The sequence below is a fragment of the Arthrobacter sp. 01T414 genome (assembly GCF_056398965.1).
On sequence record NZ_JBFTQK010000006.1, the window covers coordinates 168605 to 283947 of the forward strand.

The window sequence follows — 115343 nt, forward strand, 5'->3', positions numbered from 1 at the left end:
GCAGCGCCGCGTCCGGGTTGATCTGGCGGACCCGGTCCGCAATCAGCCGGGCCACCTCCTGGTTGAGGTCGGTTTCGCCGAGCCGGCCGGTCATGTTGCCGACGTCGATCCGCCAGCCGTCCAGGTTGAACGGAGGCCGAAGCCAGCGGGCCACCGGCGAATCGTCGTCGAGGACGAACTTGTCCCGCAGCCCGGCCGAGGCCCAGTTGAATTTGGGCAGCGAGGCCACCCCGTACCAGGCCTCGTAGCTGCTGTGGTCCTTGCTGAAGTAGTAGTAGCCCGCCTCCTCGGACCCGGGCGCGGCCAGTGCCCGCTGGAACCACTCGTGCGCATCGCCGGAATGGTTGGCGGTCAGGTCGCCCATCACCTTCAGGCCGCGGGCGTGGGCCGCTTCGACGAGCTCCACCAGGGCCTGGTCCCCGCCGAGCAGGGGGTCAACGGTGGAAAAAGTGGATGCGTCATAGCGGTGGTTGGACCGGGCGGGGAAGAACGGCGTCAGGTAGATGACGTCCGCTCCAAGCTCCTGGATGTGGTCCAGGTGCTCCGTGACACCGTGCAGGTCGCCGCCGTAGAACTGGAAGGGCGTTTCGGCGGACGCGCCCTGCACTTCGGTGGTGTCCCAGTCGCAAGGCACCGCCCAGTCCGGGACGGGGTGCCCCGCAGCCCGGGCGGAGCGAGCGAAACGATCCGGGAAGACCTGGTACAGGGTGCCCTGCCGCAGCCACGCCGGCGCCGCGGGGAAGGCAGTCAGCCGAAAGTCCGCGTAGTCGGAGACGTCCCGGCCGAAGAGGCCCTGCGCGTTGAGGTGCCAGTACCGCTGCCCGGCCTCAATCAAAAACCGGTAGCGGGCCACCGGGTTGGTGACGGGCATTTCCGCTTCCCACCAGGCCCAGCCGTCCGCCTCCCCGAGGTTTACGCAGCCCGTGTAACGGGGTTCGCAGTCGTGGATCGAGCGGAGCCAGACCCGGCTGGCCGCACCCCACGCTTCGGGGACGCGGATCCGCAGCCGGGCCTGGTCCCCCAGGGCCGGCTGCTGCGGGGCGTGCAGGCCGGACCCGTCGTGGTGTGGGAGCAACCCGGCCGCGGCAGCACCTGACATGCCTAGCCCTTCACCGAGCCCGCCGTGAGCCCGCTGACGATGTAACGCTGCAGGAACAGGAACAGGGCCATCACCGGGATGGCCGAGATCACGGCGCCGGCGGCAAAAACACCCCAGTTCTCGGAGCGCTGCTGCGCCACGAATGAGTACAGCCCGACGGCGAGGGTCTGGCTGTCCGGATCGGTCAGCACCACGGACGCGATCACGAATTCACCTGAAATGCCGATGAAGGACAGCAGCCCCACGACGGCCAGGATCGGCGTGACCAGGCGCATGATGATGCCGAAGAAGATCTGCGTGTGGCTGGCGCCGTCAATCTTGGCGGCCTCGTCCAGGGACTGCGGCACGGTGTTGAAGAACCCGTACATGAGGTAGGTGTTCACGCCCAGGGCTCCGCCCAGGTACACCATGATCAGGCCCAGCTGGCTGCCCAGGCCCAGCGCCGGAATCACCTCGGAGATGCCGCTGAGGAGCAGGAAGATGGCCACGACGGCCAGCAGCTGCGGGAACATCTGCAGCAGTAGCAGGCTCAGCAGGCCGAACCGTCGGCCGGTGAAGCGCATCCGGGAAAAGGCATACGCCGCCATCGCCCCGAGGAACACCGTGGCCGCGGAGGTCACGCCGCCCACCACCATGGTGTTCAGGAACCAGCGGGCGAAGGGCCGCGAGGGCATGTCGAAGAGGGCGGTGAAGTTCCCGAAGTCGATCTTGCTGAACAGTGCGTTGGAACCGACGAGCGTGCCGGTGGAGTTCAGCGCTGCGGAGAGCACATAGAGCAGCGGGAAGACCGCGAAGATCGTCACGATGACACCCACCAGGTGCCGCCACCCCTTGTCCTTGAACCAGACGCCGAAGGGGCGCCGGCGCTGCAGGGACTTGAGGTATTCGACGTCGGTGGCGGCGGTGCCTGTGCCTGTGCCGGTGCCGGTGGCGTCCACCGGGGCGGTGGTGTGCGGTGCTGACCCGTTCATGAGTTCACGTCCTCGAGTGCCTTGGTCTGCTTGAAACTGATGGCCGAAACGGTGGCCACGATGATGAAGATGATGATGGCGAGGGCGCTGGCCAGGCCGTAGTCACGGCCGGTGCCCTGCCCGAAGGCAACCTTGTAGACGAGGGTGATCAGGATGTCCGTGGCTCCGATGTCCCGGTCGGTGTCGGCGAACCGCGGACCGCCGCCGGTGAGCATGAAGATCACGTTGAAGTTGTTGAAGTTGAACGCGAAGGAGGAGATCAGCAGCGGGGCGATCGACACCAGCAGCAGCGGCAGCTTGATGGAGCGGAACACCCGCCACGGGCCGGCGCCGTCCATCCGGGCAGCTTCGTCGAGTTCGGAGGGGAGCGACTGCAGGGCGCCGGTGCAGACCAGGAACATGTAGGGGAAGCCCAGCCAGAGGTTGACCACCAGGACGCTGATCTTGGCCAGGACCGGATCCGTGAGCCAGCCGATCGAGGCCCCGCCGAGCAGGGTCTGGTTGAGCCAGCCGAACTCCGGGTTGAGGATGCCGGACCAGACCAGGCCGGTGAGGAACGCCGGGAAGGCGTACGGCAGGATCATCAGGATCCGGTACACCTTCTTGCCCTTGAGGTCTTCCCGGTTGAAGGTGATGGCCAGGAACAGGCCCAGGGCGAAGGTCAGTGCCACGGAGGCCACGGCGAAGGTGAAGGTCCAGAGGATGACGCCCAGCAGGGGTCCGCGCAGGCTCGGGTCGGTGAAGGCGCGGGCGAAGTTCTCCATCCCGACGTCGATCTTCCAGCCCGTGGAGAGCGTCTCGCCGTTATCCGCGGCGAAGGCGCCCTTGCCGTTGTCGCGGTAGACCGCGCCCGTGGTGGTGTCGGTGAAGGTGTCCGCGCCCTGGTCGTACTTCAGCGCCGGCTTGAACTGGTAGGCGTTGCTGCCATCCGCGGTGCGAAGCGTGCCGTCGGCAGGGTTCGCGGAAACGGGAACCTTGATGTCCAGGATGCCTTGCTGATTGGCCACGATTTCCTGGAAGTTCAGGGTTTGGTAGCCGTCCAGCGTCTTGGCCTTGCCGGTGGAGTCCTTGCCGGCCCCGGAGACTTCCTCCAGCGGCTTGTCGGTGGTGCCCAGCGAGACTTTGCCCTGCGGGTCCGTGAAGAGCAGGTAGAACGAGTTGTCCTTGGCCAGCACGGAAGTCTTGTACGCCGGTGAATCCGGGACGCGCTTCTGGGCGGTGAGCTGGATGGCGGCGATCGCGTCATCCTTGGTGCTGTTGTGCCCGTCGCCGTAGTTCGTGAAGGCGATGTAGCCACTGAACATGACCACGAAAACCTGGAAAACCAGCAGGAACAGCACGCCGGGGGCCAGATACTTGGCCGGCAGGCCGCCCTTGCGCAGGTAGATCCAGTTGATCACCAGCACGACGGCGGCGGAGACACCCAGCGCCAGCCAGGACTGGCTAAGGAAGAGCATGATCAGGACGTAGACGGCCAGGGCGTCCACGAGGCCCAGGAGCACGATCTTGGCAATCGTCCCCTTGATCCCCTCCGGACCGGTCCGGCGTTGGCGGAGGGTTCTGGCCTGCCGGCCGTGGTTTGCGGGGACGGCGTCCGAAGGGGACGTCGCTGCGGGGTCTGTGTCCTCGCGGAGTTCGGTATCTGACATGGCTCTCTACAGTCCTTGGGAGAAGCTGGGGTGATGCAGGAAGGGCCGGGCGGCCTGGTGGCCGCCCGGCCCGATGCTGCCGGGGAAGGGCGCGCGTGGCGCTCATTCCCCGGCGCGGGTACTAACCCTTGATTTTGCCCTTGATGCTGGCGGCCATCTTGGCCCAGTCAGCGGCCGGGTCGCCCTGGCCCTTGATCAGGGCGAGCTCGGTGGCTCCCCAGTCAGCCCAGACAGCGCTCATTTCCGGGATGGCCGGCATCGGGACGCCGGTGGCGCCGATCTTGCCGAAGGCGGCGACAACCGGATCGCTGGCAGCCTTGTCGAAGGAGGCCTTCAGTGCCGGCGGACGGCCGCCTGCCTTGTACATGGAGTCCTGGGCTGCCTCAGAGGTGAGGTAGTTGGTGACGAACTCGTTCGTGGCGAGGGCGTTGGCGCTCTTGGAGCTGATGAAGAAGCCGTTGACGCCGATGAACGGCTGGGCCGGCTGGTCGCCGGCGGTCGGCAGCTCGTCAACCGCGAACTTGATGCCCTTCTTCTGCACGTCCGGGACATTCCACGGGCCGGTCAGGTAGTACGGGGACTCGCCGGCGAGGAACTTCTCCTTGGCGATGTCACCGGTGATGTTGGAGTTGATGATCTTTTCGCCCTTGTCGCCCCAAGCGGCCAGCTTCTTGGCGAACTCGACGCCGGCGGCGTCGCCGATCAGCAGCTGCTTCGGGTCGTAACCGCCGTCGGCGGCCTTGCCGAAGACCTGCGAGCCCATGGAGGACTGCAGCGGGTACAGGTGGTACGGGTCGCCCTGCTTCGGGTCCATGCCGACGAGGAACGGGAACTTGGCCTTGCCCTCCGCGACGGCCTTCTTGCCGTTGGCGATGACCTCGTCCATGGTCTTGGCCGCGTCCGGCACGATGGCCGTGTTGCGCAGCAGCGCGATGTTTTCGATCGCGTAGGGAACGCCGTAAACGGAACCGTTGTAGGACATGGCCTTGATCGAGGACTCCTGGAAGGCGTCCTTCTTATCGCCGAGTTCGACCGGCGCGATGACGCCGTTCTGCACAAACTTGCCTACCCAGTCGTGCGGGCCGACGATCAGGTCCGGGCCCTTGCCCGTCGGGACCTGGGTGATGAAGTCGTCGCGAACGGCGGCGAAGTCCTTGACCACGAGCTTCACGTCGATGCCGGTGTCAGCCTTGAACTTGGCGGTGATGTCCTTCAGTGCGGGCGAGCGCTCAGCGTCGACCCACATGGTGATCGTGCCGGCGCCGCCGGACTTGAGGTCCGGCTTCGCGGTGGCCGTTGCCGTGGCCGGGCCGGTGGCTGCTGCCCCGCCGCAGGCACTGAGCGCCAGAGCCGCAACGACGGAGATTGCACCGGCCGTGAATACCCGGCGGCTGGTTCCGGTTGTGAGGGTGTTCTGCACCTTCATTGGTGTCCCTTTCATAAAAATCCTGCATCCACGTGGAGGGCTCTTCGGAAGACTCCTGGGCCCGGTGGCATCGTCGGTGATGTGGCTCACAGCTGCAAGCGCTTCCAAGCTACACGGTGATGGACGCTTTGGAAAGTCATCCTAGCGTGGCGTGTCGTCCGACCCTAACCGGCCCTGAAACGCGCGGGAAAGTGTGATGGCGCCGCATCAGCGGGAAATTGGGGCTTCGCCGGGCGGCTCTCTCCACGGCGGCATAGAAGGCGCGGCGGAGCGGTTGACTGGAAGCGTTTTCAATTTCGGCCATGTGGACTTACGATTACCGGCATGTCCGTTGATTCAGTACTCACCGCCCCCGCCGCGCTGGCCGGCCCGCTGACCCTGGTGCACGCCGCAGACAACACCCCCGGCTGGTGGCGCTCGGCCGTCATTTACCAGGTGTACCCGCGCTCGTTCCGGGACCTTAACGGCGACGGGGTCGGCGATCTGGCCGGCATCACAGCCGAACTCCCCCAGCTCGCCGAGCTGGAGATCGACGCGGTCTGGCTCTCGCCGTTCTACCGCTCCCCACAGCGCGACGCCGGCTACGACGTCAGCGATTACTGCGACGTCGACCCCTTGTTCGGGACCCTGGCAGACTTCGACGCCATGATGGCAGAGGCCAACCGTCTTGGCCTGCGCCTGATCGTGGACCTGGTGCCGAACCATTGCTCGGACCAGCACAGCGCGTTCCAGGCGGCGCTGGCTGCCCGCGCCGGCAGCCCTGAGCGGGACATGTTCATCTTCCGCGACGGCCGCGGCGAGTTCGGCGAGCTGCCGCCCAACAACTGGCAGTCGCACTTCGGCGGTCCGGCATGGACCCGGATCACCGAACCGGACGGCACCCCCGGCCAGTGGTACCTGCACCTCTTCGACACCTCCCAGCCCGACTTCAACTGGGACAACGACGCCGTCCACGCCGAATTCGAGCGCGTCCTGCGCTTCTGGCTGGACCGGGGTGTCTCTGGCTTCCGCGTAGACGTGGCTCACGCCCTGGTCAAGGCAGCCGGCCTGCCCGAATGGGGCGGCCGCGCCGACGGCAACAGCTCGCACGGCTTCCCCGGCCACGAGGCGCCAATGTTCGGCCAGCCCGCGCTGCACGACATCTACCGCACCTGGCGCCGCATCCTGGCCGAATACGGCCCCGACCGCATTCTCTGCGCCGAAGCCAACGTGGATCCGCTCCCCCGGCTCGCCGACTGGGTGCGCCCCGACGAGATGCACCAGGCCTTCAACTTCCCCTACCTGCATACCGGCCTGGACCCGCACCGCATGCGCGGCGTGATCACCGATTCCCTGACCGCCCTGGACGCCGTCGGCGCGCCGAGCACCTGGGTGCTGTCCAACCACGACGTCGTCCGCCACGCCACGCGCTTCGGCTACGACGGACCTGCCCCCCGCGACGGCGACGGCATCGGCCCCGCCGATCCGCAGCCGAACGAGGAGCTGGGGCGCTCCCGTGCCGCGGCGGCCTCGATGTTCATGCTCGGCCTGCCCGGCGGCGCCTACCTGTACCAGGGCGAGGAGTTGGGCCTCCCCGACGGAATCGACATTCCGGACGCCAAGCGCCAAGACCCCACCTTTGGCCGTACCGGTGGCGAGCGGCTGGGCCGCGACGGTTGCCGGGTGCCGCTGCCGTGGCGTTCCGCCGAAGCGCACGCAGGCTTCGGCGCCGGGGCGGATCCCTGGCTGCCGCAGCCGGCGAGCTTCGCCGGCCTGGCCCGGGACGCGCAGGCCGCGTCGCCGTCGTCGCACCTGTTCCTGTACCGCCGGATGCTGGAACTCCGGCGCGAGCTCAGCCTCGGCCAGGGCTCGCTTGCCTGGCTCGAAGACTGGTGCACGGACACCTCCCTGGCCTACCTCAACGGCACCACCGCGGTGCTGCTGAACGTCGGGCCGGAGCCGCTCGAGCTGCCCGCCGGACAGGTGCTGCTGCGCAGCTCCGCAACCGCGGAGCAGGCAGAAGACGCCCATCGGTTAAGCTCAGGTGAAACTGTTTGGCTGGAAATCTACATCGAGGACACGGAGAGCTGAAAATGCCCGGCATCAAGGACGTCGCGGAACGGGCCGGCCTCTCCATCGCCACCGTTTCGCGTGCCTTGAGCGGCAAGGGCAATGTATCGGCCCAGAGCCGTGAGCGGGCCCAAGCCGCCGCAGCCGAGCTCGGATTCGTGCTGTCCTACCACGCCTCCAGCCTGGCGTCCGGGCGGAACCACAACGTCGGCGTCGTGGTTCCGTCCGTGCACCGCTGGTTCTTCTCCTCGGTGGTTGAGGGCGTCTCCGCGACTCTGCTCGACGCCGGCTACGACCTCACGCTGTACAACGTCAGCGAAGGCGAGGAACGCCGGCACAGCGTGCTAAACGACTTCCTCCTGCGCAAGCGTGTGGACGCGGTCATTGCGGTGTCCTTGGAACTCAGCGAGGCAGAGATCCAGCAATTGCTCGCCATCCATCGGCCGATCGTCGGGATTGGCGGCCCGCTGCCGGGCGCCTCGACGATCCGGATCAACGACTCGGGCATCGCCGAGGCGGCAGCCCGGCACCTGATCCAGCTGGGCCACAGCCGGATCGCGCACATGACCGGCGACGCCGCATATGAGAAGGACTTCCGGCTCCCGGGTACGCGGCAGGGCGGCTTCACCAAAGCCATGCGCGACGCCGGGCTGACGATCCGTCCGGAATGGCTGGTTTCCGCCGACTTCACCATCCAGGGCGCGTATGCCAGCGCCCGGCAACTACTCGGCAGTTCGACGGAGCGTCCGACGGCGGTCTTTGCGGCCTCGGATGAAATGGCGATCGGCACCATCCTCGCCGCCCGCGACTTCGGGCTGCGCGTTCCCCAGGATCTGTCGGTCATCGGGATTGACGGCCACGAACTTGGCGAGCTCTTCGGCCTGACCACCATCGACCAGGACCCGCGGGGCCAGGGCGCCCTGGCGGTCCGGCGCCTGCTCGCGGGGCTGGAGGGCGGCGCGGAGACGGCGGCTGCAGACACCGAGTATCCGACCAAGTTCGTGATCCGCTCCAGCACGGCCGTGCCGCCCGTCGACGCCGTGTCCCTGCGGGGATAGCAGACCCAACAGGTCCTGCCCGGCAAGCGCTCCTAGCGGATCTTCATTCCCTGGGCCCCATCAGCCGGCGCTTCCCGTGGCAACGTCGATGGCCACGGTCTTGAGTTCCCGCAGTAGCTTGTGGAGATGCCCATTCACCTGGCTATCAACTTTTCCATCAACCATTATTACCAGGTCGTTCAAGCTGCCCAGTCCGCGGTAAGCAGACAAGATGTCCCTGGCTATATCCTTCTGCGCTTCGGGAAGGTTCTCGGTCTCACGTACAGCCGATACAATCTCTTCAAAAAATCTTGCTTCCGATTCGTAGGAGTAGCGTCCAAGAAGCGCCGCCAGTTCTGCAGGAATGTGTTCCAAGCCTGACGTCATTTGAGGATCCATGAATCTTTGACGCTCCCGTCGGAGAGCGTCCAGGGCTGCTCAACTACGGTTTGGTCTGTTCCACCCATGTATAGGCCTCCTTGGTTTGCAACTCCGCCTTTGTGTACTGGCACCATCAGCAGCCCGATGAAACCTAGTCGCTGAAGAATCCGCCATTAGCCAGAATCGCCTGGCCCATGATCCACTGGCCAACAACGCATGCCAGAATCATCGCCGTTCCGAAGACGTACACTCCAATACGCCCGCCCTTACCCATATGATGCGCATCGGGCTTTCGACCGGCCCGCCATAAGCTGAAGAGAACCAGCAGGCAAGGAATCATCGCAATCTGCATCGGGATCCCGCTCCCACTTCGACTGTAAATCCCTATCCGGTCGGAAGTCTTGCGAGTATCCGGCATATCCGTGGACGGCGTTGCGTTCGAGTTGATAGAAGGGCGAATCCAGGTCGACACCGATGTCAACGATTCTCCTCCCGGAATTTATTTGGATGTTAATCCACGCCTTGTTGAAAGACTTGTCCACGGCTGACTCTACGCGGGTAAGCGTTCGCCGCACTACGAGTCCGGATTTGCCAGTAGCCTCAGTTCTTCCAAATGATCGTGCATCCAGCCTGGTTTGCCTTTGTAGTACCCATATCCCTGTGCGTCGGCATAGGGAGTGACACGCCCTTTCATCCACCTTCCGATCGCAACAGTCCCCGCACTTGGACGTTCGGTTAGGGACGCCAAGACTCGTTGGCTGATCTTCCGGCCAGCCACGCCGCCGGCACCTCCGGTCGCCGCCCCGAACACCCTTCCTTGGGCGGCCGCTCCCAGGGCGGCTCTGAAGGTGTGGGGCCAAGGCCCGTTGTAGTACCCGTAGGCGCCCTGGATGCCGCCACCAATGCCACCTGAGCTGGCCCCGGCCACGAGGGTCGCCTTCGCTCCGGTCAAACCTGCCCGGGCGGCGATACCGGCACCCCCAAAACCGCCGAGGGCGCCGCTGAGCCGAACTTAACTCACATCCACTTTGCCTGTTGTCGCCTTCTGGATGATCATGTATGCGCCTGCGCCCACGAGGCCCATACCGATAGGTCCGCCCACTCCAGTGGCCATAAGGACCCCACCGGCGATCACCATGGCGCCGCCAGCGACGTACTCCCAGTTGTTCTTCCACCGGTCCCCCGCCGCGGCGAAGGCCCCCGGCTGGAGCCGCCAGAGGCCTACCTAGAATCGCTTACTTGGCGCGCGGCCACGCTTAGGGACACTTTGCCATTTGCAGCTTGACCTGAAGCGGCGCAAAATGCCCGATTCAGGTCAACGCGGCATGGATCATTCCGCCAGCCGATAATCCTGCGCTGATTGAATTTGGTGGAGGAAGTCTTTCATGACGACCCGGGAGAACCAGCCGATCTCGAAATCGTACTCAGCGCCAACTTTAAATGAAGACGCTACCTCTTGTCTTCGGTCGAAAGTCACTCCCTTCGACACCTCAATGGGTCCGCAATTCGACGTTTGAACGAGAACCGCCGGCGTCGACACCGATCCTCTCAGCCCGCCTGACGCCGTCTTCGGCTCCGCCGACACCACCACACAGCGCACGCTTTCAATAGCCATCGAGTCCAACTGCGCGCTGAACAGCGCACCTCCACCAATCACCAGAATGAGAAGGCCACCTAGTCTGTACAACCACTTGACTCCCGGCCTAGTGACCTTTCGTGTCGCAGGGCCACGCTTTGTCGACATGTCTTTGTTCGACCTTTCCATTACCCGCCACTTGCATGGCGGCCGGCTGACGGTCCGGAAGCCCCGCTCCCGAATCCCTGAATGGCACCGTTCAAAAGTTCCTGGCGCGACGCGCCGCCCGGCTGCAATCCTGTGTTCCCCACCGAAATTACGCTCCCGCCAAGACGATCGACCAACTGCTCCGTCACGACGGAGCCCCAGTTGACGGGCTGGCCAGCGTGAGCCCCGCGGGAGATAGCACCAGTCCATCCCGGGACCCGGGTGGCTACGTCATCAGCCAGACCCGACCCTATCTTGCCGACGACGAAGGATCCACCTGCGCCGGTCACGAAGCCGGTACCGGCGGTCGCGACAAAGGTACCGAACGTGTGGTCTACGTCATCGTCCAAAGCATAGGACGTGACGTTGCTCGCCGAACCGCCCACGCCGGCCGCCAACGAACTTCGAATTGCGGTACGACCCAACACGGTACCGGCCGTCCTCACCACGGGCGATGCTGAACCCGCAGACACCGCGGCACGCGCAGTGCTAGCTCCGCGGGATAGAAGTCCGCCCGCGGCTCCACCGAACGCGCCCCCCACGGCGCCAACCGCCGCATCTTCCCAGACCTTCTGCATCTCAACGGATCCTACGGTTGCCTTCTGAACTACGACTGACGTGCCGCCTGAGATCAGCGCCCCGGATGCTGCACCAACAAGAGCCAATCCAACCGGCCCACCGACGCCCGTGAACATCAACGCAACACCGGCAACGATCGCTGCCCCGCCAGCGACGTACTCCCAGTTGTTCTTCCACCAGTCCCCTGCCGCGGCGAACGCTCCGCGGTTGGAGCCGTCATAGGCCTTCAGTTCGTCGTCGGTCAGGGGCCGCAGGCCGGTGGGGTCGGTGGTGTTGAGCGGGTTGTTGCCGGCGTAGGCGTAGGGGTTGCCGTCCCAACCCGCCCCGAGGACGGGGGCGAGGGGGTCGGTGGAGAGGAACCCACGCGTAGCCGGGTCGTAGGCACGGGCGGCGAGCCATTCCAGGCCCCCGATGTCCAGGCCACCGTTGCCGGTCAGGGTGATCCCGGCGGGCAGAGCGCCGGCGAGCGCCGAGACGGCCCCCAGACCCGTGGCGCCGGGTTCCGGCGTGGTGGCCGCTGCCGCGCCGATGATGGCCCAGGGGTCGGTCTGGTCGGTGGGGCGGGCAGCACGCCAGCCCGGTGCGGTCCAGGCATCCCCGAGGCCGGTCACGCCACCGGGCAAGGAGAGGACCTGCCTTCCGCCGATGCCGGCCAGGGTGGGGATCGGGTTGGCGCTATCCCACCACAGCTCCGAACCATCCAAGGCGGCGAGTTCGCCCAACGCGTCCACCCACAGCTCATGCCGGGAAAGCTGCGCCCCGTCGGGGTTCCGATCGGTCATGCCCTGCAGTTGCCCGGTCTGACCCCAGGCGTATTCGGTCCAGGACCCGTCCGGGCGGATCTGCCGGGTGCGCCGGCCCAGGCCGTCGTGGACGTACTCCGTCCGGGACCCGTCGGGGTCGGCCACGGATAACAACTGCCCGGCTGAGTCGTACTCATACGCCCGGAACCCGCCAGGGAAAGTTTCGCGGAGGAGGCGGCCCCCGGCGTCGTACTCCCATCCCGACACGGCAGCGTCCGGAGAGCCGTCCCCGGTCGTGGCGGCTGAGACCATTTGCCCGGCCCCGTCATACCCGTACCGGGTCACACCACCGGCGCGGGTCAGCCCCGTGATCCGGCCGTCGCTGTCGCGTCCGATCAACGTGACATCGGCCGAGCCCGGATCTCTGCGGTCAGTGCGGCTGTGTTCGGCCAAAGTACCGTTGCGGTAAACCCATTCCTGCACCAACTCCCCGGCGGTGGCAGAGGTTAGCCGGCCCGACGCGTCGTGGGTGAAGACCGCCTCGCCCAGCAGGGGGTTACTCACGCCGGCAACTCGTCCGGCAGCGTCCCGGGTATAGCGGGTGGTGGTGCCATGCGCGCCGGTAAAGGCGGTACGGTTCCCGTCGGCGTCGTATGCCCAGGACATTCCGTGGCCACCGCGGGTGCGGGAGGTGAGCCGCCCGCACCGGTCAAAGCCGAGCTCGTGTTCCACGGCCAGCCCGTCACCGCGGGTGTGGTCGGTGATGACCACCCGGCGTCGGAGCAAGTCCCGGCTGACGGAAGCCAGGAGCTGCCCATCCACCGAGGTCGTGGCCTCCCGCCCGGCGGCGTCGTACGTCCAGGTGGTGGTGTGCCCGTCCGGATCGGTCTGGGACAGCTGCCGCCCGGCGGGGTCATACGTCGCGGTGCTCACCCGGCCGAGCGGGTCGGCCACGGCGGCCACCTGGTCCTTTTCCGTGTGGGTCCGGGTGGTCACCCCGCCGTTCGGGTCGGTGATCCGGACCAGGCGGCCGCGGACGTCGTACTCGAACCGGGTCCTGCCGCCGACGCCGTTGACCGTCTCGGTGAGCTCCCCGGCAACGTTGTATTTAAACCGGCGGGTCCCGTACCAGGTGTCTTGGGAAAAGCTCAGCCGCCCGGCCTTGTCGTAGCCGTACCGGGACACTCCCTGTCCGGGGGTGTTGCGGGCCAGCAGCCGGCCACAGGCGTCGTATTCGAAGGTTTCGACCTCGCCGGTGGGCAGCGTCCGGGCAATGACGCGCTGGTCGGCGTCGTAGGCCAGTTCCGTGACCGCGCCGAGCGGGTCCGTGGTCCGCCAGGGCCGGCCGCACGCGTCGTACTCGTATGCGGTGACCGCGCCGGCGGGAGAGGTGACCGAGGTGATTTTCCCGGCCATGTCCCGGCCCAGGACCGTCAGGCCGCCTTCTCCGTCGAGGAGTTCCACTGGGTTCCCGGCCGCGTCATAGGTGACCAGGTCCGCGGAGCCGTCCGCACCCTGGACCCGCGTGGGCCGCCCGTACTCGTCGAAGCTGTAGGTCGAGGAGGCGAACGCATCCGTCAGGGTGGCCGTGCCGGCCCTGCGGTCTGTGGTGGCGTCCGTGCGGACACCGGTCGGGTCGACGACGGCGGTCAGGGCGCCGACCTTGTCGTACTCGCGCACCCAGTCGTGGCCGGCGGGGTCCGTGATCCCGACCAGCCTGGACAGTGAGTCATGGGCGAATCCCCAGCGGGCGCCGTCCGGCAGCACCGCAGCCGTGACATTGCCGAGCTCATCGAACACCCGCTCGATGCTGCGACCTAACGGATCTACCGTGCGGACCAGCTCACCGTTGGCGGCGTACTCGAGTTCGGTCCGTCCCCCGTCCGGAGCGACGAACGCCGTCGTCCGCCCCGCCGAGTCGTGTTCGAAGGCCCAGACGGCGCCGTCGGGGTCCTCACGCCGCACGAGCAGCCCCGCACCGTCGTAGCTGAAGCGGGTTTCCGCCCCGGACGGGGTGATCGCCGCAACGGGGCGGCCGGCCCGGTCGCGGACGATTCTCGCGACATCCCCTACCGCGTCCCGGGTCGCGACCAGGTCCCCGAAGCCGTCATATTCGAACTCCACCGCGACGCCCGCCGGGTCCACGACCCGGGTCAGCTGCCCGTCGCGCCAATGAAGCTCGGTGCGCCCGCCCAGCGGGTCCAAGATGACGGAGGGGTCCCGCGACACCTCATCGGCGTATTCGTACGCCACGACCGCCCCGGACTCCGTCACCAGGGTGGTGATGCGGTCCTGCTCGTCCCAGCCGTAGCTAAGGTCTGCGCCCTCCGGGGTCACGGTCCGGGTCTTCCGGCCCCGCGCGTCGTAGGCGTGCACCGTCACCGCCCCGTCGCGCTCGGTGAAGGCAACCAGGTTTCCGTGGCCGTCGTAGGCCATCGACTGCCGCTGGTCATGGGAGTCGAGCACACCGACCAGCCGGCCCTTCGCGTCCGCGATCCACGAGTTGGAACGGGCACCGTTCTCATCCGAGACCACGGTGACGCGGCCCGGCAGATACGCAAACCGGGTCCGGCGTCCGTGCTGGGTGAGCTGCAGGGTGACCCTGCCGTGCTCGTCGTAGGTGTTCTCCGCTTCCAGAACCCCCGCGGCGGAATAGACCGCCTCGATCAGGCCCTGTTCGTTCCACCGGTAGGTGCGCGCCCCCAGCTCCGTCGTCACGCTAGTCAACCGGCCGCCGCCGCCGTAGCCGTACTCGACCCTGCGCCCGTCCGAGGCCCGCACCACGGCAACCAGCCCGTCCACGTACTCGACGTCGAGGAATCGGCCCCGTGTGTGTTCGAGCCTTGAGATAGGGCCGGCCCCGGACCCGCCGTCGGTCAGCCTTTCCCGGAGAACGGACACCGTCCGCCCCGGCCCCGCCCCGGCGCCGAGCCACACCCCGGCGAGGCTGAAGGCCCACCATGCGCCCTGGTTGTCCCGTACCACCAGGAGCTCGGCCGTGCCGTCAGGCAGGGAGCTCAACTCCGCAAGCCCGCCGGCGGTGGCCCGCTCCCGGGTGAGCCAGTAATTCTCCCCCACCGCCCGGGCCCATCCCGCGCCCTCGCGGGGGAAGTCCACCGCGCGGCCGTCGGCCAGCACCCACCGGCAGCCCTCGTCCGAAAGTGCAAGGCGTTGATCAAGGACGGAGGCCCATCCCCGGCCGAACACCCCCGGCGTCTCCAGTCCCGACGCCAGCGAGTTGTACATCCGCGTCAGCACCAATGTGGAGGCGGTCCCGGCGAAACCCAGGTCCGTTTCGGGCTCGATGAAGTTTCCTGTGGCGGTATTGACCGGGTCGTTTGCATAACCGCTGGTCGGCATGGCGCCCGCCGCCGTCGGCGGGTCGATCACCAGCCCGGACCGGTTCGCGCTCACCCCTGCGGCCACCAGGGCCTCATTCACCGCCGCGTCCGAGAGCGTCGAGACGCTGCCCTCACCGCCGGCGGCGGCAAAGGCATCGGCGATGGTCACGGCCCATTTCGCGTCGTTTTCGTTGGCCCTTAGGTATTCCCGGTAAGCCCTGACGACACCCGATGCGTCGATGCGTCCCCAGTAGCAGTTGGAGGCGAAGGAGGACAGCTGCCCTTCCAAGGCACCGGGAGCCGAGGACACTCCCTCGTCCAGGCCACGGGAGTTCGCCGCGAAGGACCGAAGGTTCGCCGGACGCGCCGAGGACGTCCCCCCGCCGTATCCGCCGCCGGGCGGCGGGGTATCCCGGGACCCGGTGGCGGCTTCAGCCGGGGCGAATGTCGGAGCCTTGCCCGGCCGGGCGTTCGGCCGCTCCTGCTCACCGAAGAGCAAGTCACCGGCCTGTTCCAGCAGGTTGCGGTTGTTGTGCCGGCGAACCCACTCGTTGTTCCTCCGCCGCCGGGCGTCCTCCTCGTGCGCGGCCCCGATCATCTGGCCCACGTAGCCGGCCACGGTCCGCAGCGCCGCGGCCAATGCCTCCGCGTCGCTCCTCGCCGTGGCAGCGTTGGCCGCGAAAACCTCCGAAAAGTGTCCCTTGAAGTCCTCCTTCGCCGAGGCGACGAACGACGTCCGCGACCCGGAATGCTCCTCAAGCCGTGATGCCGCCGATTCGAACCCCGCCCTGACGGAGTCCGCCACGGTATAACTGAACCGCCCACCATCGGAAGCATCCGAAGCCGGCAACAACGGCACCTCAACGAACTCGGTCACAGCTAAAGCCCCCCACTGAACAAAAACTGGAATAAGAAAAGCCGCCACACGGACCGGCGCCCGCCCGGGAACGATCACCAGCGGCAGGAAGAGCCCGGAAAGAGGCATAGACCGGGTCCGGGGCGTACCGGAACCGGCTAAGAATGAAAGACCGCGCAAAGGCCGGGCAACCGCCCGTTCACCCGAACGGAGTGGCTACCCGGCCCTCACTCGCGAAAAACCGGCTCAGGCACCGCCGCCGGCTGAGAAAATATCCTGGGAGATCTTCTGCAGCTGTCCGCGCAGCTGCTCCAGCTCGTCCTTGGCCTTATCCAGGGCAGCCTTCGTCTCCGGCCAGGTCGAACCGCGGAACTCCGCCGCCAGGGGACCATCCCAGACGTTCGGATCCGACAAGACCTTGCCCTGCGAATCCAGTGCAGAGATCTGATCAGTGAAACCACCATTGATGATCGACTGCACCTGCGCGATCGCAGCCTTCGCTTGCTCAGTTGACAACACACGCGACATAAGAAGTTCCTCCCCAAAAGACAACCATTCGCCGCCGGCCACATGCTGGCGGAGGCCCAGACCACGCTGACGCTACCAAGACTCCGCAATAAATCCAACAAAAGATGAAACGTGGCCGGCCGGTAGTGGCCTTTCCGGGCCCCTGCCACTCACTGCTGCGCGGCGTCGAGGAACTAAAAACCTAGTTAGTCAATTTGAAGGAGCAACCCCGTATATCATTCTCAAGGCACCATGAACGCATTAGGGGGGACGATCATGCCCGTACCAACGTATTCACACCCGTCCAAAAGACAACGTCGCAGGGCCTCGGGCCGCGCGCTGGGCGCCGTCATTGTCGCCGTGGGGCTGGTCGCGACGACGTCGTGCACTAAGGCCCCCGGGTCCACAGCAGTGGCTGAGCCGGCGAAACTCCTGCAGAGCGTGCGCGTGGGCCTGTCCTCCGCCGCCGGCGTGCAAACGATCGACGGCACGACGATTTCCGTCTCCGCGGCCGGAGACTCGTCGTCGGCGGACACCAAGTACGATGCCGCCCAGGCGGTGGGCGATCTCCCCGTCCGGGTGAGCCTGCAGTACCGCGCCGGTGACAAGTCCGGCTCCGACCTCAATGACCTCAAGGGGCATTCGGGGCCGGTGGAGATCGACTTGACGTTGGAAAACCTCACGGTCAAGCCGCAGGTCATCAAATACGACGCGGCCGGCCAATCCCGTTCCGATACCGCCCTGGTGGGCGCCCCGCTGACCATCGCGGCAGCAACCAAACTTGCCGGGGTCCGGGCCGACGACGTCAAAGCCGGCTCTGCGGATGGCAAAACCGGCACGAACGGCGTCCTAAGCAGCGCCGAGGACGGTGCCACCGTGGTGCAGTGGGCCACCGTTCTGGCCCCGCCGCGGTCCGGTGCGAGTACCACCCTGCGCCTCGTCGCCGATGTCAGAGACTTCCAGGTCCCCGCTTTCGACGTAGCGGTCCAGCCCGGCCTCAACACCGACCTCAGCGCCGACGGCGTCCTCGCCGGCGCGTTTTCCTCCGGCGCCGGGTCCGAGATGGAGCTGCAACGACGCACCATCTCGCTGGTCTCCGACGTCAACACGGTGCTGACTAAAGCAGGTTCCACGATCACCGACGTCCGGCGGAACCTGCAGGCGACCTCCCAGACCTTGGGCGTGAAGACCGCTGGCGAGCTGCGCGATAACTCGAAGGCGCTGGGCTCCACCATGGTGGACCTGAAGGGACAGCTGAAGGCCCTCGGCGCCGATCTGGAGGCCGCGACTAAGGCAACTCAATCCACCACCGCATCCCAGTTGAAGCTGACCGTGTCGACCGTGGATGCGATGCTGGGCGACACGACGGCTGTGCCCGCGAGGGCCCCCATCAGCGGCGACGGCTGCACGGCCGAGGTGGCCAAGTCGGGTAAGTCGGCCACGGTCTTCTCCAGCATCCAGACCATGGCTTCGCAGCTGGACGCCTACGCGAAAGTGAGCGCAGGCTGCCGCGATACCGTGGCAGGCGCGATCGAAGCCACCATGGGCCCCGAGAACCCCACCGCCAAAGACTGCGCTGAACGGGGCTCGATGACGTGCTCGCTCTACGGATCCGCTGTGACCGTCACCGGTGCGCTGCTGGGTCTGGTCAAGAAGGGCGACGAGCTGGTGGCGGAACTTCAGCCGCGATTGGTCGAGGGTGCGATCAAGGATCAGGCTGCCTCCGCGGCGACTCTGGAGAAGGTGCGCGCCGATTTCGCTGCCGTGCTCGACGGCGCCAAGACCACCGAGGACTACAAGAGTGCGCTCGCCAACGTGAACGAGGCGATCAAGTCCGCCAAGGCGTCCGTCGCTGCCACCCGTGACGCGTCTGCTGCGGTCCGCAGCAGTATCGACGGCCTCAGGCAGAAGCTGGTCGACATCAAGAAGACCGCCCAGACCGCGCGGAGCGAGGTCGGCGACAGCTCGCTGCTGAACGGCTCCATGACGCAGCAAACCCAGCGGCTTGCCGATGAGCTGTGCAAAGTGGCGGACGGCAGCTCCCCCGCTGCGGGCCGACTCTCCGCCGAGCAGGCGGAGCAACTGCGTTCCTACCTGACGTCCACCCCCTGTGAGGCCACGGACCAGAACGGACTCCCCATGCCGGCGCTGACTCCGCCGCTGGGGTTCAAAGACCCGTTGAACGACCGGYTGGTGGCCCAGTCGACGGCCTGGGACACCGTCCTGGCCGCCACCGACACCAGTGCCCCCGACGCGGTGATCGGCCAGGCCCTAACCACCTTGGGCACGACGATCGATGACCTCGACGCCAAATTGGACGCAATCACGACGGCGACGAAGGCGCTCGACGGCGCCGCAACCGGAGACGTCAACAGCACCAAGCGCGAACTCGACGCCCTCAACGCCGCGCTTGGCGGAGCGATCGACTCCTCCGGCAAGGTCGGTACGACGCTCGGGAAGCTGAAGGAGCAGCAGGACAGCCTCGGCGACAAGATCAAGAAGTCCCTCAGCGAAGTCTCCGCCGACACCGCAGCGGAGGTCTACAAGGCCGTGGACGACCAGGTGCGCCAGGTCGCCGAAATCGGTGACGCCGGTTCCGAGTCCGTAGTCGCGGCCTTCAACCGCTCCATCTCAGGGTTGAAGACCACTTCGGACGAAGTGGTAGCGGACGCCAAGGGCACCGTGAACCGGCAACGGGACGAATTGCACCAGCAGGGCGACGCGCTGGCCGCATCCCTGGACAAGAGCACGCGGGCCTCGCTTGCGAGCATCGCCACCAGTACATCCGGATCGACCCGCGACGTCGAGGGCGCCAGGGCGCTCCTGTCCTCCAGCCTGAACAAAGTAATGCTTGATCTGGGCGATCGCTCGGTGAACGGCTCTGGCCTGCTGGGTTCCATGGCGACAAGCGCAGCAAAAGCCGACACCGCTGATTATCAGCTGGCACTGGCATCGCAGAACGCCGAGGGCTATGCCAACATCCGCTCCCGGGATGTGGCGGGGCTGCTGTTGCGCCAAGCGCAGTTCAAAGCCTCACTCGCCTCGGTCGACGAACTGCCGCCATTCCATCTCGAGGTACCAGCCGGTGCCACGGCGCAGACCCTGTACACCTTGAAGATCGGCGGCGAAGCATGAGCCCCCGCGCAAGGCTCACGACCCTGCTGGCTGCCGGTGCCGCCGTCGTCCTCATGGCGTCTCTTGCGGTCATCATCACTCTGAGCCGGCCCAGCGAGGCGTCGCGGCCGGATCCGGTGGCCGCGACGGTCCCCGTGGCGCTGAAGGCGGAGGGCCTGCCGAAGGACTTCTCCCTCGGCGTCGTCCTCACGCTGGGCCAGTCCGGCGAACCAGGTTCTGCCTACAACCAGGGGGCACAGGGCGCTGTCGTCGCCGCACAGCGCTTTTCCCGGGGAGGCGCTGACGTCGCCCTCTCTGCCCAGAACGACCAAGGCACGGAGGGCGGCGCGCGCGCCGCCGTCCAGACCCTCGCCAAGCAAGGAGTCTCCGGGATTGTCGTAGCGACCACGGGTTCCCAGGCCCGGGCTGCGGCTAAGGCGGCCGAGGAGCTTGGCGTTCCGGTGATCCTTCCCTACGCCGAACCGTCGAATCCCGGGCAGGCCACCTGGACGACGGAGCCCTCCGGCTCGTCCACCCAAGCCGCCCTTCGAACGGCGCTGAGCGGCAAGAAGAGGGTGTTGCTGGTCAACGACGGCGGCGGGAGCCCCGGCTCCGTCGGGATCTCACAGACCCTGAACCTCGCCGACTTCAACGAGGTGCGCGATCTGGCCCAGGAAGCCGCCATCCGGACCGGCGACCAGCTGCGGCCGCCGGCGAAGGATGCCCCCGCGGGCACCGCATCCACAAAGGAAGCCAACCCCGCGGACGCCGTGGTGGTCTCAGCCGCCACCCCGCAGCGCTTGGCCCGGCTGGTCCAGGCCCTGCAGGCACGCGACGTGTCCGTACCCGTGATCATGCCCGACGGCGCCACAGCCCCGGCTTTCGCTTCGACGCTCGCCGAACTCGACGGCGCCGCTTCCGGGCAGCTGGTCAGCATAGCCTCGGCCGGAGGAGATGCCACCGCACTCCAGCAGGACGCCCAGGGCCGCGGAATGTCCGCGTTCCTGTCCGCCGTGCGGCTGGCGTCCGGGGACCCGGAGGTCATGAACTTGACTAACGACGCCCCGTTCTCCGACGACGCCTGGGCCGCGGACGCGCGCAGCCACGACGCCGTCGTGGCTTTCGTCCGAGCGGCCGCATCGGCCCGGAGCGGCGACCCCGCCAAGGTCGGAGCGGCCCTGCGCACCATGGCGTTCGGCCCTGCTGACGGCCTCGCGGGCCCGGCCTTGGACTTCTCCCGCCCCGCTGCGCTCACAGCGGAAGCCATCCCGGTCTATGCGTCCCAGCAGGATCTGGGCCTACGCCCGCAGAACGAGGATGCTCCTCGGCTCGTCTGGGTGCCGACGCCGGCGAACCCCTAACCACGCTGCCCCCCGCCCACTACGGGCGAACGGGTCACCATCTCACCACAGAAGGAGCGCCGCGGTGCGTGTGCTGATCGACCTGGACGAACGCCGTTTTGAGTGCGAAGTGGCTCAGGCCGCGCCGGCCACCACGCTGGCGGACTTCGTGGCGGCCGCGGGCGGCCCGCAGCTGGCCCCTGAGGAGACCGTGTTCCTCAACGAGGCCGAGGTGCGGGGATCGACCCCTTTCTCGGAGCTGATCATCCTGGAAGGCAGCCGGGTCTCGCGGGCGCCCTGGCAGACCCCGGAGAGGGTGCGCGATTGGAGCCTGACGCTCGCCGGCGGCGAGCAAGCCGGCGCCGTCGTCGATGTGCCGCACGGCCGTGAGATGCTCATTGGCCGGTCGCCGCACGCGGATTTGAGCCTTCCCACCGAGAGCGCGTCCTGGGACCACTGCCGCCTGCGCCGCGAGGAAGACGGGGTGCGGGTGCTTGACGGCGGCTCCACCAACGGCACCCTCGTCAACGGCCTGCAAGTTGGCGAGGACGGGGTCCTTGTCACCGAAAGCGCCACGATCACGGCCGGCGGCACGGTGCTTCTCCTGCGCCGGTCCCTGGAGGAGACGCCGGCACCGGCACCCGGCAGCTTGCACAACCTCACGCCGGCGGGGACCGCACCCTTCAACCGGCCACCCCGCCCCGGACGTGCACCCGCGGGCGAGCCTCTCGTTCCGCCGAGCCGGAAGGAAGTCCCGCCGGCCAGTAAGTTCAGCTACATCTCGGTGGTGGCGCCCCTGGTGATGGCGGCAGCGATGGTCCTGATCCTGCGGGACCTGCGCTTCGCGATGTTTGCCCTGCTGAGCCCGGTCATGGCCGTGGGCATGTGGTTCGAGCAAAAGCGCCGGCATACCCGCGGGCTCAAGGAAGAAGACGAACGCTTCGCCGGCGCACTCGAGGAGTTCGAGCAGCAGGTCCGTGCCGCTGCCGCGGCGGAGACCGCCCGTCGGCATCGCATGATCCCGGATCCGGCGACGGTTGCACGACGCCCGGCTCTGCCTGCCACGTCCTTGTGGCAGCGCCGCGCGGACGCGGATGACTTCCTGGCCCTGCACGCCGGCACCGGTGATGTCCCCTGGAAGCCTGAGGTGGACCGAGCGGCCTGCGCCCGGCTGGACGAGAAGGTCAAGGACTCGCTTGCTGCAGCGCGGCTGCAGGCTGCCCCGGTGCTTGTGGACCTGACCGACGCCGGAGTGGTGGGCATTGTGGGCCCGCGGGAGGGGGCTCTGGCGCTTGCGCGATCCCTCCTGACCCAGGCCGCGGTGCACGTGGGTCCCGCGGATCTGACCGTCGGGGTGTTCTGCGACGCGGGGCGCGCCGACGAGTGGGAATGGGCCTCGTGGCTGCCGCACACCCGCCAGGCCGGCAGCAGTACCGGCGAGCGCTGGATGTCGGCGCACCGTGAAACCAGCGTCGCCATGTTGCGTGCGCTCAAAGACGACGTACAGGAGCTCCCTACACCCGCGCTGCTGGTTGTGCTGGATTCCGAGGTGCTCACGGAGGGCCGGGACGCACCGGCCCGCGCGCTGCTCGGGACGGGCCGCTCGACGCCCGGGGTCCACACCAGTGCGCAGCAGCGCCCGTCCCGGGTGGCCGGCATCGTCATTGCAACCTCCGAGGAGCAGTTGCCGGCGGCCTGTACCTCGATCATCACGGTGGGTACGGACGCCGCGGCCACGGTCTACCAGCCCGAGGACCTGACCCGCGTCGAGGACGTCATCCTGGCCGGCCTGGACCAGGAGGCGGCCCTGCGCTGCGCCATGCGGGTTGCACATTTCGAGGATCCGGAGCTGAGCGTTCCCGGCGCCTCGCTGCCCTCGCTGGTGCGGCTGCCCGGACTCCTTGGCTTCGACCGCCCCGCTCCGGCCACAATCCGTCGCCTGTGGCAGTCCCCCACCGGCGTGTCCACGCCGATCGGCACCGGCGAGGCCGGCACCCTGACCTTGGACCTGGTCAAGGATGGACCGCACGGCCTGGTTGGCGGCACCACCGGTTCCGGCAAGTCCGAGTTCCTCCGCTCGCTCGTGGCCGGCCTCGCGGCACGCAACGATCCGACCCGGTTGAACTTCATCCTCGTCGACTTCAAGGGCGGCGCTGCCTTCAAGGCCTGCGAACGCCTCCCGCACACGATCGGCACCATTTCCAACCTGGACGAACAGCTCGCGGACCGGGCCCTCCGTGCGCTGGAGGCGGAAATGGAGCGGCGCCAGCGGATCTTCGCCGCGGCCGGCGAAGGCATCGACAACCTGGACGCCTACCTGGCAACGAACCCGGCTGAGCCCATGCCGAGGCTGCTGCTGGTGATCGACGAGTTTGCCATGCTGGCCAAGGACTTCCCGGACGTGCTCAAGGCACTCGTGAGCGTAGGCGCCGTCGGCCGGACCTTGGGAGTGCACATGATCCTGGCAACACAGCGCCCGGCGGGAGTCGTCAGTGATGACATCCTCGCGAATACGAACCTCCGGGTGGCCTTGCGCGTGCAAAGCCGCGACGATTCCAGCAATGTCATCGGTGTACCCGCTGCGTCGGCGATTGGCCGGGCCCAGATGGGCCGCGCCTTCGTGAAACTGGGCCAGGACGAGATCACTCCGGTGCAGACTGCGCTCGTGACCGGGCAGGCCCAGCTGGGCGGCGGACCGGCCGTGGACGTCCGGGAGATACGCCAGTTCGGCGTCCCGGCGCCCGCCCCGAGCCCGCGTGCTGCGGCGGCGGACGGGAACGACCTGGACCTGCTGATCGATGCGATTGTCGGGGCCAATGCCGAAGCAGGCTACGCCCCTCCGCGGCAGGTCTGGCCCGAGGCCTTGGGCGAACGGGTAGAGCTGGACGGTTTCCTTGCGCCCAACGGCTTCCTTGCGCCCAACGACGCCGCCCACAGCGAAGCGCCGGCCGCTTCAGCCCTGCAACATGAACTCCCTGCTCTGCCGAAGGCGGGCGCCGTCCAAGGCTCCTCGGTTCTGGTGGCCGTCGTGGACGAGCCGGAACTGCAGCGCCAGTCCGCGGCGGGGTGGGACCTATCCGTCGGGAACCTCATGCTCATGGGCGTGGCCGGCTCCGGCACAAGCACGGCGCTGGCATCGATCGCACTGACCCTCGCGAAGGACATCGATCCGTCCGAGCTGGACCTGATGATCCTCGACATGGGCTCCCGCGAATTGGAACCGCTGGCTGCGCTGCCGCACACGGTGGCCTATGTGGGAACCGGCGCCGGCGCCAAAGAACAGCAGGCCCGCTTCCTGCGGCACCTGAATACCGAGTTGGAGAGCCGCCGCGCAAATCCGGGCCGGCACCGCCGCGCCGTCGTGCTGGTGGACGGGCTGGCCTCGCTGCGCGACGAGTTCCAGGACTTTGAGGGCCAGCAGCTGCTGGCCCTGTTGTACCGCGCCTATGCGGACGGCCCGGCGTTGGGGCTGTCCTTTGCGGTCACCACCACACGCGCCAAGGCGGTGCCCTCGGCCATGAACGAGGTGACGCTGCAGAGGTGGCTCTTCCGGCTGGCGGACGCCTACGACTACTCCTCGCTGGGTGTCCGCGGCAAGGAAATCCCCGCTCCGCTTCCCGGCCGCTGCGTGGATCCGCGCACCTCGCTGCAGATGCACGTGGCGACTCCGGGTATCGGGATCGAGGCAGCTGTGGATCTCGTACAGCGGAGCTGGGCCGATGCGCCGGCTAAGTCGCAGGCCATCCGCCGTCTGCCCGCCAGCGTCACGTTGCCGGAACTGGGCGTGGAACCCCGCCTGGACGCCGAGCCGTGGCACGTCCCGGTGGGAATGCAGGAGGCGGACCTCTCCCCGGCGTTCCTCGAGATCTACGAGGGTGAGCATGCCCTAGTCGCCGGACCAGCCCGTTCGGGCAAGTCCACCCTCCTGCTCGCGATTGCGGCAGCCGTCCGCGGCGCCGCCGCAGCCCGCGGCCCGGCGCAGGTGTGGGCCATCTGTGACCGCCGCTCGCCCCTGGCTTCTTCGGACTTCGACCGGGTCGCTGTGGGCGCTGACGAGGTACCCGCACTGGTGGCCTCGCTTCGGCTGGAGCGGGGTCCGGTATTCCTGCTGATTGACGACGCCGAGCGCTTCGAGGACGCGGATCAATCCATCGCGGGCATCGTATCTTCCGGGCAGCCAGGCCTGTGCGTCATCGCCTCCGGGCGGGCAGCAGACCTGCGCGGGCTCTACAGCCACTGGACCAAGACGGTCCGTAAGTCCCGGCTGGGAGTCCTTCTGCAACCTGATGTGAACTACGACGGCGAACTGCTGGGTGCGACGCTCCCGCGGCGGTCTCCCGTGGCGATGACCACCGGGCGCGGCTATCTGGGCGTGGGCGGCCAGATGTCCCTGATCCAGTCCATCAGCACCGGGGATTGACCCGGCGGGCGGCAGCCCGTGAACATGCACCAGCCGCCCGGAGCGGGAACCAGATCGACAGCGTTGGAGAATACGGAATGCAATTCGCACAAGCGGGTCAGGCGTTGGGAGCGTCCTACCGATTCGGCGATCGGGTGGGCTCGGGTGCCGTCGGCGAAGTCTGGACGGTCACTTCGGCTGACGGCGCGACCTTTGCCGCCAAGGTCCTGCGTCCCGAGCACGCCGACGACCCCTCGCTCGTGGAACGCTTCGTCCGTGAGAGGTCCGTGCTCCTCGGGCTGCAGGACTCCCACATCGTCACGGTCCGGGACATGGTGGTGGAAGGCCCACGCTTGGCCATCGTGATGGACTATGTAGCCGGCGGCTCGCTCCGGGACGTGGTGCAGGCCGCCGGGCCGCTCCGCCCGGCGGACGCGCTCACGGTGGCGGCCGAGGTATACGACGCCCTGGCCTTGGCACACTCCCGCGGTGTCACCCACCGGGATATCAAACCGGACAACGTACTCCTCGCCCGCCCCTGGGCCGAGTGGGGTCCGGGAGACGTGCGGGTCTCCGACTTTGGGATAGCCGACGTGGTGGGCGAGAGGATCCGACAGACCACTGGCCTGATCGGCACACCGCAGTACATGCCGCCCGAACTCATCAGCCAGGGCCGCTCGGGCCCGCCAGGCGATGTGTATTCCACCGGCGTCCTGCTCTACGAACTCTTGGCCGGGCGCACCCCCTTCGCAGGGCCCGGGCCAGACTTCAGCGTCGCCTACCGCCACGTGTCCTCCCGCCCGCCTCGGATTCTGGTGGCAGACCCGCTCTGGCAGATACTCGACGCGTTACTCTCGAAGGAACCGGACCAACGCCCGACGGCGCGCGAGGCCGCCGCTACCCTTCGGCGGCTCCTCCCCTCAGTAGAGGGTGCAGAAGCAATGGCCCGCTCCGAGGCGCCGGAGGACTTCACCGACGTCGAACGCCCCGCCACTGTTGTCCGCGGCGCCTTCTCGGATTCGGAGCTCGAGGCCTTCGCCGCTGCCCCGGTAGAGGACGCCGGCCAGGACGTCCCGGACCTGGGCGAGGCTGGCAGCGCAACGATCGTCCGTTCCATGCCCCGCCGCGAAGTCCCGCGGACCCCGGACGTCAGGCCTGCGGACGGCACGGACACCGTCCCGTTCTGGCGGACGCGGAAGGCAATGATTCTTGCCGGCTCCGCTGCGCTTCTGCTGGTGGCCATGGTCTGGGGCTTCGCCGTGCTTGCCCCCGCGGACCAGCCGCAGGCCAACGGCGGCGCCGGCGCCCAGCTGAGCACGCAACTTCAGGGCACGGCCCTGCCGACCGGCCTGACGATCTCGCGGACCGCAAGCTACGAGCCCTCTTCCGGTCAGGTCCGCCTGACCATTACCTACTCCGCGCAGAAGGCGCCGCTGTCGGGGGAATTCCTTGAGATAGTTCCGGGCCTGGCCGCCGGCGAAGCGTGCCCGGCAGTCACGTGGAACGGTGCCTCGGTGAGCCGGAACCAGGCCTCGCTGACCGGTCTCGACGTCGAGTGCGGCTGGCGGCTTTCCGGGTTGAAGATCCCGGCGGGAGGGCAGGCCGAGGTGACCGCCACGGTGCCGGTCTCGCCCGCAAACCAGAAGTCGTTCGATACGTGGTTGCGTGCGGGTTCGGAGGCGACAACGGCCGCGACTCAGGATCCGGCAGTCAAGGGCACTGCTTATCCGGTCCAGCGCCTGAAAGGGGTGGAAGTGCGCACTCCTACGCGGGTCGTGACGCCGAGCCCGCTCCGGATCACTCTGGTGCCGGTGTGGGCCAGCGGCGCCGATGAGCTGAACCCGCTGTACGTCAGTCCCGCTTCGGGGAAACCGTCGCAGATGCTGGATTCCGTGTCCGACGGCGAAAAGGGTCTGCGATTCTCCGACGGCTGCGGCGGCGCCCTGGCGGTCGACAGCTCCGGGCTCACCGTAACGGCCCTTCAAATCACACCCCAATGCACTGTGCGCGCCAGTGTCGGGAATTTCACCGAGCTTCAGTCCCCGAGTTTCGCGATCACGTCCCGCGAGAACTCGTAGGCTCTTTGGCCGGACGCGGCGGGGCGGGTTCGCCGGCCGACGGCTACGCCGCCCCACCCATGAACCGCACAAAGCGATCGAGCACGTCCGGCCAGCCGGCCGCATACTCGGCGCGGGTGGCTGCCGGCTCCTTGGCCCCTTCCCATCCCCCGTGGACGACGCGGACCTCTGTGCCGTCCTCCACAGCGCGGAAAGCAACCCTCAGTTCCGTGGACCACAGGGCTTGGGATCCCGGGTGCCAACTTGCATGGAAGGACAACGGCGGCTGCCAGTCGTCGATGGTGCCCCATACGGAGCTGCGGCCGTCGTCCGCGGTCTCAAGAATGAGGCTCTCTTCGAACTCGACGTAAGACCCCGCCCCGAAGACGCTGTGACCTTCCAACGGCCACCAGAGGTGCGTGTGCTCGGTAAAGCCCATGAAGGCCCTTGCGACAGCGCCCGGGACGACGACGGTGCACACCACGGGTTCCAGGGCATCCTCCCCGCCGGGATCCGGGGCGGCTGCGGCGTGGCTGAAGAGATTATCCATGGTCACCAACTCTACGTTGCACCGAACGCCAGGTCCTCCCGCCCCCCCACCCAACGCTCCCTCACCTCTGACCGGTTAACAACCGATGCCCCCTCACAACTGACGTGTATCCACCCGACGCTCCCTCACCTCTGACCCGTTTCCCCGGACGCTCCCTCACCCCCGACGCGATTTCGGGCGACGCTCCCTCACCTCTGACCGGCGACGCCGGCCGGTGCTGCGGGAGGGCCGTTCGATTGCGATCAGCTTCTGCGGGATCGTTGGGGTTCTGTCCGCCGGTGCTGAGGGAGCGACGTCCTTGAGCTCACCACTGCTGAGGGAGCGTTGGTGGTATATGCCCCGCCTCTGAGGGAGCGTTGGGTGGTGTGCCGGCCACTTCTGAGGGAGCGTCCGGCGTACGGCCGCCGGTGCTGAGGAAGCGTTGGTGATGTCCGCTCCGGTGCTGACAGAGCGTCATCCCTGGTTTGGTGGTTAAAGGGGGAGAGCCTCCAACCTGGTGGTTGGAGGCTCTCGACCTAATGTATGTCCGGCGGTGACCTACTCTCCCACACCCTCCCGGGTGCAGTACCATCGGCGCTGTGGGTCTTAGCTTCCGGGTTCGGAATGGGACTCGTCTGGCGACGGGTTTGTTGTTTGGGAACCACATAGTGGACGCAAGCAGTCTTGTTTCTTTTTACCYSACCCCKTGGGTGCAAACGCTTTTGAAGGAACGTTTGCGGGGTGGGTGTGTGGTGTAAGTTATCGGCCTATTAGTACCGGTCAGCTTCACGAGTCGTTAGTCCTCGCTTCCACATCCGGCCTATCAACCCAGTGGTCTGGCTGGGGGCCTCTCACACACAAGGTGTATGGAAATCTCATCTCGAAGCGAGCTTCCCGCTTAGATGCTTTCAGCGGTTATCCCATCCGAACGTAGCTAATCAGCGGTGCACTTGGCAGTACAACTGACACACCAGAGGTTCGTCCGTCCCGGTCCTCTCGTACTAAGGACAGCCCTTCTCAAATTTCCTGCGCGCGCAGCGGATAGGGACCGAACTGTCTCACGACGTTCTAAACCCAGCTCGCGTACCGCTTTAATGGGCGAACAGCCCAACCCTTGGGACCTACTCCAGCCCCAGGATGCGACGAGCCGACATCGAGGTGCCAAACCATGCCGTCGATATGGACTCTTGGGCAAGATCAGCCTGTTATCCCCGAGGTACCTTTTATCCGTTGAGCGACGGCCATTCCACAATGTACCGCCGGATCACTAGTCCCGACTTTCGTCCCTGCTCGAGATGTCTCTCTCACAGTCAAGCTCCCTTGTGCACTTACACTCGACACCTGATTGCCAACCAGGCTGAGGGAACCTTTGGGCGCCTCCGTTACTTTTTAGGAGGCAACCGCCCCAGTTAAACTACCCATCAGGCACTGTCCCTGACCCGGATTACGGGCCGAAGTTAGATGTCCAAAGTGACCAGAGTGGTATTTCAACGATGACTCCACCCGAACTGGCGTCCGGGYTTCAACGTCTCCCACCTATCCTACACAAGCCACTCCGAACACCAATACCAAACTATAGTAAAGGTCTCGGGGTCTTTCCGTCCTGCTGCGCGTAACGAGCATCTTTACTCGTACTGCAATTTCGCCGAGTTTATGGTTGAGACAGCGGGGAAGTCGTTACTCCATTCGTGCAGGTCGGAACTTACCCGACAAGGAATTTCGCTACCTTAGGATGGTTATAGTTACCACCGCCGTTTACTGGGGCTTAAATTCTCAGCTTCGCCTTGCGGCTAACCGGTCCTCTTAACCTTCCAGCACCGGGCAGGAGTCAGTCCGTATACATCGTCTTGCGACTTCGCACGGACCTGTGTTTTTAGTAAACAGTCGCTTCCCCCTGGTCTCTGCGGCCCCTGCACGCTCCGGACAGCWWGTGTCCATCACGATAGGGGCCCCCCTTCTCCCGAAGTTACGGGGGCATTTTGCCGAGTTCCTTAACCATAATTCTCTCGATCGCCTTAGTATTCTCTACCTGATCACCTGTGTCGGTTTGGGGTACGGGCGGCTAAAACCTCGCGTCGATGCTTTTCTAGGCAGCATAGGATCACCGAATCCCCCCATACGGGGGTCCCGTCGGGTCTCAGGCATCATGAACGGCGGATTTGCCTACCGTTCGCCCTACATCCTTAGACCGGGACAACCATCGCCCGGCTCGGCTACCTTCCTGCGTCACACCTGTTAATACGCTTGCCTCCCAGGATCAGGTCCCGCGCTCCACCAAAACCCTCACACCACAAGGGYGATCGGGCAGGTCTCGGGCGGTTAGTRTCCCCTGTTCAGCATGGGCGGTTTTTCGCCGGTACGGGAATATCAACCCGTTGTCCATCGACTACGCCTGTCGGCCTCGCCTTAGGTCCCGACTTACCCAGGGCAGATTAGCTTGACCCTGGAACCCTTGATCATTCGGCGGACGGGTTTCTCACCCGTCTTTCGCTACTCATGCCTGCATTCTCACTCGTGTAGGCTCCACCGCTGGTTTACACCGCGACTTCACTGCCCACACGACGCTCCCCTACCCATCCAGACGCCTGAACCACAAGGGCTTAGCTAATATCTGAATGCCACAACTTCGGCGGTGTACTTGAGCCCCGCTACATTGTCGGCGCGGAATCACTTGACCAGTGAGCTATTACGCACTCTTTTAAGGATGGCTGCTTCTAAGCCAACCTCCTGGTTGTCTTCGCAACTCCACATCCTTTCCCACTTAGCACACGCTTAGGGGCCTTAGTTGGTGGTCTGGGCTGTTTCCCTCTCGACTATGAAGCTTATCCCCCACAGTCTCACTGCTGCGCTCTCACTTACCGGCATTCGGAGTTTGGCTGACGTCAGTAACCTTGTAGGGCCCATTAGCCATCCAGTAGCTCTACCTCCGGTAAGAAACACGCAACGCTGCACCTAAATGCATTTCGGGGAGAACCAGCTATCACGAAGTTTGATTGGCCTTTCACCCCTACCCACAGCTCATCCCCTCCATTTTCAACTGAAGTGGGTTCGGTCCTCCACGACGTCTTACCGTCGCTTCAACCTGGCCATGGGTAGATCACTTCGCTTCGGGTCTAGATCACGCCACTGCAACGCCCTGTTCAGACTCGCTTTCGCTACGGCTTCCCCACACGGGTTAACCTCGCGACGTAACACTAACTCGCAGGCTCATTCTTCAAAAGGCACGCCGTCACAACTACAAGGCTGCTCCGACGGATTGTAAGCACACGGTTTCAGGTACTGTTTCACTCCCCTCCCGGGGTACTTTTCACCTTTCCCTCACGGTACTGGTCCGCTATCGGTCATTAGGGAGTATTTAGGCTTATCAGGTGGTCCTGACAGATTCGCACGGGATTTCTCGGGCCCCGTGCTACTTGGGATACTTCACCAGGCGGCACACTACATTTCGGTTACGGGGCTCACACCCTCTCTGGCCGGCCTTTCAAGACCGTTCACCTATGCACATGCTCTCACCCCACTGTCCCGGCAGAGACAGAACGGAAAGTCCCACAACCCCGACCATGCAACGCCCGCCGGCTATCACACATGGAACGGTTTAGCCTGATCCGCGTTCGCTCGCCACTACTAACGGAATCACTATTGTTTTCTCTTCCTGCGGGTACTGAGATGTTTCACTTCCCCGCGTTCCCTCCACGCACCCTATGTGTTCAGATGCGGGTCACCAGATCACTCGCGCGTCTGGCGGGGTTTCCCCATTCGGACACCCTGGGATCACAGTCCGGTTATCGACTCCCCCAGGCTTATCGCAGATTCCTACGTCCTTCTTCGGCTCCTAATGCCAAGGCATCCACCGTGTGCTCTTAAAAACTTGACCACAAAAGATCAAGGAGTAATTTCGAGAGAACCATGAAACCAACCCCGCACCCCGAAAGGCACGGAACCAGATCCAGGTTCATAATTCTTGGAAATTGCTTCTTATAAAAGATGCTCGCGTCCACTATGTAGTTCTCAAACAACAACCCCRTRCMACACACCCCACACACCCTCAGGTGCATGAAACGTCGCAGCCGGGAAACCAGAAACACAAGTCCCACACCCCGCACCCCTCCCCTTCACAGGAAAGAACCACAGGCCATGGYCCTGTTGTCTCAGGACCCAACAGTGTGCCAAACACTAAACCGCKYMTYCCCTCCCCGCACCGTTCCAGGACACCCGYACTCCAAAGAGCGCAGCATCCGTACTGGGTGCCGGCAGGAAACCGGCGGCCGCTATTCGTTGATATTCCACCCGTGAGCACCCGCCGCAGAACWWKCGTCTGCGCAACGGGCGTACTCCTGACAACACCACCACACAGGCATAACGCCCGGCGGGGTTGTTGTAGGYGCTCCTTAGAAAGGAGGTGATCCAGCCGCACCTTCCGGTACGGCTACCTTGTTACGACTTAGTCCCAATCGCCAGTCCCACCTTCGACAGCTCCCTCCCACAAGGGGTTAGGCCACCGGCTTCGGGTGTTACCAACTTTCGTGACTTGACGGGCGGTGTGTACAAGGCCCGGGAACGTATTCACCGCAGCGTTGCTGATCTGCGATTACTAGCGACTCCGACTTCATGGGGTCGAGTTGCAGACCCCAATCCGAACTGAGACCGGCTTTTTGGGATTAGCTCCACCTCACAGTATCGCAACCCTTTGTACCGGCCATTGTAGCATGCGTGAAGCCCAAGACATAAGGGGCATGATGATTTGACGTCGTCCCCACCTTCCTCCGAGTTGACCCCGGCAGTCTCCCATGAGTCCCCGCCATTACGCGCTGGCAACATGGAACGAGGGTTGCGCTCGTTGCGGGACTTAACCCAACATCTCACGACACGAGCTGACGACAACCATGCACCACCTGTGAACCGGCCCCAAAGGGGAAGGACTGTTTCCAGCCCGGTCCGGTCCATGTCAAGCCTTGGTAAGGTTCTTCGCGTTGCATCGAATTAATCCGCATGCTCCGCCGCTTGTGCGGGCCCCCGTCAATTCCTTTGAGTTTTAGCCTTGCGGCCGTACTCCCCAGGCGGGGCACTTAATGCGTTAGCTACGGCGCGGAAAACGTGGAATGTCCCCCACACCTAGTGCCCAACGTTTACGGCATGGACTACCAGGGTATCTAATCCTGTTCGCTCCCCATGCTTTCGCTCCTCAGCGTCAGTTAATGCCCAGAGACCTGCCTTCGCCATCGGTGTTCCTCCTGATATCTGCGCATTTCACCGCTACACCAGGAATTCCAGTCTCCCCTACATCACTCTAGTCTGCCCGTACCCACCGCAGATCCGGAGTTGAGCCCCGGACTTTCACGGCAGACGCGACAAACCGCCTACGAGCTCTTTACGCCCAATAATTCCGGATAACGCTTGCGCCCTACGTATTACCGCGGCTGCTGGCACGTAGTTAGCCGGCGCTTCTTCTGCAGGTACCGTCACTTTCGCTTCTTCCCTACTGAAAGAGGTTTACAACCCGAAGGCCGTCATCCCTCACGCGGCGTCGCTGCATCAGGCTTGCGCCCATTGTGCAATATTCCCCACTGCTGCCTCCCGTAGGAGTCTGGGCCGTGTCTCAGTCCCAGTGTGGCCGGTCACCCTCTCAGGCCGGCTACCCGTCGTCGCCTTGGTGAGCCATTACCTCACCAACAAGCTGATAGGCCGCGAGTCCATCCAAAACCACAAAAAGCTTTCCACCCCCCACCATGCGATGAGGAGTCATATCCGGTATTAGACCCAGTTTCCCAGGCTTATCCCAGAGTTAAGGGCAGGTTACTCACGTGTTACTCACCCGTTCGCCACTAATCCCCGGYGCAAGCACCGGATCATCGTTCGACTTGCATGTGTTAAGCACGCCGCCAGCGTTCATCCTGAGCCAGGATCAAACTCTCCGTTGAAGTAAAACAGACACAACCAACAACCCCGGGAAAACGAGGAAAGARGGCTGCACAAAATTTGAAACCAGCTGTAAAAACCATGCCATCCACGGGGTGGACAACACAGCCAAAACAACCAATCAATAAAACAATTGGTATCAACAAACTTGGCACACTATTGAGTTCTCAAACAACAGACACATTCGAATACTTCTCGAAACAATTCACCAAGTGAATTTCTTTTGTTTCGCATTTCTTCGCTGCGATGTATTTAGCTTATTTCATTCATTTCCACTTTGCAAACCCGGAAGTTTTCCCGGAATTCACCCTGTGGAGACGAATCCGCCCAGCAAAATGCGAAGCAATTTCGATTTCCCGCGTCTTGCGCAGGAAGAATTGCTTCTCTTTTGTTGGGGGTTTGTCACCGCTCATCGGTGGCGACTCAGAAAACATTACACGCTCCCCTCCGGCCGCGCAAATCGGCCTGGAGGGAAGCGTGCAGGAGGCCAAACCGCAGCCAAACGCAGTACGCCGGCTAGGCGCCTGAGACCTCCACGGTCGCCAGGTTCTTCTTGCCGCGGCGGAGCAGCAGGTAGCGGCCGTGCAGGAGCTCGCCGGCCGCAATGACGGCGTCGGGGTCGGAGATCTTGGTGTTGTTGACGTAGGCCCCGCCCTCCCCCACGGTCCGGCGGGCCGCGGACTTGCTCTCGGAGAGGCCGGTAGCCACCAGCAGGTCGATGATGCCGAGTCCTGAGCCGTCCACGGTGGCGGACGGCAGTTCCGCCGTCGCGGCCCGGAGGCTTTCCGCATCCAGCGCGGTAAGGTCGCCTCCACCGAACACGGCTGCCGAGGCTGCGATGACCTTTTCGGTCGCCTCGACGCCGTGCACCAGCGAGGTCACCTCGTAGGCGAGCTTCCGCTGGCCTTCACGAGCGAAAGGCCGCTCGGCCACCGAAGCTTCGAGGGCTTCGATTTCGGCGCGGCTAAGGAAGGTGAAGACCTTGAGCCGGGCGGCCACGTCGGCGTCGGCGGTGTTGAGCCAGAACTGGTAGAAGGCGTACGGGCTGCACATCTCCGCGTCCAGCCAGATCGCGTTGCCCTCGCTCTTGCCGAATTTGGTGCCGTCCGAGTTGGTGATCAGCGGGGTGCCCAGGGCGTGGACGTGCTTGCCTTCGACCTTGCGGATCAGGTCGGTGCCGCTGGTCAGGTTGCCCCACTGGTCCGAGCCGCCGGTCTGCAGCACGCAGCCGTAGTCGCGGAACAGCTGCAGGTAGTCCATCCCCTGCAGGATCTGGTAGCTGAATTCTGTGTAGCTGATCCCCTCGTCGGAGTTCAGCCGGGTGGCCACGATGTCCTTCTTGATCATCGTGCCCACGCGGAAGTGCTTGCCAATGCCGCGCAGGAAGTCGATGGCGCTCAGCGGGGCGGTCCAGTCGAGGTTGTTCACCATCCGGGCCGCGTTTCCCCCCTCGAAGCTGAGGAAGCGCTGGACCTGGCCCTGCAGCCGGCCCACCCACTCGGCGACAGTCTCGGGGGTGTTGAGCACCCGCTCGGCGGTCTGCCGGGGATCACCGATCAATCCGGTGGAGCCTCCCACAAGTCCCAGGGGCTTGTGTCCGGCCAGCTGGAGCCTGCGCATCAGCAGCAGCTGCACGAGGTTTCCAAGGTGCAGGCTGGGGGCTGTCGGGTCGAAGCCGCAGTAGTACGTTGCGGGGGCGCCGGCGAGCAGCTTCTCCAGCTCCGCCTCGTCCGTGGAAACGTGGACAAGGCCGCGCCATTTCAGCTCCTGCCAGATGTTGGCGAAGCCGGGGTCGTTCTGCTGGGACTGAAGATCATTTAGCTGGGACACGGAATCTAAGTTAGCAGGATCGCCGCGGCCGGACGGCCCCCGCCCGGCGCGTGACGGCGACAGCCCGCGCAGCAGGCGCGGGCCGCCGTCCTACTCTTCTATGCCCGCGGGGACCGGGGCGGCCGCGATGAGGCGCAGGCGCTGGGTGGGACGGGTCATCGCGACGTACAGATCGCCCACCCTGCCGTGCTCGTGGTTGAGCATGGCGGACGGCTCCAGCACCACGACGCCGTCGAACTCCAGGCCCTTGGCCTCGCGGGGGCTGATCACCACAATGTCCTGCTCGTAGCTGCCCGCGCCCGTGCCGACGCGGCGGCCGTACGCGGCGCGGAGCGCTGCGGTTGCCTCCGGCAGGAGCCCGCCGTCGGCGATCACGGCCAGCAGGCCGCCGTCGAGCGCGTCCAGCTCCTCGGGAAGGACCTCAAGCAGCCTTTCGACGATCGCGCCGGAGTCGACGCGGTCGATCACCGGAGACCAGCGACCTTCGCGGACCGCCTTGGGCGCCGAGACAACCAGGCCCGCGGCGTTGGCCATCCGGGCTGCCGCCTCGGCGATCTGGGACGGGGTGCGGTAGTTGACCGTGAGTTCCTCAAGCTGCCAGCGGTCCCCGAACATCGGGGCCAGGGCGCTTTGCCAGGATTTGGCCCCGGCCACGGAACTGGTCTGGGCGATGTCGCCGACGATCGTAAAGGACTTCAGCGGGCAGCGGCGGACCAGCAGCCGCCACTGCATGGGCGAGAGCTCCTGCGCCTCGTCCACCACAATGTGGCCAAAGGCCCAGGTGCGGTCGCTCGTGGCACGCTCGGCCGCGGTCAGCCGCGCCTCGCGTTCCTGGTTCTGGTCCACGAGTTCTTCGGCCGAGATGAGCACGTCCACGCCGGCTGTCTCCATGTTGACCAGGGTCTGCTTGGCGTTGGCCAGGTCCCGGGCGCGGTCATGCTCCTGCTGGGCCAGGCTCCGGCCGGCAGCCGGATCCAGTTCGCCGAGCAGTTCGGCGGCCTCGTCCAGCAGCGGCACGTCGGACTCGGTCCACGGCGAACCGGCAGGCCGGAGGAGCATGGCGCGTTCGGCATCAGTGAGGTTCGGCGTGCACGCCTCGAGGATGGCGGGCTTGCTCAGCAGCTCCCCCACCAGCTTCTCCGGCGTCATCGGCATCCAGCACAGGTTCAGGGCCACGCGGACGTCCCGCGCCGAACGGACGTCCTCGGCCAGGTAGGAGCGGTCGGCGTTGTTGCCGATGCTGCCGGCCTCGACCAGTTCGGTCATCTGCTCGGTCAGTTCGCGCAGCAGGATCTTGACGAAGGAGACCCTCGCCTCGTTGTGCGGCTTCCCGGTGGCGCGCGCCTTCTCGCGGGCCCGGCGGACCTGCCGCGGGGTCAGCACAAGTTTGCGCCCGTCCACTTCGAGGATGCGGTTTTCGGCAGGGATCCGCTGCCGGTTGGCGACCGCGTTGGCTACTACCTCGGCCATGTCGAGCCGGCCCTTGATGGCAGCGACGTCGGAATCGTCCTCGGCGACGGCGTGGATGCCGGGCATCAGCCGGCCCAGACTGGCCATCACGACGCCGGTCTCACCGAGGGAGGGCAGAACGCGCTCGATGTAGTTCATGAACGACGACGACGGGCCCACCAGCAGCACACCGGCGGTCTTGAGCCGGTCACGGTGGGTGTAGAGGAGGTAGGCGGCGCGGTGCAGGGCGACGGCGGTCTTGCCGGTGCCGGGACCGCCCTGGACAACGAGTGCCCCGGAGATGGAGGAGCGGATAATCCGGTCCTGCTCGGACTGGATGGTGCCGACGATGTCCGACATCCGGCCGGTGCGCTTGGAGTTCAGCGCCGCGAGCAGCGCGCCCTCGCCCTGCAGGGAGTCGTTGTCGGCCAGGAGGTCGGCGTCGAGCACGTCGTCCTCGATCGCTTTGACCTCGCGGCCCTGCAGGATCAGGTGCCGGCGGCGGCGCACACCCTGCCGGTCGAAGGCAGTGGCCTGGTAGAAGTGGCCGGCTTCCGGCGCCCGCCAGTCCACCATAAGGCGCTGGAGATCCTCGGTGGTGAGGCCGATGCGGCCGATGTACTGGGCTTCCCCGGAGTCGAGGTCGAGGCGGCCGAACACGAGGCGGTCGTCGACGGCGTCGAGCTGTGCGAGGCGGTCCTCGTAAAGTGCGGCGAACGCGTCCCGTTCGGAGACGTTCTGCATGGTCCCCACGGCCCCGGCACGGCGGACCTGGGCGAGCTGGGCGCGCTTCTCCGCCCGCAGCTCATCCAGCCGGGCATACAGTCCGGCCACATAGTCGCGTTCATGGGCCAAATCAGCGTCGTGCATCGAACGTTCCCCTATCGAAAAAGACAGACCAACCATTCTACTACCATTTCGGCGGTCGTCCCCGAAATATGTCAGTTTTCATCAGGTCTGACATTGTTCAGGCATTGTACCGAGGCGGCCGGCTGCATCGGCGCCACCTGCCGGCCGGCTACAGGCCGAGCAGGGAATGGACGTGGTGCCCGGCCAAGGCCGCGCGTCCGTTCAGTTCGCCGAGTTCCATCACCACGCCGACGCCGGCCACCTCGACGCCGCAGCGCTCGAACAGCCGGGCGGCCGCGCCAAGGGTGCCGCCGGTGGCGAGGACGTCGTCGAGGATGAGCACCCGGGTGCCCGGAGCGAGGTCCGAGGTGTGCAGTTCCAGGGTGGCGGTGCCGTATTCCAGCGAGTAGTCCTCGGAGACCACTTCGCGCGGCAGCTTGCCGGCTTTTCGGACCGTCACGACGCCGGTGTCCGTGGCGTAGGCGGCGGCCGCAGCCAGCAGGAACCCGCGGGCCTCCACGCCGGCGACGGCGTCGAACTGGCCGTGGAAGGGTTCCACCAGCGCGTCGACCACTGCCTTAAGGGCGGCGCCGTCGGCGAAGACGGGCGTCAGGTCCTTGAACACGATCCCCGGTTTGGGGTAGTCCGGGACGGTGGCGCACAGGCTGGCGATCAGCTCATCCACCGGGGTCGCGTTGTTCGTCTGGGGAAGGTCCTGCTCGCTTTGTTTCACCCGTCAATCGTACTGGCTGGTAGCAAACGCGCTTTCCGGCCACGGCCTTCCGGCCGGACCTACCTACCGGGCGCAGGCGGCTCTGTCCCGCTGGCCGCCCCGCCGCCCCCAGCCTCCGGGGACCGCAGGAGGTCGTGGGCAAACCCGTACCGGACCAGTTCCAGCGCCTTGGCGAGCGCATGCTCGGCGTCGAACCGGATGGCCGCCGCGGCACTCAGCCGGGCGTGGTCGTTCGCCCAGCCGGAACGGTGGAACCGGTCGGCGTCGCCGTGCAGCAGCCGCCCATAGAGCACGTCCTCGAAGCGGTCCGTCCCTGTCTCCAGGGGCGGTTGGTTACCCTGGCCGGATTCCGGCAATTCATGCTGGCGGCCCTGGACCATTTCCGCGGTGAACAGACCGACCACATGGTCCGCGCCCACGGCCAGGTGGGGGTCCGCGGAGTAGTTGCAGAGGCGGAGGGCCCGCACCACGAGCTTGAGTGAAACGTGCTCGTCGCGGACGATGAATTTGCGCAGCAGCGCGGCCCGGAACAGCTCGATCCAACGCCGGCGTTCCCCCTCGGTCCCGGCCGCGCTGGAGGGCGCGTGGGGTGGCTCGGTATCGCCCTGGAACAGCTCCACCATGCGGAAGTATTCGGCCGCCAGTTGTTCGAAAATCAGCAGCCGTTCGAGTTCGTTGCCCGGCTTTCCGCGTTTACCTTCGCCCATGGGTGCCGCCTATGCCGAGCGGACCTTCGCCGCCTTGTAGCGTGACACGGTGGGGTCTCCGGTGAGCCAGAAACGCCACGGGTAGTCGTCGGTGCCACCGGCGCCCGAGACGCCCACCCTCGGCCCCGAGCTGATCTCGGCGGCCGGGTCGGGCGGCAGTTCGAGCCGGAACGGAGGGCTGAGCACGTCACGGCCGCTGTCCGCCGTCGTCAGGCCCAGGGCGGTGGCGAACCGGGCCGGGCCGCTGGCGAGGTCCTTCCGGGCTTTCGACGCCGGCCGGCGTGCGAGGGCCAGTTCCTCCCCCGCCACGACTTCCCCGGCGCGCAGGAGCAGCGCGGAGGCGACTCCCGCCGGACCGCAGACGATGTTGGCGCAGTGGTGCATCCCGTAGGTGAAGTAGACGTAGAGGTGCCCCGCCGGGCCGAACATCGGGGCATTCCGCCGGGTCTGGCCGCGGAAGGTGTGCGAGCCGGGGTCCGGGTGAAGCGAGTCCTCCGGCCCGAGGTAGGCCTCAACCTCGGTGATCCGCACTGCGACCGTTCCGCCATGGCTCTCATGCGTCAGCACGGCTCCCAGCAGGAGCGGGGCCAGGGTCCGCGCGTCGGCGGACAGCAGCGCACGCAGCTCCTCGGGCGTCACGCTGGAATCCATCCTCCGACTTTAACAAACCGCTCAATGGCGGCATAGCGGCCTTCCACGGCGGTGTCCGATTTCCGCTAGCAGAGGGCGGCGGCAGCTGGCAGGATGGAGCCATGGACTTCTGGCAGCGCTACCGGGCAATCGATGCCCGGGACCCCCGTTTCGACGGGCAGTTCTACACCGCTGTCCGCACCACCGGCATCTACTGCCGGCCGTCCTGCCCGGCGCGCACTCCCAAGGCCGGCAATGTCACCTTCTATGAGACCTCCGCCGCGGCGCATGACGCAGGTTACCGGGCGTGCAAGCGCTGCCTCCCGGAGGCGGTGCCGGGCACCCCGGCGTGGAATGTCCGCTCGGATATCGCCGGCCGGGCCATGCGGCTGATCAACGACGGGGTGATCAACCGCGACGGCGTGGAAGGCCTGGCCGCCCGGCTTGGCTACTCCTCGCGGCAGCTCAACCGGATCCTCAGCCATGAACTCGGTGCCGGTCCGCTCTCGCTGGCGCGGGCCAGCCGCGCCCAGACCGCGCGGACGTTGCTGGTGTCCACCTCGATGAAGGCGGCGGACATCGCGTTTGCCGCCGGTTTCAGCAGCGTCCGCCAGTTCAACGAGACCATCACCGAGGTCTTCGCGATGACTCCGTCGGCGCTCCGGGCCACGGCGCGGCACCAGCACGTTCCGGCCCGGAATGCGGTGGCCTCTACGGCGCTGACGTTGAACCTGCCATACCGGGAGCCGTTCGACCCGGGGGTGTTCGGGTTCCTGGCCGTCCGCGCCATCCCGGGCATCGAGGAGGGGACTTCCACCTCGTACGCCCGGACCCTGCGACTGGCCCACGGGGATGCCCGTTTCCGGGTGGACTACGATGCCGGTTCAGCGGGCCGGCCCCTGAGGCTGACCATTGGGGCCGTGGACCTGCGGGATCTGGCCTCCCTGCTCAGCCGGGTCCGGCGCCTGCTGGACCTCGACGCCGACCCGGTCGCGATCGACACGTCCCTCGCCGCCGATCCACGGCTGGCCGCCGGTGTCGCCGCGGCCCCCGGCATCCGGATGCCCGGAGCCGTGGATCCGCAGGAGCTGCTGGTCCGCGCCATGGTCGGCCAGCAGATCACCGTGGCCGCGGCGCGGACCGCCCTGGTCCAGCTTTCGGCGTGCGGCAGCGAATGTCTTGTTCCCGCCGACGGCTTGCACCGGCTCTTCCCGACGGCGGCGGAGATCGCGGAGGCCGGTTACGGGCTGCTGCGCGGGCCGCAGCGCCGCATCGACTCCATCCGCGGGGCGGCCGCGTCGATGGCCTCCGGGGACCTGGACTTTGGCTATGGCGACGATCTGGCCGGACTGCAGGCCAAGCTGCTGCCGCTGGCCGGCGTCGGGCCCTGGACGGTGGGATACCTCGCGATGCGCGTGATCGGCGCCCCGGACGTCTTCCTGGCCAACGACGCCGCAGTCCGCAACGGCATCCGCTCGCTGACACAGGACCCGGCTGGCGACACGCTCTCCCCCGATTTTCAGGAAGTCAGTCCCTGGCGCTCCTACGCCACCATGCATCTCTGGCGCGCGGCCGCGGTCCGGCCGCCGGTGCGGACCACAACGGCCCGGCCACAGCCAACAGCCTCGACGAAAGTGACGAAATGAAAGCCCAGCTTTTGACCATGTCCACTCCGGACGGCCCCTTCACCATCATTGCCCGGGACGGGGCGGTGCTGGCCTCGGGCTGGACCGCGGTCCCCGGCGAACTCACCGGCCAGATCCACGCCGAACTGCTGCCGGCAGGCTACGAAGCTGTCTCGGAGCTGGGCAGCATCTCCGCCGCCGTCGAGGACTTCTACGACGGCAACCCGGCCGCCGCGATGACCGTGCCGGTGCTGCAGAAATCGGGCCCCTTCCGCAGCCACGCCTGGGACATGCTCCGGACGGTGGCTCCGGGACATCCCGTGACCTACACCGAATACGCGGAACTGTCCGGCAACGCCAAAGCCGTCCGGGCGGCGGCCAGCGCCTGCGCTTTCAACGCGGCGGCCCTCTTTGTGCCGTGCCACCGCGTGGTCCGCACCGACGGCAGCCTGGGCGGGTTCCGGTGGGGGCTCGCCATCAAGGAGAGCCTGCTGGACCGCGAACGGCAGCTCGCCCTCGCGGTGCAGGCCTAAACTTTAGGCCGGCATTTCGGCAGACTTTTCGGCTGGCTCTTTTACTCGTTCGCCAACCGATTCGTCAGCTACTTCGTCACCGGAACGCCCGCTGGCCACGGCAGCAGCGCAGGCAGTTCGACGCCGTCGGCCGCAGCGGTTGCGCGGAGGCTCCCCAGCGTGGGCGTGCGTCCGGCCAGCCACGCCGCGATGTCGGTGAGCATGCCGTTGATCGCGGTGGAGTGACCGCCGGGGGCGCCGAGCGCGATAGAGGGCAACCCGAGCGGCTGCAGCACAAACCGCTCACCCTCGGGCACGCGGGCGGCCAGGAACTCAAAGAGGTGTTCGCAGAACGTCCTGCTCCACGTTTCAGGCCCGCGGCCGGTACCGAGGTCCGTGGCGTGGATGGTGAGTTCGCGCCAGAGCGCGAGGCCGCCGTCGTACACGACACCGTCGCGGAAGGTGATGCGAGCCTGCCAGCCTGCCTCGTCCAGGGAGCCGAACGCAGCCAGGGCCCGCTCGGTGGCGGCGGCCAGGGCGGTCCGGTGCTGCTCAGCGCTATGGCCGGCGGCCAGCTCGATAGCCCGGTTGCGGCCCTCATAGCCGCCGTCGTAGAGCTCGATGCTTTCGCCGCGGCCGGAGTATTCGACCTGGCGCGCCATCGCGTTGGCGATGCCGCACACGTGGGCCAGGACGTGCCCGCGGGTCCAGCCGGGCAGCTCCGAGGCGGCAGCGATGTCCTGGTCGCTCAGTTTCGCTGCAATTCCGGTCACGACGTCGGCGGCGCGGCGGAGTTCCTCCAGCAGGTTTTCAGGGGTGATAGAAGTCATGGCGCCCATCCTAACGGAGCGTCCGGATTAACCACGGTTAACTGGGCTGGGGATCCCCTGCCCCGTCCGGGCGCGGCCCGTAGCGGTGCCGGATGTGGCGGCGGTCGTGCCGGGCCTGCCAGAATTCGAGCTCGCGCGGCTGCAGGGCGTACAGCTGCCAACCGGGGTTGATGCTGCCGTCGGAGCCGGGCCGGGCCTTCCAGTCGGCGGCAGAAGCTTCCGCGGAGAGCTCGACGACGTCACCGGCCACGCGGACCTGGCGGCCCAGTGGCTGCCAGAAGAAATTCAGCGCGGCGCTCGGGTTGGCGGTGAGCTCCTGCCCTTTGCGGGACTCGCGGGAGGTGGCGAAGTGCCAGCCGTCGTCGTCGATGTCCTTGAGGATCAGCATCCGGGAGGACGGGCGGCCGAGTGCGTCGGCCGTGGCCAGGCTGCAGGCATTCGGCTGCGGCACCCCGGCGGCCAGGGCTTCGGTGAGCCACTGCCGGAAGAGCTCTGCGGGATCCTCGGGCGCCTGCGCCGGATCAAAGTCCGGCAACTCGGCCGGGAAATCGGGCAGCGCGCGCAGGAAAGCGCGGAACGATTCGCTCATTCCGCCATGCTAGCCGGGACTTGCGCGGCGGCAAACGCACAACGCTCCCTCACTTTCGGCAGGAAATCCACCGACGCTCCCTCACTTACGGCGGGAAATCCACCGACGCTCCCTCACCTTTGGCAAGAAATCCACCGACGCTCCCTCACTTATGGCGGGAAATCCACCAACGCTCCCTCACCTTTGGCAAGAAATCCACCGACGCTCCCGCAATCGGTGAGGGAGCGTCGGCGAAAACGCCACCAGACCTGAGGGAGCGTCGGCGAAAACGCCACCAGACCTGAGGGAGCGTCAGCAGAAACGCCACCAGACCTGAGGGAGCGTCAGCAGAAACGCCACCGGACCTGAGGGAGCGTCAGCAGAAACGCCACCAGACCTGAGGGAGCGTCGGCGAAAACGCCACCAGACCTGAGGGAGCGTCTGTGGCTAGCCGGCGTACGCGCGCACGCCTTCGAGCTCGGCCTCGAGGGCCAACAACTGGCGCTCGACGGCGGCCGGTGCGGTACCGCCCTGCGAGTTCCGGCTGTTCAGCGAACCCTCGGTGGACAGCACGGTGCGGACCTCCGGGGTCAGGTGCTCCGAGATGGCGGCGTATTCCTCGTCCGTCAGGTCCCAGAGTTCGACGTCGCGGCTTTCGGCCTGCTTCACCGCGGCACCGGAGAGTTCATGCGCCTCGCGGAACGGAACGCCCTGCCGGACAAGCCATTCGGCGATGTCCGTGGCCAGCGCGAAGCCCTGCGGGGCCAGCGATTCCATCCGCTCGGTGTTGAACTTCAGCGTCGCGATCATGCCGGACACGGCCGGGAGCAGCAGCTCCAGGGTATCGGCGGCGTCGAAGACCGGTTCCTTGTCCTCCTGCAGGTCGCGGTTGTACGCGAGCGGCAGGCCCTTGAGCGTGGCCAGCAGCCCGGTCAGGTCGCCGATCAGCCGGCCTGCCTTGCCTCGGGCCAGTTCGGCCACGTCCGGGTTCTTCTTCTGCGGCATGATCGATGATCCGGTGGAGTAGGAATCGTGCAGCGTCACGAAGGAGAACTCCTTGGTGGCCCACAGGATCACCTCTTCCGACACGCGGGAGAGGTCCACGCCGATCATGGCCGACACCCACGCGAACTCGGCAAAGACATCGCGGGAGGCGGTGCCGTCGATCGAGTTGTGCGTGGCGGAGAAGAAGCCCAGGTCCGCGGCGACGGCCTCCGGGTCCAGGCCCAGTGATGACCCGGCCAAGGCGCCGGAGCCGTAGGGCGAGACCCCGGCGCGCTTGTCCCAGTCGGCCAGCCGCTGCACATCGCGCAGCAGCGCCCAGGCGTGGGCCAGCAGGTGATGGCTGAGCAGGACCGGCTGGGCGTGCTGCAGGTGGGTGCGGCCCGGCATGGCCACGCCCTGGTGTGCCTTGGCCTGCTCCACCAGCGCGTCGATCGTGGCGAGCACGCCGCGGGCGATGATCCGGGCGTGGTCGCGCAGGAACATCCGGCCCAGGGTGGCGACCTGGTCGTTGCGGGACCGGCCGGCGCGGAGCTTGCCGCCCAGCTGGGGTCCGGCGCGTTCGATCAGGCCGCGCTCCAGCGAACCGTGCACGTCCTCGTCGGACTCGGCCGGGGTGTAGGCGCCGGAGGCGACGTCCTCATCCAGCCGGTCCAGGGCGGCCAGCATCCCCGCCAGCTCGGCGTCGTCCAGCAGACCGGCCTTGTGCAGCACGCGGGCGTGCGCCTTGGACCCGGCAATGTCGTAGCGGGCCAGCCGCCAGTCAAAATGCGTGGACTTGCTCAACGCGGCGAGGGCGTCCGCGGGGCCGCCGGCGAACCGGCCGCCCCACAGCGCACCGGTGTTTGTTGCCTCAGCCTTGGTGGTTTCAGACTCAGCCACGCGGGCTACTTTCCTGCGACGCGGATGTCGCGGCCGGAGGCAACCTTGGCGGACATGCCCCACAGCTCGATGAAGCCGCGTGCCATCGACTGGTCGAACGTGTCGCCGGTGTCGTAGGTGGCGAGGTCGAAATCGTAGAGCGAAGTCTCGGAGCGGCGGCCGTTGACGATCGCCTGGCCGCCGTGCAGCACCATGCGGATGTCGCCGGAGACGTACTTCTGGGTGTCTTCGATGAAGGCGTCCAGGGAGCGCTTCAGCGGGGAGAACCACTGGCCGTCGTAGACCAGCTCGGACCAGCGCTGGCCGACCGTGGCCTTGAACCGGGCCTGCTCGCGCTCGATGGTGATGTCCTCGAGGTGCTTGTGCGCGGTGATCAGTGCCATCGCGCCGGGGGCCTCGTAGATTTCGCGGGACTTGATGCCGACGAGGCGGTCCTCGACGACGTCGATCCGGCCCACGCCCTGGGCGCCGGCGCGGCGGTTGAGTTCCTTGATGGCCTGCAGCGGGGTGACCTTGACACCGTCGATCGCGACCGGGACGCCGGCTTCGAAGGAGATGGTGGCTTCGTCCGGGGCCGGCGGGAATTCCGGGGTGGCGGTGTAGTCGTAGATGTCCTTGGTGGGCGCGTTCCAGATGTCCTCGAGGTACCCGGTCTCGACGGCGCGGCCCCAGACGTTCTGGTCGATCGAGTACGGGTTCTTCTTGGTGGTCTCGATCGGCAGTCCCTTTTCCTCGGCGAAGGCGATGGCCTTGTCGCGGGTCAGGGCGAGGTCGCGGACCGGGGCGATGCACTTCAGGTCCGGGCCGAGGGTCTGGATGCCGACCTCGAAGCGGACCTGGTCGTTGCCCTTGCCGGTGCAGCCGTGGGCCACCGTGGTGGCGCCGAATTCGCGGGCGGCCTTGACCAGGTGCTTGACGATCACCGGGCGGGAGATCGCGGAAACCAGCGGGTAGTGGCCCTGGTAGAGGGCGTTGGCCTTCAGCGTGGGCATGCAGTATTCGTTCGCGAACTCGTCGGAGGCGTCGGCGACGTAGGCCTCGACGGCGCCGCAGCCCAGGGCACGCTGGCGGATGGTCTCCAGCGACTCACCGCCCTGTCCGACGTCGACCGCCACGGCAATGACCTCGGCGCCGGTCGCTTCACCGATCCAGCCGATGGCTACGGAAGTATCCAGGCCACCGGAGTAGGCCAGCACAATACGCTCAGTCACTTCAAATGCTCCTTAGTTGTTGGGGGTCTTAATTGTCTGGTGCAAAATTATTGGCCGGCTTCTTCGGCCAGCTGCAGGAAGCGGGCGGCGACGGCGGCGCCGCCCGCCGGATCGCGGGTAACCAGCAGCACGGTGTCGTCCCCCGCAATGGTCCCGAGGATCGAGGGCATTACCGAGTGGTCGATCGCGAGGGCCAGGAAGTTCGCGGCGCCCGGCGGGGTCCGGAGCACCACAAGGTTCGCGGAGGCCTCGGCCGTGACCAGCAGTTCGCCGCAAAGCCGGGCGAGCCGGGCGTCGAGGATCTCCTGCGTCACACCGCTCTTGGCGGCGCGTTCCCCGCCCTCCCCCGGCACCGCGTAGACGAGCACGCCTTCCTTGCCGCGGACGCGGACCGCGCCGAGCTCGACGAGGTCGCGGGACAGCGTGGCCTGGGTGACCTGGACGCCGTCGTCCGCGAGCAGGGCCGCAAGCTCGGCCTGCGAGCGGACGGATTCTCCGGTCAGGATGGCGGTGATCCGCGCCTGCCGGGCCGTCTTGGTGGCCGGGCTGGCCCCCTGGGCGGCGGGCTGGACGGACATCAGTCCAGCCCCTCCGCCGGCGCCAGCCCGTCCACCGGCGCGAGCCCATCAACAACGGCCAGTCCGGAGCGGTGCATGAGCCAGGCCATCAGGGCCTTCTGCGCGTGCAGCCGGTTTTCGGCCTCGTCCCAGACCACGGACTGCGGGCCGTCGATCACGCCGGCGGAGATCTCGTAGCCGCGGTAGGCCGGAAGGCAATGCAGTACGACGGCGTCCGGCGCGGCGAGGGTCATCGCGTCCTCGTCCACGGAGTAATCGCGGAACAGCTGCAACCGGGCTTCCTTCTCGTCCTCCTGGCCCATCGACACCCAGGTGTCGGTGGCGACGACGTCGGCGCCGCGGAGGGCTTCGGCGGCGTCGACCGTGACCAGCACCGAGCCGCCGGTCTCGGCGGCGCGTTCCTCGGCCGCGGCAATGATTTCCGCGGCCGGGAGGTAGCCCTCCGGGCCGGCGATGCGCACGTGCATGCCGGCGGTGACCCCGGCCAACAGGTAGGAGTTGGCCATGTTGTTGGCGGCGTCGCCGAGGTAGCTCATGGTGAGGCCCGAGAGGGTGCCCTTGTGCTCCTTGACCGTCAGCAGGTCGGCGAGAAGCTGGCAGGGGTGGTAGTCGTCGCACAGGGCGTTGATCACCGGGACGCGGGAGTTCTCGGCCATCGCGACGAGGCCGGAGTGCGCGCCGGTCCGCCACACGATGGTGGAGACCATGCGTTCGAGGACCTTGGCGGTGTCCTCGACGGACTCCTTGTGGCCGATCTGCGCCTCACCCGGGTTGATGATGAGGGCGTTGCCGCCCATGTCCGCGATGCCGGTGGCGAAGGAGACGCGGGTGCGGGTGGAGGTCTTGTCGAAGATCACGGCCACGGTCTGGCGTCCGCTGGCCTCGGCGGCAAACGGCTGGACGCTGTACGGCGCGGCCTTCATCCGGACGGCGAGGTCCAGGACCTCGGCCTGCTCGGCCGGGGTGAGGTCCGTGTCCTTGAGGAAGTGGCGGGTAGGCACTGCGGTGGTCTCAGGGGTGGTCACTGGGCGTCCTTTGCGGTCTGGAGGAGGGCCGGCAGGGCGGCCAGGAAGCTGTCCGCCTGCGCCGCAGTCAGGATCAGCGGCGGGGCGAGCCGAATGGTGTGCGGGCCGGGGCTGTTGACGATGAATCCGGCGTCCAGGCCGGCGGAGACGACGGCGGGGGCGACGTCGGCGTCGAGGTCGAAGCCGATCAGCAGGCCTTCGCCGCGGACCTCGGTGACGCCGTCGATCCCGCCGAGGCCGGAACGCAGGTGCTCCCCCACCTCCCGGACGTGAGCGAGCACGTGCTGGTTCTCGAGCACGTGCAGGGTGGCCAGGGCCGCCGCGGTGGCCACCGGATTGCCGCCAAAGGTCGTCCCGTGCTGGCCGGCGGAGAGCAGGGCAGAGACCTCGGGGCCGAAGGTGAGCAGCGCGCCGATCGGGAAGCCGCCGCCGAGGCCCTTGGCGAGGGTCACGGCGTCGGGCACAATCCCGGCGTCCTCGCTGGCCAGCCACTTGCCGGTGCGGCCGATGCCGGTCTGGACCTCGTCCAGGATCAGCAGGGCACCGGCGGCGCTGGTGGCCTCGCGCGCTGCCTTCAGGTAGCCGGCGGGCAGCGGCCGGACGCCTGCCTCGCCCTGGATCGGTTCGAGGAAGACGGCTGCGGTGGAGTCGTCAATTTCGGCGCGCAGCGCGTCGATGTCACCGAAGGGGACGTGCACGACGCCGCCGGGCAGCGGAGCGAACGGCGCCCGGTAGGCCTCCTTCGACGTCAGCGCCAGGGCGCCCATGGTGCGGCCGTGGAAGGCGCCTTCGAGGGCGATGATCTTGGTGCGGGGCTTCTGGGCACTGTCCGGGCTGGCGCCCGTGTTGCGCCGGGCCAGCTTGAACGCGGCCTCGACGGCTTCGGTGCCGGAGTTGGCGAAGAACACCTTGGAACCGGCCGGCGCCTTGGAAAGTTCCAGCAGCTTCTCGGCGAGGGCGATCTGCGTGGGGCTCGTGAAGAAGTTGGAGACGTGGCCCAGGGTGGCGAGCTGGCTGGCGATCACCGAGGTCACGAATGGGTGGGCGTGGCCCAATGCGTTGACCGCGATGCCGCCGAGCAGGTCCAGGTACTCCTTGCCGTCGGCGTCCCAGACGAGGCAACCGGCGCCGCGGACCAGCACGCGCTGCGGGGTGCCGAAGACGCCCAGCAGCGAGGAAGAGTAGCGGGAGAGCCAGTCTGCTCCGCTGCTGCTCGGGACAATGGTGGTTGCGGCGGCCTCCGCAGCGATGAGGGCCCCGCCCGCTTCGCGGTGCCCGACCACACCCTGGCCCCCATCGCTGCTGCGGCCTTCGGCGAAATCGTTCAGTTCGGTGCTGCTCACTTGGCGTTCACTTCCTCATCCGGGACGACCTGGGTTCCGATGCCCGCGGTCGTGAAGGTTTCCAGCAGCATCGAGTGCGCCAGCCGGCCGTCGACGATGTGGGCGCGTTCCACGCCGCCCTCGACGGCTTTGAGGCACGCTTCCATTTTGGGGATCATGCCTGATTCCAGGCCCGGCAGCATTCCGCGCAGTTCCGAGGCCGTGAGCGAGGAGATGAGCGATGACCTGTCCGGCCAGTTGGCGAAGAGGCCTTCGACGTCGGTCAGGATGACGAGTTTGGAGGCGCCCAGGGCCTCGGCGAGGGCGGCCGCGGCGGTGTCGGCATTGACGTTCAGCACTTGGCCCGTGGTGGATCCGTCGGCGGTGGTTTCCGGCGCAACGGTCGAAATGACCGGGATCCGGCCCGCGGCCACGATGTCCAGGATGCCTTCCGGGTTCACCCCGACGACCTCGCCGACGAGGCCCAGGTCCACTTCTTCGCCGTCCACGACGGTGCCGGTGCGGACGGCACGCAGCAGGCCGCCGTCTTCCCCGGACATCCCGACGGCGTAGGGCCCGTGCGAGTTGATCAGGCCCACGAGTTCGCGGCCCACCTGGCCGGTGAGGACCATCCGTACCACGTCCATGGCCTCAGGCGTGGTGACGCGCAGGCCGCCCTTGAACTCGGATTCGATGCCGAGCCGGCTGAGCATGGCGTTGATTTGCGGGCCGCCGCCGTGCACCACCACCGGGTGGATGCCGACGTGGTGCAGGAAGACCACGTCCTCCGCGAAGGCGCGGCGCAGCTCCTCGTTGACCATGGCGTTTCCGCCGTACTTGATCACCATGGTGGTCCCGGCGAAGCGCTGGATCCAGGGCAACGCCTCGATCAGGGTGCCGGCCTTGTCCTGCGCATCGGCCATGGAGGTGGTCTCGCGGGTCTGCGTGTTCATCGTCGTCCTTACTGTCTGTCCCTCCCGGGCCGTTCTAGCTGGAGTAGGCGCTGTTCTCGTGGACGTACTCGTGGGTGAGGTCATTGGTCCAGATCGTGGCCTCGGCCCCGCCGGCCTGCAGGTCGATCTCGACAAGGACTTCGCGCGGCTCCAGGTCAACGAGGCTGCGGTCCTCGCCGATGCTGCCGTTGCGGCAGATCTGCACGCCGTTCATCGAGACATTCAGCTGGTCCGGTTCGAAGACGGCGTCGGTGGTACCCACGGCTGAGAGCACCCGGCCCCAGTTGGGGTCCTTGCCGAAGATGGCGGTCTTGAAGAGGTTGGAGCGGGCCACGGCCCGGCTGACCACTTCGGCGTCCTTCTCGCTCGCGGCGTTGAAGGTGCGGATGGCGATGTCGTGGCTGGCGCCCTCGGCGTCGCCGATCAGCTGGCGGGCCAGGTCGGCGCACACCTGGGTGAGGCCCTTGCCGAATTCGACGGCGGACGGCACGGCACCCGAGGCGCCGGAGGCGAGCAGCACCACGGTGTCGTTGGTGGACATGCAGCCGTCCGAGTCTGCCCGGTCGAAGGTGACCCGGGTGGCGTCACGGAGCACGACGTCGAGCATTTCCGGCTGGACCTCCGCGTCCGTCGTGAGGACCACGAGCATCGTGGCCAGGCCGGGGGCGAGCATGCCGGCGCCCTTGGCCATGCCGCCGATGGTGAATTCCCGGCCCTCGGCGTCGGTCCCCGTGAAGACCGCCTGCTTGGACACGGAGTCGGTGGTCATGATCGCGGCAGCGGCCGCCGGGCCGCCGTCGGCGTCGAGCTCCGCAGCGGCGACGCCGATCGCCGGGACGAGCTTGTCCATCGGAAGCTGCTCGCCGATCAGGCCGGTGGAGCAGACGAAGATGTCCGTCGCCGAGGCGCCCAGTGCCTCGGCGGTCTTTTCCGCGGTGGTGTGGGTGTTCTGGAAGCCCTGCGCGCCGGTGCAGGCGTTGGCGCCGCCGGAGTTGAGGATGACTGCGTCCACCCGGCCGTCCTTGATGACCTCGCGGGACCAGTGCACGGGCGCCGCAGCCACGCGGTTGGAGGTGAAGACCGCGGCGGCCGCCTTGGCCGGACCGTCGTTGACCACGAGGGCCAGGTCCGGGTTGCCGGAGGCCTTGAGGCCGGCTTTGACCCCGGCAGCGCGGAATCCCTTAGGGGCGGTGATGCTCACGGTGCGACTCCCTGCAGATCGAGGCCGGCAGTTTCCGCCAGGCCGAGGGCAATGTTCATGGACTGCACGGCGCCGCCGGCGGTCCCCTTCGTCAGGTTGTCGATGGCGCACGTTACGATCACGCGGCCGGTGTGCCCGTCGAGGGCCAGCTGCATCACGGCGTGGTTGGAGCCCTGCACGGACTTAGTGGAGGGCCAGTGGCCTTCCGGGAGCAGGTGCACGAACGGCTCCTCGTCATAGGCCTCGGCCCAGGCGCGGCGCAGCTCTTCAGCCGTAACACCGGGCCGGACCTTCGCGGTCGCGGTGGTGAGGATGCCGCGGCTCATCGGGGCCAGCGTGGGCGTGAAGGAGACCGTCACCTGGGCGTTGAGTGCCTTGGACAGGCTCTGCTCGATTTCCGGGGTGTGGCGGTGTCCGCCGCCGACGCCGTAGGGGCTCATCGAACCCATGACCTCGGAGCCGATCAGGTTCACCTTTGCGGCTTTGCCGGCCCCGGAGGTGCCGGACGCGGAGACGATCACCACGTCGTCGGCCTGGAGCAGGTGGTTGCTGAAGCCCGGCGTGAGGGCCAGCAGGGCCGAGGTCGGGTAGCAGCCGGGAACGGCGATCCGGGTGGCACCGCGCAACGCCTCGCGCTGACCCGGGAGCTCCGGCAGGCCGTAGGGCCAGGTGCCGGCGTGCGGCGAACCGTAGAACTTCTCCCAGGCCGCCGGGTCCTCGAGCCGGTGGTCCGCGCCGGCGTCGATCACGACTGTTCCGGCGGGCAGCTGCGCCGCGATCTCTGCGGAAGCACCGTGCGGCAGCGCGAGGAACACGACGTCGTGTCCGGCGAGGTTTTCCACCGTGGTGTCTTCGAGGATGCGGCCGGACAGGCCATGGAGATGGGGCTGCAATTCCCCTAGTCTGGAACCGGCGTTACTGTGCGCGGTGATGGCGCCGATGGTGACGTCGGGATGACCGGCCAGGAGCCGCAGGACCTCGCCGCCGGCGTAGCCGCTTGCACCGGAGACGGCAACAGAAATAGTCATGACACCGAGTATACAGCAAGACTATGCATAGATGCCGATATTTATGCATGAGCCTGCCGTGTCCGGACGCCCGTGCCGCTGTCCCTAGGATGGTCTCAGGATCCGGGATGCGGATGGTTCGTCCCCCGGAGTGCTGATAGTACAGAGAGCGCTGATACTACAAAGGGCACTGGCCCTTCAGGAGGAGACCCATGACGCACGCAATTGTCGCCCGCCAGGCCGGCGGACCCGAGGTTCTTGAGCTGGCAGAGGTTGACCGCCCGGTTCCCGGTCCCGGCCAGCTCCTGATCAAGGTGGCGGCCGCGGGCGTGAACTTCATCGACACCTATAAGCGCAGCGGCGTCTACAAGGTGCAGTACCCCTTCACCCCCGGCTCCGAGGCGTCCGGAACCGTAGAGGAGCTCGGCGACGGCGTCAGCGGCTTCTCCGCCGGGGACCGGGTGGCCACCGCGGAAGGGGTCAACTGCTACGCCGGGTACGCCCTGGTGGACGCGGACAAGGCCCTGCCGGTGCCACGCGGCGTCGACGATTTCACCGCTGCCGCCCTTCCCCTGCAGGGCATCACCGCGCACTACCTGATCAACTCCTCCTTCAAGGTGGAAGCCGGCCACACGGTCCTGCTGCACGCCGGCGCCGGCGGCGTGGGCCTGCTGCTGATCCAACTGCTCAAGGCAAAAGGCGCGCGCGTCATCACCACCGTCTCCACCGATGAGAAGGAGGCGCTGGCCCGCGGCGCCGGCGCGGACCACGTGCTCCGCTACGACGGCTTCGCAGCCAAGGTACGCGGGCTGACCGACGGCGCCGGCGCGCATGTGGTGTACGACGGCGTCGGGAAAGACACCTTCGACGACTCGCTGGCGTCCTTGCGGATCCGCGGCACGCTGGTGCTGTTCGGCGCGGCGTCCGGCCCGGTGCCGCCGTTCGACCCGCAGCGGCTCAATGCCGGCGGTTCGCTCTACCTGACCCGGCCCACCATCACGCATTTCCTCCGCGACGCGCAGGAACGCCGCTGGCGCTCCGACGAACTCTTCGCCGCCGTCGCGGACGGCAGCCTGAAGGTCCGGATCGGTGCCCGCTACGACCTGGCCGACGCCGCCGCCGCCCACACGGACCTGGAGCAGCGCCGTACCACCGGCAAGGTCATCCTGGTTCCCTGATCCGGCCCGGAGCGGCACCGATGTCTTCCGTTCATCTGCTGCAGGGATAATCACTCCGTGAGCGAGCAGCAACCATCCGCCGGCAGGGACGCCGCGGCAGGCAGTGACCCCCAGACCGGGCCGGTCTTTTCCCCGCAGCTGCCCGGTGCCTTCGCGGCGCCACCGGAGCGGACCTTGATCGACGTCCTGCAGGACACCGCCGGCCGCTTCCCGGACGCGTCCGCGCTCGACGACGGCCGGGGCTCCCTGAGCTATGCCCAGCTGATGGACGAGGTCAGGGCTGCCGCGCGGAAGCTGCACCTGGCCGGGCTCGGCGCGGGCGACAAGATCGGCGTGCGAATCCCGTCAGGAACCAACGAGCTGTACATCGCCATCCTGGCGGTGCTGTTCGTCGGGGCGGCCTACGTTCCGGTGGACGCGGACGACCCGGACGAGAGGGCCAAACTGGTGTTCGGTGAGGCCCGGGTTGCCGGCATCCTGCGCGCCGGCGGCACGGTGGTCACCGACGGCACCCGCCCCCGGCCCTTTCCGGCGGGCCGCCCGCCGGTCCCCGCCGACGATGCCTGGGTCATCTTCACCTCCGGCTCCACCGGCACTCCCAAAGGCGTCGCGGTGCGCCACAGTGCCGCGGCCGCCTTCGTCGACGCCGAGGCGCGGCTCTTCCTGCGGGCCGAGCCGGCCGGGCCGCAGGACCGGGTGCTGGCCGGACTCTCGGTGGCCTTCGATGCGTCCTGCGAGGAGATGTGGCTCGCTTGGCGGCACGGTGCGTGCCTGGTTCCGGCACCGCGGGCCCTGGTCAGGACCGGCATGGACCTGGGCCCTTGGCTCATCAACCACGGCATCACGGTTGTCTCCACCGTGCCTACGCTCGCGGCGCTGTGGCCGGCCGAGTCCCTCGAAAGCGTGCGGCTGCTGATCTTCGGCGGCGAAGCCTGCCCGCCGGAACTGGCCGAGCGGCTGGCGGTGGACGGACGCGAGGTCTGGAACACCTACGGACCCACCGAGGCCACGGTCGTGGCTTGCGCCGCGCCGTTGGGCGGGCCGGGTCCGGTCCGGATCGGGCTGCCGCTCGACGGCTGGGACCTCGCCGTCGTCGACTCCGACGGAGTGCCGGTCACCGATGGCGGAATCGGGGAGCTGATCATCGGCGGCGTCGGCCTTGCCCGGTACCTCGACCCGGCCAAGGACGCGGAAAAGTACGCTCCGTTGCCGACCCTGGGCTGGTCCCGCGCCTACCGTTCCGGGGATCTGGTCCGCTACGAGCGGGCCGGCCTGATCTTCGTCGGCCGCGCGGACGAACAAGTGAAACTGGGCGGCCGCCGGATCGAACTCGGCGAAATCGATGCAGCGCTCCAGTCGCTGCCCGACGTCGCGGGGGCCGCGGCCGCGGTGCGGACGACGGCGGCCGGCAACCAGGTGCTGGTGGGTTACCTCGCGCCGTCCGATGGCGCGGAGCTGGACCTGGCCGCCGCCCGGCAGCTGCTCGCCTCGACCCTGCCGGCGCCGCTGATCCCGCTGCTGACCGTCGTGGACGCCCTGCCGACCAAGACCAGCGGCAAGGTGGACCGGCATGCGCTGCCGTGGCCGCTGGCCGGGGCGGGCGCTGCGGATGCCGCTGCGGCGCCGCTGAACCTTCCTGAGGACGCCGCCTGGATCGTCGAGCAGTGGAGTGCCGTCCTGGGCGGGACCGTTGCCGACCTCGATGCCGACTTCTTTGCCTTTGGCGGCGGCTCGCTCGCCGCTGCCCAGCTTGTTTCGGCGCTGCGGGCCCGCTACCCCACCGTCACCGTGGCGGATATCTACGCCACGCCCCGGATCGGTGCCCTGGTGGATGCGGCACGCCAGTCCCTCCCGGAGGGCGGCGCCCTGGCCGCCGCCGAGCGTTCCGTGCGCCCCACATCCCGCCGCGCCCAATGGTTCCAGACGCTCCTCGGCGTCCCGCTGCACATCCTGGTCGGGATGCGCTGGCTGACCTACCTGATGGCCGCGAATAATTTGCTCTCGTCCCTGGCCGGTTTCAGCGCGGCCCCGACGCTGTCCTGGTGGTGGGTCGGAACGTCGTGGCTGCTGTTCGTCAGCCCGGCCGGCCGGATGGCCATCTCGGTGGCCGCGGCACGGCTGCTGCTGCGCAACGTCTCCCCCGGCAGCTACCCGCGCTCCGGCCCGGTGCATTTACGCCTGTGGCTGGCCGAACAGATCCAGGACCTCGCCGGCGCCATCAGCCTCGCCAGCGCCCCGTGGGTGCCCTACTACGCCCGGGCACTGGGCGCCACGATCGGCAACGACGTCCAGCTTCATTCGCTGCCGCCGGTGACCGGAATGCTCTCACTCGGCAACGGCTGCAACATCGAGCCGGAAGTCGATCTCTCCGGCTGGTGGATCGACGGCGACTCGGTCCACATCGGCGCGATCCGGGTCGGCGCCGGGGCCGTCGTCGGCGCCCGCAGCACGCTCATGCCGGGCGCCAGCATTGGTGCCGGGGCGCAGGTTGAACCCGGTTCCGCCGTCCTTGGCCGGGTCAAGGCGGGCCACCTGGTGGCCGGTTCCCCGGCTGAACGCCGCGGCAAGGCGAAGCAGGACTGGCCGGACACCCTGCCGGAGCACCACCTGATCGGCCGGCTCTGGTTCCTCGGCTTCGCCTCGGCGTCGGCCGTCCTGGCCCTGATCCCATACCTCTCCGCCGCCGCTGCCGGGCTGGTGATGTTCCTCTTCATCCAGGGCCGCAGCTCGCTGCTCTCGGCCCTGCCCGAACTGGCGCTCTCGCTCCCGCTCGCCGCCCTCGSCTGGTTTGGCACCAATCTGGTCCTGGTCCTCGCCACGACACGCCTCCTCGGCGTCGGGCTGCGCACCGGCTACTACCGGGTGCGCAGCCGGATCGGCTGGCAGGTTTGGGCCACGGAACGGGTCCTCGACCTGGCCCGCGACCTGCTCTTCCCTGTCTACGCCAGCCTGTTCACACCCGTCTGGCTGCGCCTGCTCGGCGCCCGGGTGGGCCGCAATGTGGAGGCTTCCACGGTGCTGCTGATCCCGAAAATGACGACCGTGGGCGAGGGCGCCTTCCTGGCCGACGACACCATGATCGCGTCCTACGAGCTCGGCGGCGGCTGGATGAAGATCGCGCCGGCGAAGGTGGGCAAACGCTCCTTCCTCGGCAACTCCGGGATGACCGCCGCCGGCCGCAGCGTGCCCAAGAACTCCCTCGTGGCGGTGCTCTCCGCGACCCCGGCGAAGGCGAAATCCGGTACTTCATGGCTGGGCAGCCCGCCGGTGCGGTTGCGGCGGACCGCCATCGCTTCCGATGACACCCGCACGTTCCAGCCGCCACTGCGGCTCAAACTGGCCCGCGCCTTGTGGGAACTCTGCCGCTTTGTCCCGGTGATGCTCACGGTCGCCATTGCGGCGGCCGTGCTGGTCGCCTTCGACTGGCTGGCGACCAGCTTCAACTACGCCGTCGCGGCCCTGCTGGGCGGCATCGTGGTCCTGCTGGCCGGCGCGGTTGCCGCCGGCAGCGCCGTCGTCGCGAAGTGGCTCCTGGTGGGCCGTATCCGCCCCGGCGAGCATCCGCTGTGGAGCTCCTTCATCTGGCGGAACGAGGTGGTGGACACCTTCATCGAGATGGTCAGCGCCCCGTGGTTCGCGCGCGCGGCGTCCGGCACCCCAGCCCTCGTCTGGTGGCTGCGGGCCCTGGGCGCCAGGATCGGTGCCGGGACCTGGTGCGAAAGCTACTGGCTGCCGGAGGCCGACCTCGTCACCCTGGGCCGCAGCGCCACGGTCAACCGCGGCTGCGTGGTCCAAACCCATCTCTTCCACGACCGGGTCATGAGCATCGACACTGTTACGCTCGACGACGGGGCCACGATGGGTCCGCACGGAGTGATCCTGCCGCGGGCCCGGATCGGCAAGGGCGGCACGGTGGGGCCGGCGTCCCTCGTGATGCGGGGTGAAACGGTCCCCGCCGGAACGTACTGGATGGGAAATCCGGTCAGCCCCTGGGGCGGCCCGGATCTCCCGGCGCCCAAGCCAAAGTAGCCCGGCCCCACCGCCCGGAAGCCCGGAAGACGCCTCCCGCCCACCGCAACGACCGAAAGCGTGCCATGAGTCCCACCGCATCAGCCGCCGAGGAATTTCCCGGGGAATTGCCGTCCGCGCTGCCTGCGGGCGCCCCGGATCCGTACATGCCGGGCCACGGCACCGACGTTTACCGCGTCACCCGCTACGAACTGGAGCTCGACTACCGGATCAACAGCAACCATCTGGCCGGCCGGGCGAGGCTGCACGCGGTCGCCAGGCGGCAAAGCTCGGCGATCGTCCTGGACCTGACCGGGCTCCGCGCCACGAAGGTGCTGATGCCCGGCCGGAAGGTCCGCAAGTTCAACCAGCGGGCGGAACGGCTGGTGGTCGTGCCGGACACGGCCCTGCTGCCCGGCGACGAGTTCACCTTGGACATCCGCTACGAAGGCAACCCGGCGCCCCGCCGCGGGCTCTGGGGAGAGGTGGGCTGGGAGGAGCTGAGCGACGGCGTGCTGGTCGCCGGGCAGCCCAACGGCGCGGCGTCCTGGTTTCCCTGCAACGACCACCCGGCGGACAAGGCTAGCTACCGCATCGCGGTCACCGCCGACGCCAACTACCGTGCCGTCTGCAACGGCGTGCTGGTCTCGCACCAGGCCCGTTCCAGCCGCGAAACCTGGGTCTATGAGCAGTCCGAACCGATGGCCAGCTACCTCGCCACAGTCCAGATCGGCCGGTACGGGCTGCAGCCGCTCAACGCGGACCGGGCGGCCGGGGACGTCGCCCAGACCGCCGCGGTGCCGGCCGAGCTGTCAGCGGAGGCCCGCGCCGGACTTGCCCGCCAGCCGCAGATGATGCGCACCTTCATCAACTGTTTTGGGCCTTATCCGTTCGCCGGCTACACCGTGGTGGTGACCGAGGATCCCCTGGAGATCCCGCTGGAGGCGCAGTCACTGTCCATCTTTGGGCGCAACCATCTGGCATCCGATTGGGAATCCCAGCGACTGATCGCCCACGAGCTCTCCCACCAGTGGTTCGGGAATTCGCTCACCGCGTCCTCGTGGAAGGATATCTGGCTGCACGAAGGTTTCGCTTGCTACGCGGAGTGGATCTGGTCCGAGGAGGCCGGCATCATGAGCGTGGCCGACCGCGCCGGGGCGGCCTGGCGGATGCTTAACCAGGAGGACCAGGACCTGCTGGTCGGAGATCCGGGGCCGGAACTGATGTTCGATGACCGAGTCTACAAACGCGGCGCCCTTGCCCTGCACTCGGTCCGCCTGAGCTGCGGCGATCTTGCCTTCTTCACCCTTCTGCACGACTGGACCAGCACCCACCGGCATGGCTCCGTCACCACCGAGGATTTCATCCTGGCCGCGGGCCGCGTCACCGGGATGGACGCCGAGGCCGTGCTGCACCCCTGGCTCTACGAAGAGGCGCTGCCGCCGCTGCCGAACGGCTGAACGGCTGAACCGCCGAACGCAGGATCCCCTCGCTACGGGCCCGAAGACAGGGCCACAGCAGCGGCAAACCGCGCGGGCAGCCCGGATTCCGCCGGGGCCAGGTCACGGATGCCGGGCCGGTCCAGCACCTCCACGGTGTCCGGCGCTGTCAGCAACCCGGTGCCGCACAGCTTGAGCCAGGCCTCCTTGCGTGCCCACAGCCGGGCACGGGCGGACAGCAAGCCCGCCCCGGCCAGGCCGCGCAGGCTCCGGCGTTCCGCCGGGCTGAGCGCCACCCGGTCGAAGCCGTCAAAGTCGGCGCCCGCCGGGTCCTGGACGTCGACGCCGAGGCGCAGCCCGGGTTCCGGATCAGGCACGGCGGCCAGCAGGGTCCAGCCTGCGCTGCGGGACAGGCTGAGCAGCAGCGGCACCGGTGCCCCGTTCCGGGTGTAGCCGGGCCGGCCGTGCGGACTTCCGGGGCCGCACTGCGGACAGTCGTAGACGGCGGTGAGCGAGGCCAGCGGCACGTCCAGCAGCTCCGCCGCGAACCGTCGCTGGGCCAGCCTGCCGGCCAGGAACGCCGCCCGCGGGCCGGGCTGCATCTCCGCGGCGCGCCCGAGCTCGACGTTGTCCAGCAGCCCAGCTGCCGCGTCGTCCACGGCGGCGCCGAATCCGGCCGCGGCGGGAGCTGCGCGGGACGGTGAAGCTACTCCGGGTACGCGGAAGGGCGGGACCGAGCGCACCACCAGCTGCGATGTCATGGTCCCGCCCTTCCGGAGTTGGCTGCTAGCGCTGCACCGCGCCGAACCGCTCGTGCGCGGCGGCAACCGCGGTGTCGCGGGCGGCCGAGGCCTCATCCGCGGTCAGCGTCCGGTCATCGGCCCGGAAGCGCAGGTTGAAGGCGAGCGATTTCTTGCCATCCTCGATGCCCTTGCCGGCGTAGACGTCGAACAGGGACACCTCCTCGAGCAGCTCCCCCGCACCCTCGCGCAGGGCGGCCAGCACTTCGTCCGCCGCGACATCGGCTGCCACCACGAGGGCGACGTCCTGGGTCGCCACGGGGTAGGTGGAGATGTGCCGGGCGACAATCACGTCGGCAGCGGCTTCGAAGAGCGCGTCGGCGTTCAGTTCCAGCGCCACCGAGCGGGCCGGCATGTCCTGCGCCGCAAGCAGCTTCGGGTGCAGTTCGCCGGCGTAGCCCACCACTTCGCCGCTGCGGAGCGCCAGCTGTGCGGCCCGCCCGGGGTGGAAGGCCTGGTGCTGGCCCTTGCTGACCACGAGTTCGACGCCGAGGACGTCGCCGGCGAGCCGGGCAATGTCCAGCGCGTCGGCCCAGTCCCAGGCCCGCGGCGCGTGCGCCGGCGCGGCCGGGGAATCGTGGCCGGTCAGCACTGCGGCGAGGTGCAGCGGCTGGTCCGGGACGCCGTCGTACAGGCCGTCCAGCACCTCATCGGCAGGCTTGGCGCCCAGCGGCGGAATCGAAGCCGTACCCAGCGTGTCGCCGGGCAGGAAGACCAGCCCGGACTCGAACAGCGCCAGGTCGCGGAAACCGCGGGAGTGGTTGCGCTTGGCGACCTCGATCAGGCCCGGCAGGATGGAGGTCCGCAGGTAGCCTTGCTCCTCGCTGATCGGGTTGGCCAGCTTGAGCGCCTTCCGTTCCGCGCCGGCAACCGGCGCCCCGAAGGTGTCGTTGGCGGCCTTGGAGACGAACGGGTACGCGAGCACCTCGGTAAGGCCCGCATCGGCCAGGGCCTGGATGAGCCGGCGGCGCTGCTGCTGCACGCGGGTCAGGCCGCGGCCCGGGGGTGCCACCGGCAGGGTTGCGGGGATCTTGTCGTAGCCGACCAGCCGGGCGATTTCCTCGGAGAGGTCTTCCTTGGTTTCCAGGTCGTTGCGCCAGCTCGGGGCCGTGACGCTGTAGCCGGTGCCGGTCTTTTCTACGACCGCGCCGAGGTCCTGAAGCGAGGTCAGGATCTGCTCCTCGGTGAAGTCGATGCCGATCCGTTCCGCGGCGAAGGCGGCGGGCAGGTCGACGGCGACGGCGTCGGGCGCGGTACCGACGTCGGTCCCGGCCTCATCGGCGGTGCCGCCGGCGAGCTCGACCAGGAGGTCGACGACCCGCTGGGCGGCCACGCCGGCGATGTGCCAGTCAACGCCGCGTTCGAAGCGCTTGGAGGCTTCGGACGGGAGTTTGTGGCGACGGCGGGACCGGGCAATCGACACCTCGTCGAAGTGCGCGGCCTCGACCAGGACGTTGCTGGTGGAGTCGGACACCTCGGTGGCGGCGCCGCCCATCACACCGGCAATGCCGATCGCACCGGAACCGTCGGTGATGAGGAGGTCCTCGGCGTCAAGCGTGCGTTCCTTGGCGTCCAGGGTGGTGATCTTCTCCCCTGCCGCCGCCCGCCGAACCACGATGTCGCCGGAGAGCGTGTCGAGGTCGTAGCAGTGGGTGGGCTGGCCGAGTTCCAGCATGACGTAGTTCGAGATGTCCACCGGCAGCGAGATCGACCGGATGCCGGCGAGCCGGAGCCGGGAGGTCATCCACGGCGGGGTCGGCTTCGTGGCGTCGACGCCGCGGACGGTCCGGGCCACGAAGCGGTCGCAGCCGGGCTTGCCGTAGATCGGCGCATCGTCATTGAGCTTGACGCCGTAGCCGCCGGCCAGGTCCGCGGGGGCCTGCACCTTGGACGCCGGGTCGGTGAAGGACGTGCCCGTGGCATGGGCGTACTCCCGGGCGACGCCACGGATCGAGAAGGCGTAGCCCCGGTCCGGGGTGACGTTGATTTCCGCAGCCTGGTCGTAGAGGCCCAGCAGCTCCATGGCGTCGGTGCCGATTTCCGGGTCCAGGCCGATGCGGGAGAGCACCAGGATGCCGTCGTGGTCCTCGCCGATACCGAGTTCACGCACGGAGGCGATCATGCCGGCGGAGAGGTGACCGTAGGTCTTGCGGGCGGAGATGCGGAAGTCGCCGGGCAGCACGGCGCCCGGAAGGGTGACCACCACCTTGTCGCCCTCCACGAAGTTGTGCGCACCGCAGATGATGCCCTGCACGCCGGAGGGGTCGATGCCTTCGCCCGTGAGGGTCTGCTGCTGGCCTTCGGGGACGACCCGGACCTGGCACCAGTTGATCGTCTTGCCGTTGGACTGCGGCTCCTTGACGAGGCTCAGGACCTGGCCCACCACGATGGGTCCCTGGAGGGTGTCCGTGGGGCGGTGGACCGCTTCTTCTTCGAAACCGACCTTGACGAGGTCAGCCATGACGTCTTCGGCCGTCGCTCCGGCCGGTACGGCTGCGAACTCACGCAACCAGGAAAGTGGGATACGCACTGTTAGATCTCCATCCCGAAGTGCTCGCTGAAACGTACATCGCCTTCGATCATGTCGCGCATGTCGCCGACCTCATTGCGGAACATGAGGGTGCGCTCGATGCCCATGCCGAAGGCAAAACCTGAATAAACGTCCGGATCGATGCCGGCGGCGCGCAGCACGTTGGGGTTGACCATGCCGCAGCCGCCCCACTCGATCCAGCGCGGACCGCCCTTGGCCCCGGGGTGCCAGATGTCCAGCTCCGCGGACGGCTCGGTGAACGGGAAGTAGTTCGGGCGCAGCCGGATCTGGGCCTCCTCGCCGAACATCTGGCGGGCGAAGTGCTCCAGGGTGCCGCGCAGGTCCGCCATGGACAGGCCCTTGTCGATCGCGAGGCCCTCAAACTGGTGGAAGACCGGGGTGTGCGTGGCGTCCAGTTCGTCGGTGCGGAAGACCTTGCCCGGGCACAGCACGTAGATCGGCACCTCTCGCTCCAGCATGGAGCGGACCTGCACCGGGGAGGTGTGGGTGCGCATCAGCAGGTGGGCCTCGGGCGGCTCCACGAAGAAGGTGTCCTGCATCTCGCGGGCCGGGTGGTCCGGCTTGAAGTTCAGTGCGTCGAAGTTGAACCACTCAGATTCAACCTCGGGGCCCTCGGCGATCTCCCAGCCCATGCCGACGAAGATGTCCGCGACGCGGTCCTGCAGCGTGGACAGCGGGTGGCGTGCGCCGGCTCGACGACGGCGGGGAGCCGCCGTGACGTCCACGGTCTCTTCGACCAGGATGCGCGCGTCGTTCTCCGCCTCGAGCTCCACGGTGCGGTCCGCGAGCGCCTTGTTGACGCGTCCGCGGGAGGCTCCCATGAGCTTGCCGGCGGCGGCCTTCTGGTCCTTGGGCAGGGCACCGATTTCACGGTTGGCCAGGCTCAGCGCGGATTTCTCCCCGGTGTGGGCCAGTCGCACGGCCTTGAGTTCGTCGAGAGTCGACGCGGCGGCAATGGCGGCGACGGCCTGGTCTACGGCGGCGGTGATGGCGGCTTCGTCCAGCGGGTTCGGGACGGCGGCGCCCGGCAAAGTTTCAGTCATCTACTGTTCTTAGCTACGAGTCGGGTGGTGCCAACGGCGGGCGCACCCGCGGGCGGTATCCGCCGGCGCGCACCCGTCATCGACAAGGGCAAGGACCAAGGTCAGGGCCCACCGAACCTTCCCGGCGGGCACTCCCGTCCAGTCTAGTTGAACGCGTCCGGGCGCCCGAACGTGACGGACGGGGCCCTCCGGGCACCGCGGCTCCTCCGGCTACCATGGCCTCATGACCTCCGGACAGCGGCTGCGGCAGCTTGCCAATGTGTTGAATGCGTCGACCCCGCTGGGGCTGCTGCTGGCCGCCTGCGCCGGGACCCGAGTTCACCGCGGGCCCCGGGGCCTGCTCCTCGCCACCGGCTACCGCTGGCGCCTGCCGTTCGCGGCGGCGTTCACCGTGGGCAACGTGGTGCTGTACCGGAGCGGGCCGGAGGAGGCCCTCGCAAACCCGGTGCTGCTGGGGCACGAAGAGCGCCACAGCACCCAGTATGCCTGGTGCCTGGGCGTCCCGTTCCTGCCGCTGTACTTCCTGGCGGCAGCCTGGTCCCTGCTCCGGACAGGCAACCCCGGATCCGCCAATTTCTTCGAGCGGCACGCCGGACTCCAGGCCGGCGGCTACCCGCCGCTCCCCGGGAAGTCGCCCGGACACTCCCCCGCGGCCACTCGCGGCACGGCACCCAAAGAGAACGAGGCATGACATGACGGAAACTCCCCGGTCCATCTCGGTCACCGGATCCGGCACGGCCGAAGCCGCGCCGGACCTGCTGACCCTCTCCATCGGCGTCGAATGCCGCCGCGCCGATGTCGACGCGGCGTACGGGGACGCCGCGCACGCCTCGTCCGCGATCACGGCCGCGCTGCGGGGCCATGGCGTGGCGAACACGGACATCACGACATCGGGGCTGAACGTGCGGGCCGAGGTCAGCTGGCAGGAGGGCCGCGGGCAGCTCGTCTCGGGCTATCTCGCCTCCAGCACGCTGAGTGTCCGGCTCCGCGAGCTGGCGTCCGCCTCGTCCGTCATTGCCGCGGCGGTCGCGGCCGGCGGCGACGATGTGCGGCTCAACGGCCTGGAGCTCGGATTTGCGGACCCAGCCTTGCTGGAGGTGCGCGCCCGGGAGGCTGCATGGAACGATGCCCGCACAGCGGCCGAGCACTTCGCCTCGCTGGCGGGCGCCCGGCTCGGCAGGACCCTCTCCGTCACCCAGCAGCCCGGGACGGCTGCGCCCATCCCGCTGGCCAAGATGCAGCGCGTTGCGGCCTCCGAGCCACTAACCGTCGAAGCCGGCGGCGCCAGCGTYACGGCCGCCGTCGACGTGGTCTGGGAACTCCTGGACTGACCGTCTCAGCTCACCCGCCCGGCCTGGCGTTGCTTCCGGGTCGCCCTAGTGGGTGGCGCCCCCGGCGAGCTTGAGGTCCGCCGTCGTCGCCAGCGCGGTGCGGACGACGACGGCGAGCGCCTGCGTCATCTGTTCCAGCGGCAGCGATACGAGCCCGCTGCCCGGGGCAACCTGATCCGGCCCGAACGGGACGTGGACAAAGCCGCCGCGTACCGCCGGGGTGGACGCCAGGGCGTGCATCAGGCCGTAGAAGACGTGGTTGCAGACGTACGTTCCGGCTGTCTGGGACACCTCGGCCGGGATCCCTGCCGCGCCCAGCGCCGCCAGGGCCGCCTTCACCGGCAGGGTGCTGAAGTAGGCCGCCGGGCCCCCGGGCACCACGGGCTCATCAACCGGGGCGTTGCCCGCATTGTCCGGGATCCGCGCGTCGTCGCAGTTGATCGCGATCCGTTCCAGCGAGATGCGGGGCCGGCCGCCGGCCTGGCCGGCGCAGACCACGACGTCCGGACGGTGCTCGGCCAAGGCGGCGCGCAGGGCGGCGATGGCGTCGCCAAAGACGCAGGGCAGCTCCACCGCCGCGACCTCGTGGCCCTCGGCTTGAAGCAGGGCGGCCGCCCCGCGCGCGGCGGTCCAGGACGGATTCGTAGTTTCGCCGCCGAAGGGTTCGAAGCCGGTCAGGAGAATCATGGGCCCAGCCTAGCAACGCCGCGTTCTTGATCACCGAGTGGAAGCCGGCGGCGCCCGGGCTCCCGCAGCCCAGTGCCGCAATTCGGCTGAGTTCCTACCCGATGAGGAGGAAGTTCCCCCGCAGGGATGAGTGATCCGCCTCCTCGAAACGTGCACCGGTGCGCGTGGGCAGGAAGCGAAGGAGCCGGCCCGTGGTCCTTGACTTAAGATCGAACATATATTCGAATGTATCCATGAGATGGGACGCGCAAGCACTGAGGCCGAGCGGTGAAACCCTCGCCGTCGATCCCGACGCCGTTGCCGCCGCGCGACCGGCCGCTCCGGCATTGCTGCCGCTGGCCGGTTTGGTCCGGACCGTCTCCACCCCTGAGTTTGCCGGGGTCACTTTCCATGAGGTCACTGCCAAATCGGTGCTCAACAAGGTGGCCGCCGGTTCCCGGATGCCCTTCGAGTGGACGGTAAACCCGTACCGTGGCTGCAGCCACGCCTGCGTGTACTGCTTCGCCCGCAAGACCCACACCTATCTGGACTTCGACGCCGGCCTGGACTTCGACAGCCAGGTGGTGGTCAAGATCAATGCGGCCGAGGTGCTGCGCAAGGAACTCGCCAAGCCCTCGTGGCAGCGCCAGCACGTGGCCCTGGGCACCAACACGGACCCTTACCAGCGCGCCGAGGGACGGTACCAGCTGATGCCCGGCATCATCGGCGCCCTGGCGGACTCCGGTACCCCCCTGTCCATCCTGACCAAGGGCACGCTTCTGGCCCGGGACATCCCGCTGCTCAAGCACGCCGCCGCCCAGGTCCCGGTGGGCGTGGGGATCTCCCTCGCCATGACCGACGAGCGGCTCTCCGAGGCCGTGGAACCCGGCACGCCAGGCCCGCGTGCCCGGCTGAAGCTGGTCTCCCGATTGCGCGAGGCGGGGCTCCCCTGCGGCGTGATGGCGATGCCCATCCTGCCTTGGCTCTCGGATTCCGACGAAGCCCTCGATTCCCTCTTCGGCTCACTCGCCGCCGCGGGCGCCACCGGTGTCACGGCCGGCGCCCTCTACCTGAAACCGGGCACCCGCGAATGGTTCATGCAATGGATCGCCCGGGAACACCCGCAGCTCGCCGGAAAGTATCGCCGGCTCTACGGCAGCGGATCCTACGCCTCCAAGGAATACCGCGCCTGGCTGTCCGGCCGGATCAGGTACTTCAGGTCCCGGCACGGCTTCCTCGGCTCCTCGGGCTTCAGCCACCGGGATCTCGACGATGATCCCCGGGAAGAGGAAGCCCAGTACCCGGCCGGCAGCATCCCCGACCCGGCCGCCCAGCGGGCTGCCGCTGCCGGCGCCGGAGCAGGGCCACGGGCGGCGCAACCGACGCTCTTCTGACGGACCTGTTTGACGGATCCGATAGCCGACCCGTGCGGCGGCCTAGAGGACCTTTACCGCGCCGAGGACCTTCGAGAGCGAATCCTTGGCGTCACCGAACAGCAGGGTGGTTCTGGGATCATGCAGGAGCTCGTTCTCGATTCCGGCGAAGCCCGGGCGCATCGATCGCTTCAGGAACACCACCTGTTGGGCCTGGACCACCTCGAGGATCGGCATCCCGTAGATCGGCGAGCCGGGGGACGACTTAGCGGCGGGGTTGACGACGTCGTTGGCGCCCACCACCAGGGCGATGTCGGTGTTGGCGAACTCCGGATTGACCTCGTCGAGTTCCCGGAGCGACTCGTACGGCACGTTCGCCTCCGCCAGCAGCACGTTCATGTGCCCGGGCATCCGTCCGGCCACGGGGTGGATGGCGAAAACGACGTCCACTCCCCTGGCTGTGAGCGCGGTGGCGAGCTCGGCGACGGTGTGCTGGCCCTGGGCGACGGCGAGGCCGTAGCCCGGCACAATCACGACGCGTTGGGCGTAGCCGAGCTGCACGGCGACGTCCTCGGCCGAGGAGGAGCGCACCGGACGGTCGCTGACGGTGGTCGAACCCGCAGTGGATCCGCCCCGGAAGGCGCCGAACATGATGCCGGCCACGCCGCGGCCCATGGCCGAGGCCATCACCTTGGTGAGGATGGTGCCGCTGGCCCCCACGAGTGTCCCGGCCACGAGCAGCAGCACGTTGCCGAGGACGATCCCGGACGCGGCGACGGCGAGGCCGGTGAAGGCGTTGAGCAGCGAGATCACGATCGGCACGTCGGCGCCGCCCACCGGGAGCACCAGCAGCAGCCCCGCGGCAAGGCCCAGCACCAGCAACGCCCCGGCCCAGGCCGGCGAACCCGAAAGCACAACCAGCCCGCCGGCGGCCAGGGCGCCCGCAAGGACCACCAGCATCACGGCGGGCATGCCCCGGAAGAGCAACGGCCGGGTGCTGATCAGCTCCTGCAGTTTCCCCATCGTGACGGCCGAGCCCGCGAAGGACACCGCTCCGACCAGCATGGTGAAGACCACGGCCAGCCGCACCCAGGGCTCCTCGCTGTGGCCAAGTTCCAGCACCGCGACCAACGCGGCCGCGCCGCCGCCGACCCCGTTGAACAGGGCGACCAATTGCGGCATCTGGGTCATCTGCACGCGCCGGGCGACCGGGACGGCGAGGGCGGCGCCGACGGCGATCGCGGCCAGGATCAGCGGAATGTTGTCCAGCCGGGCGGAGAGGAACACGGTTGCCAGGGCCACCGCGGCCCCGGCGGCGCCGATGGCGTTGCCGCGCCGGGCGGTCCGGGGCGAGCTGAGGCCCTTCAGCGCGAGAATGAAACAGACCGCCGCCACCAGGTAGAAAAGTGCGGTCCACGCCGGGGCAAGGATGCTCATTTGCCGTCCTCCCCCGTGCGGCCGGTGCCCGCTCCGGCCGCATCGCCCCGGCGTGCGGCCTTCCGCGGGCCGAACATCTCCAGCATCCGGTCGGTGACGACGAATCCGCCGACCAGGTTGGCGGTCGCGAGGACCACAGCGAGCAGTGCGACGGCCAGCAGCCAGGGATCGCCGGCCTGGCCCGCCACGATGACTGCGCCGACCAGGATGATGCCGTGGATGGCATTCGCGCCGGACATCAGCGGGGTGTGCAGCTTGCTGGTGACCTTGGAAACGACTTCGAAGCCGACGAAGACGGCGAGGACCACCACCGTGAGTAACGTGACTGCATTCATCAGTTGTGCGCCTCCATCGCTGCCGCCGTGCCGGCGTGCCGGACGGCGCCGTCGTGCGTCAGGCACGCCCCGGAAATGACGTCGTCGTCGAAGTCCGGGATCACCTTGCCGTCCAGGGTCATCAGGGCGAGGAGGTTGGCGACGTTCTTGGCGTACAGCCGGGAGGCGTCCGAGGCAACGGCCGACGCCGCGTCCTGCATCCCCACCAGCGTCACCGCGCCGCCCGGGACCGGAACCAGGACGTCCCGGCCGGCGATCACCCCCTCGACGTTGCCGCCGGACTCGGCGGCAAGGTCTACGACGACGGATCCTGCCCGCATCCCGGCCACCATGTCCGCGGTGACGAGCAGCGGGGCTGGCCGGCCCGGGATCGCCGCCGTTGTGATGAGCACGTCCGCCGAGGCCACGTGTGGCGCCAGCAGGGCACGCTGCCGGGCGGCCCGGTCCTCGCCGAGTTCCCTGGCGTAGCCGCCGCTGCCTTCAGCGGCCGTGTCTGCAGCCCGGGTATCGAGCTCCAGGTTGATGAAGGTCCCGCCCATCGAGGCGACCTCGTCGGCGGCGGCGGCGCGGATGTCGTTCGCCGAGACCCGGGCGCCGAGCCGTTTCGCGGTGCCGATCGCCTGCAGGCCGGCGACGCCGGCGCCGAGGACCAGCACCCTGGCCGGCGGGATGGTCCCGGCGGCGGTCATATAGAGCGGGAAGAACCTCGGGTAGCGCAGCGCCGCTTCCAGTACGGCGCGGTAGCCGGTGACCAGGGACTGGGAGCTGAGCGCGTCCATGGACTGGGCGCGGGAGATCCGGGGCACGAGTTCCAGGGCGAAAGACGTCACCCCGGTGGCGGCGAGGGCGCCCACGGTTGGCAGCTCCGAGGCCGGTGAGGCAAACCCGATGGTGATGGCGCCGGGCCGCAGGGTGGCGGCGATCTCCGGGCTGAGCGGCCGGACGTGCAGCAGGACGTCCACGTCGTCCAGCGGGAGCTCCGGGCTGAGGCTGGCGCCAGCGGCCTCGTAATCGGCGTCGCCGTAGCCGGATTCGACGCCGGCACCGCATTCCACCAGCAGCGACAAGCCCAGGCCGGTGAGCTGCTGCACCGTCTCGGGGGTGGCCGCAACCCGGCGCTCCCCCGCACGTTGTTCCCGTCTGACCCCCACCTGCACGCCCGGCTCCTCTCGGTTCGCCCCAGCGTAGCCACAGAGCCCTTAGTTTGGCGAGGGTTCTGCCGCGACGGCTGCCAGGAGCGCCTCCACGATCGGCAGGTCAGCCGGGATCCACGGCAAGCGGAGGACTTCCTGCCGGTCCGTCAGTGCCACCCAGCGCAGTTCGTCGTGGTCCTCCAGCGGCTGCGGCGTGCCGGCAGCAAGCTCGGCAAACCACACCCGCATAACAGCCTTGCCGTTGAGCGGCCAGCCGGCCGGCGCCTCGGCGGCCAGCTCCGGCCCCAGCCGGACCTCCACGCCGAGTTCCTCCAGCAATTCCCGGTGCAGCGCACGCTCCGGAGCTTCGCCGGGGTCCACCTTGCCGCCGGGGAACTCCCACATGCCGGCGAACTGGGGCGGCGCGGTCCGCCTTGCCACCAGGAGGGACCGGGGGGCGGCCAGGGAATCCACTACTGCGCCGCCGACGACGTTGATGAGTTCAGTCACGTCCACCAGTCTAGGGGCGCGGCGCCGTCGGCCTCCGGGAGAGAATGATGGGAGACCTGGCGTACAGCGTCGGAATACCGGAGCCTGGGCCCCGCGTTACCTGCACAGCGGCTCCATGCCGAACCACTACGCCGCATTCTCCCGGCCAGCGCCGGGATCGTTCCCCGAGAAGCAGACGGATGACAACCACCAAAGACGCCCCCGCAATGCCTAAAGCCGGCACCCGCCACCTCGCCCTCGCCATCATTTCCCTGGCGATGGGCGGATTCGGCATCGGCACCACCGAGTTCACCATGATGGGCCTGCTCAAGGAGGTGGAGCATGGCCTGGGCATCGGGACTCCGGAGGCCGGACACCTGATTTCCGCCTACGCCCTGGGCGTGGTGGTCGGCGCGCCGGTCCTGGCCGCGGTCGGGGCCAAGCTTCCGCGCAAGTACCTCGCGCTGGGGCTGATGCTCTTCTTCAGCCTCGCCAACCTCAGTTCCTTCATTGCCCCGGACTACGGCACCATGCTGGTATCCCGTTTCGCCGCCGGGCTGCCGCACGGCGCTTTCTTCGGCGTCGCCGCGGTCATTGCCTCATCCCTCGTGGCCCCGACCCGGCGCGGCTGGGCCATCTCCATGGTGATGGCGGGCCTCACCGTTTCCAACGTCATCGGCGTGCCGTTCGGGACCTGGCTGGGCCAGAACTTCGGCTGGCGGCTGCTCTTCCTGCTGGTGGGCCTGATCGGCATCCTGACCATGGCCATGCTCTGGAAGTTCGTGCCGTTCCAGGAACCCCATGCCGACGCGAGCATCCGCCGCGAACTCGGAGCGCTCAAACGGCTGCAGGTCTGGCTTGCCGTCCTGATCGGCGTGGTCGGCTTCGGCGGATTCTTCGCCACGTACACCTACATCGCCCACACCATGACGTCGGTGGCCGGCATACCCTCGGAGTGGCTGCCGCTCGTCGTCGCGCTGTACGGGGTGGGCATGGTGGCCGGCAACATCGCGGGCGGACGGATCGCTGACAAGTCCGTGATGGGCACCATCTACTGGGTGCTGCCCGGCGTCGCCGTGGCGCTCGTGGTCTACGCCGTGGCCGTGCACTGGCCCTGGTCCGCGTACGTGATGGTCTTCGTCGTGGGCGCCGCCGGCTCCATGCTCGTTCCGGCGCTGCAGACCCGGCTCCTCGACGCCTCCCCCGACGCGCCGTCGCTGGCGTCCTCGCTGAACCACGCGGCCCTCAACGTGGCGAACGCCCTGGGCGCGTTCCTCGGCGGCCTCGTCATCGCCTGGGGCTGGGGCTATGTGGCACCCGCCCTCGTCGGCGCGGTGCTGGCCATCCTGGGCCTCGGCGTCGCAGTCCTCAGTGGTGCGGTGGAACGCAGGAAGCCGCTGGTCCGGTAGCCGCACGATGCGGTTCCGGGCCAGCGGCCCCAGGGCGAAACGGGTGAAACGGGTGGAGCGGGTGAGCTAGCTGGCGCTGACTCGCTGCACGTCCGGTTCGAGGTAGATCACCCGCGCGGTGGGCACGGCCTCGCGGATACGGACTTCGGTGGCATCGATGGCCGCCGCGATGTCCCGGCCCGACTCGGCCGCGCCAATCCCGATCTTGGCCGCGACCAGCAGTTCCTCCGGGCCCAGGTGCATGGTCTTGATGTGGATGATGGTGGTGCCGTCGGCTTCGATGGCGCCGCGGATCTTGGCGACGTCAGCCTTGGTGGCGGACTCGCCCAGCAGCAGGGACTTGGTTTCCACTGCCAGGATGGCCGCGATCGCCACCAGCAGCAGGCCGATCATCGCGGTTCCGAGGGCATCCCAGATGCCGTTACCGGTGACCAGCGTCAGGCTGACGCCAAAGAGCGCGAAGACCAGGCCCAGCAGGGCGCCGAAATCCTCCAGCAGGATCACGGGCAGCTCCGGCTGCTTGGCGTTCCGGATGAAGTGGACCCAGCTCTGCTTGCCGCGCAGCGGGTTGGATTCGCGGATGGCGGTTCGGAAGGAGAAGGACTCGGCGATGACGGCGCCGACGAGTACGGCCAGCGGGACCCACCAGAAGTCACCCTCGATGCCGTGCGGGTGCTGGATCTTGCCCCAGGCCTCGTAGAGCGCAAACAGGCCGCCGACGGAAAAGAGCACGATCGAAACGATGAACGCGTAGATGTAGCGTTCCCGGCCGTAGCCGAACGGGTGCTCGGGGCTCGCTTCCTTCTTGGCGCGCTTGCCGCCGACCAGCAGGAGCAACTGGTTCCCTGAATCCGCGAGCGAGTGGATGGCCTCCGCGAGCATCGACGAGGACAGCGTCAGGATGAACGCGATGAACTTAAGGACGGCGATCGTCAGGTTTGCGGCCAACGCCGCGACAATCGCCTTGGTACCGCCGTTTGCAGCCAAGAGAGCTTCTCCTCAGGAGGTTTTTCAGGGGGACGTGCGGGGAGCGCTTTTGGCCCGAAGCCGCAAGGAACACCGTACCCGTTCGGGGCCCGCTCCCGCACCGTGGCGGGACCGTCAGCGGTACGTAACGATTGGGTGTGATGTTGCTGACACGCGTTCACGGCTGTGTTAGCTTGAAGCCATAATCGGGATTCCTAAGGTGAATGCCGACGAATATGTAGGAGGAGACATGGGCTTTCTAGGCTGGATCATTCTCGGACTCATTGTAGGTGCAATCGTTAAGGCAATCATGCCTGGCAGGGTCGGCGGCGGCTGGGTCACCAGCCTCGTGCTCGGCGTCGTCGGAGCCATTGTCGGCGGCTGGATCGGCGACCTGCTGTTCGGCGGCGGCAAGATGGAATTCTGGAACCTCGGCTCCTGGATCCTGGCCATTGTCGGCGGCCTCGTCGTAGCCGGCATCTACGGTGCCATCACCGGACGCAACCGGACCACATAAGAATTCTCAAGTACCGCCCCGGCTTCAGTGCCGCAGCGGAAAACGAACGACGGCGGGGGCTCACCTAACGGTGGGCCCCCGCCGTCGTTCGTTTTCCCGAAGTTCCTGCCGGCTAGGCGGTTCGCTGCTGCGAGCGGGCGCTGGCGTAAAGGCACACCGTTGCCGCGGTGCCGAGGTTGAGGCTTTCCGCTGCTCCGTAGACCGGTACGGCGACCCGGTGGTCCGCGAGGGCCAGTTCCTCCTCGGAAAGACCCTGGGCCTCGTTGCCGAAGAGCCACGCGGTGGGCTGCTCCAGGGCGTAGCCGGATTCGGCCTCAGACGCACCAAGGCGCCGTGCCGCGCTCTCGTCCTGGAGCCGGTCGAGGTTCAGCTGGCCCTGGCCGTCCGCCGCGAGGATTCCGATGCCCCGTTCCTTGCAGCGGGCCACCAGTTCCTCAACATCGGCGCCCAGTACGACGGGCAGGTGGAAGAGCGATCCGGCCGTCGAGCGCACGGCCTTGGGGTTGTAGATGTCAACGCTGGATGCGGTCAGCACCACGGCATCGGCACCGGCCGCATCGGCGGCCCGGAGCACGGTTCCGGCATTGCCGGGGTCCCGGACCTGGCAGAGGACCGCAAGCAGCTGCGGGCCGGCGTCCAGCACCTGGTCGAGGCTGACGTCCAGGAATCCGCAGACTGCGAGGATGCCCTGCGGGGTGACGGTGTCCGACATTGCCGCCAACACCTCGTCAGTGGCGAGGTAGGCGGCGGTCCCGTCCGCGAGGGCCTCCAGCTCGGGGTGCCGGTCGAGGCAGGCCTCGCTCGCGTACACCTCATAGACGACCCCGGGCTCCCCCGCGGCAATCCTCTTCTGGTGCAGGGCCAGGGCTTCCCGGACGGCCTGCGGGCCCTCTGCGAGGAACTCGCGGCGCTTTAAACGGGCCGGGCGCCCGGCAAGCTGTGCCACCTTCCTCACTCGATCGGCTCGAGGGTTGGAAAGGGYAAAGTCTTGCGGGCGCCCGGTTTCGTTCATATAAGAACCTTAGTTGCTTTCGCAGCCGGTTGTAGAACGGTGCTGTCTTGCGACGGCGGGAGGAACTACTTTGCGGCCTCGGCGTCAGCCTTCTTGGCAGCAGGCTTCTTGGCGGCAGGCTTCTTCGCAGCCTTGGGAGCCGCAGCGGCCTCGGCCTGGACGGCCGGAGCGGAGGTGTCAGCAGGCAGCGAGTCCTTGGCGACCTTCACCAGCGCGGCGAAGGCGTTGGCGTCGGAGACAGCCAGCTCGGCCAGCATGCGGCGGTCAACCTCGACCTCAGCGGCCTTGAGGCCCTGGATCAGACGGTTGTAGGTCAGGCCGTTGGCGCGGGATGCAGCGTTGATGCGCTGGATCCACAGGCGGCGGAAGTCGCCCTTCTTCTTCTTGCGGTCGCCGTAGCTGTACACAAACGAGTGCAGCAGCTGCTCTTTGGCCTTGCGGTACAGGCGTGAACGCTGTCCACGGTAGCCCTTTGCGCGTTCGAGGATAACCCGGCGCTTCTTGTGGGCGTTGACCGCCCTCTTCACACGTGCCACGTGCGTACTCCTTCAGAATTCTGATCCCAAGCGTCTACTGCCGGAAAACCCGGCTGGCCTGAGAAGCCTTTTTGGTAGTGGACCGCTGCCAGGTGGCAATCGATCCGAGAACTTGGAACTTAGATGCCGAGCATCTTCCGGATGACCTTTGCGTCGCCCTTGAAGACGATCTTGTCGCCGGCGAGGCGGCGGGTCAGCCTGGAGGACTTGTGCTCGAGGTAGTGGCGGCGGTTGGCCTGCTGGCGACGCAGCTTGCCGCTACCGGTCAGCTTGAAGCGCTTCTTAGCACCGCTGTGGGTCTTCATCTTCGGCATGGGAACCGATCTCCTTACGTATCCGCAGACGGGGTCTGCAGTCTTTCGTGCAGCCGCCCCTGCGGGCGGCATGCTGGTTGCTTGCTGCCGGACATTGCTGTCCGGCAGCCGTGAACTAGTTGGTCTTCTTGCTGCCCGGCTTCGGAGCGGCCTTGGGGGCCGCCGGCCGTGCCGCAGGCTTCGGTGCCGCAGGCCGGGCAACCGGCTTGGGTGCCGCAGCAGGCTTCGGAGCAGGCTTCTCGGCAGCCGGAGTTGCCTCGGCGGCCGCCGCCTTCGGAGCCTCAGCCTTCGGTGCTGCAGCCTTGGGAGCGGCAGCCTTGGGAGCAGCGGGTGCCTTCGGTGCCGCGGCCTTGGGAGCTGCGGGCGCCTTGGCCGCTGCCGGCTTCGCTGCGGCCTTGGGAGCCGCCTGCTTCGGAGCGGCCGCCTCGGCGGCCTTGGGGGCCTCCTGCTTCGGCTCTTCCTTGGCGGGCGCCGCTTCGGCCGGTGCCTCTTCGGCCGCGGCGGGAGCTGCCGTTTCCGGGGCTTCCTCAGCCTTGGGGGCCTCGGTCCGGACCTGGTAGCCCTCCGGCAGCAGGTCGGCCAGGGACTGCGTCAGGGGCGCTTCGGGGGCGGACGTGTCAACGCGGCCGCCGCCGGCTGCCTTGGCTTCGTTCTCAGCCTTGGCTTCTGCGCGCTGCGTTGCGCGGCGGGCCTCTGCCTTTGCTTCTGCCTTGTTCTTCAGCGGGCCCACCACCATGACCATGTTGCGGCCATCGATACGCGGGCTGGACTCCACAACGCCAACTTCGGCGACGTCGTCAGCGAAACGCTGCAGCAGGCGGATGCCCATTTCGGGGCGCTGCTGCTCACGGCCGCGGAACTGGATCATGGCCTTGACCTTGTCACCGGCGCCGAGGAAGCGGAGGGCGTGGCCGCGCTTGGTCTCGTAGTCGTGGGTGTCGATCTTGAGCCGGAAACGGATTTCCTTCAGGACCGTGTTGGTCTGATTCTTCCGTGCCTCGCGTGCCTTGACCGCAGCTTCGTACTTGTACTTGCCGAAGTCCATCAGCTTGCACACCGGAGGCTTGGCCTGCGGTGCAACTTCAACGAGATCAAGGTCGGACTCGGCAGCCAAACGCAGGGCATCCTCAATACGGACGACTCCTACCTGTTCACCTGCAGGGCCGACCAGCCGCACCTCGGGGACGCGGATACGCTCATTGATTCTTGGCTCGCTAATGTTAAAGCTCCTGTGTTCGTGAGGGGTACTCCGCCGGCAAATGAAGAAGGCCCTCAATTGCCGGAGCAATCGAAGGCCTCGAAGATCGGAACTGCCGTACCTCGCGGGGAGGCGGCATGCGTTCCCGCCAGGCCTAAGCCTAGGGAGAATGCCCGACCAGGTACCCGGCAACCTTGATTCCTGGGGAATACTCGCGGTTGACGCGGGTGGGAGAGAACTCCGCTTGCAAACTGAAAAGCAATTCTACAGAAAAATACCCGTTCAACGCACATGCGCGCCCGGGTGTCACCGTCCCGTTCAACTTCAAACGGTGGGCCTTCTGCAAAATAACGACAATCAGTCGGTCTGTGACAAGCTTACCGCATGAGCACTTCAGACAGTAATTCCCACGTTTACCAGCCTGCCAACGCCCAGGCCGGCGACCAGAGCGATGTATCCCAGCAGATCCGCGACATCTCCGAGGTGCCCGCGATCGAAGTCATCACCACCGCCGCGGTCCACCTCATGAGCGCCGCCGCCGTGAAACTCGGTTTGGCCGCCGAGGAAAACGCCGAGGAGCTCAAGGATCTGGACGAGGCGCGCAAGCTGATCACGGCATTGGCCGGACTGGTCACGTCCGCGGCTCCCGAGATCGGCTCCCAGCACGCCGGACCGTTGCGCGATGGCCTGCGTTCCCTGCAGCTGGCCTTCCGCGAGGAATCCGCCATTCCGGACGCACCGGGCAAGGGTCCGGGCGAGAAGTACACCGGCCCCGTCAACTAGGTAACCCGGCCGCCGAAGCAGCGGCCAACGACGACGGCGGCGGGCGGACCAGAACGGTCCACCCGCCGCCGTCGTCGTTAATTGCCTAGGCCAGTACAGCGCGTGAAGCTGGTCAGGCTGCGCCGAGCCGCCGCCTGCGGCGGTGTTGAAGCACCAGTCCCACCAGGCACAGCAGGACGCCGGCCACCCCCACCGATACGAAGCCCGCGCCCGGGCCCACGCCGTCGATGAAGAGCCCGGCCAGCGGGGCGCCGAGTGCCACCCCGCCGGTGAGGGCCGAGCCGTACCAGCCGATTGCCTCGCCGCGGCGGCCCTCTTCGACCAGGTCCGCGACTTTTTCAGAAGCGGCAGAGAGCACCGGCGCGCAGAGCAGGCCGGGCAGCAGCGAGAGCAGTGCGAGCGTCCAGGTGTCCTGAGCGAACGCCATCGGCAGGGTCAGCGCGGACATGCCCAGCAGCAGCAGGACCGGCGAGACCGGCCGGTGCATGGCGCCGTACACCAGGCCGCCCAGCACCGACGCCGCGCACCAGAACAGGAACACGATGCCGATTTGAGCCTGGTGGCCGCCCGTCTGGAGGGCAGCAACAATGCCGACGTCGGTGCCGCTGAGCACCATGCCCGCGCCGGCTGCGACGGCAAAGACCGCCGCCACGGCGGCCGTGAACCAGGCGAAGTTGTGAATGACCTTGTGCCGGAGGCCAACGCGCCCCTGCCGCCGCTGTTCCGCGGCGGCCAGCGGCGCCAGTTCGGCGGCGGCCTCCTGCAGGTGGGCGGGCGCCGCGGCGACGAGGGCGGTCTCTGCCCCCTCCTGCTGGCCGGCCTCAAACGCCGTGTCCGGTTCCAGGTCGGGCACGGCACTGCGCGTGGGCGGGTTGATCCACATCAGGAACAGTCCTGACAGGGAGGTGGCGACACCAACCACGGTCAGGCCGAGCACGGAGAAGCCCGCGGTGGCGACGAGGGCACCTGCGGCGGGGCCGATCATGAACACCAGCTCTGTGCTGATCGCATCCAGGGCAAAGGCGGTGCGGCGTTGCTCTCCGCTGGCAAGGATTCCCAGCGATTGGCGCACGACGCTGAAGATCGGCAGCGTCAACAGGCCGCCGACAAAAACCAGCGGGAGGAGCAGCTGGTAGCCGACGTGCGGCACGATCGACCAGATGACGGTCTCGGAGACGACGGACGGGATCAGCGCCCTGCGCAGGCCGACGGTATCGACCCGGCGGCCGCGCCACGGGGCGCCGACGGCAATGCCTATCGTCATGACGGCGGCAGCGGCTCCGGCCGCGGCATAGCCCTGTCCCAGGGTGAGGACAATGTGCAGGGTCAGCAGCACACCCGCTGCGGAGTGCGGGATGCGGGCGACCATGCCCACCAGCAGGAGGTTCCTGATGGGCCTCACGGCCAGCAGGTCCCGGTAAAGCGCGAAATTCACGAAACTGCATTCCTTTGAGTACTGCCTTCGGCAGCCCCCGGAAGTCTCCGCACTGGCCGTCGGCTATTGAGCTGCGCGCTGCAACTTGATTTCGATCGAGTCAACCCGTTCAGCAAACGTTTCATTCCGGGCCCAGGCGTCGTTGAGACCGGCCACGAGGGTCTGCACCGCACCGGCGTCGAGCCCGTCTTCAAGGTACAGCACCACCCGCAGTTCCGGGCCGGCGCCGCCGCCGGGAAGTTCCCTGCCGCCGGCCTGGGCGGACGCGACGCCGCCGCCGGGGTGTATTTCCACCCGGCGGAGCGCCGGCACACCGGCCGCGGCCGCTTCGACTGCTTCCGCGACGGCCGGGTCGCTGTAACTGGGCGTCCAGGCGTGCTGCCGCGCAAGCGCCCAGACGGCCGGTCGGCGCACCACGAAGGTGGTGGCGGAGCCGGGGTCCAGCACAAGCAGCTCGGCTCCCTCGGCGACGGCGGAGAGCGCGGCGCGGGCCGCGTAGACCGCCACGGGCCGGGCCTCGCGGTGCCAGGTGGCCAGCGCCGCGGCCGAGGTGAAGACCGGCAGCGCGGTCCRGCCGTCAGGTGCCTTGAGCGTTACCAGCGCCATGTCCGCCTGCTTGTCCCCGTGCAGCTCCCCGCCGTGTGCATCCGCTACAGCCTCACCTTCCTCGGCGAGCTGGGCGAGGATCGGCACGAAGACGCGGGCGGTCGCCAGGGATGCCACCACGGAGGCCTCGCCGTCCGTGCCGGCGGCGAGGGCCGCCAGCGCCGTGAGGTACCCGGCGTCGGCGGCGCCGTCGTCATCCTCGAAGTTGTGGATCTTGGCGTCGTCACCGCTCAGGCTGCGGCCGGCCCAGGGTTGCCCGGCCGAGTCCGTCGCCCCGCCGGCGCCGGCGAGGGCGGCAGCGATATGGCCGGGCAACTGGCGCCCGGCGGGCTGGGAGCTGTGTTCCATGGCCGGGTGCCTAGCGGCGGCCGGCGACGTCGAGCGCTTCGGGCAAGGTGAAGTTGCCGTTGTACAGGGCCTTGCCGACGATGGCGCCCTCGACGCCGAGGGGGACGAGGGAGCGCAGGACTTTGAGGTCCTCGAGGCTGGAGATGCCGCCGGAGGCCACGACGGGCTTGCCGGTCTTTTCGACCATCTGGCGCAGCAGCTCGACATTGGGGCCCTGCAGGGTGCCGTCCTTGGTGACGTCGGTGACGACGTAGCGGGCGCAGCCGGCTTCTTCGAGGCGGCCGAGGACCTCCCAGAGGTCGCCGCCTTCCTTGGTCCAGCCGCGGCCGGCGAGGGTGGTGCCGCGCACGTCGAGGCCGACGGCGATCTTGTCGCCGAAGCGCTCGATCACCCGTTCCGTCCACTCGGGGTTCTCCAGCGCTGCGGTGCCCAGGTTGACCCGGGCGACGCCAAGGTCCAGGGCCTTCTCGAGGGATTCGTCGTCGCGCAGGCCGCCGGAGAGCTCAACCTTGACGTCCAACCGGCCGACGACCTCGCGAAGCAGCTCGGCGTTGGAGCCCCGGCCGAACGCCGCGTCGAGGTCCACGAGGTGGACCCATTCGGCGCCCTGTTCCTGCCAGTTGAGCGCGGCCTCCAGCGGCGTCCCGTAGCTGGTTTCGCTGCCGGCCTCGCCCTGGACCAGGCGCACGGCCTGGCCGTTGACGACGTCGACGGCGGGGAGCAGTTCGAGTACCGGCAGTGCGGATTCGGTGGTCATCGTAGGGTCCTCACGGTGTTGGAGTGGGTTGCACGGCAGGGGTCAGTTAGCCGGCAGGGTCAGGAGCCAGGCGGCCAGCAGCGACATCCCGGCCAGGATATAGAAGACGATCTGAACCCAGAGCGGGCTTTTCTGCTGCCGGAAGGACAGGGCGCCGCCGACCAGCAGACCGGCTAGGCCCATCAGGACTATGGACCACATCTAGGCGGTCTGTTCCGGCATGCCGGCCTGGACGGCGCCGGATTCGTTGCCGGCTTCGGCGCCCGGCTTATTCCCGCCGCGCAGGCTGTCCACCCAGTTGCGCAGCAGGCGCGCGCCGGCGTCGCCGGATTTTTCCGGGTGGAACTGGGTGGCGCACAGCGGCCCGTTTTCCACGGCGGCGATGAATGGGGCGCCGTGCTCGGACCAGGTGACGAGCGGGGCCGCCATCCGTGGCTGGATCACGTCGAAGTCCCAGTGCTGCACGCCGTAGGAGTGGACGAAGTAGAAGCGCTCGTTTTCAACGCCGGCGAAGAGCCGGGAGCCCTCCGGCACGGTGACCGTGTTCCAGCCCATGTGCGGCACGACTTCGGCGGGCAGGAGTTCGACCTTGCCCGGCCACTCCCCCATGCCCTCGGCGACGGTGCCGTGTTCGACGCCGGCTTCGAACAACACCTGCAGCCCGACGCAGATCGCGAGCACGGGCCGGCCGCCGGCGACGCGGCGGCCGATCATGCGCACAGCGTCAACGGCCTTCAGTTCGTTCATGACGGTTTCGAAAGCACCAACACCGGGGACAACGAGCCCGTCGGCGTTGAGCACGTCCTCGGGCTTGGAGCTGAGGATGACCTCGGCTCCGGCGCGTTCGAGGGCGCGGACTGCGGAGCGGACGTTGCCGGAACCGTAGTCGAGGACGGTGACGGTGGGTTTGCCCTCCGGCGAGGCCGGCTTCTTGGCGGCATCGGGGTTGATGATGGCGCCGTCCCGGAGCACCTTGCCGGTCACAGTGCGCCCTTGGTGGACGGAATGCCCTCGACGCGCGGGTCCGGCTCCACGGCGGCCCGGAGGGCACGGGCGAAGGCCTTGAACTGGGCCTCCACGATGTGGTGGGGGTCCCGGCCGGCGGTGACGTTCATGTGCAGGCAGATTCCGGCGTGCAGGGTGATGGCCTCGAAGACGTGCCGGGTCAGGGATCCGGTGAAGTGTCCGCCAATGAGGTGGTACTCCTGGCCGGCGGGTTCGCCGGCGTGCACGAGGTAGGGCCGGCCGGAGACGTCCACGACGGCGTGCGCGAGCGCTTCGTCCAGCGGGACCGTGGCCTCGCCGAAGCGGCGGATGCCGGCTTTGTTGCCGAGCGCCGTGCGCAGCACCTCGCCGAAGGTAATGGCGACGTCTTCCACGGTGTGGTGGACGTCGATGTGGGTGTCGCCGGTGGCTTTGACCGTAATATCAATCAGCGAGTGCTTGCTCAGTGCCGTGAGCATGTGGTCGTAGAACGGCACAGAGGTGCTGATGTCCGAGACGCCGGTGCCGTCCAGGTCGATCTCGACCAGGACGGAAGATTCGCTGGTGGTCCGCTCCAGGCGTGCGGTCCGGGCAGCGGCTGATCCGGTGTTGCTCATGTTGGTGTCCTTTGGATGAGGCGGGCGCCCGGCAAACAGGGCGGTGTGCGTAGGTCCTGGCTTAAGTCTAGGCGGACTGCACTTCGTGGCCGGTCAGGATCCGTTCCAGGGCCTCCAGAAACGCTGTGGTTTCCGTCTCAGTGCCGGCCGTCACGCGCAGGTGGCCGGGAATGCCGACGTCGCGGATGAGCACACCGGCGTCCAGTAGCCCCTGCCAGGTCTCGTGCGGGTTCTCGATCCCGCCGAAGAAGACATAGTTCGAATCGGAGGCGGCGGGTTTGAGGCCCATTCGGGTCAGCTCCGTCACAATCCGGTCGCGCTGCCGTTTGATGTCTTCAACATCGGCCATCAGGGCAACGCGGTGGCGCAGGGCGGCCAGCGCCGTCGCCTGGGTAATGGCTGACAGGTGATACGGAAGGCGGACCAGGCGCAGGGCGTCAGTGACCTCGGGGGCCGCCGCCATGTAGCCAAGCCGGGCGCCGGCCAGGGCGAAGGCCTTGCTCATGGTGCGCGAGACGATCAGCCGCTCACGACCGGGAAGCAGGGTCAGCGCGCTGGGCGTGCCGTCGTGCGCGAACTCGTGGTACGCCTCGTCCACGATGACGATGGTCTGGCTTGCTTCTCCGGCCTCATAGACCGCCTCGACGACGTCGAGGCCCAGCCCGGTGCCGGTGGGGTTGTTCGGCGAGCAAAGGAAGACCACATTGGGTTTGAGCTCCCGGACCTGGCGGGCGGCCGATTCGGCACTCAAACCGTAGTCGTCGGCGCGAACTCCGACGATGTATTCCGTGTCCGTGCCGGCGGCGAGCAGCGGGTACATCGAGTAGGTGGGAGGGAAGCCGAGGGCGGTGCGCCCCGGGCCGCCGAAGGCCTGGAGGATTTGCTGCAGGACTTCGTTCGAGCCGTTGGCGGCCCAAATGTTCGCCGCATCCAGTCCGTGGCCGAGATACTCGGCGAGTGCTTCGCGCAGCTCCGTGAACTCGCGGTCCGGGTACCGGTTCAGTCCTGCAGCGGCCTCGGTCACGGCTTCGGCGATGGCGGCGCGGACGTCCGCCGGGACCCCGTGGGTGTTCTCGTTGACATTCAGCAGGATGGGGACATCAAGCTGGGGAGCACCGTAGGGGCGCAGTCCCCGCAGGTTGGTCCGGAGGGGCAGTCGGTTGAGGCGCTCTAGCTGGTCAGTCACTTGCCCAGTTTAAGTGAGACCCGGCCCGGCCCCGAAACCGTGACTGCCAAAAGTCGGCCGGCGGTCCGGCGGCATGACACGCCAGTCCCCTGCAGACGGCCTACTTTGAAGGTACGTACAGCTGTTGGCCGGGGAGGACGCGGGCAGCGCCGAGGTTGTTGAGCTGAACGATGTCGGCCACCACGTCACGGGGATCGCGCTCCGGCGCCACGGCGCCGGCGATAGCCCAAAGCGACTCGCCCGGCTGGACGGTGACGGTGACGGTCGGCGTGAGCGAGAGCTCCGCGTTCGAGTCCGCGGCCTTCGCCGGGGAGTTCATGAAGCCGGACAGGGAGAGGACGAGTACGGCCAACAGCAGCAGCGGCAGCCCAAAGAAGACAAATCGGCCGCGGCGGGTCAGGCGCAACGGAGCCTGCTTGCCGGCTGCAGCGGCCGGGGCCGCCTTCGCAGGAACGGAATCGAACGAACCGGAAATAGCGCTTACTGCTGACATGAGCTGAGCCCTCCTGGACTTATCTGTGTCGCTGGAAATACCTGTGTTGCTGGAAATACATGTGCCGCTCGGCGTACTCCACGTACCTGCCGCCAACCGGCCTTACCTTCGAACCCAAACCGCGAAGCATGAATCTTCGAACACTGAGCCGAAAACCCCATCGGACTTCGAACCCTCGTGTTCGAACACATATTCGAACCTTGCCTGTTCATTTTTAGCACCTATGAACGAACCTTGTCGAGACTCGCTAGAACAAATGTTTGAAAAACCCTGATGGCTGGCCTATTTTTGAATCACAGGACAACCACTTGTGCTGGTGAATAGCAGTTGATCAACGGGGTCTGACATTTTCAGCTCGGAGGGTCCCGGCAGCCTCAGCGGCCGGGCGAAATGAAAGGCATGGCGAACATGGCAGCACAAGCCGCCGGCGGGAGGGCCACCCAGCGGGGCACCCAGACCGGCCGGGCGCCGAAGAGCCTTACCGTCCGGCAGAAGAAGATCCTGGAGACCATCCAGCGTTCCGTGACGGACAACGGCTACCCGCCCTCGATGCGCGAGATCGGCGACACCGTGGGGCTCGCCAGCCTTTCCAGCGTCACCCATCAGCTCTCGCAGCTGGAAAAGCTCGGCTACCTGCGGCGGGACCCCAAGCGGCCGCGCGCCATGGAAGTTCTTATGCCGCTGACGCTGGACGAGGGCGCGACGAAGATTTCAGGCGTGGAAAAATCCAGCGGCCTGCGGGCTGTCGGCGGCCTTGCCGTCTCGGAACTCGCCAGCGCTACGGACACCGCGATGGTGCCCTTCGTGGGCCGGATCGCTGCCGGCGGTCCGATCCTGGCCGACCAGGTGGTGGAGGACGTGATGCCCCTGCCGCGCCAGCTGGTGGGCCACGGCGAACTGTTCATGCTCAAGGTTGCGGGTGACTCGATGATCGACGCCGCCATCTGCGACGGCGACTGGGTGGTCGTCCGGCGCCAGAACGACGCCGTCAACGGTGACATCGTGGCGGCGCTGCTCGATGACGAGGCCACGGTGAAGACCTTCCGCCAGCGCGACGGCCACACCTGGCTACTGCCACAGAACACCCAGTACGAGCCGATTCTGGGCGACCATGCCGTCATTATGGGCAAGGTCGTATCGGTGCTGCGCTCCCTGTAGCCCTCCCCCGGCAACCCCGGGCCAATCGCCGGCCAATCGCCAGCCTGCATCGAAGAGGCCCCGTCCCATTTACGGACGGGGCCTCTCGCGTTCACGCGTGCAGGACGGCTCTTGGCGCGGGCTACTTGCGGGCCGCATGCGGGCGCCTACTTGGCGGACTGCTTGGCGGGGCTTTCCTTGGCCAGTCGGTCGAGGGCGGCCAGGGCTACCGAGGGGTCGGTAGTGGGCCAGAAGGGCGGCAGCGCGGCCCGGAGGAAGGCGCCGTACCGTTCGGTGGACAGCCTGGAGTCCAGAACGGCCACAACGCCCTTGTCCGACGTCGAACGGATCAGCCTGCCCGCGCCCTGGGCGAGGCGGATCGCCGCGTGGGTCGCCGAGACGCTCATGAAGCCGTTGCCGCCGGACTGAGCCACGGCGCGGGAGCGGGCAGTCATCAGCGGATCGTCGGGCCGCGGGAACGGGATCCTGTCGATCACGACGAGGCGGCAGGAGTTCCCGGGCACGTCGACGCCTTGCCAGAGCGACATGGTGCCAAACAGGCAGGTGTCCGGCTCGTCCGCGAACTGCTTCACGAGCGCGGTCATGGTCGATTCGCCCTGGCAGAGAATGCTGAGCCCCAGCCGGGGACGCATCGCCTCGGCAGCCTCCTCGGCGGCCCGCCGGGAAGAGAAGAGGCAGAGCGCCCCGCCGCCGGAGGCGCGGATCAGCTTCTCGAGCTCATCGAGCGCTTCCGGGGAGGTCCCGCGTCCGGGCTTGGGCAGGTGCTTGGCAACGTAGAGGATGCCTTGTTTCGGATATTCGAAGGGGGAACCGACGTCGACGCCGGTCCAGCTCGGGGCCCCGGGGCCCACGAGGCCGAGTCCCCCGGCCGCGGGCTCGAAGGCCGAACCGATCGCCAGCGTTGCGGACGTCAGCACCACCGTGTGGTCGGCGAACAGGCCCTCGCGGAGCCGGCCGGCCACGCTGAGCGGGGCGATGTTGATCAGGGCAGGCGCCGAGTCATCAGGCTGCGAGTAGCCCTGTTGCGGGTCGAAGCTGCTGTTGCGGGAGAACCAGACCACTTCGCGGTTCTCTTTGGCGGCCAGGAGCCGTTCGCACAGTTCCAGGATCACCATCAGCCGCGACCGCGCGAGCTGGCGGCCGCCGTCGGCCGTGTTGGCGCTGTCACCCTTGGAATCGGAGAGCGCGGCGCGGCAGGCGTCGCGCAGTTGGTCCACACAGTCGAGCTGTTCGCTGTTCAGCCCGTTCGGCATCAGGCCGCTGGGGACGCCCTCAATGGCAAGTTCAAGGTTGGCGGCGGCATTGTTGAGCGCATCCACGGTGATCCCGGTGTGTTTGCGGGCACCGGAGGCGGCGGCGTGCACCATGGCCACCGAGAGCTGGCCGGAGACGGCACCGGTGACCCGGTCCTGCAGTTCGTGGGCCTCGTCCACCACCACGACGTCGTACTCGGGCAACACGGCAAGGCCCTCGAACGCGCTGACCGCAAGCATGGCGTGGTTGGTGACCACCACATCGGCGTCGGCAGCATTCTGGCGGGCGAGCTCACTGAAGCATTCGGCGGCGAGCGGGCACTTCTGCGCGCCGAGGCACTCCATCGAGGTGACGGAGACCTGCCGCCAAGCGCGGTCGGTAACGCCCGGCATCAGCTCGTCCCGGTCCCCGGTCTGGGTGTTTTCGGCCCATTCGCGGAGCCTGACGATTTCCTTGCCAAGCTGCGAAGACGGACCTCCCATCGCGGCGGCGAAGTGCGGCACCGAAGTGTCCTCACCGAGGGAGAACAACTGGCCTTCGGACGGTTCTTCGGAGGGGAAGCCGCCTTCGAGCTTATGCAGGCAGACATAGTTGGAGCGGCCCTTGACCAGTGCGACCTTCACCGGTCGTTCAAGGGCCGGAGTGATGGTTTTGAGCAGCCGCGGCAAGTCCCGGCCGACAATCTGGGTCTGGAGCGCCAGTGTGGCGGTGGAGACCAGAGTGGGCTTGTCGCTGACGAGCGAGTGGGCGATCAACGGAATCAGGTACGCCAAGGACTTGCCCGTGCCGGTGCCGGCCTGGACCAGCAAATGGTCGCCCGTTTCGATGGCGCGAGCCACTTGGCGGGCCATTTCGTGCTGGCCGTCCCGGCTCTGGCCGCCCATGCCGGCGACCGCCCGGTCGAGCAGTTCAACTACGAACTGCTCGCCGGACGGGCTGCTTCCAAGCGGCTTCCCCTTGGACGGCGCGGCTTCTTCGGCCACCGCTGGTTCAGTCATTGCTGACGAAGGAATCCAGCTCGGCCGCGAGTCCCTCGCGCACCATCACCACGGCACGGGTGCCGGTCTCCTCGTGGTCCAGGCTGATGATCTCCGCATCGGCCTCGTGCAGCTTGCTAAGCAGGTCCCCGCGGTTGTACGGGATCATCAGCTCCAGCTTCACGCTTGGCCGCGGGATGCCCTCGCTGATGGCCTTGAGCAGCTCCGGGATGCCTTCCCCGGTGCGCGCAGAGACCACCACGTGGCGCGGTTCGCGCTGCTTGAGCCGTTCGACCACGAACGGGTCGGCGGCGTCGGCCTTGTTCAGGACGATGATCTCCGGCACCTTGCGGGCGTCGACTTCGCTGAACACCGTGCGCACGGCCGCGATCTGGCCCTCCGGGTCGGAGTGCGAGACGTCGACCACGTGCAGGATCAGGTCCGAGTCGGCGACCTCCTCCAGGGTGGAGCGGAAGGCCTCCACGAGCTGGGTCGGCAGCGAGCGGACAAAGCCCACGGTGTCGGCGAGGGTGTAACCCAGGCCGTCCGAGGTTTCGGCCTTACGGACCGTCGGGTCCAGCGTGGCGAACAGGGCGTTCTCCACCAGGACGCCGGCGTCGGTCAGGCGGTTCAGGAGCGAGGACTTGCCGGCGTTGGTGTAGCCGGCGATCGCCACCGACGGCACGGCATTACGACGGCGGTTGGCCCGCTTGGTTTCCCGGGCCGGCTTCATCGCGGAAATTTCGCGCCGCAGCTTGGCCATCCGGGTACGGATCCGGCGCCGGTCCAGCTCGATCTTGGTTTCACCGGGGCCGCGCGAACCCATGCCGGCTCCGGCACCGCCCACCTGGCCACCGGCCTGACGGGACATCGACTCACCCCAGCCGCGCAGGCGCGGGAGCAGGTATTCGAGCTGCGCCAGTTCCACCTGGGCCTTGCCCTCGCGGCTCTTGGCGTGCTGCGCGAAGATGTCCAGAATCAGGGCCGTCCGGTCGATGACCTTGACCTTGACGATGTCTTCGAGGCCGCGCCGCTGCGACGGGGCGAGCTCGGCGTCGACCACCACCGTGTCGGCGCCGGTGGACATCACGATGTCCTTGAGCTCCTGGGCCTTGCCAGAGCCCAGGAACGTTCCCGGGTCTGGCTTGGCCCGGCGCTGCACGAGTCCGTCGAGGACCTCTGACCCGGCAGTTTCGGCGAGGGCTGCCAACTCCCGCAGGGAGTTCTCGGCGTCGGCCAGGGTGCCTTCGGTCCAAAGCCCGGCAAGCACGACGCGTTCAAGGCGCAGCTGCCGGTATTCGACCTCGGTGACGTCTTCGAGTTCCGTCGACAAGCCGGCGGTCCTACGCAGCGCGTGGCGCTCCTCCAGATCCTGCTGGTCGCCGTCGTAGCTGCTGTGTTCCTCGTCCAGCCGCGAAATCGCCTGGGCCTTGCCGAACACCGCCTTCGACTCGCCGGGGTGTCCGGCGTCGGCGTTGCGTCCGGTCTTGGTCGCAGGGGCGTCTTTGGAGAGGATCCGGTCGATGACAGCTTGGATTTCCGCAGGACTCATGTCCTGGGCGGCTGAATCGGGTCCGGTGTTGGGCTGACTGGTCATGGTCTCCTTTGAAGGGTCTGCAACTTCAGGATAGTGCTGTTCGGTGTTTCGCGGCGCGGTATTCGCGCTGGGCTGACGACTTTGGGTCATCCGGGCCTCCTGGGATGCCTGGCGGCTGCGGTGCCGCTGGCGGGACGGGTCCCCTTGGCGAAGCGCTTTTAGGAGATGCGCTGAACAAGGGAGCGAAGCGATGGCTAAGGGACGGAAATGGCGCTGGATGGCGCCGTTTGGCGGGGAGTTACGGTCCGTTCAGCGCTTGCACCTGCTGGCGTTGAGCACTTAGCCAAGCCCGGGACTGTTGGGCCTCTGCGGATTGACTTCAAGCGGGTCGAGCGCCGGCAGGTGATGCACTGCATCACAGAGGGGGCGCACTGAGCGGAAGGTAACTACCTGCGTCGCTGCGGGGACGGGCATTCGAAGGCCCGCGCCGGCTACTTGAAGTTCAAGATCATGCATTTAAGGTTAGCAGACCTGTCAGCGCCCCCGGCGCGGCATCGCGGTGTGGCGGCGGTGTGGTCGCCCATCGGCGCCCTCGGCGTGGCTCGGCGCGCCACGGCCGGTTTCCCATACCGCCGGACCGCCAACTAATCTGGCCAGTTATGGAGTCTGCACACTATTTCAGCGCCCAGCCCGCCGGGCCGTTCACCCGCAAGCCACTGACCGTGGAGCTTGCCGGCGAGCAGCGGCAACTGCAGACTTCCTCCGGAATCTTCAGCCCGGACGGCATCGACAAGGGAACCGCCGTCCTGCTTGCGGACGTCCCGGCACCGTCACCGCAGGGGAACCTGCTGGACATCGGTTGCGGCTGGGGGCCGATCGCGCTGACCATGGCCCTGAAGGCGCCCCATGCCCGGGTCTACGCGGTGGACGTGAACGAGCGCTGCCTGGCGTTGACGAATGAGAATGCGGCCCTGTTGGGGCTGCAGAATGTCACCGCCAGCGCACCCGGGGACGTCGACCCGGAATTGCGTTTCGACACGATCTGGTCCAACCCGCCGATCAGGATTGGCAAGGACGAACTCCACGCCCTGCTGCTGCTCTGGCTGCCGCGGCTTGCCCCGGGCGGCTCGGCCTGGCTGGTGGTGCAAAAGAACCTTGGTTCGGATTCGCTTCAGCGCTGGCTCGCGGCGGAGCTGGACAGCAGCTTCACGGTCACGCGCGAGAGCACGTCAAAGTCCTTCCGCATCCTGCGCGTCAGGAAAGCGTCCCACTAGCGACAATCACGGCGGGGCCGCTGAGCTCCACGTGCTCGTGGCCGTCCGCGGCGAGGAAGAACTTCACGCCGACGACGCCGCCGGGAACCATGACGTTCCAGGTGTCCGGGGCGCCCTGGCCGGCCCAGTGCCGGATCGCTACTGCGGCGGCGCAGGCGCCGGTCCCGCAGGACAGGGTCTCCCCCACTCCCCGTTCGTGCACGCGCATGGTGATGGCCCCGACGCCGTCGTGAACGAGCGGCTCGGACGGCACGACGAACTCGACGTTGGTTCCGTGCGGCGGCACCGGATCGACCCGGGGTGCCCTGAACAGCTCGGTGGCGTCCAGCTCGGCGAGTTCCGCCAGCGCGACGACGGTGTGCGGGTTTCCCATGCTGACGGAGAGCGCGGGCCTGGCGACTTCCAGTCCGACGGCGCTGACCAGCGAATCCATGGCCCGCGCGGTGGCTTCGCCCGGGAAGATGAACTCCCAGGGGCCCATGTCCACGGCGTAGCCGGAGGCGGTGCGGACCACGGTCTTCACGCCGCCGCGGGTTCCGATGATGAGCGATTCGCCGGCAGGCAGGTCGACGAGCCCCTCGTTGATCAGGAAGTGAACGAAGACGCGGACGCCGTTGCCGCACATCTCCGAAAGCGAGCCGTCACCGTTGCGATAGTCCATGAACCATTCGGCGCCGGGGTGGTCGGCCAGCAGCTCCCGGCCTTCGGCGAGCAGCCGGGAGGGTACGGCGCGGATGAGTCCGTCGGCGCCTATCCCCCGATGGCGGTCGCACAGGGCCGCGACCTGCTCCGGGGTGACGGAGAGGGCGCCGTTGGGGTCCGCAATCAGGACGAAGTCGTTGCCGGTTCCGTGGCCCTTCGAGAACTTCAGGCCGCGGAGGGCAGCCGTGTCTGCGGCAGCGGGGTGGTCAGCGGCCGGGGCCAGGGTTTCGTCCATGCTCCAAGGTTACCGTTCCGGCCGGGGCGGGACAGAACCGTGACACTGGGCCGGCGGCGGGCGGAGCGGCGCCCAGCGTTGGGGCGGTGCCCCCTTTAGCGGGACAGGGCGGTAGCCTTCTCCAGCAGTTCGGGATCCTTCCAGTCAAGCCAGCTGATCCGCGGGTCGGCGCGGAACCAGGTGAGCTGGCGCCGGGCGAACTGCCGGGTCGCGACGATTGTCTCCTCCGCGGCCTGCTCCGGGTCCGATTCCCCGTCAACGACTTTGAGGAACTGGGCATAGCCCAAGGCACGCGAGGCGGTCTTGCCGCGGCGCAGCCCCTGGCCGTCGAGCCGCCTTACCTCCGCCAGCAATCCCTGCTGCACCATCGCGTGGACGCGGTCGGCGAGGCGTGCCCGCAGCTGTTCGCGGTCCACCTCGAGCCCGATCTGCACGGCCGACTGGAAGTACTCCCGGGTGGGCATGAAGGAGCTGAAGGGCCGCCCGGTCAATTCGTAGACCTCGAGGGCGCGGATGACACGGCGGGCATCCCCCAGCCGACCGGCGGAGACCGGGTCGACGAGTTCCAGCTTCGCCCGCAGCGGGGCGAGTCCTGTTGCTGCTTCTTCGGCTTCGAGGCGGCGCCGGATGGCGGGGTCGGTGCCGGGGAATTCGAGCACGTCCAGGGCGGCGCGGACGTACAGGCCCGAGCCGCCCGCGAGGATCGCCCGTTTGCCGCGGGCGTGGATGTCCGCAATCACGGCCCGCGCCCGCTGCTGGAAGTCCGAGACGCTGGCCTCCTCGGTCACATCCATGAGGTCCAGCAGATGGTGGGGCACTCCCCTGCGCTCGGCCATGGTGATCTTGGCCGTGCCGATATCCATGCCGCGGTAGAACTGCATGGCATCTGCGTTGACGACCTCGCCGTCGAGGGCCAGGGCCAGGGACACGGCAAGATCGGACTTTCCGGATCCGGTGGGCCCGACGACGGCGATGACCGGCGGCGTGGATCCCGGGCTTCCGGCGGCGCCGGGCACGGAGGCGGCCACGGCGTTAGCGGGTACGGATGGGGAGGCTCGGCATGCCAAGTGACACGCCGGACTTGGCTCCGGTCCTGGCACCGGCTGCGCCGGGGGCCGGAGCGCCGCAGGAATCAGCCTGGGACCGGTCCCAGGCGTCCCCGGCGCGTGAGCGGCGGAGGCTGTAATCGTCCACGGTTGCCGGGTCGGCGATGAGGTGGAACGCTGCCGCCTCCGTGACCGTCACCGTGACGAGATCGCCGGGGCGGGGTGTTTCGGCGCCGTTCGGGACGGAGAAGTGCACCAGCCGCTGGTCCTGGGCGCGCCCGGAGAGGCGGTGGGTTTCCCCGGCCTTACGGCCCTGCTGGGCGGTCACCATGACCTCCACGCGCCGGCCGAGCTGGCGGGCGTTCTCCTCGGCGGCGATCCGGTCCTGCAGGGCGGTGAGCCTTTCGAAGCGCTCCTGCACCACGGCCTTGGGCAGCTGCTCCGGGAGCTCCGCGGCGGGGGTGCCGGGCCGCTTGGAGTACTGGAAGGTGAAGGCGGTGGCGAAGCGGGACTTTTCGACGACGTCGAGCGTGGCCTGGAAGTCCTCCTCGGTCTCGCCGGGGAATCCGACGATGATGTCGGTGGAGATGGCGGCGTGCGGAATCTTCTCCCGGACCTTGTCCAGGATGCCGAGGAACTTAGTGGACCGGTAGGACCGCTTCATTTCCCGGAGCACCTTGTCCGAGCCGGACTGCAGCGGCATGTGCAGCTGCGGCATGACGTTCGGGGTCTCGGCCATGGCATCGATGACGTCGTCGGTGAAGGCTGCCGGGTGCGGGCTGGTGAACCGGACGCGCTCCAGGCCGGGGATCTCGCCGCAGGCGCGCAACAGCTTGGAGAAGGCCTGCCGGTCGCCGAACTCGACGCCGTAAGAGTTCACGTTCTGGCCCAGCAGGGTCACCTCGATGGCGCCGTCGTCAACGAGGGCCTGGATCTCGGCGAGGATGTCCCCGGGCCGGCGGTCCTTTTCCTTGCCGCGGAGTGCGGGAACGATGCAGAACGTGCAGGTGTTGTTGCAGCCGACCGAGATGGAGACCCAGCCCGAGTAGACGGAGTCGCGCTTGGTCGGCAGCGTCGAGGGGAATACATCGAGCGATTCCAGGATCTCCAGCTGCGCCTCGTCGTTGTGGCGTGCACGATCCAGCAGTGCGGGCAGGGCGCCGACGTTGTGGGTTCCGAACACCGCGTCGACCCAGGGCGCCTTCTTCAGGATGGTTTCCCGGTCCTTCTGCGCCAGGCAGCCGCCGACGGCGATCTGCATGCCCGGGTTGGCCTCCTTCACGGGGCGCAGGATGCCGAGGTTGCCGTAGAGCTTGTTGTCGGCGTTCTCCCGGACCGCGCAGGTGTTGAAGACGACGACGTCCGCCAGTTTGCCGTCGGAGCGGACGTAGCCGGCCGCTTCGAGCATTCCGGACATGCGCTCGGAGTCGTGCACGTTCATCTGGCAGCCAAACGTCCGCACCTGGTAGGTACGGGCCGGGGCAGTCTCAGCCGGGAAGGGGGCTCCGCCGGCGGCGGGGGAAGGGATGGTCAAACTCACCTGTTAAGGGTACCGGTTCGGCGTGGCGGCATTCGCGCGCGCCAGCTGCCGGGGGCCGCGTCAGGCCTCGGCGTCCCGCTCCTCGATGGCCGCGTCTACGGCCTCCCCCACGATCCGGAAAGCCTGCGACGGCTGGTAGCCCTTGCGCGCGAGCATGGACGCCAGCCGGCGGACCACCTTGTCCCGCTCCGCACGGTCTTCCAGCCCGCGCGCGTTGCGCAGCTTACGTTCCACGAGTTCCCGGGCCGCGGTTTCCTCGTCTTCGTCGCTGAGCTGCTCAAGGGCCACCGCCGCGGTCTCCTGGGCAATGCCCTTTTCGACCAATTCCCGGCGCAGCGCGCCCTTGGCCAGTTTCCGGGTCTGGGAACGGCTCCGCACCCACATCTCGGCGAACTCGGCGTCGTCGACCAGACGGACCTCTTCAAAGCGGTCGAGCACGGCCTCCGCCACGTCTTCCGGGATATTGCGCTCGGCAAGTTTGCGGGTGAGCTGCAACCGGCTTTTCGGCGAGTTGGTCAACTGCCGCAGCACGACCGCGCGGGCCACGGCCGCGGGATCGGCGTCGGCGTCCTGCTCCGGAGCGGGAGGYCCGGTCCGCTGCTGGCCGCCGAAGCCGTCAACGACGCCGGGGCCAGGATTCGTGGAAGAGAATCCTGACCCCTTGCGCCGTCCTTTAGCGGAGGCCCGGCTGTTAGAAGCCGTCAACGGCCTTCAGCTTCGGTGATTCCTCCGGGTCGGCTGCCTTGACGCCGACGCCGAGCTTCTCCTTGATCAGGCGCTCGAGTTCCGCGGCGAGTTCAGGGTTGTCGCGCAGGAAGCGGCGGGAGTTCTCCATGCCCTGGCCGAGCTGGTCTCCGTCATAGGTGAACCAGGAGCCGGACTTCTTGATCAGGCCGTGCTCGACGCCCATGTCGATGATGCCGCCCTCGCGGGAGATGCCCTGGCCGTAGATGATGTCGAACTCGGCGATCTTGAAGGGCGGAGCCATCTTGTTCTTGACGATCTTCGCCTTGGTCCGGTTGCCGACCGAGTCCGCACCCTCCTTCAGGGTCTGGATGCGGCGGACGTCGATGCGGATCGAGGCGTAGAACTTCAGCGCCTTACCACCCGTGGTGGTTTCCGGGGAGCCGAAGAACACGCCGATCTTCTCGCGCAGCTGGTTGATGAAGATGGCGGTGGTCTTGGTCTGGCTCAACCGGCCGGTGATCTTACGCAGCGCCTGGCTCATCAGGCGCGCCTGCAGGCCGACGTGGCTGTCGCCCATGTCGCCTTCAATTTCGGCGCGCGGCACCAGTGCGGCGACGGAGTCAATGACCACGATGTCCAGGGAGCCGGAGCCGACCAGCATGTCCATGATTTCGAGCGCCTGCTCGCCGGTGTCCGGCTGGGAAACCAAAAGCGCATCCGTGTCGACGCCGAGCTTGGCGGCGTATTCAGGATCGAGGGCGTGCTCGGCGTCGATGAAGGCCGCGATGCCACCCTGGCGCTGGGCGTTGGCCACGGCGTGCAAGGCGACAGTGGTCTTACCGGAGGATTCAGGACCGTAGATCTCCACGACGCGGCCGCGGGGCAGGCCGCCAATTCCGAGGGCCACGTCCAGTGCGATGGAGCCGGTGGGGATGACTTCGATGGGCGCGCGGACTTCGTCGCCCAGGCGCATGACCGAGCCCTTGCCGAACTGCTTGTCAATCTGGGCTAGCGCTGCGTCGAGCGCCTTCTGGCGATCCGGGGCTGCGGCCATGATTCACACCTCTAATACTTTCTCGCTGGAGAGTGGCCGTCGCGGCCGTTGTTATGTCATTCCTGACGCTAGTGGCAGGCACTGACAAAGTTGCCGCCGCCGTCGCGTATGTGGAAAACGCTCTGAAAAAAGCATAGCCCGACCCGAACAGATATTCGAACAATCCGGCGGCGTGTCAGGCCTCGCCACTTGGACCCGGCCGGCGCGTATCGCGGCCCGGGCAGGCATCCGTCAGCGCGGCTTGATGTCCCGGCCCAGCCGTCGCTCGGCAGGCACATCCTGGACATCGCAGACCGCCAGCCAGACCTGCTTGGGCGGCACACCGGCGCTCAGGGCCTGGTCAGCGGTGCGTCCGCCGACACCCGCCAGCACCAGGGAGCCGCTGAGGACGCGGGAATATCCCGCCCCGAACTCGTCGTCCATTAGCCGCCAAAAGTCGCTGATCCTCACCGATAAAGTCTCTCACGTTCGCGGACCCTAGAATGGTTGCTATGAGCAACCCTAGCGACGCCGCCCCGGAGCCGGCGCCAGATTCCGGGACTAGCGAACCCGCTACGGAGGAGGCGCTGGCCGCCGTCGAACGCCAGCTGAGCCTGCTGTGGCGGCGTGCCCGTTCCATGTCGCAGCAGCTCTCCCGCCAGGTGCATCCTGAGATGGAGCCTGCGGCCTACGGGCTCTTGTCGGTCCTTCGGACGAAGGGTCCCATCCGGTTGACCGAACTGGCCTCGTGCATCGGCGTCGGCAAGCCCTCGGTGAGCCGGCAGGTCGCCTTCCTTGAGGGCCTCGGCCTGGTATCAAAGGCAGCGGACCCGCTAGACGGACGCGCCCAGGCCATCAGCCTGACGGCCAAGGGCGAGGAGAAGATGCACCTGGTCCAGGATGCGCGGCGCGAGGTCTTCCGCGAACGGCTGGCGGAATGGCCTGCCGGCGAACTAGAGGCCTTCGCCGGGTACATGGCGAAGCTCAACGCCAGCTACGAACGCGACGGCTTCCCGCGGGACGACGGCGCGTAGCCGCGTCCCGGTAAGCGTCGCCTCAAGACCCACGGGCAGCACAGGCACGGACAGCCCGGGCCCGAAGAACCCGGACACGGAAAAGGTCCCCGGCACACCGCCGAGGACCTTCCTTTGGTCGTTTGGGGGCTAGCGGGCCCCGGAGAGCAGGCCGGTGGCCAGCTCGTCGTTCAGCTCGCTGTTGAGTTCCCGGTCCAGGTCGCGGCCGTAGCGCTGCGAGAATTCCTGCGGCACGGTGTCCGGAACTGCCACGCCCTCGGCCACGGCGACGCGGTCGCTGACTTCGCGGAGCATGCTGGACAGCGGGACGTCGAGGGCCGAGCAGATCGAGGAGAGCAGCTCCGAGGAGGCTTCCTTCTGGCCGCGTTCCACTTCACTCAGGTAGCCCAGGGATACACGGGCACTGTGCGAGACTTCGCGGAGGGTACGGCCTTGGCGTTGGCGGACATCGCGCAGGACATCACCGATTTCGTGACGTAGTACAACCATCTTGCGCTCCTTCTGTTCGCTCTTTGCCTGATCGGCGAGGCCCACATCCTTCCAGCGGACAACGCCGTTTACGGATACGGGCTGCTTTACCATCTGTATCGCCTTGCTCCCTCGTATGTGAAGTTCGCGGTTGAGTGCGAACGTCGTGATGATTTCATCCTAGGCGCCACCCTTATTCCTGGGCGACACAATGTAACAACTATTCGGAATCAACTTTTGTTCCCGGCAACTTTACCTGCGGTAGCTTGCCGGCGACAGGGCTTCGAGCAGGCGTTCCAGGGCGGCTCCGCAGGCCAGCGCCCGGATCTCCTGGCGGCTCCCCTCGAAGCGGTACGAGAACGACGTCGCGCCTTCCGCCGTGGCGAGGCCAATGAAAACCGTCCCCACAGCCTTGCCGTCGTGCGGTTCCGGTCCCGCCACCCCGGTCGTGGCCACGGCTACGTCGGCCCGGCACGCGGTCCGCGCGCCGGAGGCCATCGCCGCGGCGACCTGCCCGTCCACCGAGCCGGCGGCGTCGAGGAGTTCGCGGGACACGCCCAGGATCTCGGCCTTGACGGAGTTCGCGTAGGCGACCACGCCGCCGTTCAGCATGGCGGACGCGCCGGGGGTGTCGGCCAGCACCGCGGCCACCATGCCGGCCGTGAGCGACTCCGCCGTGGCCACCGTCAACCCGAGCTCGATGGCCCGGCCCACCGCCTGCTCCGCGAGGCGGTGCAGGTTCGGGTGGAGTCCCGGGTGGGTGTCGGGCTGCTGGCTGCTCATGGCGTCCCCTCCTGGACCTGCTCATTCCGGTCCCGGATTCCGCTGGCGCGCAGCTTCAGGGCCTCAACGACATATTCGACGCCGGTCCAGACGGTGATGGCCAGGGCGGCCATCATGACCACGAAGGCCAGGATTCCCAACCAGGGCGCGATCGAGGCAAGTGGCATGACATAGAGGAAGATCGCGGCGGTCTGGATGACGGTTTTGAGTTTTCCGCCGCGGGACGCCGGGATGACGCCGTAGCGGATGACGAAGAAGCGCAGCGCCGTGACGCCCCATTCGCGGACGAGGATCAGGACCGTCACCCACCAGGGCAGTTCGCCGAGCAGGGAAAGCATCACCAGGGCCGAGCCGATCAGCAATTTGTCCGCGATCGGGTCGGCGATCTTGCCGAAGTCGGTGATCAGCCCGCGGCTGCGCGCGATGTCGCCGTCGAGCTTGTCCGTGTATATTGCCAGCGCGAAGACGACGACGGCGGCCCAACGCCACGGCCCGTTCTGCGCGTCCAGGCCGGGGGCGTCGGCAACGAGGAACCAGACGAAAAAGGGCACCAGCGCGATCCGCAGCATCGTGAGGATGTTGGGCAGGTTCCAGATCCGCGGGGCGGACCCGGCGTTGGTTTCGGCGCTAGTCACCTTCCTAGGCTACCGTCTCGCTGCCGGCTACCGTCCGGTGAGCGACCAGGCGTCCTCGGAACCCTCGTCGTCGTCCCCCGGGCCGTCCGCGCCGTCGTAGTAGTCGACGCTTTGGGTGCGGTTGTCCAGGTCCGCTGCCACCAGGTCCTCGGCGTAGCCTCCCTGGGCGATGTTGGCGTTCGCGTTCTCGCTCAGCGCGGCCGTCTGCGAATCCGCGGCAACAGGGCCGTCCTGGCCCTTCATGGCGGCCAGGACCGCGGCGAGATCGTCCGGCTTGACCAGGACGTCGCGGGCCTTGGAGCCCTCCGAGGGTCCCACCACTCCCCTGGATTCCAGCAGGTCCATCAGGCGGCCGGCCTTGGCGAACCCGACGCGGAGCTTGCGCTGCAGCATCGACGTCGAGCCGAACTGCGTCGTGACGACGAGCTCGGTGGCCTGCAGCAGGACCTCGAGGTCGTCCCCGATGTCGTCGTCGATCTGTTTCTTCTGCGCTTCGGGAGCAACATCGTCGCGGTACACGGCCTTGAGCTGGCCCTTGACGTGTTCGACGACCTTGTGGATCTCGGATTCGGTGACCCAGGCGCCCTGAACACGCATCGCTTTCGAAGCGCCCATCGGCAGGAAGAGCGCGTCGCCCTGGCCGATCAGCTTCTCGGCGCCGGGCTGGTCCAGGACCACGCGGGAGTCCGTCACGGAGGAGGTGGCGAACGCCATCCGGGACGGGACGTTGGCCTTGATCAGGCCCGTCACGACGTCGACGGAGGGCCGCTGCGTGGCGAGCACCAAGTGGATACCGGCGGCGCGGGCCAGCTGGGTGATGCGGACAATGGAGTCCTCGACGTCGCGCGGAGCCACCATCATCAGGTCGGCGAGCTCGTCCACGATCACCAGCAGGTACGGGTACGGGCGGATGACGCGCTTGGAGCCCTCCGGCGGGTGGACCTTGCCGGCCCGGACGGCCTTGTTGAAGTCGTCGATGTGCTTGAAGCCGTAGTTGGCGAGGTCGTCGTAGCGGGCGTCCATTTCGCGGACCACCCACTGCAGCGCCTCGGCGGCCTTCTTGGGGTTGGTGATGATCGGGGTGATCAAGTGCGGGACGYCCTCGTAGGCGGTCAGTTCCACGCGCTTCGGGTCCACCATGACCATGCGCACCTCGTCCGGGGTGGCGCGCATCAGGATGGAGGTGATCATCGAGTTCACGAAGGAGGACTTACCGGCACCGGTGGCACCGGCCACGAGCAGGTGCGGCATTTTCGCGAGGTTGGCGACGACGTAGCCGCCTTCGACATCCTTGCCCACGCCCATGACCATCGGGTGGTCGGTGCGTCGGGCATTTTGGCTCCGCAGCACGTCTCCGAGGGACACAGTCTCGCGGTCCGTGTTGGGGATCTCGATGCCGATCGCGGACTTGCCCKGGATGGGGCTGAGGATCCGGACGTCGGAGCTGGCGACGGCGTAGGAGATGTTCTTGGACAGCGCCGTGACGCGCTCCACCTTGGTGCCGGGATTCAGCTCGATCTCGTAACGGGTGACTGTGGGTCCGCGGCTGAAGCCGGTGACCTGCGCATCGACGTTGAACTGGGTCAGCGTCTCGGTCAACGAGGCGACGATCGCGTCGTTGGCCTCGGTGCGTTCCTTGGGGATGGAGCCCGGGGTCAGCATGTCCGACGCCGGCAGCGTGTAGGTGACGTCTCCGGCGAGCGAGAGCTGCTCGGTGCGCTGCGGGATTGGGGTGGGCGGCGGCGCCGGGGCGACCGGGTTCGACGGGACCTTGGCAGTGCCCGCTCCCGCGACGGCACCGGCGGCTGGGTTCAGGGACCCTGCGGCCACCATGCCGGGGGTGACGAGCGGGATCGCCTCGGTGGCTCCCTCCGCTGCGCCACCGGCCGCGGCGCTGCCAAGGCCTTGGGCCGCTTTGATCTTCTCGACGGCGATTTCGGCCTGGGTGGGGCGTCGCACCCCGGGGGCCACGCTGTTGGCGGCCGCGCTGCCTGCCTTCGTTCCCTTGGCAGGAGGGGCAGCGTCGTCATCGTCGTCGACGACGGCGTGCTCGAAAGCTTCGTCGCCGACGTAGCCCTCCAGCCGGGCGTCGCCGTCGTCGTCCTTGCCAAAGAGGCGCTTGCGCTTCTTCTTGGGCGCGGGCGCGTCATTTTCATACAGGTAGCTGCGGTCGTGGGCGTCGGTCTCTTCGTAATCCTGGAGGTCGATGCCCATCAGGTGCTCGTAGGCGCCGCGAAGGCGGGACGGGATGGCGCCGAAGGGAGTGGCCGTGACGATCAGCAGCGAGGTGAACGCGAGCAGGCTGTACAGCGCGACCGGCACGGCCGGGTGGATGGTGGCCAGAGGCGCGGCGGCGAGGTAGCCGAGCATGCCGCCGGCGTGGCGGAGCCCGTCGAAGCCGTCGGCAACCGTCGGCTGGCCGCCGATGATGTGGGCCAGTCCGCTGCCGGCCAGGGCCATGATCAGGAAGCCGATGCCGATCCGGTTGTTGCCGCGGCCGTCGACGGGCTGGCGGAACAGGCGAAACGCGCAGACGAAAAGCATGAGCGGCAACAGCAGGGACATCCAGCCGAAGGTTCCGTTGACAATCCCGTAGACCATATCCGGGAACCAGCCCTGGAAACCCCACCAGGCGAAGGTGGCAATGAAGACGCCCAGCGCGAGGTTGAAGAGCGCGGCACCGTCGCGGCGGTCGGCCGGGTCGAGGTCGCTGACATCGTGGCCGATCCGGCGGATACCGGCGCCCACCACATGGCCGATTCCCAGCCAGGCCCCGGCCACGATCCGCACGAGCCAGGGCTGATGCGGTTCGACGGCGGCAAGCTGCCGGGTGCGCGCGGTTCCCTGCGAACGGCTGGTTTTGGACGCAGCTGCGCCGGAGCCGCGGCCCGAAGAGCCGCCGGTGTTGCTCTTGGAAGTGCCGCGTGCGTTGCCGCTGGAGTTGCCTCTAGGCGCGGAGGAGGTGCGTGTCGCCATACCCGCAACGGTACCCGACGCGTGGCCGAAAACCGCGGATTTCCGGGGCGGGCGGGATCATGTTGAACCGCGGGGCCGCTGCCCTCCCGCGCGGCAGCCGCGCTTCCGGGGGCAGCGCGGCAACGAAAACGGCCCTCCCCGTCGGCGCCGCCGGAGGGCGGAGCCGGCGGGGAAGGCCGTTGCTGTGAAGCTCTGATGCCGCACCCTTTCACGGGAGCGGCCGGGCGCTTACGCTTCGAGGACCACCGGGATGATCATCGGCTTGCGGCGCAGCTTGCGGTTGACCCAGGTGCCGATAACACGGCGGACGACCTGCTGCAGCTGCTGCGTGGTGTGGTCGCGGTTTTGGACTGCTTCCTCCAGCGCGGCGTTGATCTTGGGGATGATCTCGTCGAAGACCGAATCGTCCTCGGCTACGCCGCGTGCGTGGATTTCCGGGCCGGAGACGACCTTGCCGGTGGCGCGGTGGATGACCGTGATGATCGAGATGAAGCCCTCGTCACCCAGGGTCTGGCGGTCCTTGAGGTCCGCTTCGGTGACCTCGCCGACGCTGGAGCCGTCAACGTAGACGAAGCCGACCTCGACCTGGCCGACGATGTCTGCCTGGTGGTCGCGGAGGTCGATCACGGTGCCGTTGTCGGCCAGGAGGATGCTTTCCTCCGGGACTCCCGATTCGAGGGCGATCTTGCCGTTGGCGATCAGGTGGCGCGTTTCGCCGTGCACCGGCATCGCGTTCAGCGGTTCCAGGATGTTGTAGCAGTACAGGAGCTCGCCTGCGGCGGCGTGGCCGGAGACGTGCACCTTGGCGTTGCCCTTGTGGATGACGTCGGCGCCGAGCTTGAGCAGGCCGTTGATGATGCGGAAGACGGCGTTCTCGTTGCCCGGGATGAGGCTGGAGGCGAGGATCACGGTGTCGCCCTGGCCGACGACGACGCGGTGGTCGCCGTTGGCCATGCGGGACAGCGCGGCCATCGGCTCGCCCTGGGAACCGGTGGACATGAGGACCACGCGGTTGTCCGGCAGGTTGTCGATGTTCTTGATGTCGACGAGGATGCCGGCCGGGACCTCGAGGTAACCGAGCTTCGCGGCGATGGCCATGTTGCGGACCATGGAACGGCCGACGAAGGCCACCTTGCGGTTGTGGTTCGCGGCGGCGTCGAGGACCTGCTGGACGCGGTGCACGTGCGAGGAGAAGGAGGCCACGATGATGCGCTTGGAAGCCTGGCCGAAGAGCCGGTCCAGGGTGGGGCCGATCTCCTTCTCCGCGGTGGTGAAGCCGGGGACGTCGGCGTTCGTGGAGTCGGACATGAACAGATCCACGCCCTCTTCGCCGAGCTTGGCGAAGTGTCGCAGGTCGGTGATGCGGCCGTCGAGGGGAAGCTGGTCCATCTTGAAGTCGCCGGTATGCAGCACGGTGCCGCCGGAGGTGCGCAGGAAGACGGCGAGGGCATCCGGGATCGAGTGGTTGACGGCCACGAATTCGCATTCGAAGGGGCCGAGCTGCTGGACCTGGCCCTCGGTGACGATCTGGGTGTTCGGCCTGATCCGGTGTTCCTGGAGCTTGGCTTCGATCAGGGCCAGGGTCAACTGGGAGCCGACGATGGGGATGTCGTTGCGCAGGCGCAGCAGGTAGGGGACGGCGCCGATGTGGTCCTCGTGGCCGTGGGTGAGGATGACGGCGACGATGTCGTCCATGCGGTTCTCGATGTAGGAGAAATCGGGCAGGATCAGGTCGACGCCGGGCTGGGTTTCCTCGGGGAAGAGGACGCCACAGTCAACGATCAGCAGCTTGCCGTCGATTTCGAAGACCGTCATGTTGCGGCCGATCTCCCCGAGGCCGCCGAGCGGGACGATCCGCAGGGTGTTCTTGGGCAGTTTCGGCGGCGTGACAAGGCCGGGAAGGGCGGTTTGGGTCATAGTGCACTACTTTCCAGGCGGAGCAGGGTGTCTGCGCCTGATCAGGCAAGGTTGCCGGATCAGGAGAAGACGAGCCCGGCTTCCGCCAAGTCCTCGCGGATTGTTTCGATCTCGGCTTCGCCCGGCTCCACGAGGGGCAAACGGACAACCGAGTTGGACAGGACTCCCTGCCACTTAAGAACTTGCTTTGCAGCAACAGCACCCTGGATATGGGTCATCACTGCACGGACCACAGGGTCCAGTTCGAAATGTATGGTGCGGGCGGTAGCAAAATCGCCTGCAAGTGCGGCATCGATCATCGCACGGTACTGCTTGGTGGCCACGTGCGCCGAGACGCTGACCAGCCCGACTGCGCCGGCCGCCATCCACGGCAGGGTCAGTCCGTCGTCGCCGGAATAGACGTCCAGGTCCGTGTTTGCCATCACGCGGGTGACGGCGGCAAAGTCGGCCTTGGCGTCTTTGAGGGCAATGATGCGGGGGTGGTCCGCAAGCCGGATCATGGTTTCCGGCAGGATGGGCACACCGGCCCGGCCCGGAATGTCATAAACCATGACGGGCAGGTCCGCGGCATCGGCAACGGCTTCGATGTGGGCCTGGATTCCGGCCTGGCTCGGCTTGTTGTAATACGGGGTGACGATCAGCTGGCCGTGGGCGCCTGCCTTGGCTGCCCGCTTGGCCATCTCGATCGAGTGCGAGGTGTGGTTGGTGCCGGTGCCGGCGATGACCTTTGCCCGGTCCCCCACAGCGTCGACGATTACACGGAACAGCTTCTCTTTTTCGTCGTCCTCCAGCGTGGAAGTTTCGCCCGTGGTGCCGGAGACTACGAGGGCGTCATTGCCGTCGTCGACGAGCTTGTTGGCCAGCTCTGCGGACTGCTGATAGTCGACCTCACCGTCGTTAGTGAACGGAGTGACCATGGCGGTCACGAGGGTTCCAAACGTGTAAGAGCGAATGTCAGAGTCAGCCATAGGAAAAACGTTACCCTGTCCGCGCCTTGTTAGGACAATGACGGCGGAGTGATGCGCGTCAAATTCGGCCCTCCTGCGCAGCGTCTGCCGGGGCCTCGGAACGCGCCGGCGGAACGGCGCAATAACGGCTTACCGCCTCCTCGCGCAGCCCCTCCGCCCAGGCCGACAACCGCTGCGCGGCCCGGACATAGTGGAACAGCTCCGTGGGGGTCAGTGACTCGAGGTCCGTGTCGGCGAGCCGGCGGGCCAGTTCGGCGCCGGGCATCTGCGCGGACAGCGCCGTACCCTCCCGATGCCACTGGATGTCTTCGGCCGACTCCCCCGCGACCAGGCGCCGGAAGAGGAAGTCCACGACGCCCGGACTCATCGCCTTGAGGACACCGCTGGCGTCTAGGGCTCCAGTTGGCTTATGAGGAGAGGATGGAGCCGGCTCTGATGGAGTGTTCATGCCTGCCATATTATTCGAACATATATTCGAACACAAGGGCTGTGTTGGCACTGTCTTGGCCCTGTCCAGTCACGGTTATGCCAGCCCGGCGATGGGTCCTAACCTGCCGGACGTGAGACGATCAGACGATGACCTCGCGCGGTACGGCAACGACTTCAAGGACCGCCAGGGCCAAGGCGGCAGCGCCGCGGCTGACGGGCGTTGACGCAGCCCGGGGGCTGGCGCTGCTCGGCATGATGGCGACCCACGTGCTCCCCACCTTTGGGGCCGACGCGCAGCTCACCCCAACCTGGGTCGGCCTGGCGTTCTCGGGCCGCGCGGCTGCCCTCTTCGCCGTGCTCGCCGGAATCGGCCTGGCGCTGGCCACCGGAAAGGAGCGCCCCCTCGAGGGCGCAGAATTATGGGCCGCCCGCCGCGGCATCGCACTCCGGGCCCTGGTCGTAGCCGCCGTCGGCCTCTCCCTCGGCGGGCTGGAAGTCAACATCGCGGTCATCCTGGTCAACTACGCCTTGCTGTTTCTCTGTGTGCTGCCGTTCATCGGGCTCCGCGCGAAACGCCTCTGGGCCTTGGCGGCGGCCTGGCTGCTGGCAACCCCCGTCCTGGCCTATCTCTTGCGGCCGTGGCTGTTGGCCGCCGAGCCTCCCCTGCAGCTCGGCCACAACCCCGGCTGGGAGGATCTGGGCACTCCGGCTCGGCTGCTCGGCGACTTGTTCCTGACCGGCTACTACCCTGTTCTGCAGTGGCTTGCCTACCTGCTTATCGGACTGGCGATCGGCCGGCTGGCGCTGGCGACGGCGGCTGTTCCCTGGCTGCTGCTGACCGCCGGCAGCGTCGCCGCGGTTCTCGCCAAATGGCTGAGCGTGGTGATGATGGAGGACTGGGGCGGCCGGGCGGCGCTGCAGGAACAGATTGGCGATCCTGACTATCCCTTGGCAAGCCTGCTGCAGGTGAACCTGGCAGGCATCGACCAGTCCGGTTCCGTTTGGTGGCTGGCCTCAAGCGCCCCGCACTCGGGCACCACGCTGGACCTGTTGCACACTGCCGGCGTCGCGGCCGCGGTGGTGGGTTTCTGCCTGTTGCTGGGACGGCTCGCCGACTGGGTGCAGCTGGACCTGCTACTCCCGTTCCGCGGTGCCGGTGCCATGACCCTCAGCCTGTATACGGCGCACGTGTGCGTGATGGCGTCCCTGCACGGGCACCCTCTTCCGGCCGGCTGGACCGTGGAAGGCGTGTACTGGGCGCAGGCCGTTGCCGCCCTGGTCATTGGCGGCGTCTTCGCGGCACAGTCCTGGCGCGGTCCGCTGGAATTGCTCGGTCACGGCGCGAACCAGCTGGGCCGCGGGCGCTGGGCAAGGCAACGCTGAGAGGCTAGGCCCCGGTCTTGGTTGAACCGGCGCGGAAGATCCGTACGGCGTCGCGCATCGAGGCGCGGGCGCGCTTGCGGTCCCCGGCGGCGTCGTACGCGCAGCTCAGCCGGAACCAGGAGCGCCAGTCTTCCGGCGCAGCCTCGGCTTCCGCGCGGTACTTTTCGAACTCCAGGTCCGCGGCCTCGCGGATGATCCGGCCGGCGGGCGTGCGCGGCAGGGTGTCCTCCGGCAGGCCGCCTTCCGCTTCGAGGATCTTGGCCAGCCGTTCGGTCCGGGCACCGAACAAGAGCTCCCTGACCAGCGCCCAGGCCCCCACAATCGGCAGCACGAGGTAGGCCAGGCCGAGGGCCTTGGCCACGAGGTTCGCATCGGAGAGCAGTAGCACCGAACGCTGCAGCGACACCACCAAATAGAAGACCAGCAGGAGCGTCACCGCGCCCACCCAGATCTTGGTGCGGTTGGCCTTGAAGGTCGCCAGAACGTTGGCCATCAGAGGCCCAAGTCCAGGTAGCCGTCCAGGCCCACCGTGAGTCCCGGGTGCGCCGCAACGTTGCGGACGCCCAGCAGCACGCCGGGCATGAAGGAAGCACGGTCGAAGGAATCGTGCCGGAAGGTCAGCTGCTCCCCCGGCCCGCCCAGCAGAACCTCCTGGTGCGCCACCAGGCCGCGGAGCCGGACACTGTGGACCCGGACGCCGTCGACCTCGCAGCCGCGCGCCCCGGGGCGTTCGCTCGTGGTGGCATCCGGGCTCGCCGCGACACCGGCGTCGGCGCGCTCGGCGGCGATCAGCTGGGCGGTGCGGACGGCGGTACCGGACGGGGCGTCAACCTTGTCCGGGTGGTGCAGTTCAATGATTTCGACCGATTCGAAATAGCGGGACGCTTTGGCTGCGAAGGCAGATGCCAGAACCGAGCCAAGGGCGAAGTTCGGGGCGATGAGGACGCCGACGCCGGACTGGCCGGCCAGGAGGGCTTCGAGCCGGGCCAGCCGGTCGGCGTCCCAGCCGGTGGTGCCGACCACTGCGTGCATGCCGTGTTCAACGGCGAAGCGGACGTTTGCTTCCGTGCTTTCGGGCACGGTCAGGTCCACCACAACGCGGGCGCCGGCGTCCACCAATTTGTCGAGGGAATCGTTCCGGCCCAGGGCCGCCACGAGCTTCAGGTCTTCGGCGGCATCCACGGCCTTGACGGCCTCGGCGCCCATGCGCCCGTTGGCGCCCAGGACGGCGACGGCGAGTTGTTCGGTCATGGCATCAACCCTACCGCCGGGGTGGGTCCCGGCTGGAACCGGGTCGGGTGCGTTACCGTCGCTCCAACCACTCCCACCGACGAATCTAGCCGCCCGCGCCGACCCACTCGACGGTGCCGTCGGTGAAGAATTGTTCCTTCCAGATCGGAACCTGCTCCTTGATCCGGTCCACCAGCTCGGCGCACACCGCGAAGGCCTGGCCGCGGTGTGCAGCGGAGACGGCACAGACCAAGGCGGGATCGCCAATCTCCAGCGGCCCAATGCGGTGCGCGGCCCAGATCCGGACCGGCTGGTCATTCCCGTCTGCCCCGGTTGCCGAATGTTCGGCAACCAGTTGCGCGACGACGTCGGCCAGCACCTGGTTCGCCGTGGGATGTGCGCTGTAGCTGAGGCGCTGCACGGCCTTGCCTCCGTCGTGGTTGCGGACGACGCCGCTGAAGCTCACCACTGCGCCGGCTGTATCCGATTCGACCGCGGCAATGGCCTGATCCACCGAGATGGGCTCGGCGCTGAGGACGGCGTGCACGATTTCAAAGGCGGATTCAGTGTCCATGGCTGCCTTCCAGCTGGTCGCAGAGGTGTCCGATGATCGGGTCCAGCACGCCCAGGCCGTCCATGACGCCCTTCGGGGACCCGGGGAGGTTGACGATGAAGGTGCTGCCGGCGGCGCCAGCATGGCCTCGGCTCAGCATGGCGGTCGGCGTCTTGGCCGTGCCTGCGCTCCGCAGGCCTTCCATGATCCCGGGGATCTCGCGGTCCAGCAGAGGCAGCGTCTGCTCCGGGGTGGCGTCGGTGGGGCTGAGGCCGGTGCCCCCGCTGGTGATGATGACGGCGGGGTGCTGGGTCAGCAGCGCGCGCAGGGCGGCGCCGACGGGTTCGCCGTCGGGCACCACCATCGCGGGAAACGGCTCGAAGCCGTGTTCGGTCAGCCAGTCCGCGATGACGGGGCCGGTGAGGTCCTCGTAGACCCCGGCCGCCGCGCGCGTGGAGGCGATCACGATGCCGGCTTTACGGCCGGTGGCTTCGCCGTGGCGGTGCGGTTCGGTGGTGTTCACAGTGTCCAGTCCCCGCTCTTGCCGCCGCTCTTGGCCAGCACCTTGATGTCAGTGAGCACCGCGTGCTTGTCCACGGCCTTGATCATGTCGTACACGCTCAGCGCCGCCACGGACACAGCGGTGAGTGCTTCCATCTCCACGCCGGTCACGCCGCGGGTCTTGACCGTGGCGAACACGGTGACCGACTCGGCGTCGAGCTCGAAATCGACGGTCACCTTGGTGATCGGCAGCGGGTGGCAGAGCGGAATCAGGTCCGGAGTCTTTTTAGCGGCCAGGATCCCGGCTACCCGGGCGACGGCCAGCGCGTCACCTTTCGGCAATTCGCCTGCACCGAGCAGGGCCAGGACCTCGGCGGTGCTGTTGACCGTGGCCGTAGCGGTGGCCTCGCGCGTGGTCTCGGCCTTATTCGACACGTCGACCATCTGGGCGGTGCCGTCCTGCCGGAGATGGGTCAGCACGGGCTTATCTGGGTTATCTGCTGGGTTCACAGCATCCATACTTCCACCTCGTCGCCCTCGGCGAGCGCCGCGGTTCCCCACGGGACGTGCACAAGTGCGTTGGAATGCGCCAGGGCGTGCACCAGGTGGGATCCCGCACCGCCTTCCAACCGGACGATGCCGTCGGGGCCGAGGGTGCCACGCCGCACCTGGTGCTTGGCCTCTGGGGAAGTCAGTGCTTCGGCCAGCCGGGCCCGAACCACGGTCCGCGGCGCGGGCGAGCCGAACAGTTCCGACAGGACCGGCCGGAGGAACATTTCGAAGGAAACGAGGCAGCTAACCGGGTTACCCGGGAAACCAAGGACGGGAACGCCGTCGAAGGTGCCAATGCCCTGCGGGCCGCCCGGCTGCATCGCCACGCCGCCGAACTCGACGTCGTGGCCGGCCAGCGCCTGCCGGACCACCTCGTAGGCGCCCTTGCTGACTCCCCCGGTGGTGACGATCAGGTCCACCTCCGGCGCGTGCCGGCGCAGCAGCGCCGCAAGCTCCTCGGGGTTGTCGGCCGAGATGCCGGTGCGGGTGACGCGGAGGCCGGCCTGGCGCAGCGCCGAGTCGAGCAGGGTGCCGTTGGCATCGTAGATTTTGCCGGGCTGCAGCGGGCTGCCGGGTTCCACGACTTCGTCGCCGGTGGTGACCAGCAGGACCCTTGGCACGGCGTGCACCGGCACCTCGCTCAGGCCCAGCGCGGCCAGCAGCCCCAGCTGCCCGGGGCCGAGGAAGGTCCCGGCGGCGAGGGCTTGCGCCCCGGCGGCAATGTCGCTGCCGGCATCGCGGACGAAAGTCCCCGCCGGCGTCGCGGGCAGGCGCACGGTGGCCGCTCCCCCGGGGACGGGGAAGGAATCGGGGACGGCCTGTTCAATGGGGACGACGGCGTCCGCCCCGGGCGGGATCATGGCGCCGGTCATGATGGGCGCGGCGCTGCCGGGGGCCAGTTCGGCGGGCCGGGCGCCGGCCGGGACCGGGGCCGCGACGCTCAGTTCGGTGCCGCCGGCGGGCACGTCGGCGCTGCGGATGGCGAAGCCGTCCATCTGGGAGTTGGCGAAGGGCGGAAGGTCCAGCGGGGCCGTGATGTCGGCGGCCAGTCCGCGGCCGAGCGCTTCGCGGAGCGGCACTGTGTCGACGCGGGAGGAAAGCGGCGCCAGCAGCGCGCGGACCTTGTCCCGGTGTGCTTCCACGGTGACGGGCCTGTTCGCGGTGCGGTGCATGGATTTTCGACCTTTGGCTCGGCTGGCTAGGACTTCACGTCCACTGTAACCGTGTGGTAGCCGGTGGCGCCGCTGGGCGCTGCCGGCGCGCGCTCCTCAACCTGCGGTACACCGGCGAGGTCGATGGCGCGGACCTGAACCTCGTAGCGCCCCGGGTCCAGCTGCACGGTGAGCTTCCACTGCCGCCAGGTATCAGTGGAGATCGCGGCGGCCAGTTCGGCCTGCCTCCACTCGCCGTGGTTCACGCGCACTTCCACCCGTCCGACGCCGCGGTGCTGCGCCCAGGCCACCCCGCCGAAGTCCACCGGCCCGGCGTTCACACTCCGGCCGGCCCGCGGCACGTCGATCCGCGACGAGGTCTTGATCGGTCCGCGTTCGCTCCAGCCGCGCGGCGTCCAGTAGGCGACGTCATCGGCGAACCGGGTGACCTTCAGCTCGGTGACCCACTTGGTCGCCGAGACGTATCCATAGAGTCCGGGCACCACGAGCCGGACCGGGAAGCCGTGTTCGAGCGGCAGCGGCTCGCCGTTCATTCCCACCGCCAGCAGCGCGTCCCGGGTGTCCGTGAGTACCTCCAGCGGTGTCCCGGCGGTCCAGCCATCGGCGCTGCGCGAGAGCACCATGTCCGCTCCCGGTTTCGGACCGGCTTGGGCCAGCAACTCCCGGACCGGCCAGCCGAGCCAGCGCGCGTTGCCAATGAGGTCGCCGCCCACCTCGTTGGAGACGCAGGCGATCGTGACGTACCGCTCGGTCAGCGGCTTGGCGAGCAGGCTGGCGAAGTCCAGTTCCACCTCGTGGTCCACCAGGCCGGTGACTTTGAGTTTCCATTGATTCGGATCGACGACCGGGACACGCAGGGCCGTGTCGATGCGGTAGAAGTCCTTGTTCGGGGTGACGAGGGGTTCCAGCCCGGGCAGGGACAGCTGGGCTCCGGACGGTATCGGCTGCGCGGCCGAGGCCGGGCGGGGCAGCACCAGTTTGCCGCGCAGCTCAACGACGGCGGCCGCCGCGCCGCGCAGCGTGGACGCCAGCACCCCGCCCACGCCCGCGATGACCGCGGTAGCGACAATAGATTGCAGGAAGCGGCGGCGGGCAAGGGCGGCCTGCTCGCCAGGCGGTGCGGCGTCGGACCACTCCGTGAGGCGGCGAATCAGCCAGCGCAGCAGCGACATACCCAGCGCGGCGGCGAGCAGCGGGGCGGGGACGGCGTTGGCGCTCCCCTCGGCCCGGGTCAGGACCGCCGCGACGCCCACCCCGCCGAAGACGGCGATCACGGCCAGCCCGGCAAAGCGGCGGCGCCGTTCGAGCACTCCGGCCAAGGCCGCCAGGGCCGCGATTGCCAGGGCCATTCCGCTGAGCAGCGCCAGCTTGTCCGCCGTGCCGAAGAGCGAGATGGCCCAGTCCTTGACGCCCGGCGGGACGGCGTCGATTACCGCTCCCCCGACGGCCGTCACCGGCGAAACCGACGGGCTCAGCAGCCCGGCTGCCAGTTCGCCGAGGACGACGCCGGCGCCGACGGCCGCTACGCCGGCAGCGGCCGACCACCACAGTTCGCGCCGCGGGGCGGCCTGCGGGGTGCCGCTGGGAGCAGAAGGTGGAACGTCCCGGGAGGTGTTCACGCTTCCAGCATAAGTTCGCAGACCCCGCAGGCGTGATGCCTGGGCCACAGTGGCGTAGCCTGACTTTATGAGTGTTCAGCTTGGCATGCCCCAGCCCCGCGCGGAAAGCGGCTCCGGCGCGGGCGAACCGGCGCCGCCGCTGGCCGGGCGCCCGGCCGGGATGCCTGCCGGGCTGGTGGACCGCTACGGCCGCCGCGCCACCGATATGCGGCTGTCCCTGACGGACAAATGCAACCTGCGCTGCACTTACTGCATGCCGGCCGAGGGCCTGGAATGGCTGGCCAAGCAGGCCGTGATGTCTGCAGAGGAAATCGTGCGGATCGTGCGGATCGGCGTCGAACAACTGGGTGTGCGCGAACTCCGGCTCACCGGCGGCGAACCCCTGGTCCGCGCCGACCTGCTGGACATCATCTCCGCCCTCCGCCAGGCGCACCCGGAGCTGCCGATCTCGATGACCACCAACGCCGTCGGGCTGGATAAGAAGGCGGCCGGGCTGAAGGCGGCCGGCCTCACCCGGATCAACGTCTCACTGGATTCGCTGCACGAGGAAACCTTCACCAAGCTGACCCGGCGCCCCTTCCTGGACCGCGTCCTGGCCGGCGTCGACGCCGCCTGGGCCGCCGGGCTGGGACCCGTGAAGCTGAACGCGGTGCTGATGCGCGGGATCAACGACGCCGAGTCCCCCTCGCTGCTGGCCTGGGCGCTGGACCGCGGTTACGAGCTGCGCTTCATCGAGCAGATGCCCCTCGACGCCGACCATGGCTGGACCCGCCGGAACATGATCACGGCCGCGGAGATCCGGGAGCTGCTCTCGGTCGACTACGTGCTCAGCGCCGACCCGCGCGAACGCGACGGCGCACCGGCCGAGCGGTTCGAGGTCCGCGCCCGCGTGCCCGGCTCGGATCAGGCCACCGGGCCCGTGCTGGGCACCGTGGGGATTATCGCCTCGGTCACCGAGCCGTTCTGCGCAGATTGCCGCCGGACGCGGATCACCGCGGAAGGCAAAATCATGAGCTGCCTCTTCTCGCGCGAAGAGATTGACCTGCTGGGGCTGCTCCGCGAGGGCGCCAGCGACGAGCAACTCGCCGAGCGCTGGCAGGACGCCATGTGGATCAAGCCCAAGGCGCACGGCATGGACCACGTTGGACTGGACGCCCCGGACTTCGTCCAGCCGGACCGCAGCATGAGCGCCATCGGAGGCTGAGACACCCGTGAACGTACGCTACTTCGCTGCCGCGCGCGCTGCCGCCGGCATGGAGGAAGAAAAGTTCGAGCTGGCCGAGGGTGCAACCCTCGCCGAGTTGCTTGAGGCGGTGCTCGCCGTCGAGCGTCCCGAACCGCCGGCCGGCACCCCGCCGCTGGCCCGCATCCTGTCCCGCTCCAGCTTCCTGCTCAACGAGGTGGCCGTCCGTAACACCGCGGCGGCCGTGGGTCCGGACGACGTCGTCGACGTGCTGCCGCCCTTCGCCGGCGGCTAGGGACCCCTAACTTCCCGCCAGCGCCTCCCGCACGCTTTCCGCCACGGCCGCGCCGCCGGCCTCGCCCATCACGATCGTGTAGTGGTTCACGTCCGGCACCTCGCGGACCCGCAGGGACGGAAGTTTCGCTGCCCAGTCGTCGAGGTAGCCGGGGGCGTAGAGCGCGGCGGGCTCGTCGAGCAGTCCGCGCGGGGCCCGGAGCACGACCGCGTCCACGGTGAGTTCGTCCAGCGCCTTGAGCAGCGAGGCGCCGCGGTGCAGTTCCGCGGTGTCCTCGGCCATGGCCTGGTAGCGCGTGGCGGGCCGCAGTTCCGGCTCTTCGCCGGTGAGGTCGTAGTCCACGTAGGCCTCTACCAGCGGGCCCCAGCCGGCGCTGAACGCCGGGTGCTGCCGCCAGAAGGAGCGGTAGACTTCGCGGCTCGGGAACGTGGCGTTGAGGCGTTCGGCGGCCGGGCCCAGCACCGAGGAGATGAGCTCCTCGTCCGAGATTCCCTCCGGGACCTGGAGCGGCAGCCCGCCGTCAACCAGCACGAGCGAGCGGACGCGTTCGGGGTACAGGTTCGCCAGCACGACCGAGGCGAAGGCGCCCATCGAGTGCCCCACGACGACGACCGGTCCCGGTGCCAGCGCCGCCAGCACGGCCGCGAGGTCTTCGGCGTGCGAGGGCATGCCGTACGGTGCAGGCAAGGAATTGCTGCGGCCGCGTCCGCGCAGGTCCGGGGCGATGATCCGGACGTCCGGCAGCGCCTCGGCCAGGTAGGGCCAGGCCTTGTGCGAGGCGGTGACGCCGTGCACGGCGAGGATGGTCGGGGCGTCGGGGTCGTCCGGGCCCCAGATAGCGGTGTGCAGCGTGCCTCCGCGGACCTCCACCTCGGCGGTGCGGTAGGTGTCCTTGCTGGCTGTCTGGGTCATGGGGCTGTCCCTTCCTGGGGCGGGGTGGTGTTCGCGTCCGTTCCTGCGGCGGAACCGGGCGTGGGCGCAAGGGCCCGTTCGATGAACTGCATCATTTCCTCGAAGACTTCTTCTGGCACGTCGGGCCGGGCGCCGGCCGCGGGTTCGGCGCCTTCCTCATCCCAGAGGACCCAGCGCATGCCGATCAGCTCGCCGATGCCCATCAGGGCCCAGGCGGCGACGGTGGGATCCATCTCCCGGACTTCGCCGCTGAGCTGGGCAGCCTTGAGGCCTTCGATGTAGCCGTTGACGATCCGCGTGTAGTGGAGCCTCAGCGCGCCAGGAGAGACGAACTCGGCCTGCCGGATGATCCGGTAAAGGGCCGGGTGCTGGGCGGTGAAGCGGAAGAAGGCCCGGAAGCCGGCCCGTTCCGCCTCGAGCCGGGTGCCGGCGCTCTTGGCAGCGTCGGTCATCGCGTGCCTGACCCGCCGGTTCAGGTCCTCGACCACCTCGTCGAAGATGGCCTGTTTGCCGTCGAAGTACAGGTAGAACGTGCCGAGGCCCACGCCGGCTGCCTCGGTGATCTTGACGATCGAGGCCTCGTGGTATCCCACCGAGGCGAAGACCGATTCCGCCGCCTCGAGCAGCTTGGCCCGGGTGCGGGTGCCCCGGGCGGTGCGGGGTGCGGCGCTCATGCCCGGCCCCCTGCGGCGGAGCCGCGTGCATCGGAACCCCGCCCGGCGGGAGTGCGGCCGGCCAGTTCCTGGCGCAGCTTGGCGCGAAGCACCTTGTTCAGGGCCGTGCGCGGCAGCGCGGGGACCAGCTCGATCGTCGACGGCACCTTGAAGCGGGCGAGCTGGGAGGCGCAGTGTTCCAGCAGTTCCTGCTCGTCGGTGGCCATGCCGGGACGGACCACCACGAATCCCCTGCCGCTTTCACCCCAGCGTTCGTCCTCCACCCCGACGACGGCGGCCTGCGCCACGGCGGGATGGGTCAGCAGGGCGGCCTCAACCTCGGCCGGGGCCACGTTTTCACCGCCCGAGATGTAGATGTCCTTGAGCCGATCCACAACCTTGATGTACCCCTCGGCGTCGCGCTCCACCAGGTCGCCGGTGCGCAGCCAGCCGCCGGCGAGGACGGCTGCCGTGGCGGCCGGGTCTCGGAAGTAGCCGGCGAACACGCCCGGCCCGCCCACCAGCAACTCGCCGCTGGCGGCGCCGTCGAGGATTTCACCGGTGACCGGATCCGCCACGGCGACGGCGACGTGCGGGTACGGTTTGCCGGAGTAGCCCAGCATCCGTTCGGCGTCCTCGTTCGGCAGGCACAGCACGTTGGGCGAGGCCTCGGTCAGGCCGTAGCCCTGGCTCAGGGCAACGCCGCGGCGGTGCCAGATCCGCAGCAGCGGGGCCGGCATCGGGGCGCCACCCACCACGGCGTGGCGCAGGCTGCCCAGTTCGGCATGGGCAAAGTCCGGGTGTTCGGCCAGCATCAGGTACTGGGTGGGCACCCCCATCAGCATGGTCACGCCCCGCTCCGCGATGAGCTGCAGCACGCGGCCCGGGTCGAAGCCGCGTTCCAGCACCACGGTGGCGCCGACCCACCAGGCCAGCAGCGGCTGGATGTTCCAGCCGCCCACGTGGAACTGCGGGAGCACGGCCAGCACGACGTCGTTGCTGC

General features: G+C 67.9%; 94 protein-coding genes and 2 rRNA genes (2 of these 96 running past the window's edge). 23 read left to right on the forward strand and 73 right to left on the reverse strand.

Translation table 11 applies throughout. The annotated features are described in order from the left end of the window. The 4 genes from AC1DK9_RS14355 to AC1DK9_RS14370 form a co-directional block, all read right to left on the reverse strand. Nucleotides 1–1099, reverse strand: the 5' portion of a protein-coding gene (locus tag AC1DK9_RS14355; protein ID WP_476916339.1) for a glycoside hydrolase family 13 protein. Its footprint begins 776 nt before the window's first position; only the first 1099 of its 1875 coding nucleotides appear in the window; it begins with the start codon at nt 1097–1099; the stop codon falls past the left edge of the window. A 2-nt stretch (nt 1100–1101) separates the two neighbouring features. Then, complete coding sequence (locus AC1DK9_RS14360; protein ID WP_476863502.1) at nt 1102–2070, reverse strand: sugar ABC transporter permease; 969 nt, start codon at nt 2068–2070, stop codon at nt 1102–1104. Beyond that, on the reverse strand, nt 2067–3719 hold the full coding sequence (locus tag AC1DK9_RS14365; RefSeq protein WP_476916340.1) for an ABC transporter permease subunit: 1653 nt from the start codon (nt 3717–3719) through the stop codon (nt 2067–2069). Before AC1DK9_RS14365 ends, AC1DK9_RS14360 begins: the two co-directional genes overlap by 4 nt. Before the next feature lie 121 nt (nt 3720–3840). Beyond that, nucleotides 3841–5145 (reverse strand): sugar ABC transporter substrate-binding protein, encoded by a 1305-nt coding sequence (locus AC1DK9_RS14370; RefSeq protein ID WP_476863500.1) that lies wholly within the window; start codon nt 5143–5145, stop codon nt 3841–3843. Nucleotides 5146–5469: 324 nt separating this feature from the next. Between AC1DK9_RS14370 and AC1DK9_RS14375 the strand changes: the two genes are divergently transcribed. Further along, nucleotides 5470–7215, forward strand: coding sequence for a glycoside hydrolase family 13 protein (locus AC1DK9_RS14375; RefSeq protein WP_476916341.1), 1746 nt, complete (start codon nt 5470–5472; stop codon nt 7213–7215). A gap of 2 nt (nt 7216–7217) precedes the next feature. After that, nucleotides 7218–8252 carry a LacI family DNA-binding transcriptional regulator gene (locus tag AC1DK9_RS14380; RefSeq protein ID WP_476916342.1) on the forward strand — a complete coding sequence of 345 codons (1035 nt, stop codon included), beginning with the start codon at nt 7218–7220 and terminating at the stop codon, nt 8250–8252. Nucleotides 8253–8312: 60 nt separating this feature from the next. Here AC1DK9_RS14380 and AC1DK9_RS14385 read toward each other — a convergent pair whose 3' ends face one another. The 5 genes from AC1DK9_RS14385 to AC1DK9_RS14405 all read right to left on the reverse strand — a co-directional run bounded on the left by AC1DK9_RS14385 (nt 8313) and on the right by AC1DK9_RS14405 (nt 16442). Further along, complete coding sequence (locus tag AC1DK9_RS14385) at nt 8313–8618, reverse strand: DUF6966 domain-containing protein (protein ID WP_476916343.1); 306 nt, start codon at nt 8616–8618, stop codon at nt 8313–8315. Between the two features lie 145 nt (nt 8619–8763). Next, the gene (locus AC1DK9_RS14390; RefSeq protein ID WP_476916344.1) at nt 8764–8964 is read right to left on the reverse strand and encodes a hypothetical protein; all 201 of its coding nucleotides are present in this window, start codon (nt 8962–8964) and stop codon (nt 8764–8766) included. 978 nt (nt 8965–9942) lie between these two features. Next, on the reverse strand, nt 9943–10227 hold the full coding sequence (locus AC1DK9_RS14395; protein WP_476863495.1) for a hypothetical protein: 285 nt from the start codon (nt 10225–10227) through the stop codon (nt 9943–9945). 149 nt (nt 10228–10376) lie between these two features. Continuing rightward, complete coding sequence (locus AC1DK9_RS14400; protein ID WP_476916345.1) at nt 10377–15863, reverse strand: DUF6531 domain-containing protein; 5487 nt, start codon at nt 15861–15863, stop codon at nt 10377–10379. Between the two features lie 297 nt (nt 15864–16160). Beyond that, nucleotides 16161–16442 (reverse strand): pyrophosphorylase, encoded by a 282-nt coding sequence (locus AC1DK9_RS14405; protein ID WP_175321939.1) that lies wholly within the window; start codon nt 16440–16442, stop codon nt 16161–16163. Between the two features lie 255 nt (nt 16443–16697). Here AC1DK9_RS14405 and AC1DK9_RS14410 point away from each other — a divergent pair, with 255 nt between their 5' ends. The 4 genes from AC1DK9_RS14410 to AC1DK9_RS14425 all read left to right on the forward strand — a co-directional run bounded on the left by AC1DK9_RS14410 (nt 16698) and on the right by AC1DK9_RS14425 (nt 27352). Then, the gene (locus tag AC1DK9_RS14410) at nt 16698–19556 is read left to right on the forward strand and encodes a hypothetical protein (protein WP_476916346.1); all 2859 of its coding nucleotides are present in this window, start codon (nt 16698–16700) and stop codon (nt 19554–19556) included. Continuing rightward, nucleotides 19553–20896 carry a type 1 periplasmic-binding domain-containing protein gene (locus AC1DK9_RS14415; RefSeq protein ID WP_476916347.1) on the forward strand — a complete coding sequence of 448 codons (1344 nt, stop codon included), beginning with the start codon at nt 19553–19555 and terminating at the stop codon, nt 20894–20896. The genes AC1DK9_RS14410 and AC1DK9_RS14415 overlap by 4 nt, the downstream gene beginning before the upstream one ends. A gap of 64 nt (nt 20897–20960) precedes the next feature. Further along, nucleotides 20961–25295, forward strand: coding sequence for an FtsK/SpoIIIE domain-containing protein (locus AC1DK9_RS14420; RefSeq protein WP_476916348.1), 4335 nt, complete (start codon nt 20961–20963; stop codon nt 25293–25295). Nucleotides 25296–25372: 77 nt separating this feature from the next. Beyond that, a complete protein-coding gene (locus AC1DK9_RS14425; protein ID WP_476916349.1) occupies nt 25373–27352 on the forward strand; it encodes a serine/threonine-protein kinase in 1980 nt (659 codons plus the stop codon). Between the two features lie 43 nt (nt 27353–27395). Here AC1DK9_RS14425 and AC1DK9_RS14430 read toward each other — a convergent pair whose 3' ends face one another. The 8 genes from AC1DK9_RS14430 to AC1DK9_RS14465 form a co-directional block, all read right to left on the reverse strand. Further along, nucleotides 27396–27881: an SRPBCC domain-containing protein gene (locus AC1DK9_RS14430; protein ID WP_476916350.1), complete on the reverse strand. Its 486-nt coding sequence runs from the start codon at nt 27879–27881 to the stop codon at nt 27396–27398. Nucleotides 27882–28609: 728 nt separating this feature from the next. Further along, nucleotides 28610–31734: ribosomal RNA gene (locus AC1DK9_RS14435) — 23S ribosomal RNA — on the reverse strand. Between the two features lie 518 nt (nt 31735–32252). Further along, nucleotides 32253–33778 (reverse strand): 16S ribosomal RNA (locus AC1DK9_RS14440). Together the 16S and 23S rRNA genes form the textbook arrangement of a ribosomal RNA operon. A 514-nt stretch (nt 33779–34292) precedes the next feature. Beyond that, nucleotides 34293–35606, reverse strand: coding sequence for a tyrosine--tRNA ligase (gene tyrS, locus AC1DK9_RS14445; protein ID WP_476916351.1), 1314 nt, complete (start codon nt 35604–35606; stop codon nt 34293–34295). Between the two features lie 90 nt (nt 35607–35696). After that, nucleotides 35697–37925 (reverse strand): HelD family protein, encoded by a 2229-nt coding sequence (locus AC1DK9_RS14450; RefSeq protein WP_476916352.1) that lies wholly within the window; start codon nt 37923–37925, stop codon nt 35697–35699. Between the two features lie 148 nt (nt 37926–38073). Then, on the reverse strand, nt 38074–38637 hold the full coding sequence (locus tag AC1DK9_RS14455; protein WP_476916353.1) for an adenine phosphoribosyltransferase: 564 nt from the start codon (nt 38635–38637) through the stop codon (nt 38074–38076). 59 nt (nt 38638–38696) lie between these two features. Then, nucleotides 38697–39344, reverse strand: coding sequence for a hypothetical protein (locus tag AC1DK9_RS14460; RefSeq protein WP_476916354.1), 648 nt, complete (start codon nt 39342–39344; stop codon nt 38697–38699). A gap of 9 nt (nt 39345–39353) precedes the next feature. Beyond that, a complete protein-coding gene (locus tag AC1DK9_RS14465) occupies nt 39354–39995 on the reverse strand; it encodes a DNA-3-methyladenine glycosylase (RefSeq protein WP_476863413.1) in 642 nt (213 codons plus the stop codon). A gap of 101 nt (nt 39996–40096) precedes the next feature. Between AC1DK9_RS14465 and AC1DK9_RS14470 the strand changes: the two genes are divergently transcribed. Beyond that, complete coding sequence (locus tag AC1DK9_RS14470) at nt 40097–41620, forward strand: AlkA N-terminal domain-containing protein (protein ID WP_476916355.1); 1524 nt, start codon at nt 40097–40099, stop codon at nt 41618–41620. Beyond that, nucleotides 41617–42132 carry a methylated-DNA--[protein]-cysteine S-methyltransferase gene (locus tag AC1DK9_RS14475; protein ID WP_476916356.1) on the forward strand — a complete coding sequence of 172 codons (516 nt, stop codon included), beginning with the start codon at nt 41617–41619 and terminating at the stop codon, nt 42130–42132. Before AC1DK9_RS14470 ends, AC1DK9_RS14475 begins: the two co-directional genes overlap by 4 nt. A gap of 68 nt (nt 42133–42200) precedes the next feature. On the opposite strand, the gene AC1DK9_RS14480 is transcribed toward AC1DK9_RS14475, so the two are convergent. The 10 genes from AC1DK9_RS14480 to argC all read right to left on the reverse strand — a co-directional run bounded on the left by AC1DK9_RS14480 (nt 42201) and on the right by argC (nt 52711). Then, nucleotides 42201–42941 carry a maleylpyruvate isomerase family mycothiol-dependent enzyme gene (locus AC1DK9_RS14480; RefSeq protein ID WP_476916357.1) on the reverse strand — a complete coding sequence of 247 codons (741 nt, stop codon included), beginning with the start codon at nt 42939–42941 and terminating at the stop codon, nt 42201–42203. Between the two features lie 37 nt (nt 42942–42978). Further along, complete coding sequence (locus tag AC1DK9_RS14485; protein ID WP_476916358.1) at nt 42979–43530, reverse strand: pyridoxine/pyridoxamine 5'-phosphate oxidase; 552 nt, start codon at nt 43528–43530, stop codon at nt 42979–42981. Nucleotides 43531–43956: 426 nt separating this feature from the next. Continuing rightward, complete coding sequence (gene argH / locus AC1DK9_RS14490; RefSeq protein ID WP_476916359.1) at nt 43957–45393, reverse strand: argininosuccinate lyase; 1437 nt, start codon at nt 45391–45393, stop codon at nt 43957–43959. A 5-nt stretch (nt 45394–45398) separates the two neighbouring features. Then, complete coding sequence (locus tag AC1DK9_RS14495; RefSeq protein WP_476916360.1) at nt 45399–46604, reverse strand: argininosuccinate synthase; 1206 nt, start codon at nt 46602–46604, stop codon at nt 45399–45401. A 47-nt stretch (nt 46605–46651) separates the two neighbouring features. Continuing rightward, the gene (locus tag AC1DK9_RS14500; protein ID WP_175323272.1) at nt 46652–47182 is read right to left on the reverse strand and encodes an arginine repressor; all 531 of its coding nucleotides are present in this window, start codon (nt 47180–47182) and stop codon (nt 46652–46654) included. Then, nucleotides 47182–48207 (reverse strand): ornithine carbamoyltransferase, encoded by a 1026-nt coding sequence (argF, locus tag AC1DK9_RS14505; protein WP_476916361.1) that lies wholly within the window; start codon nt 48205–48207, stop codon nt 47182–47184. Before argF ends, AC1DK9_RS14500 begins: the two co-directional genes overlap by 1 nt. Continuing rightward, nucleotides 48204–49457 (reverse strand): acetylornithine transaminase, encoded by a 1254-nt coding sequence (locus tag AC1DK9_RS14510; RefSeq protein WP_476916409.1) that lies wholly within the window; start codon nt 49455–49457, stop codon nt 48204–48206. Before AC1DK9_RS14510 ends, argF begins: the two co-directional genes overlap by 4 nt. An 89-nt stretch (nt 49458–49546) precedes the next feature. Further along, entirely contained in the window at nt 49547–50482 is a 936-nt protein-coding gene (argB, locus tag AC1DK9_RS14515) for an acetylglutamate kinase (RefSeq protein ID WP_476916362.1), read from the reverse strand. 34 nt (nt 50483–50516) lie between these two features. Beyond that, a complete protein-coding gene (argJ, locus tag AC1DK9_RS14520; protein WP_476916363.1) occupies nt 50517–51683 on the reverse strand; it encodes a bifunctional glutamate N-acetyltransferase/amino-acid acetyltransferase ArgJ in 1167 nt (388 codons plus the stop codon). Beyond that, nucleotides 51680–52711 (reverse strand): N-acetyl-gamma-glutamyl-phosphate reductase, encoded by a 1032-nt coding sequence (argC, locus tag AC1DK9_RS14525; RefSeq protein WP_476916364.1) that lies wholly within the window; start codon nt 52709–52711, stop codon nt 51680–51682. The genes argJ and argC overlap by 4 nt, the downstream gene beginning before the upstream one ends. 191 nt (nt 52712–52902) lie before the next feature. On the opposite strand from argC, the gene AC1DK9_RS14530 reads away from it, so the two are divergent. From AC1DK9_RS14530 to AC1DK9_RS14540, 3 genes are all read left to right on the forward strand, one after another. After that, the gene (locus tag AC1DK9_RS14530; protein WP_476916365.1) at nt 52903–53868 is read left to right on the forward strand and encodes a quinone oxidoreductase family protein; all 966 of its coding nucleotides are present in this window, start codon (nt 52903–52905) and stop codon (nt 53866–53868) included. 138 nt (nt 53869–54006) lie between these two features. Further along, nucleotides 54007–57897 carry a Pls/PosA family non-ribosomal peptide synthetase gene (locus tag AC1DK9_RS14535; RefSeq protein ID WP_476916410.1) on the forward strand — a complete coding sequence of 1297 codons (3891 nt, stop codon included), beginning with the start codon at nt 54007–54009 and terminating at the stop codon, nt 57895–57897. A gap of 65 nt (nt 57898–57962) precedes the next feature. Further along, the gene (locus tag AC1DK9_RS14540; protein ID WP_476916366.1) at nt 57963–59336 is read left to right on the forward strand and encodes a M1 family metallopeptidase; all 1374 of its coding nucleotides are present in this window, start codon (nt 57963–57965) and stop codon (nt 59334–59336) included. 32 nt (nt 59337–59368) lie between these two features. On the opposite strand, the gene AC1DK9_RS14545 is transcribed toward AC1DK9_RS14540, so the two are convergent. The 3 genes from AC1DK9_RS14545 to pheS are packed head-to-tail and all read right to left on the reverse strand — an operon-like array spanning nt 59369 to nt 63709. Continuing rightward, entirely contained in the window at nt 59369–60076 is a 708-nt protein-coding gene (locus AC1DK9_RS14545; RefSeq protein ID WP_476916367.1) for a 4'-phosphopantetheinyl transferase family protein, read from the reverse strand. A 25-nt stretch (nt 60077–60101) separates the two neighbouring features. Beyond that, nucleotides 60102–62645, reverse strand: a complete 2544-nt coding sequence (gene pheT, locus AC1DK9_RS14550; protein WP_476916368.1) for a phenylalanine--tRNA ligase subunit beta — start codon at nt 62643–62645, stop codon at nt 60102–60104. Between the two features lie 2 nt (nt 62646–62647). Continuing rightward, the gene (gene pheS / locus AC1DK9_RS14555; protein WP_476863429.1) at nt 62648–63709 is read right to left on the reverse strand and encodes a phenylalanine--tRNA ligase subunit alpha; all 1062 of its coding nucleotides are present in this window, start codon (nt 63707–63709) and stop codon (nt 62648–62650) included. A gap of 223 nt (nt 63710–63932) precedes the next feature. On the opposite strand from pheS, the gene AC1DK9_RS14560 reads away from it, so the two are divergent. Together AC1DK9_RS14560 and AC1DK9_RS14565 are read left to right on the forward strand one after the other, a co-directional pair. Next, entirely contained in the window at nt 63933–64400 is a 468-nt protein-coding gene (locus tag AC1DK9_RS14560) for a hypothetical protein (protein ID WP_476863430.1), read from the forward strand. Nucleotide 64401: 1 nt separating this feature from the next. Then, on the forward strand, nt 64402–65040 hold the full coding sequence (locus AC1DK9_RS14565) for an SIMPL domain-containing protein (RefSeq protein ID WP_476863431.1): 639 nt from the start codon (nt 64402–64404) through the stop codon (nt 65038–65040). Nucleotides 65041–65085: 45 nt separating this feature from the next. Here the strand turns inward: AC1DK9_RS14565 and pcp are convergent, their stop codons facing one another. Then, nucleotides 65086–65727: a pyroglutamyl-peptidase I gene (gene pcp / locus AC1DK9_RS14570; RefSeq protein ID WP_476863432.1), complete on the reverse strand. Its 642-nt coding sequence runs from the start codon at nt 65725–65727 to the stop codon at nt 65086–65088. Nucleotides 65728–65960: 233 nt separating this feature from the next. Here pcp and AC1DK9_RS14575 point away from each other — a divergent pair, with 233 nt between their 5' ends. Beyond that, nucleotides 65961–67100: an Rv2578c family radical SAM protein gene (locus AC1DK9_RS14575; RefSeq protein ID WP_476863433.1), complete on the forward strand. Its 1140-nt coding sequence runs from the start codon at nt 65961–65963 to the stop codon at nt 67098–67100. A gap of 42 nt (nt 67101–67142) precedes the next feature. Here AC1DK9_RS14575 and AC1DK9_RS14580 read toward each other — a convergent pair whose 3' ends face one another. Genes AC1DK9_RS14580 through AC1DK9_RS14595 form a run of 4 tightly spaced genes read right to left on the reverse strand, consistent with a single transcriptional unit; the run spans nt 67143 to nt 70494 of the window. After that, entirely contained in the window at nt 67143–68516 is a 1374-nt protein-coding gene (locus AC1DK9_RS14580) for an NAD(P)(+) transhydrogenase (Re/Si-specific) subunit beta (protein ID WP_476863434.1), read from the reverse strand. Further along, a complete protein-coding gene (locus AC1DK9_RS14585; RefSeq protein WP_476863435.1) occupies nt 68513–68851 on the reverse strand; it encodes an NAD(P) transhydrogenase subunit alpha part 2 in 339 nt (112 codons plus the stop codon). The genes AC1DK9_RS14580 and AC1DK9_RS14585 overlap by 4 nt, the downstream gene beginning before the upstream one ends. Further along, on the reverse strand, nt 68851–70008 hold the full coding sequence (locus tag AC1DK9_RS14590; RefSeq protein WP_476916369.1) for a Re/Si-specific NAD(P)(+) transhydrogenase subunit alpha: 1158 nt from the start codon (nt 70006–70008) through the stop codon (nt 68851–68853). The genes AC1DK9_RS14585 and AC1DK9_RS14590 overlap by 1 nt, the downstream gene beginning before the upstream one ends. A 42-nt stretch (nt 70009–70050) precedes the next feature. Continuing rightward, nucleotides 70051–70494: a (deoxy)nucleoside triphosphate pyrophosphohydrolase gene (locus AC1DK9_RS14595; protein ID WP_476863437.1), complete on the reverse strand. Its 444-nt coding sequence runs from the start codon at nt 70492–70494 to the stop codon at nt 70051–70053. 179 nt (nt 70495–70673) lie between these two features. Here AC1DK9_RS14595 and AC1DK9_RS14600 point away from each other — a divergent pair, with 179 nt between their 5' ends. Continuing rightward, the gene (locus AC1DK9_RS14600; RefSeq protein WP_476916370.1) at nt 70674–71882 is read left to right on the forward strand and encodes an MFS transporter; all 1209 of its coding nucleotides are present in this window, start codon (nt 70674–70676) and stop codon (nt 71880–71882) included. Between the two features lie 66 nt (nt 71883–71948). Here AC1DK9_RS14600 and AC1DK9_RS14605 read toward each other — a convergent pair whose 3' ends face one another. Further along, the gene (locus AC1DK9_RS14605; protein ID WP_476916371.1) at nt 71949–72869 is read right to left on the reverse strand and encodes a cation diffusion facilitator family transporter; all 921 of its coding nucleotides are present in this window, start codon (nt 72867–72869) and stop codon (nt 71949–71951) included. Between the two features lie 229 nt (nt 72870–73098). On the opposite strand from AC1DK9_RS14605, the gene AC1DK9_RS14610 reads away from it, so the two are divergent. Further along, complete coding sequence (locus tag AC1DK9_RS14610) at nt 73099–73365, forward strand: GlsB/YeaQ/YmgE family stress response membrane protein (RefSeq protein ID WP_056740672.1); 267 nt, start codon at nt 73099–73101, stop codon at nt 73363–73365. 112 nt (nt 73366–73477) lie between these two features. On the opposite strand, the gene AC1DK9_RS14615 is transcribed toward AC1DK9_RS14610, so the two are convergent. The 4 genes from AC1DK9_RS14615 to infC all read right to left on the reverse strand — a co-directional run bounded on the left by AC1DK9_RS14615 (nt 73478) and on the right by infC (nt 76404). Continuing rightward, the gene (locus AC1DK9_RS14615; protein WP_476916372.1) at nt 73478–74377 is read right to left on the reverse strand and encodes a TrmH family RNA methyltransferase; all 900 of its coding nucleotides are present in this window, start codon (nt 74375–74377) and stop codon (nt 73478–73480) included. A 65-nt stretch (nt 74378–74442) separates the two neighbouring features. Beyond that, nucleotides 74443–74913 carry a 50S ribosomal protein L20 gene (gene rplT, locus AC1DK9_RS14620; protein WP_476863441.1) on the reverse strand — a complete coding sequence of 157 codons (471 nt, stop codon included), beginning with the start codon at nt 74911–74913 and terminating at the stop codon, nt 74443–74445. A 119-nt stretch (nt 74914–75032) separates the two neighbouring features. After that, complete coding sequence (rpmI, locus tag AC1DK9_RS14625; protein ID WP_009358635.1) at nt 75033–75227, reverse strand: 50S ribosomal protein L35; 195 nt, start codon at nt 75225–75227, stop codon at nt 75033–75035. A gap of 115 nt (nt 75228–75342) precedes the next feature. Next, nucleotides 75343–76404, reverse strand: a complete 1062-nt coding sequence (gene infC, locus AC1DK9_RS14630) for a translation initiation factor IF-3 (RefSeq protein WP_476863442.1) — start codon at nt 76402–76404, stop codon at nt 75343–75345. A gap of 405 nt (nt 76405–76809) precedes the next feature. On the opposite strand from infC, the gene AC1DK9_RS14635 reads away from it, so the two are divergent. Continuing rightward, nucleotides 76810–77208, forward strand: a complete 399-nt coding sequence (locus AC1DK9_RS14635) for a DUF1844 domain-containing protein (protein WP_476863443.1) — start codon at nt 76810–76812, stop codon at nt 77206–77208. Between the two features lie 112 nt (nt 77209–77320). Here the strand turns inward: AC1DK9_RS14635 and AC1DK9_RS14640 are convergent, their stop codons facing one another. From AC1DK9_RS14640 to AC1DK9_RS14675, 8 genes are all read right to left on the reverse strand, one after another. Next, complete coding sequence (locus AC1DK9_RS14640; RefSeq protein WP_476863444.1) at nt 77321–78643, reverse strand: MFS transporter; 1323 nt, start codon at nt 78641–78643, stop codon at nt 77321–77323. A gap of 63 nt (nt 78644–78706) precedes the next feature. Further along, entirely contained in the window at nt 78707–79597 is an 891-nt protein-coding gene (locus AC1DK9_RS14645) for an SseB family protein (RefSeq protein WP_476916373.1), read from the reverse strand. Between the two features lie 10 nt (nt 79598–79607). Further along, the gene (gene priA, locus AC1DK9_RS14650; protein WP_476863446.1) at nt 79608–80354 is read right to left on the reverse strand and encodes a bifunctional 1-(5-phosphoribosyl)-5-((5-phosphoribosylamino)methylideneamino)imidazole-4-carboxamide isomerase/phosphoribosylanthranilate isomerase PriA; all 747 of its coding nucleotides are present in this window, start codon (nt 80352–80354) and stop codon (nt 79608–79610) included. 42 nt (nt 80355–80396) lie between these two features. Then, nucleotides 80397–80555, reverse strand: coding sequence for a hypothetical protein (locus tag AC1DK9_RS14655; RefSeq protein ID WP_476863447.1), 159 nt, complete (start codon nt 80553–80555; stop codon nt 80397–80399). Continuing rightward, on the reverse strand, nt 80556–81338 hold the full coding sequence (gene hisH / locus AC1DK9_RS14660; protein ID WP_476863448.1) for an imidazole glycerol phosphate synthase subunit HisH: 783 nt from the start codon (nt 81336–81338) through the stop codon (nt 80556–80558). Further along, nucleotides 81335–81955 (reverse strand): imidazoleglycerol-phosphate dehydratase HisB, encoded by a 621-nt coding sequence (gene hisB / locus AC1DK9_RS14665; protein WP_476863449.1) that lies wholly within the window; start codon nt 81953–81955, stop codon nt 81335–81337. Before hisB ends, hisH begins: the two co-directional genes overlap by 4 nt. A 67-nt stretch (nt 81956–82022) precedes the next feature. Beyond that, nucleotides 82023–83141 carry a histidinol-phosphate transaminase gene (locus AC1DK9_RS14670; protein WP_476863450.1) on the reverse strand — a complete coding sequence of 373 codons (1119 nt, stop codon included), beginning with the start codon at nt 83139–83141 and terminating at the stop codon, nt 82023–82025. A gap of 100 nt (nt 83142–83241) precedes the next feature. Then, nucleotides 83242–83634 carry a LysM peptidoglycan-binding domain-containing protein gene (locus tag AC1DK9_RS14675; protein ID WP_476863451.1) on the reverse strand — a complete coding sequence of 131 codons (393 nt, stop codon included), beginning with the start codon at nt 83632–83634 and terminating at the stop codon, nt 83242–83244. 408 nt (nt 83635–84042) lie between these two features. On the opposite strand from AC1DK9_RS14675, the gene lexA reads away from it, so the two are divergent. Further along, nucleotides 84043–84792, forward strand: a complete 750-nt coding sequence (gene lexA / locus AC1DK9_RS14680) for a transcriptional repressor LexA (RefSeq protein ID WP_476863452.1) — start codon at nt 84043–84045, stop codon at nt 84790–84792. Nucleotides 84793–84938: 146 nt separating this feature from the next. Here the strand turns inward: lexA and AC1DK9_RS14685 are convergent, their stop codons facing one another. Then, complete coding sequence (locus tag AC1DK9_RS14685; RefSeq protein WP_476863453.1) at nt 84939–87044, reverse strand: ATP-dependent DNA helicase; 2106 nt, start codon at nt 87042–87044, stop codon at nt 84939–84941. Further along, nucleotides 87037–88620 carry a GTPase HflX gene (hflX, locus tag AC1DK9_RS14690; RefSeq protein WP_476916374.1) on the reverse strand — a complete coding sequence of 528 codons (1584 nt, stop codon included), beginning with the start codon at nt 88618–88620 and terminating at the stop codon, nt 87037–87039. The genes AC1DK9_RS14685 and hflX overlap by 8 nt, the downstream gene beginning before the upstream one ends. 599 nt (nt 88621–89219) lie before the next feature. On the opposite strand from hflX, the gene AC1DK9_RS14695 reads away from it, so the two are divergent. Next, nucleotides 89220–89834 carry a class I SAM-dependent methyltransferase gene (locus AC1DK9_RS14695; RefSeq protein WP_476863455.1) on the forward strand — a complete coding sequence of 205 codons (615 nt, stop codon included), beginning with the start codon at nt 89220–89222 and terminating at the stop codon, nt 89832–89834. On the opposite strand, the gene dapF is transcribed toward AC1DK9_RS14695, so the two are convergent. The 6 genes from dapF to AC1DK9_RS14725 all read right to left on the reverse strand — a co-directional run bounded on the left by dapF (nt 89815) and on the right by AC1DK9_RS14725 (nt 95548). Further along, nucleotides 89815–90771, reverse strand: a complete 957-nt coding sequence (gene dapF, locus AC1DK9_RS14700; protein WP_476863456.1) for a diaminopimelate epimerase — start codon at nt 90769–90771, stop codon at nt 89815–89817. The genes AC1DK9_RS14695 and dapF overlap by 20 nt on opposite strands. 95 nt (nt 90772–90866) lie before the next feature. Next, a complete protein-coding gene (gene miaA, locus AC1DK9_RS14705; RefSeq protein WP_476863457.1) occupies nt 90867–91799 on the reverse strand; it encodes a tRNA (adenosine(37)-N6)-dimethylallyltransferase MiaA in 933 nt (310 codons plus the stop codon). Nucleotides 91800–91803: 4 nt separating this feature from the next. Continuing rightward, a complete protein-coding gene (gene miaB, locus AC1DK9_RS14710) occupies nt 91804–93357 on the reverse strand; it encodes a tRNA (N6-isopentenyl adenosine(37)-C2)-methylthiotransferase MiaB (RefSeq protein ID WP_476863458.1) in 1554 nt (517 codons plus the stop codon). Between the two features lie 60 nt (nt 93358–93417). After that, nucleotides 93418–93903, reverse strand: a complete 486-nt coding sequence (locus AC1DK9_RS14715; protein ID WP_476863487.1) for a regulatory protein RecX — start codon at nt 93901–93903, stop codon at nt 93418–93420. Nucleotides 93904–94048: 145 nt separating this feature from the next. Beyond that, nucleotides 94049–95098: a recombinase RecA gene (gene recA / locus AC1DK9_RS14720; protein WP_476863459.1), complete on the reverse strand. Its 1050-nt coding sequence runs from the start codon at nt 95096–95098 to the stop codon at nt 94049–94051. Nucleotides 95099–95329: 231 nt separating this feature from the next. Next, on the reverse strand, nt 95330–95548 hold the full coding sequence (locus AC1DK9_RS14725; protein WP_476863460.1) for a DUF3046 domain-containing protein: 219 nt from the start codon (nt 95546–95548) through the stop codon (nt 95330–95332). Between the two features lie 41 nt (nt 95549–95589). On the opposite strand from AC1DK9_RS14725, the gene AC1DK9_RS14730 reads away from it, so the two are divergent. Continuing rightward, entirely contained in the window at nt 95590–96111 is a 522-nt protein-coding gene (locus AC1DK9_RS14730) for a MarR family winged helix-turn-helix transcriptional regulator (RefSeq protein WP_476916375.1), read from the forward strand. 129 nt (nt 96112–96240) lie between these two features. Here AC1DK9_RS14730 and AC1DK9_RS14735 read toward each other — a convergent pair whose 3' ends face one another. From AC1DK9_RS14735 to AC1DK9_RS14765, 7 genes are all read right to left on the reverse strand, one after another. Beyond that, on the reverse strand, nt 96241–96693 hold the full coding sequence (locus AC1DK9_RS14735; protein WP_476863462.1) for a helix-turn-helix domain-containing protein: 453 nt from the start codon (nt 96691–96693) through the stop codon (nt 96241–96243). A gap of 138 nt (nt 96694–96831) precedes the next feature. Beyond that, nucleotides 96832–97362, reverse strand: a complete 531-nt coding sequence (locus AC1DK9_RS14740; protein ID WP_476916376.1) for a CinA family protein — start codon at nt 97360–97362, stop codon at nt 96832–96834. After that, nucleotides 97359–97997, reverse strand: a complete 639-nt coding sequence (gene pgsA, locus AC1DK9_RS14745) for a CDP-diacylglycerol--glycerol-3-phosphate 3-phosphatidyltransferase (protein ID WP_476916377.1) — start codon at nt 97995–97997, stop codon at nt 97359–97361. Before pgsA ends, AC1DK9_RS14740 begins: the two co-directional genes overlap by 4 nt. A gap of 27 nt (nt 97998–98024) precedes the next feature. Then, nucleotides 98025–100973, reverse strand: a complete 2949-nt coding sequence (locus tag AC1DK9_RS14750) for an FtsK/SpoIIIE family DNA translocase (RefSeq protein ID WP_476916378.1) — start codon at nt 100971–100973, stop codon at nt 98025–98027. Nucleotides 100974–101201: 228 nt separating this feature from the next. Further along, entirely contained in the window at nt 101202–102890 is a 1689-nt protein-coding gene (locus AC1DK9_RS14755; RefSeq protein ID WP_476863466.1) for a ribonuclease J, read from the reverse strand. Nucleotides 102891–102949: 59 nt separating this feature from the next. Next, nucleotides 102950–103858, reverse strand: coding sequence for a 4-hydroxy-tetrahydrodipicolinate synthase (gene dapA / locus AC1DK9_RS14760; protein ID WP_476916379.1), 909 nt, complete (start codon nt 103856–103858; stop codon nt 102950–102952). A gap of 58 nt (nt 103859–103916) precedes the next feature. Beyond that, on the reverse strand, nt 103917–104306 hold the full coding sequence (locus AC1DK9_RS14765) for a hypothetical protein (RefSeq protein WP_476916380.1): 390 nt from the start codon (nt 104304–104306) through the stop codon (nt 103917–103919). Nucleotides 104307–104434: 128 nt separating this feature from the next. On the opposite strand from AC1DK9_RS14765, the gene AC1DK9_RS14770 reads away from it, so the two are divergent. Further along, on the forward strand, nt 104435–105670 hold the full coding sequence (locus tag AC1DK9_RS14770; RefSeq protein ID WP_476916381.1) for a heparan-alpha-glucosaminide N-acetyltransferase domain-containing protein: 1236 nt from the start codon (nt 104435–104437) through the stop codon (nt 105668–105670). Between the two features lie 4 nt (nt 105671–105674). Here AC1DK9_RS14770 and AC1DK9_RS14775 read toward each other — a convergent pair whose 3' ends face one another. The 7 genes from AC1DK9_RS14775 to AC1DK9_RS14805 all read right to left on the reverse strand — a co-directional run bounded on the left by AC1DK9_RS14775 (nt 105675) and on the right by AC1DK9_RS14805 (nt 111228). Beyond that, complete coding sequence (locus tag AC1DK9_RS14775; protein WP_476863470.1) at nt 105675–106163, reverse strand: hypothetical protein; 489 nt, start codon at nt 106161–106163, stop codon at nt 105675–105677. After that, entirely contained in the window at nt 106163–106921 is a 759-nt protein-coding gene (gene dapB, locus AC1DK9_RS14780; protein ID WP_476916382.1) for a 4-hydroxy-tetrahydrodipicolinate reductase, read from the reverse strand. The genes AC1DK9_RS14775 and dapB overlap by 1 nt, the downstream gene beginning before the upstream one ends. An 85-nt stretch (nt 106922–107006) precedes the next feature. Then, entirely contained in the window at nt 107007–107474 is a 468-nt protein-coding gene (locus AC1DK9_RS14785) for a molybdenum cofactor biosynthesis protein MoaE (protein WP_476916383.1), read from the reverse strand. After that, nucleotides 107464–107976, reverse strand: a complete 513-nt coding sequence (locus AC1DK9_RS14790; RefSeq protein ID WP_476863473.1) for a MogA/MoaB family molybdenum cofactor biosynthesis protein — start codon at nt 107974–107976, stop codon at nt 107464–107466. The genes AC1DK9_RS14785 and AC1DK9_RS14790 overlap by 11 nt, the downstream gene beginning before the upstream one ends. Continuing rightward, the gene (gene moaC / locus AC1DK9_RS14795; RefSeq protein ID WP_476863474.1) at nt 107973–108473 is read right to left on the reverse strand and encodes a cyclic pyranopterin monophosphate synthase MoaC; all 501 of its coding nucleotides are present in this window, start codon (nt 108471–108473) and stop codon (nt 107973–107975) included. The genes AC1DK9_RS14790 and moaC overlap by 4 nt, the downstream gene beginning before the upstream one ends. Beyond that, the gene (locus tag AC1DK9_RS14800; protein ID WP_476916384.1) at nt 108461–109678 is read right to left on the reverse strand and encodes a molybdopterin molybdotransferase MoeA; all 1218 of its coding nucleotides are present in this window, start codon (nt 109676–109678) and stop codon (nt 108461–108463) included. The genes moaC and AC1DK9_RS14800 overlap by 13 nt, the downstream gene beginning before the upstream one ends. 26 nt (nt 109679–109704) lie before the next feature. Next, nucleotides 109705–111228, reverse strand: a complete 1524-nt coding sequence (locus AC1DK9_RS14805) for a molybdopterin-dependent oxidoreductase (protein ID WP_476916411.1) — start codon at nt 111226–111228, stop codon at nt 109705–109707. A 136-nt stretch (nt 111229–111364) separates the two neighbouring features. Between AC1DK9_RS14805 and moaA the strand changes: the two genes are divergently transcribed. Further along, entirely contained in the window at nt 111365–112501 is a 1137-nt protein-coding gene (moaA, locus tag AC1DK9_RS14810) for a GTP 3',8-cyclase MoaA (RefSeq protein ID WP_476916385.1), read from the forward strand. A gap of 7 nt (nt 112502–112508) precedes the next feature. Further along, nucleotides 112509–112775: a MoaD/ThiS family protein gene (locus AC1DK9_RS14815; protein ID WP_476916386.1), complete on the forward strand. Its 267-nt coding sequence runs from the start codon at nt 112509–112511 to the stop codon at nt 112773–112775. Nucleotides 112776–112781: 6 nt separating this feature from the next. On the opposite strand, the gene AC1DK9_RS14820 is transcribed toward AC1DK9_RS14815, so the two are convergent. The 3 genes in view from AC1DK9_RS14820 to AC1DK9_RS14830 are tightly spaced (each overlapping or abutting the next) and all read right to left on the reverse strand, a layout consistent with a single transcriptional unit that may run on beyond the window. Next, entirely contained in the window at nt 112782–113687 is a 906-nt protein-coding gene (locus AC1DK9_RS14820; protein WP_476863478.1) for an alpha/beta hydrolase, read from the reverse strand. Beyond that, nucleotides 113684–114361, reverse strand: coding sequence for a TetR/AcrR family transcriptional regulator (locus AC1DK9_RS14825; RefSeq protein WP_476916387.1), 678 nt, complete (start codon nt 114359–114361; stop codon nt 113684–113686). The genes AC1DK9_RS14820 and AC1DK9_RS14825 overlap by 4 nt, the downstream gene beginning before the upstream one ends. After that, nucleotides 114358–115343, reverse strand: the 3' portion of a protein-coding gene (locus AC1DK9_RS14830) for a class I adenylate-forming enzyme family protein (protein WP_476916388.1). 637 nt of this gene lie beyond the right edge of the window; the window shows 986 of its 1623 coding nt (coding positions 638–1623); its start codon lies beyond the right edge, outside the window; its stop codon occupies nt 114358–114360. The genes AC1DK9_RS14825 and AC1DK9_RS14830 overlap by 4 nt, the downstream gene beginning before the upstream one ends.

Bases quoted from the DNA above. Each gene is read 5' to 3' on its own strand.
- AC1DK9_RS14380 (WP_476916342.1), top strand. From the start codon at position 7,218: ATGCCCGGCATCAAGGACGTCGCGGAACGGGCCGGCCTCTCCATCGCC.
- AC1DK9_RS14695 (WP_476863455.1), top strand. From the start codon at position 89,220: ATGGAGTCTGCACACTATTTCAGCGCCCAGCCCGCCGGGCCGTTCACC.
- AC1DK9_RS14800 (WP_476916384.1), bottom strand. From the start codon at position 109,678: ATGCACCGCACCGCGAACAGGCCCGTCACCGTGGAAGCACACCGGGAC.
- AC1DK9_RS14785 (WP_476916383.1), bottom strand. From the start codon at position 107,474: ATGGACACTGAATCCGCCTTTGAAATCGTGCACGCCGTCCTCAGCGCC.
- AC1DK9_RS14825 (WP_476916387.1), bottom strand. From the start codon at position 114,361: ATGAGCGCCGCACCCCGCACCGCCCGGGGCACCCGCACCCGGGCCAAG.
- AC1DK9_RS14580 (WP_476863434.1), bottom strand. From the start codon at position 68,516: ATGAGCATCCTTGCCCCGGCGTGGACCGCACTTTTCTACCTGGTGGCG.
- AC1DK9_RS14735 (WP_476863462.1), bottom strand. From the start codon at position 96,693: ATGGTAAAGCAGCCCGTATCCGTAAACGGCGTTGTCCGCTGGAAGGAT.
- AC1DK9_RS14385 (WP_476916343.1), bottom strand. From the start codon at position 8,618: ATGACGTCAGGCTTGGAACACATTCCTGCAGAACTGGCGGCGCTTCTT.
- dapB (WP_476916382.1), bottom strand. From the start codon at position 106,921: ATGACCGAACAACTCGCCGTCGCCGTCCTGGGCGCCAACGGGCGCATG.
- dapA (WP_476916379.1), bottom strand. From the start codon at position 103,858: ATGGCTGACTCTGACATTCGCTCTTACACGTTTGGAACCCTCGTGACC.
- moaC (WP_476863474.1), bottom strand. From the start codon at position 108,473: ATGGATGCTGTGAACCCAGCAGATAACCCAGATAAGCCCGTGCTGACC.
- AC1DK9_RS14675 (WP_476863451.1), bottom strand. From the start codon at position 83,634: ATGTCAGCAGTAAGCGCTATTTCCGGTTCGTTCGATTCCGTTCCTGCG.
- AC1DK9_RS14730 (WP_476916375.1), top strand. From the start codon at position 95,590: ATGAGCAACCCTAGCGACGCCGCCCCGGAGCCGGCGCCAGATTCCGGG.
- AC1DK9_RS14610 (WP_056740672.1), top strand. From the start codon at position 73,099: ATGGGCTTTCTAGGCTGGATCATTCTCGGACTCATTGTAGGTGCAATC.
- AC1DK9_RS14585 (WP_476863435.1), bottom strand. From the start codon at position 68,851: ATGAATGCAGTCACGTTACTCACGGTGGTGGTCCTCGCCGTCTTCGTC.
- AC1DK9_RS14740 (WP_476916376.1), bottom strand. From the start codon at position 97,362: ATGAGCAGCCAGCAGCCCGACACCCACCCGGGACTCCACCCGAACCTG.
- AC1DK9_RS14765 (WP_476916380.1), bottom strand. From the start codon at position 104,306: ATGAACACTCCATCAGAGCCGGCTCCATCCTCTCCTCATAAGCCAACT.
- AC1DK9_RS14370 (WP_476863500.1), bottom strand. From the start codon at position 5,145: ATGAAGGTGCAGAACACCCTCACAACCGGAACCAGCCGCCGGGTATTC.
- AC1DK9_RS14425 (WP_476916349.1), top strand. From the start codon at position 25,373: ATGCAATTCGCACAAGCGGGTCAGGCGTTGGGAGCGTCCTACCGATTC.
- AC1DK9_RS14685 (WP_476863453.1), bottom strand. From the start codon at position 87,044: ATGACTGAACCAGCGGTGGCCGAAGAAGCCGCGCCGTCCAAGGGGAAG.
- AC1DK9_RS14395 (WP_476863495.1), bottom strand. From the start codon at position 10,227: ATGGCTATTGAAAGCGTGCGCTGTGTGGTGGTGTCGGCGGAGCCGAAG.
- priA (WP_476863446.1), bottom strand. From the start codon at position 80,354: ATGACCACCGAATCCGCACTGCCGGTACTCGAACTGCTCCCCGCCGTC.
- AC1DK9_RS14390 (WP_476916344.1), bottom strand. From the start codon at position 8,964: ATGCAGATTGCGATGATTCCTTGCCTGCTGGTTCTCTTCAGCTTATGG.
- moaA (WP_476916385.1), top strand. From the start codon at position 111,365: ATGAGTGTTCAGCTTGGCATGCCCCAGCCCCGCGCGGAAAGCGGCTCC.
- AC1DK9_RS14475 (WP_476916356.1), top strand. From the start codon at position 41,617: ATGAAAGCCCAGCTTTTGACCATGTCCACTCCGGACGGCCCCTTCACC.
- rpmI (WP_009358635.1), bottom strand. From the start codon at position 75,227: ATGCCGAAGATGAAGACCCACAGCGGTGCTAAGAAGCGCTTCAAGCTG.
- lexA (WP_476863452.1), top strand. From the start codon at position 84,043: ATGGCAGCACAAGCCGCCGGCGGGAGGGCCACCCAGCGGGGCACCCAG.
- AC1DK9_RS14485 (WP_476916358.1), bottom strand. From the start codon at position 43,530: ATGAGCGAATCGTTCCGCGCTTTCCTGCGCGCGCTGCCCGATTTCCCG.
- pcp (WP_476863432.1), bottom strand. From the start codon at position 65,727: ATGATTCTCCTGACCGGCTTCGAACCCTTCGGCGGCGAAACTACGAAT.
- AC1DK9_RS14365 (WP_476916340.1), bottom strand. From the start codon at position 3,719: ATGTCAGATACCGAACTCCGCGAGGACACAGACCCCGCAGCGACGTCC.
- pheS (WP_476863429.1), bottom strand. From the start codon at position 63,709: ATGACTGAAACTTTGCCGGGCGCCGCCGTCCCGAACCCGCTGGACGAA.
- AC1DK9_RS14450 (WP_476916352.1), bottom strand. From the start codon at position 37,925: ATGCACGACGCTGATTTGGCCCATGAACGCGACTATGTGGCCGGACTG.
- AC1DK9_RS14655 (WP_476863447.1), bottom strand. From the start codon at position 80,555: ATGTGGTCCATAGTCCTGATGGGCCTAGCCGGTCTGCTGGTCGGCGGC.
- AC1DK9_RS14470 (WP_476916355.1), top strand. From the start codon at position 40,097: ATGGACTTCTGGCAGCGCTACCGGGCAATCGATGCCCGGGACCCCCGT.
- AC1DK9_RS14770 (WP_476916381.1), top strand. From the start codon at position 104,435: ATGACCTCGCGCGGTACGGCAACGACTTCAAGGACCGCCAGGGCCAAG.
- AC1DK9_RS14600 (WP_476916370.1), top strand. From the start codon at position 70,674: ATGACAACCACCAAAGACGCCCCCGCAATGCCTAAAGCCGGCACCCGC.
- AC1DK9_RS14540 (WP_476916366.1), top strand. From the start codon at position 57,963: ATGAGTCCCACCGCATCAGCCGCCGAGGAATTTCCCGGGGAATTGCCG.
- dapF (WP_476863456.1), bottom strand. From the start codon at position 90,771: ATGGACGAAACCCTGGCCCCGGCCGCTGACCACCCCGCTGCCGCAGAC.
- AC1DK9_RS14480 (WP_476916357.1), bottom strand. From the start codon at position 42,941: ATGACTTCTATCACCCCTGAAAACCTGCTGGAGGAACTCCGCCGCGCC.
- AC1DK9_RS14360 (WP_476863502.1), bottom strand. From the start codon at position 2,070: ATGAACGGGTCAGCACCGCACACCACCGCCCCGGTGGACGCCACCGGC.
- recA (WP_476863459.1), bottom strand. From the start codon at position 95,098: ATGGCCGCAGCCCCGGATCGCCAGAAGGCGCTCGACGCAGCGCTAGCC.
- argB (WP_476916362.1), bottom strand. From the start codon at position 50,482: ATGAACACGCAGACCCGCGAGACCACCTCCATGGCCGATGCGCAGGAC.
- AC1DK9_RS14460 (WP_476916354.1), bottom strand. From the start codon at position 39,344: ATGGGCGAAGGTAAACGCGGAAAGCCGGGCAACGAACTCGAACGGCTG.
- AC1DK9_RS14755 (WP_476863466.1), bottom strand. From the start codon at position 102,890: ATGACCCAAACCGCCCTTCCCGGCCTTGTCACGCCGCCGAAACTGCCC.
- AC1DK9_RS14635 (WP_476863443.1), top strand. From the start codon at position 76,810: ATGAGCACTTCAGACAGTAATTCCCACGTTTACCAGCCTGCCAACGCC.
- argC (WP_476916364.1), bottom strand. From the start codon at position 52,711: ATGACTATTTCTGTTGCCGTCTCCGGTGCAAGCGGCTACGCCGGCGGC.
- hflX (WP_476916374.1), bottom strand. From the start codon at position 88,620: ATGACCAGTCAGCCCAACACCGGACCCGATTCAGCCGCCCAGGACATG.
- AC1DK9_RS14775 (WP_476863470.1), bottom strand. From the start codon at position 106,163: ATGGCCAACGTTCTGGCGACCTTCAAGGCCAACCGCACCAAGATCTGG.
- AC1DK9_RS14430 (WP_476916350.1), bottom strand. From the start codon at position 27,881: ATGGATAATCTCTTCAGCCACGCCGCAGCCGCCCCGGATCCCGGCGGG.
- AC1DK9_RS14375 (WP_476916341.1), top strand. From the start codon at position 5,470: ATGTCCGTTGATTCAGTACTCACCGCCCCCGCCGCGCTGGCCGGCCCG.
- hisB (WP_476863449.1), bottom strand. From the start codon at position 81,955: ATGAGCAACACCGGATCAGCCGCTGCCCGGACCGCACGCCTGGAGCGG.
- AC1DK9_RS14545 (WP_476916367.1), bottom strand. From the start codon at position 60,076: ATGACATCGCAGCTGGTGGTGCGCTCGGTCCCGCCCTTCCGCGTACCC.
- AC1DK9_RS14405 (WP_175321939.1), bottom strand. From the start codon at position 16,442: ATGTCGCGTGTGTTGTCAACTGAGCAAGCGAAGGCTGCGATCGCGCAG.
- AC1DK9_RS14530 (WP_476916365.1), top strand. From the start codon at position 52,903: ATGACGCACGCAATTGTCGCCCGCCAGGCCGGCGGACCCGAGGTTCTT.
- AC1DK9_RS14560 (WP_476863430.1), top strand. From the start codon at position 63,933: ATGACCTCCGGACAGCGGCTGCGGCAGCTTGCCAATGTGTTGAATGCG.
- AC1DK9_RS14500 (WP_175323272.1), bottom strand. From the start codon at position 47,182: ATGTCCGTCCAGCCCGCCGCCCAGGGGGCCAGCCCGGCCACCAAGACG.
- AC1DK9_RS14465 (WP_476863413.1), bottom strand. From the start codon at position 39,995: ATGGATTCCAGCGTGACGCCCGAGGAGCTGCGTGCGCTGCTGTCCGCC.
- AC1DK9_RS14415 (WP_476916347.1), top strand. From the start codon at position 19,553: ATGAGCCCCCGCGCAAGGCTCACGACCCTGCTGGCTGCCGGTGCCGCC.
- AC1DK9_RS14820 (WP_476863478.1), bottom strand. From the start codon at position 113,687: ATGACCCAGACAGCCAGCAAGGACACCTACCGCACCGCCGAGGTGGAG.
- AC1DK9_RS14575 (WP_476863433.1), top strand. From the start codon at position 65,961: ATGAGATGGGACGCGCAAGCACTGAGGCCGAGCGGTGAAACCCTCGCC.